Source organism: Pelagibaculum spongiae (genome assembly GCF_003097315.1).
In the GTDB taxonomy this organism is placed as follows: domain Bacteria; phylum Pseudomonadota; class Gammaproteobacteria; order Enterobacterales; family Pelagibaculaceae; genus Pelagibaculum; species Pelagibaculum spongiae.
Genome location: NZ_QDDL01000007.1, coordinates 1 through 115,343 on the forward strand (window position 1 = coordinate 1; position 115,343 = coordinate 115,343).

Sequence of the window (115,343 nt, forward strand, 5' to 3'; positions counted from 1 at the left end):
GCCATTCGTACACGTCGACGAATCCAGTGATCCAACTCCACACACTTTTGATAGCCGCTGGCAATTCCATAGTAATTAATCCAGCCTCGTAAATACTGACTGATTTTAAACAGCTGGTATTTCATTGAGACACCCCAGTTTCGGTTAGTTAATTTTCTGACTTGTCGCTTGAATTTAATCAAAGATTTATCATGCCAATTAATTCGGCCAGCTTTAAAGGTAAATCCTAGAAACTGGCTATCTTTAACCTTAACCACCTGACTTTTCTCACGGTTGATTTGCAATTTCAAACGCTGCTCAATAAATCGGTTAATGCTGCTAAGCACTCGCTCACCCGCTCTGCGACTTTTCACTAATATAATGAAATCATCGGCATAGCGTGCAAATAAGTGCTTTCGACTTTCCAGCTCTTTATCCAGTTGATCCAACATGATATTCGACAGTAGCGGCGATAATGGCCCGCCCTGTGGTACACCTTGCTGACTGGTTATGAATTGCTGGCCGTCGATAATTCCTGCTCTGAGGTATTTTGCAATTAATTTTAATAAGCTTTTATCTCGGACTTTTCGTCCAAGTAAGGTCATTAATAAATCGTGATTAACCCGATCAAAGAATTTCGACAGATCCACATCAACCGCAAATTGGCGCTTCTGTTTGATGCATTGCTGTGCGTATCGCACCGCTTGATGCGCACTTCTGTTCGGTCTGAACCCATAGCTATAGTTGGAGAAGCCTGGATCGAAGATCGGCATTAATACTTGGGTAATCGCTTGCTGGATCACACGGTCAATAACCGTTGGAATGCCTAATGGTCTTTTACCGCCATCGGCTTTATCAATTTCAACCCGTCTTACCGGGCTGGGTTGATAGGTTCCATCTTGTAGTGACTGCGCAACGTTTTGCCAGTGATCTTTCCCCCAAATCGGGAATTGTTCGATGGACATGCCATCAATTCCCGGCGCACCTTTGTTGGCTTTGACTCGCTTCCATGCTTGCTGCAAATTTTCCTTTTGCAGCATTCTCTTTAAAAGATCGTTGCTAAAGGCTGGCTTCAAATCAAGACGCTGTTGTCCGCTATCGCGGGACTGCGTTCGAACATTCAGATCTGACAAGGCTCCTCGGCTTTGACTCCTGTGTCGCTCTACCTCTTCCATCCCTGGAATCGTCCTTTTCTCAAGTGTTCAGGCCTTCACCGTGTCCCAGCCATTACGCTGGGCATTTGGCTACTCGGCTTGGTCTCCTGAGTCGCTCTACTTCCTGCATCCCTGCAGTCATATGCCGTCAATTACTTATGCTGATAGGGCCATGGATGGCCTGTATGTCGATCATGCAGGAGCAATTATCGATCTTCTGTTCAATCACCTTATCAATTGCTTGGTAAGGCGCGATGAGTGTGCATCAATTCGCTTCTTTTGGTTGATGCATTCCAAAAGACCAAGGCATTTATAAACCAGAGCCTTACTGGTGATTTACCCATTGCAGGCTAAACAGATCTCCCCGGATAAGAACATGCACTTTCACTGCACAACCGCCACATTTACTCTACTCCTGAACCACAGGGTTTCGTCTTCTTGTGCAAACTCACCCCAGAGCTAAGCCTCGTATGTGGTTTCTGTTCGTCGGCTCGCAGCTTTGCCATCCGGCTTCCTTCAGACCCATCCTCACAGATAAGCCCTTGCCATTGGCTAGCAGTTGTCGTTCAATGGTTTTATTCGGTTCGGTATGCCGCGCATGACGCACAAGCAAGTGATCCAAAACCATTGACGTAGGTTCTCCTGCAGGGGACTTTCACCCCATTAGTTCATGCCCATGCCGGGCGTACACAAGCACAGGCAAATTCATTCCGCTACGCTCCATTGGACGCGCTTCGCGCGCCTTTGCTGTGGGCGTTAGGCACAGATGATGTATCGAGAATTATTCGAATATCCAGATAATCCTGCAAGCGAAGAGGAAATAGATCACATTAAAAGATGGTGTGGTTCTTTTTTACCTCAGGATTACTTAAGATTCTTACGTGAATGCAATGGAGCCGAAACACCTAAAGGCTCTGCAAGTCCAGATGATAGTGTTGTACTATGGGGAGCAATGGAGTCTTGTGAACTGACAGAAGCATACTGTTATATGGATTACATACCAAGAACTTTGGCAATCGGCTCAGATGGTGGAGGAGAATCTATTATTTTCGACAGAAGCCAAGGTGAAACTCCTGATAATTGGCCTATTTATAGAGTTCCAATGGGAGATTTGTGTTTAGAATCCATGGTCCTTCTAGCAGCTTCATTCAAGGAGTGGAGGGAAGCTGGTTTTCCTCTAAAATTCGAGAATGCCTAATCGGGTAGCCGAGGGTCTCTAACCCTCAGCCCCCACAACACCCTGCATGCGGGTCCGCACAGGGCGTTTCACTTGGGATAGTGAAGCGTGATCCATCTTTCCCTTAACGAGAATAAGCCTTCAGCCTTACACTTAAATTCAAACCATGCATTGGTTAAACCTTGCTGTATACCCGGTCTGGTTTGAAGGCAATTGGCGAGCTGCGACAAGGCCCTTTGCTGCTGATGCCACAACCTACCGCCGTGCGAATCGGGACGCCCAATCGAATCAGACTTCTTACTTTGGTTCGTGGTTTACGCCACTGTCGCCGCCCTCCCCTACAAGTGCGCCATTCGTACACGTCGACGAATCCAGTGATCCAACTCCACACACTTTTGATAGCCGCTGGCAATTCCATAGTAATTAATCCAGCCTCGTAAATACTGACTGATTTTAAACAGCTGGTATTTCATTGAGACACCCCAGTTTCGGTTAGTTAATTTTCTGACTTGTCGCTTGAATTTAATCAAAGATTTATCATGCCAATTAATTCGGCCAGCTTTAAAGGTAAATCCTAGAAACTGGCTATCTTTAACCTTAACCACCTGACTTTTCTCACGGTTGATTTGCAATTTCAAACGCTGCTCAATAAATCGGTTAATGCTGCTAAGCACTCGCTCACCCGCTCTGCGACTTTTCACTAATATAATGAAATCATCGGCATAGCGAGCAAATAAGTGCTTTCGATTTTCCAGCTCTTTATCCAGTTGATCCAGCATGATATTCGACAGCAGCGGCGATAATGGCCCGCCCTGTGGCACACCTTGCTGACTGGCAATAAACTGTTGACCGTCAATAATTCCTGCTCTCAAATATTTCGCAATTAATTTTAACAGACCTTTATCTCGGACTTTTCGTCCAAGCAAGGTCATTAATAAATCGTGATTCACCCGATCAAAGAATTTCGACAAATCCACATCGACCGCGAATTGACGCTTTTGCTTGATGCATTGCTGTGCGTACCGCACCGCCTGATGCGCATTTCTGTTCGGTCTGAACCCAAAGCTGTAGTTGGAGAAGCCTGGATCGAAGATCGGCATTAATACTTGGGTAATCGCTTGCTGGATCACACGGTCAATGACAGTTGGAATACCCAAAGGCCTTTTACCGCCATCGGCTTTATCAATTTCAACCCGTTTTACCGGGCTGGGCTGATAAATTCCATCCTGTAGTGATCGTGCAACTTGAGCCCAGTTTGCCTTACCCCAAGCTGGGAACTGTTCGATGGACATGCCATCAATACCCGGTGCACCTTTATTAGCTTTGACTCGCTTCCATGCTTGCTGCAAGTTTTCCTTTTGCAGCATTCTCTTTAAAAGATCGTTGCTAAAGGCTGGCTTCAAATCAAGACGCTGTTGTCCGCTATCGCGGGACTGCGTTCGAACATTCAGATCTGACAAGGCTCCTCGGCTTTGACTCCTGTGTCGCTCTACCTCTTCCATCCCTGGAATCGTCCTTTTCTCAAGTGTTCAGGCCTTCACCGTGTCCCAGCCATTACGCTGGGCATTTGGCTACTCGGCTTGGTCTCCTGAGTCGCTCTACTTCCTGCATCCCTGCAGTCATATGCCGTCAATTACTTATGCTGATAGGGCCATGGATGGCCTGTATGTCGATCATGCAGGAGCAATTATCGATCTTCTGTTCAATCACCTTATCAATTGCTTGGTAAGGCGCGATGAGTGTGCATCAATTCGCTTCTTTTGGTTGATGCATTCCAAAAGACCAAGGCATTTATAAACCAGAGCCTTACTGGTGATTTACCCATTGCAGGTTAAACAGATCTCCCCCCTGTTTTTAGGTAAATCGGGAACATGCACTTTCACTGCACAACCGCCACATTTACTCTACCCCTGAACCAAAGGATTTCGTCTTCTTGTGCAAACTCACCCCAGAGCTAAGCCTCGTATGTGGTTTCTGTTCGTCGGCTCGCAGCTTTGCCATCCGGCTTCCTTCAGACCCATCCTCACAGATAAGCCCTTGCCATTGGCTAGCAGTTGTCGTTCAATGGTTTTATTCGGTTCGGTATGCCGCGCATGACGCACAAGCAAGTGATCCAAAACCAAAAACGCTGGTTCTCCTGCAAGGGACTTTCACCCCATTAGTTCATGCCCATGCCGGGCGTACACAAGTTGTTAAACAAGGACAAAAAACAGTTGGCTGTTTTCGTTCCTCAACATTTTAGCCAACTATATTTTGCCCATTAACAGGGCGTTAACACTCAAGGAGAGAGAGATGCATTACGACAAGAAAAAAACATTTACATGTATCATGTTTATGCTCTTGTTTGGCTGTAGTGCCGAAGTCGACAAGGGCGCATTATCAGATCAGCAAATATGTAAAGGTACTATTGCGGCGGTCATGGGAAGAGCTCCCGAAATTGTGAAAATAGATTCCGTGCAAGGTAGTGTTACTCATCTATCTTACATTCGCCCCAATGACGGTAAGCACTGGATCTACCGCTGCAAATTGCAGGGTAACCGAGTAATCTGGGCAACAGATACAGGTCGTTGGCGCACTGATCAATATGATTCAAAAATTACTTTTAGTGTAAATGGAAATAGCTTGAATATTATTCAAAAGTATTCAGATGATTCAGAAGGCACTAAAACATATAACAAAAAACAGCTAGGTAGCTAAGTGTTAACAAGCACAAGCAACCGAGGCAATTTCGCTATGGCTCAAAGGCCCCAGTTGTTGCAAGCGTTATGTGAAAGGTAGTTATTTGTTTAGTATCGGTCTATTTGTATTTTTGCTAATGTCAGCTGGTATTTTCTACTTTGCTGACGACGGAGGCGCTTTTGAGCACTACGCTGTAGCGTTCTTGTGGGCTGTGTTGGCAAAATTTTTTGTTGAAAAATTGCTAGGGCGCCCAATGAAGTATCTTCATTTCATGGATATCCCTGCGAGGCCCGATTCAGAGAAAAGGCGTGCAGAGAAAAGGCGTGCCAGCCACGATTTCACTAACATTACCCCAAGAATTTTTTATATTGAATAGACCAGTAAATTACATTACTGGTCTGCTTTCTTTAAATTCTGGCTGAACCAGCATCAACCCAAGACCTCACTCGACTCAACTTGCACTGCAAACCAGCCGGTACCTGACGATGTAATGGCAAATACACCACTAATCCGGCAATATAATCACAATCGAACCAACAACAAAACACGAGCCACCCCACTCTTTTATCCAGGTCATAAGAGAGTTGCTACAGGCCCGCGATGCTGCACAAGGAATATTGCATTGAAATTTAAGTTTTTATTTGCTCTGGCAATTATTTTTTCTAGCTCAGCTTTTGCAGAAAAGTGCAAGTTGGAACACTTAACCGAGTTAGAATATACCGACATAGAATGCCAGTTTTACCTCGGTACTGCGGCTTATAGAAACCAAGTTTATTCAGCAGCAGTTGCACACTGGAAATACATTATTGAATCTCCCGTAAAATATGAAGGTGATAGTGAAATAAAAGCGAGTGCACTTAGCACAGTTACCTTTCTAATTTATCATGGGTTAGGCGTAAAAAAAGATAGATTTAAAGCGGTGAGCCGCTGGAAAGATGCCGTAAAAAGCGGTGACCTAGAAGCTCGGCGACACTTGGGTTTTGCCTACTCTGATGCTAACTTTCGCGGTAAAAACCTGGTCGAAGCCTTAGGTTGGTACGAATCTATTTTTCTTTTAGTGCCTAACCCTGAAGTGCTGAATGAATCCGACCAGGCAGTATTTAACGATGCTGTCGAAGGTAGCTTAAAACTAAAAGAAAAATTATCCGATCGCCAACAAGAAAAAGCAAAAACATTTGCAAGAACAATACTGTGAAAAACTGCTGTAAAGGCTGCGTTATTTTACAATTATGATTGGTTTATTTAGAGAAAAACGAATAATAGATACAGAAAAAAACTCGTGCCAGCCATGATTTCACTAATATTATCCCAAGTTTTTCTTATCACCAGCAGGCCGGTTTAAATCTACCGGTCTACCGGTCATTTCACGATTTCTCAAACTGCCATCCACTGACTGCACCTGGATGCCTCCAGAAAACCTCTCCCAGCCACGATTTCACTAATATTATCCCAAGCTTTTCTTATCACCAGCAAACTGGTTTGACATACCGTTAAGGCTGATAACTTACACTAATAAAAACTAGTGCCACCCAAAGCTTTAACAATACCCATCAAAATTATTTTTATAGCTGGTTAACTATTTAACCAGCTATGCACTTCAACCGCAAAGTCTGTTGGCGCGCAACAAACTCTCTTTGCCACATCGATAGAGCACACCTGCCTCCAGATACATCGCGCAGATATTTCAGCTTGTACTGCTCTAGACAAACCAAGCTTTCGACTGCAATCAACTTCAAAATCAGCCGCATTTATTATTAAAAACATCTGAACTATCGACACAATTAATCCCGATTTTGCATACCGTTTTTAAAAGATGCAGTTAATTCTCACCAAAGTCTTTTGCCCCAGATGCCGATCAGCACCTTTACCTCAACAAGCCAACCGATTAAACATTCAGAACTATTACACCTTCAGCGTCTTATTTTGACAGATATTAACTGCTGGACAATAGCCTAGATTATAGCGACAAGCAGCAATCACCTCCCATCTTCACAGTCTCATTAAGTTAAATTAACGAGGCTTTTTATGACCTAGCTCTGAGTAAACGCCATCTTATTAATCGAGCAAGACTGTTGATTGAAATATCCCATAAAGCGTGACACCTTATGGAAAAAGGTTACCTGAAAATATTAAATCTAGCTTAAAAAACAGCAGTGACCTTTAACATTTACCAGCCAACGCATAAAGCTGACTATTAAAATCATGTAATTAAATAGCAAGCAAATTAAAAATCATTCCAATGTCATCATAAAAATATGGTGATAAAAAGATCGCAAAAAATTGCATGAAAAGAACTCTGATTTTGTATTAATGAAGCTGATTAATCAGTAAATTTCTGTAGCAACTAGAACTACCTGGACATAAAAAACAGCAACACCAGACGTTCTATCGAATACACCGTTAGGCTTTTTTCGTCCGAGCCCAATGTATTTTTAGCCATAGGACGTGGAGAAAGAAACGTGGAAAACTACAAAACTTTATTACTCGTGTCGGCTATTTCAGCATTAACCGCTTGCAGCGGAGGCAGCAGCTCATCAGATAGCGTTACAGGTCCTGACCCAATAAAAAGCACGGGTGTTTTTCTTGACAGCCCTGTTGCAAAAATTGGCTACCGCACAGAGACTCTTGAAGGAATAACTAATTCATTGGGTGAATATGAATATGTTGAAGGAGAAAAAGTCACATTCTTTATCGGTGATTTGGTATTTCCTCCTGTAACCGCCAGTGGTGTAGTGACACCTGCTGACATCGCCTCTGAGGACAACATACTTCAAACCAACATACTTCAGATTTTACAAACACTTGACTATGACAAAAACCCTACAAATGGCATTACTATTCACGACGATGCCGCTGAAGTATTTATTGGCAAGAAATTTGAACTATCCAATGCAGGCTTTGATAGTGAAATAGCAGTAACTTTAGCTACGATTGACGATGGCCTTACCCTAGTTGAAGAATCAGCAGCTAACGCACACTTTGAGACTACATTGCAGTCACAAATATTAGGCAGCTGGAAGTATTCCGAAGGCGCTGGAAAAACTAATGTACTGACTTTTATTGAAGGCAATAAGTACATAATTATCCATCAACACGATGATGAACCAGGGGTTGTCGGTAGCCAAACGGCGGGTTCTGTCGAGTATGGTAGCTATACATGGGATGTAAACGATGGCGGATTTACCACTACTTTAATCGGTGAATCTGATGGTTGGGGAGGACTTTATGATGGAAGTTCATCTTTTAATTACGCTGCAGTAGAAAATAATTCCCTTGTTTTACGCAAAGATAGTGAGGGCGCTACATTCACAAGAATAGTCAGCGATAGTAATCCATTGATTGGCGGCTGGATTAATGCCGATAACGTTCTAGTTTTTCTGTCAGAATCTGAATATAGCATTGCTCACTGGGCCAACCCTGAAGGGCAAACACTTTCAGGTGAGTTTGGCACCTACCAGCTGAATGGCGATGACTTCAAAGCATTATCAGCAAGCGTTGATACTGATGGCGAAGGTGGACTTTATAACGCTGGCGATGCATCAGACCAAGAAGGTGAAACCTTAACTATTGACCAATCAACCATTTCTTTCAGCGATCAAGATGAAGGTTTGTTTGATTTTAAAAGAGTCGGAATATTCTAGTGAAAATAGAATTAAAGCTTAATTACACCCAATTTTAATTTATAACAAGCCAACCAGTTTATATTCAAACTGGTTGGCTTGAACTAAAACTTTTCTAAAGGCTTTAAACCGCAACAACGCTTCACTCTGCTGCCACTGCCGAAACCGGCTTCAACCACTTCCAGCAAACCAATGTGCCGCTAAAGGCAACTATCGAGGAGAAGGTAAACACCGCTTGTGGTGAGAAGTAATCCCAGCCTATGCCTGCAACAAAGCTACCTAGCGCAACGCCAGCACCAAAGCTGATGGAGGAGTAGATTGCCTGCCCTCTCCCCTGCACCTTGCCTTTGAAATGCCGATGAATCAGTTCAATTGCGGCACCATGAAACACACCAAAACTGGCGGCATGTAATAGTTGCGCAACGAGCAGCAAGTACAATGACTGCGCGGTATAGCCAATCATTAGCCAGCGAATAGCAGTCAGCAGCAAACCAGCTAACAGGAGTTTTTCTGGGCCAAATCGTTTTAACAATCGATACATCTGGCTGAATGCAATCACTTCTGCCACCACACCGGCTGATCACATAGTGCCGATCAGTGTTTTGCTGTAACCAAGTTGTTCTAGGTACAAGCTATAAAAACTGTAATAAGTGCCATGGGAAAATTGCGATAAAAAACAAACTGCCAGCAACGCCATTACCGCTGGTTTTTTAATAATCGTTTGAATTGAATAACCAACCGTTTTTGCTGCTAATGATTTATCAGCAGATGCTTTTACCGCAAGCTCTTTGCCAGAATTTTCTTGAACAACAAGCTCTTTAACAATCGGTTCTTTTACAAATAGTGCTGCAACTAAAGCTAAAAACCCTACCACCCAAAGCCTCAACAATACCCGCCAAAATTCATTTTATGGCTGATTAACTATTTAACCAGCCATAACTACTCAAGCACGAAGCATTCTGGCGGTGCTCTAAACACATTTACCACATTGATGGAAAGAAAATTTCCAAAGCATCAGACGCTAAGCGCGGGCGTACCGGCTGGCGATCTTCAAGGTAAACCAATTTGGCCGCTTGCATCGATTTTAATATGGTGCGCAAGGTTTTGTCTGAAACACCAAGGTACTTACAAAGCTGCTCTCGAGTTTGCACACCTTCCTTTAAAAGATGTAAATACACCGCACCTGATGATTTATGAATAGGCTGGCGCTCAGAAGTAGTTATTTGCGGCAATGCATGTCGCTGGTCAAAATAATATCTGACTCGGCTTAATAATTTATCAAATGAAAACAGCTCAATAAAAAACTCTATTTGGTCAATTGCAGTTTCCAGAAAAAACTGCGTAAAAAATTTCAAACCATTATCTGACAACAAACCTCGACCATCAGAACCGCCTTGGCGAACTCTATCTGCCATCGCCAAAGCTTGACGGTATTTTTCATTTTGCTTGGAAAAGCCACGATTAATTGACCACAAACCATGAGATTTTAAAATACTGTTTTGCAGCAAATAGCCGGTATAAAGCCTTGCAACACGGCCATTACCATCAAGGAATGGGTGAATCCAGACCAGTCGATGATGCAACGCTGCAATTGCCAATATTGGATCAAGCCCATGAAAGTTTTTAAACCGATACATCTGAGTAAAACCATTCATCATACAGATGACTTTATGATGATCTGGCGCTTTATGACTGCCTACCATCACATCATGTTGACGAAACACACCTGGTATCATGGTCAAAACGGTATCTTGCGTCGGATGCTTTATTTCACAGAATTTCTCTGGAAGCTTTTTATAAAAAGCACGGTGAAAACGGCTAACCAGCTCACTATGGTTTAACGTTTCTCCACTAGGATCAGGTTTTGCAAAATCACCAGAAGCTGCCAGTGATTCCACTTCTGCACAGGTCAACACCTCCAACAACTCATGACGAGATTCAGTACCAACTTGCTCTGTTGCTGCAAGAATATCTGCAGGACGCGTTCCATTACCTTCAATGCGGTTCGAGTAATAAGAGTTCACAAAGCTCAATAAGGATTCGAGTTCACCACGAATCGAGCCTGGCACCATTCGATGTAACTCTGCATCCAGTTGAATTAGCCTTGCCGCCAGATCAGCAAGCTCTCCAGCCCTATCACTTGAGATGAAGGGAGTGATTCCTAACATAACTTCCGCCTTAATTAGATCTGAAAACTAGCTTTACAGTTGATGTTAGCCTATTTTCATAAAAATAACTTCCGGCTAGATTACCATAAAAAATACTGCCGGAACTAACATCACTACAAAACGATTTTTAAACCCTGCCAGCCAAAGCTTTAATAATCCCAAACGAAACTGAATTTATGCTCGGTCAATTAGCTTTGCAGCGGTTTCAACCATTTCCAGCAGACTAGAACCAGCGAACACATACCACCCTTTTTATGCAGAGCAGAGCAAACCAATAAAACATTTGACCAGTTTACTCATAACTTATTCTTTACCCGGTATATTCATTATTTTGGGTGGCGCTGGTTTTGATGAAAATATCGCGCCAGCTGTGTTTCGTTGGGCTCAGCAGCATACTGGCCATAACATGCTTTTTGTTCGGTTGTCAGAAAATCAATTGGCATAACGACGCTCCAATACTCTGGTCATTGAAATAATCCATCGAGCAGGTGTCTAATAATTCATAACTTTAGAGACACTGCCCATGACACGGCGCAAGCTGTCTATTAAATCGGTTTTAATGTATTTGGAGACGATTTGTCTCTAAAACGATTAAGGAGACAAAAAAGTGCGACTTTTTGGTTATGCCCGGGTTTCTACCAGTCAGCAATCATTGATCTTGCAACAACAGGCATTGCAACAGGCAGGTGTTCAACCCAAGCGGATCTTCAGTGACAAAACCAGTGGCAGCCATTTAAACCGAAGCGGGTTGGAATTACTGAGAATTAAAATGGAAGCCGGTGACCAGCTGCTGGTTACCCGGCTCGATCGATTGGGTCGAGACACCGCTGATATGATTCAACTGATCAAGGAGTTTGATCAATTGGGCGTGGCGATTCGATTTATTGAAGATGGCATCAGCACTGAAGGCACCATGGGCAAAATGGTGATAACTATTTTATCGGCCGTGGCCCAGGCTGAGCGGTTGAGAATATTGGAACGTACGCATATTGAAAGTAGGAAGGACGACTGGACGCCAAAGCCTGAGACGTTCGCTTTGGTCGTAAACCTACTGTCAATCAAGAAAAGATCCAGCAGCTGGCCAAACAAGGGATGAGTGCACCTGAGATTGCCAGGCAGTTGAAAATTGGTCGGTCAACCGCTTATAAAGTGCTAAAAAAAACGACTGCCTGATTGAAACATTTCAGGCAGTCGTAGCTATTCTTTGAAAAGAATTTTTTCAGTTATTTATTTTTGTATATTCCGCTCTTCGAATAACAAAAAATAATTAATAACTGTCAGGTAAAGTCGAAACCACTAGAGTTTATCAAACTATAAATTAAGTACAGTTTAACCGCAGCAACACTTAACACCATATACGCAAGTGACTCTTCCCGACCTGCAGTATTTTCTGGAGTATCTTCTAGAGCACTTCCCATAGCCACTCTCATTTTTTTACCACAAAAGAAATTTTTTATGTTTTTAATACAAAAACAATAAACTAAGCCAAACCCCAGCGCTGAAAATATTTTGATAGAAAAAAAATCAACAGCCACCCATGAAAGCAATAACACCAAAAAAAATATTTGATAATATTTAATTAATTTAATCACTTGTACTTCCCCACATCCATTTCAACGGTCTTTCCTGTGGCGTATGCAGCTGCATTACCTAGCGCGCCCGCAACTCCAATTGGAACTTTTCGCTGAGTAAGCTGGCTAGCAAGTCCATAACCAACACCGTATGCAGTTAGGTTGGTTAAATCTCCTCTATGTAATGGTTCAACAACAGATATCATTGTTACTGAAAATAGCGGTCTGCTTGCAGGGAAGAATATTGAAAAAAATCCAGCTGCATCATATATCTTATTGTTTAATTCAATCATAGAATTGTAGGCATACTCTAAATAGCCGGGATCAGACTGGTTGACATTACCACCGTACATTAAACAATCAGCGGTTCCACAACGGCCTGAGTATCTCACCGAAATCGATTTGCCATTTGCGCTATGACTAACAGAATATCCATTCGAATCTTTCGATTGGTTAATTGCTTGGCCACAACCATGTCTTTCGCAGTTATACATCCAGCTCATTGCGGCACTAACTGCACCACTGGCAAACTTGCCGCCGGTGATGGCTGATGAAGTACCACCAATAACCGCTGCAATTGCCGTTCGACTGACAACTTTATCCCAACCTCTGCCAGATAACGCGCCACCCGATGCACCGACCAGTTTGATAGCTAGCACTTGCCACCCATAGTGCTGCTTAATCAAGAACAAAATATTTTTATGCAGAGTAAACTAATAAAGGCCCAGCAAGCTGTTAAAACCTGAACCTTTTTCATAAACACTTCAAACTGCACGTTTTAAAACTGCCTGTCTTAGCTTCAGATCATGCGCCAGAATATTGGCGATATTTCTCGCATCATCAACACCAGAATGGTGCCTGCCAACAAACTCCAGTTTGCTCATCATCACTGCTCTGGCAAGGCCAACCCGGTGCTTGTGTATACGAGAAAATAGCTGCTTGATATTAAAATGCTGTAAATTGATTAACGGGTTTTCCAGCCGTTTGCTTTCAACTTCAAAGGTGAAGTGGCGAAGGTCAAACTTACCCCAACTACCCCATGCTTGGGGGCGCACTTCATCCAGCCATTTGGCAAACTCAAGCAAAACTGCTGGTAGCTTTTCCGCCGCATCAACTTGCAGCTGTGATATTCCAGTCAACTCGGTACAAAAAGCGGTAAGTTGCGGGTAATCTTCAGGCTGGATATATAGCTGACAGATATCGATAGTTTTAAATTGACTTTCTGATAATTCACCAACCACTGCGCCAATTTCAATCATTTCCATTGACTCGCGTGGAATCGATTGCATATCACAACAAGTACATTCAAGATCAATCAATAGTAATCGCAAAGCCACTCTCCTCGCCCCATAAAATAACCTTGAAGCAGATCTATAGTAAAACCCACCAGCAGCAAATTAAACTTATTTTGCTTCAAACTCGGCAAAACAATGACATGCTTCCCATTCCTACTCTAAAAACAATATAGAGCTTCTCCAATGAAGTATTTCTCAGTTCTGGCGCTACTTTTATAGAGCTAGCACTTGCGAGCTAGCACTTGCGAGCTAGCACTTGCCACCCACAGTCTTACTTGATCAAGAACAAAATATTTTTATGCAGAGCAAACCAATAAAACATTAGACCGGTTTACTCATAACTTATTCTTTACCCGCTACATTCATTATTTTGGGTGGCGCTTTTTTTTGGCTGGCGCTTTTTTTGGCTGGATGCCTATGTTGCTGATGGCAACTTCCGCAAGCGCGACCCTCGATTTGCAGAGCGTGATCGATATCAGCCTAAAGAACGACAATCACGCTGGTTTAAGGCGGACGAATTTAATTATGACGAGGAAAAAGAAGAAAACACGTGCCACCCATAGCTTTAACAATATCTACCAAAATTAATTTTATGGCTGGTTAACTATTTTACCAGCTATGCCCACCTTAATCACGGGCGAACCGGCTGGCGCTCTTCAAGGTATACCAGCTTTGCCCATCGACAATCATCTTGCTCATGGGCACGAATCAATTCTCTAAGATAATGAGCATTGCAAAACAATATCTACCAAAATTAATTTTATGGCTGGTTAACTATTTTACCAGCTATGCCCACCTTAATCACGGGCGAACCGGCTGGCGCTCTTCAAGGTATACCAGCTTTGCCCATCGACAATCACCTTGTTCATGGGCACGAATCAATTCTCTAAGATAATGAGCATTGCAATACTGATGCTGACATTCAAATTGCAAATAAGCACTCCAATGGTCATGCACCAATACACCTTTGAAGCGAGGTAACACGCCAATATCTTTCATTGCCTGCGCGCCTCTCTGTTTATAGGGTGTTAATAGCGCCCAATGCGTACTGGAGATGCCGTGAACCCAGTGGCGGGATGCATTGATATTGACGCCCGTCTCATCAGCACACGCCACATCCGCTAAAGCAATTTGCTCAATTGCTAATGGCTTAAAAACACGATGTAAGCGCTCAGCAAGCTGCTGATTAGAGTTAACCAACGTACCCATACTCAGATCAATACCAAACATATCTTGAAATTGATTTTGTAATCGCTCGTAAGGAATCAATTGGTACATCGATAGATACACTGCATGTGCAATGACTGAATGCCCATATTGAATCGGTCGCTTTGCATCAGCAGGAAAGGTCGCCGTGCGTTGTTGACCCCGCTGATTTCTCATAATCTGGGCTTGATACTCAACCACCTTACGCTGGATATGGAGCTCGATTACTTGCCGAGCTTCATAACCCACCGATTCCCAGCACTCCCCTTTAAGCAAGCTGCGCTTGTCTAAAGGCAGCGTGACGACTTCATCGGGATGATCAACCGACGTAAGCGTGCTTCCAATATGGCCGGGTTGTCCGCCTGGTTTTTTATCGGTGATTGTGCGTTTGCTTGTAGCGGACTTTTTGCGATGGATATCTTGAGAGGGAGCAATGCTGCTATTGCGACTGTTAAGCCCTAATTTATTTGCCATCAACTCAACCATTACCAACAACAACATGATTTGAAAGATGGCGCGGGTCGACGCTGAGATCAACTGATCTTGCTTTAGCGCCAGCTTTGCATCATCCAAAGTCTGTGTGATATTAATCTTATCGATGGTCAAAATGAGGTGCCAGCGCCGTAAAACTGAAAATCGCTATATTGCAATAGAAATAATAAAGATGCCGTATTTATAATGTCGAGTCAGTTACGGAAACAAAATCGCAAACTAGCGTAAGCCGGATTATTTATGCTGAATGATTACTAATTAATACAGGCAATGTAATTTTTTTGATAGTGCGTCATATTTACTGAAACATTGTTTTTCATCGGACTACTAAATTCATTAAGAAACATTACGACAATATAAAAGTGACGAATCAACATGTAAATAATTTTACGGCAAAACATGAAAGCTGCACTTTGGCACCGCCAGACAGCCGCTGTGATGCTGAAATGCTGAAAACTTCTGAAGTCCATTCTTAGCAGCATTCTAATGTCAAGATAGAAAAACTGTAGCATCGAGAAAAATAAAGTAAAATTAGTATCTGCACAGATTTAAAGCAACACTTACAGATTTGACAAAATATAAACATCCTCCTATTTTTAAAAGTTTTCACAAATAAACTCGGTGGCTTGGCGTTACGAATTTAGAGTAACATAAGTAAGAATTTCTCATGTTTCGTGCAAGCGCTTTGTTTGGTTATTTACAACACCATCAAAAGCGGAGAATGCCTTACAACCACTGATATAGCCACCCATATAATCACCTATATAATCACCTATATAATCACCTATATAATCAACTATATAGCCCATTTAGATTTAAACATATGATTGAGGGCTTTAATCATGAAAACATTTTTAAATTTCCAACAACGAGTTGGACTGATGTTTCTACTCTTGCTGAGCAGCAGTACTTCTTGGGCAATTAATTTAACACCCAACAGTAACAACGTTATCAATGGACAAATACCCGGTATTTATAGTGAGATCAATTTCTCAACTTACGATAGGAACTGGATAAACGATATAAAGTTACCGCCAAACGCCCAAATAGGAACAACTATCCGTATATCATCGAATACAACTGCACCTAGTGCTATTCGGGGCGTTTTTACTGGAATTTCTGGACTTACCAAAGACGTTTCTATTCCTTTGTTAGAAGGACAAAGTTATCTTTTTACGAAACGATCAGGTGATTGGGATATACACGGTGATACCGTTGTAAGGTGGAGTCCTAATAGCATAGGAAGTCAGTTACCCGTAACTGATGCGACCATTATTATTTATTTTGTATCTAATCATAATTGGACATCATCCATATCGTTTCCCGCTAGTGCGCCAAAAGATGCCTTATTAATCGTTGCATCACAAGCGTACTGGGATTCGAGTTTCAATGACACAGGCGTTTTAGTAAATGCAAATCGTCATGCGATTAAATATCGGGATCTATATATGTATCAATATGATACCGATGAAGAGAAATGGTCTTTAGTGATTGCTCCTGTTCGTTCGCTTGCGCCAAATGCTTTATTGAACGGTCACGAAATACCACGCCCTACAAGCCCTTTAACGGTGCTTTCTCTTGGAGATGGCAGTTGGACGGGGCGAACCACGCTCCCTACGCAGGCTTTTGATCGAGATCGCGTTCGCATTACGTCAACAGCCACATGGCAGTCTCAGATAAGTCACCAAGGAGTTGAGGACAATATAGGGTCACTGTCTGTCAATAGAGGTGATGTTTATGAGTTTATGTATGCTGGCAACGAGCAAGAGTGGAAATTATTAAAAAGCCCGGTCACTCGTTACTTAGTGAGAGATTTGCCTTATGGCAGCATCCCTCCTCTTATTACACCAAACATGCGTGTTTCTGCTTACAACGATAACTGGAGACCTGTCGTGCGCTTAAGTCGCCATGCGACCAATGGTGACAGAATAACCATTGCCAGCGACGCTAATTTAGAATTTAAAGTGACCGCAAGCGACTCACCGCTATTAGGGGAAGTCTTTGTTAATCGAGGTGATGAAATACAGTTCTTAAGAACTGATAACCGTTGGGTGCGAGCCACTGAGACTATTTCTATGTTGCTGGCTTATAGCGATGCTGTTGCCAATAGTCTCGGTGAAAATGGCGCGCGAGCCAGGATGTATGAAAGTTTTAGGTTAACGAATGCTGCGCTTCGCAATTCAAACGTAAATGCTAGATTAAAACTCGCTGGCATTATAAAAATGACAGTACCCGGTAACGATGCTGGCAATGTTGTTTACAACATGGCTAGAAGTGAATCTGAGATGTTACGCGTTAGACTAGAGCTTGAAGCAGATTCTGTATTTTATCTGGGCGTACAAACTGGCGCCTGTGGGCTTGCTTATCGAAATCACAATGCACTTTCATACTATGGTAAAGATTATCATAGAAATTACATGGTAGCTCTTGGCAGGCTCGGGTGTGGTACGAGCGTAATGCGACATGAGTTTGGTCATAACATGGGATTAGAACATTGTAATGGCGGGCAAAATGGCTACGGCCATGGATACAAGGGGAGTGTTATGTGTGGAAACCGTGCACCTTACTACTCTTCCCCAAATTTTTACAATGATTTACTTCTACCTCGTGGCATAGAAAATCAGCATGATGCTGTTAGAGTTATCAATGAAAATGCACCGGTTGTTTCTAATTTCTTTCAGGAATAACTAAGGAGCTCAGTAGTCTCATTTATCCATTTATTATTTGGTGAGACTACTGAGCCCACTGTAAAAACCTGGAAGCAAGCATGATTGTGGTTGATAAACCAAACAAAAAAATGTGCCTGATTCCTTATTGCTTACAATGAGTTCGAAAAAAAAGCTAAATCAAACCACCTCGACGGCAGTGAGGGTTTGAATAAATAAAACATTCAACGCACTACCTAATCTTTGAAACCATATCAAAAATGATTTATTTCCGTCCCCCCTCGCTACCCAGCACCCTTCCACCATATTGATTGATATTAAAATCAATATAAAAAAATCGAAAATATTAGCCGAGATAACACGTTGCAAACCGATAGAGCATCGACAGCCAAAAGACATTCACGACAACGAACGAATTACGCTAGAAAGAATAAACAGTCAATTAAAAGATGAGTACAGCAGATATAAAGGGCTTGGAATTAAATAATACACCGGTTGCTAATTATTCAACTTTACCTGCTAACATGTGGGAAAACTTTAGAGTTTTGCTCTCCCTGCTTATGGATATCCGCCTCCCATGGCGAGCATGACGGAGTGACTAATGAAGCACTGTAGTTTACAACATACTCCGAGCCGTCATTCCAGACAAGAAGTGCATGGATGCACGGATTAGGGCGATGCAGAATGCCAAAGCCGAGAAGCCGGAACCTATGTGCCAGGGATGGTAGCTCCGCTCCAGAAAAATCATTTCAGAAATTGAAACCGTTCAGGGCAATTTAAAATTTCTTCGACCCTAACAAGGTTAACCCCCATTTCCTGTTTAAAATTCTGGCTTTAACTATTCAAAACACCTGCCACACAAAACTTTAACAACACTCACAAAAATTCACCTTATGACTGACTGACTATTTAAATATCCACACATTTTAACCACATAATATTTATCATCCAAAGATCTGGACTATCAATGTTATTAGAAAAATTTATTTTGATGACTTCAGTGTCGCCATCCAGCTTAGAAATTGCCCACAATCAAAATTATAAAAAACCACATCGATAAATCGGCAGTATCAATTACTAACCCACTGTGAGTTAATTTTTTTATTGGCAACCACTCAGATCCGCCAAGCTTTTGGATTGCAATTGTTTTCCATACAGAAAACCTTGAAATCCAACCAGCACTGTAGTGGTGCCTGTCATTAACGCTAAAAATCAATGTCTAGGCATTAATACAACAACCAATTACTTTATCTTTGATTCTATGAACGCTAAGAATGCATGATATTTATTGAACTGATTTTTGTGGGTGTCATCCAGTTTCAAAAAAACTAACTCAATCTTGTGTATTCAAATTAGCCCAAGCTTCTGCGACCAAACTTCTATGACCAAGCTCAGTAACAACAATGCAGACCATATGATTTTTTGATGGTGCATCAGATATACTGAAGCATTATTTTTCAGCGAGCAATTTAATTTACCAAGAAACATTGCGACAACATGAAGATGACGAATCAACATGTAATTAATTTGACGAAAAAAGATAAAAGCTGCATCTTAGGACCGTCAGATAGCTATTGTTATGCTGTGATATTGAGATACTGAAAACTTCTGCTGCCCTTTCGTAGCAGCGTTCCAATGTCAAGATAGAAAAACTTTAGCGTTGAGTGATATAAATTCAAAAAATCACCTACACAGATTAAAAAATGGCATTGTCAGGTTTGACAAAACATAAGCATTCTCTTAACTTGAAAATTTTTTACGAACAAATTCAGTGATTCGGCGTTACGGATTTAGAACAATATAAGTAAGAATTACTTATGTTCCGTGCAAAGCGATTTATCTGGTTATTTACAGGGTCATCAAAAAGCGGCGAATACCTTACAACCACTTATATAAACATCTATATAATCACCTATATAGCCCATTTAGATTTAAATATATGATTGAGGGCTCTGATCATGAAAACATTTCCAAATCTCCTGCAACAAGTGGGATTAACGTTTCTGCTCTTGTTAATCAGCACTACTTCTTGGGCGATTAATTTAACACCTAATAGCGACATCGTGACCAATGGACAAATACCCGGTACCTATAGTGATATCTATTTCACAACCTATAATGGGAACTGGACAAGGGATATAAAATTGCCTAAAGATGCTGAAATAGGCACAACCATCCGTATATCATCAAATGCAGCATCTCGCAGTTTTATTCAAGGGGTTTTCACTGGACTCGCCAAAGATGTTTCTATTCCTTTACTACAGGGGCAAACATATCTATTTGCGAAGCGAACAAATGATTGGGGAATATACGGTGATACCGTTGTAAGGTGGAACCCTAATAGCATAGATGCACAATTACCAACAACTGATGCAACCATTATTCTTTATAGTATCGCCAATAATAATTGGGCACCTTCTATATCATTTCCTGCTAGCGCTCCAAACAATGCACTGTTAATTGTTAAATCTCACGCATCTCGGAATTCGAGTTTCAGTGACACAGGCGTTTTAGCATATGCAAACCATTATGCAGTTAAAAACAGAGATTCATATATATATCAATACAATACAGAAGATAGTAAATGGTTTCCAATTCTAACACCTGCTCATTATCTTACGCCGGATACTTTATTGAACAGCCATCAATTACCACGTCCTACAAGCCCTCTAATGGTACTTTCTCTTAGCGATAGCAGTTGGACAAGGCGCATCACTCTACCCGCACAAGCCTTTGATCGAGATCGCATTCGCATTACGTCAACAGGCGCATTGCAGTCTGAAATCAATCACCAAGGGGTTGAAGACAATGTAGGGTCGCTGCTTGTCAATAGCGGTGATGTTTATGAATTTATGTATGTTGAAAGCGACCAGGAGTGGAAATTAATAAAAAGCCCAGTCACTCATCACTCGGTTAAAAGCCTATTTAGTAGAGGTATCCCTTCAAGTATTACACCGAACACGCATGTTACTGTTCACAATAGGAACTGGAATTCTGAAGTGCGTTTAAGTCGCCATGCTACCAATGGTGATAGAGTAACTATTACTAGCGGCGCTGATTTAGAATTTGAAGTGACTTCAAGCGACTCACCGTTATTAGGGGCAGTCTCTGTTAGTAGCGGTGAAGAAATTCAGTTCCTAAGGGCTGAAAACCGTTGGGTGCGAGCCACTGAGACTATTTCTATGTTACTGGTTTATAGTGACGCTGTTGCCAATAGTCTTGGTGAAAATGGTGCGCGCGCTAGAATGTATGAGAGTTTTAGGTTAACGAATACTACGCTTCACAATTCCAAAGCAAATGCTAGGTTAAAGTTGGCTGGTATTGTAAAAATGACAATCTCTGGTAACAGTAGTAACGCAGTTCTTGGCAATATGCCTGATAGGAACTCTGAAGTACAAACCACTAGAGCAGAGCTTAGTGCAGATGCTGTATATTATGTGGGCACACAAACTGGCGTCTGTGGACGTGCTTATGTAAATGATAATATCGCTGCATTTTATAATGTACATAGATATCATATGGTTGCTGTTGGTAAGCTAGGATGCGGCACTACCGTAATGCGGCATGAGTTCGGTCATAATATGGGATTAGAACATTGTCGTGGTGGGCAAAATGGCTATGGTCATGGATACAAAGAGAGTGCTATGTGTAGGAACAGTGCACCCTATTATTCTACTCCAAGTCTTTACGATGATTTGCTTCGACCTCGCGGTATAGAAAATCAGCATGATGCTGTTAGAGTCATCAATCAAAATACGCCGTATGCTGCTAACTTCTATTAGGGTTAGCTAAGGAACTTAGTACTCTCATCCATCAATTTAATATTCGGTGAGACTATTAAGCCCATTGCAAAAATCCGGAAGTAAGCAAAACCCTAGTTGATTGATCAAACAAAAGAAGCGTGTCTGATTCCTCATTGTTTACAATGAGTTTGCACAAAAATCACACCACCTTAAGGGCGGAGAGGTTTTGAATGAATCAGACACGCTAAGCATTACCCAACCTTTGGAACTATATCTAAAATGATCTATTTCTGTGTATTTCACAATCTTGCATCTCTGCGCCGCATTGATTATTGTTAAAAATCAATGCACTCGACCGATGATTCACCACTAACTAGGCAAAACAATGAATTACTAGGTCATGTGGTTTTAAGTGATCGGAGTTCTCGCATAAATAAAATAGACCTCCAATGGTTATTGTTTAAAATAAAAACGGTGATAGATCCATGACAAATCTTAAAATCCTTCTTTTAGTGGCTGCGAGCATTACCATTATTGGCAGTCAATTATTACTAAACCAACAACCTGTGAAAACAAAAGCTCAAGCAATAGAGCCTACAATAGAACCAACAGCCATAAACATTGATTTAAATGATAGCGATATCATTGATCTACCGACAAAAGAAAACGTCATTTCAAACAATGACCCCGAAAGAAAAAAAATACTCGACCCTGACGCTAGCAGTATAAACGCACCACAAAAAGAACAAATACGTGCCGAGACACGTTTAGTATTATTACAAAACGATCGCCCCGACGTATATATATCAGATCAAGATATGCAGCTAGGTTTATCTCAAAAAACGCTATGGAAACCAATCAATAAAGAAGATGCAGTTAGCCAACTCACTTACCCATTACCCCAAGAAAAAATCGATGATGGAAGACAATTCATTGGTTTTCAGCCTTTTCGGTTAGAAGTCACCTTAGTGGGTGAAACGTTTGAATTGCAATTACCCAACGCAACGACCCCTACATTACGCGCTGAAGTGACTGAAAGAACAGTGCTTGATGGTATTATTCATTGGAGAGGATTTTTTCCTGATGACAATAAAAAATTTCATGAATTTAGTTTCACTCAAGCGTTAAGTGATAATTATGTAGTTGGAAATGTTTATTTTTCTGGCGGATCTTATACTATTGAAGCTAAAGACAATATTGGTTGGATTGCGCCCCAAGAAAATGATCTGCATAATACTAAAGATTCTATACAACCACCAAATCCAGACAAGCATTAATGGGCAATTCTGTATTTATACAATACCCAAGGGGTAAAGCCAAAAGCGCTTACTTAACTAGCCCAAGCTTTAATTCATAATAAGCCAACCATTTTATATTCAAACTGGTTGGCTTGAGCTAAAACTTTTCCAAAGGCATTAAACCGCAACAACGCCTCACCCTGCTGCCACTGCCGAAACCGGCTTCAACCACTTCCAACAAACCAATGTGCCGCTAAATGCAACAATGGCAGAGAAGGTAAATACCGATTGTGGTGAAAAATAATCCCAGCCAATGCCTGCAACAAAACTACCTAGCGCAACGCCAGCACCAAAGCTAATTGAAGAGTAGATTGCCTGCCCTCGCCCCTGCACCTTGCCTTTGAAATGCCGATGGATCAGTTCAATTGCTGCACCGTGAAAGACACCAAAACTGGCCGCATGTAACAGTTGCGCAGCGAGTAGCAAGTACAACGACTGCGCGGTATAGCCGATCATTAGCCAGCGAATAGTAGTCAGCAACAAACCAGCTAACAGTAATTTTTCTGGGCCAAACCGTTTTAACAATCGATACATCTGGCTGAATATAATCACTTCTGCCACCACACCAGCTGACCACATGGTGCCGATGAGTGTTTTGCTGTAACCGAGTTGTTCTAGGTACAAGCTATAAAAGCTGTAATAAGTACCGTGGGAAAATTGCGATAAAAAACAAACTGCCAGCAAAGCCATTACTGCTGGTTTTTTAATAATCGTTTGAATTGAATCGCCAACTGCTGTCGCTGTTAATAGCTTATCGGTAGATTCTTTTGATGTGAATTCTTTGCCAGAATTTTCTTGAACAACAAGCGCTTTAATCGGTTCTTTCACATATAGCGCAGCAACTAAAATCAGCACAATCACCAAGCTCACCGCTATAGGAATCACTTCTAAGTCAAAATAATTCAAGGCCTGAGCCAGCAGCGTCACAGCAACAATAAATCCCAGCGAACCCCATAGACGAATTCTGCTGTATTGAAAACTATTATTGCCTAAATAACTAAAAGTCACCGCTTCAAATTGCGGTAAAATAGCATTCCAGAAAAAGCTAAATAAAACAATAAGCAACAACATTTGCCAAAATAAATCAGCAAACAATACCCAAGGAAAAGCCAAGGCAGCCAGCAAGGCACCTAAGCGAATAACCATCATTCGCCGCCCCAGCCGATCGGCTAACTGGCCCCACAGATAAGGCGCAACCAGTTTGGTGGCAGAGAGAATGGCAAACAGCGTGCCGATTTGAAATGCGCTGAAACCGCGCTGGTCGAGATAGAGCCCCCAGTAAGGAAGCAAGGTGCCAAGACTGGCGAAATAGAAAAAATAAAAGCCAGACAACCGCCAATAAGGAAGTTGCCCGGTCATAGTTTATTCGCCTTTAGATTCGTTTGAATCAATTGGCGCTTGAGCAGCAATCGCAAATTGGGCTGAGGTATCAACGTCAGCATTTTGCGCCCGATGACGCAGCAAATGATCAATGAGTACTAGTGCCATCATCGCTTCAGCAATCGGTGTCGCGCGAATGCCAACACACGGGTCGTGACGACCTTTGGTAATGACCTCTACCGGGTTACCTTGCATATCAACCGAGCGACCCGGCAGACGCAAACTAGAAGTTGGCTTTAAAGCAATGCTGGCTTTAATTTGCTGGCCAGTTGAAATACCACCTAAAATGCCGCCAGAGTGGTTTGATAAAAAACCTTCGGGTGTCATTTCATCGCGGTGTTCGGTGCCTTTTTGCTCAACTACTGCAAAGCCATCACCAATATCGACCGCTTTAACCGCATTAATGCTCATTAATGCATGGGCCAGTTCAGCATCTAATCGATCAAAAATTGGCTCGCCTAAACCGACCGGCACACCATCGGCAATCACAGTCACTTTAGCACCAATCGAATCACCTTCTTTACGCAAGGCATCCATATATTCTTCTAACTCAGACACCTTTTCAGGATCTGGGCAGAAAAATGGATTTTGACTTACCGCAGACCAATCTTTTAAATCCAGTTTAATCGGGCCCAATTGAGATAAATAACCGCGAATTTCAACGCCCATTTTTTCTTTTAAATATTTTTTAGCCACGGCACCTGCAGCAACTCGCATGGCCGTTTCGCGGGCGGATGAACGACCACCACCGCGATAATCACGAATACCATATTTATGCTGGTAGCAATAATCGGCATGCGCCGGACGAAATTGCTCGGCAATATTGCCGTAATCTTTTGAGCGTTGATCGGTATTTTCAATCAGCAGGCCAATCGGTGTGCCGGTGGTTTTACCTTCAAAAACACCTGAAAGAATTTTTACCTGATCCGGCTCACGTCGCTGCGTGGTATGGCGTGAAGTACCTGGGCGACGACGATCTAGATCAATCTGCAAGTCGGCCTCGGTGAGTTCTAACCCCGGAGGGCAACCGTCAATAATACACCCCAGAGCCGGGCCATGACTTTCACCAAACGTAGAAATGGTGAAGAGCTTTCCAAAACTATTCCCTGACATGCGCGCCTCATTAATTGGGTTTCAACACAAGAGATGCGGCAGATTATTTATATTTCTGCCGCGTTATTATTAATTATGCACCCTCAGCAGCTAACTACTGCAAGCGGGGCCATATTGACATTAATCATGCACGTTCAGCTGCCAACTGTTTCAAGCGTGGACGGTGAGCCAACAATTGTTCTTTATTGGTGGCGAATACGCCATGGCCGCCGTTTTCAAAATCAATCCAAATCAAACCAACTTCAGGAATCATTTCATCCAACGCCACCCAACTATTACCCACTTCGACAATCAACAAACCACCATCGTTCAGATAATCCGGTGCTTGGGCCAACATTTTCAGCGTCAGGTCCAAACCATCTTCACCCGAGCCCAATGAAATTTCTGGCTCTGCATGAAATTCTTTTGGCATTTCCGATAAATCACGCGCATCGACATACGGCGGATTAGAAACAATCAGATCAAAGCTCTCACCTGACAGATTGGAGAATAGATTGCTTTTAACAAAACGCACCTGCCCTTCTGGATCCAGTCGCTGGCCATTGATTGCATTGACTTCCATCGCATCGTCGCTGATGTCAGCACCCACCACTTCGGCATCTGGAAATGCATAAGCACAAGCAATCGCAATACAACCCGAGCCAGTACACATATCCAGAACGCGGGCCGGCTCTTCGGTTAACCAAGGAGAAAACTGCTGTTGAATTAACTCGGCAATCGGTGAACGCGGCACAATAACTCGGGAATCCACCTTAAACTCCAGATCGCAGAAGAAAGCACGGCCAGTCAAATAAGGGACTGGCAAACGCTGATTAATCCGCTGATCAACCAAAGAGATAAAATGCTTACGCTCTTGGGTGGTCAGCTTGGAATCTAACAAACGGCCATCGATATCACGCGGTAAATGCAAGCTACCTGCCAGCAATTCTACCGCTTCATCCCAGGCACTGGTCGCACCATGGCCATAGAAAATATCGCTTTGATTAAATTGACTAAAACTCCAGCGGAGGTAATCACGCAGGGTCTCTAACTCAGTAACCAGCGTTGCTGCTTCAAATGACAAATCGGACTCCGGATATAACTTGCCTGCAGCACAGTCATCGCCCTGTTTGAGGATCGGCTGACAGCAGGCACTACAAAGACTGTATTTAATGGCGCCAAGTCTAACGCAAAACCGTGTTGGCTATAAGTCTGATTGGATAGGGAGTAGCGAGCAGCAGGCTAAAAGCCGAAGGTAGGTGTTTTGCTCAAGATGCTTCTGCGACTATAGCCGGAGCATCAACAGATATTTGAGGATCGATATCGACTGGAGTTGCCGTGTTTTGGTTCGCTAAATCTTCAGTAGGAGCATCACCTGAATCCTGCTGACTTCCATCAGTACTCGAGGCCGCTTTCAAATAAGCTTGAAACTGTTTGGTGTCGCTAATATCACAAGTTTTAATCAAGTCGGTGGCTCGCAGAAAGTATCTTTCGGCTTTAAAGCGCTTGCCACTTTGCAATTCTCGTTTAGCCGCTGCGATATGACCGAGCACTTCCACTTCATTAACTGCCTGGCGCAAACGTCGGTGCCATTTTTCTAATTGAGCCGGTGCGGTTTTGCCATAAAGGCCAGCCAACATTCGATCGGCTTTGGTAATGTTCAACTGCAATTGGCGAACATCGCCTTCTCGAATCTGCTTGGGAATTTCATTAACAAACAGTTGGTTTTCAACTTGGGATTTCAATCTTGAACATAATTGATTGGCACGCGTTAACCGCTGCTGAAGTGCATCTGATTTCTGATCTAGGCTTAAGGCCTGCTCCAAAGATTCAACCATCAGCTCTGCTAGCGCCAATCTAGCAGCAGCATTTAACCAAAATTCAGGCAGATTACCCAGAATGTAATCACACTGATCGGCTTTCTTTTGGAATTTATCCGCAGCAAGAATTTTTTGCTTATTTTTTTGTTCACGAACTTGGCTGGTGGCAATTAAAACAATCGCTAACCAGAACAGTCCAAAAATCGATAACACTAAAACTGTTAGGGACATTACACTCACAATCCGGATTTAATGGCAGCCATCAATTGCCTTACCAAGACAGACATTAGTCACAATTCAATCAATAATCCTTGATGCCGCTCAATGTATAGCTTAGACCTCAGACGAACGATACAACTCTCGCTTAAACCAACTGAGATTGATGCTCTTCACAAGTCTCATCGAAGAAATATAAAACCCAACAAAGTTTGACCTTTCAAAAAACAAAGAATCGCGAGCCGTGCATTCTGTACCGAAAGTAAAGCGGCTATCTAGCTTAAAGGTGAAAGACAATACACTTTCAACCTCGCCAGAACTGTTCCAGCGATAACATTTAACGCCATCAAAAAGCATCAAGTTTGATCTAAAGCATCCAAAATTTATAGGATTTCGATCAAAGGCGGAATGGAAGATTGGCATTAATACACTATCTATTTTTTTAGCATTTGCCGCTCTACCAGCAATTAACCGAATATCACTTACGGTGATATCTTCCAACATCTTTAACATTGATAGCGCATGCTCAGAATAAGGAGCACCAATATATATAGCTGAATTTTCAACCCTTTGAAAAGACAATGCATGAATATTATCTCTAAACTTGTTCTCCGTTACCTTTTTTGCACTATCAGAAAACGATGAAAATACGGTTTCTCTGCTATGAAAGAGTTCCGCAGGCTTATCATCTTGACCTGGAACTCCTATCAATGAAGGGCTAAAATTAACCGGTAAATGGTATATGTCATCGTGAAAAAATGAAAAACCACAGCCTTTTCCTACATCATTTAATCTAAGGGATCTAAATTCAAAATCTAAGTACAACCCTCCATACATATAGAGAGTCATTAATCGCAATATATCTGTAGCAAACGCATATCTTCTCTGAAGAATGAATGCTTTAACTCTAGCTTGCAACCACTTTAAATTAGGATGTTTTTTTAAAAACCCATCAATCAAATCATCAATCAAAACCACTTTAACACGGCGCGGCAAAACGCTTTCAAAAAAAATCTTCAGCCTACTATTTTCAACCCAAAAATATGACTCAAATTTAGATTTATTTTTCCAACTCTCACATAAAGTAACATTGGTAGCCATTGCAATTAGAATCTTTTCCTCTGACGGTATTTTCCCTAACCATATTCTATGGATAATTGAAACACCTGAAGCCCGACCCTCACCTGCATCTCTTCCTACACCAACAGAATTAAGAATGTCGATAACATCTATGAAAATATTGATTAACAATGCATGATCTGAAGTAAAGCTTACACTTTCTTCACCATAACAAGCAGATTTTACAAATTTACTAGCATCTTCCTGCGATAGGATAGGCGAAGAAAAAATCTGCTCATCAAAATTGGTCTTCATAGAAACAATCAAAGCAGAAAAAAATTCATCGATATTAAAGTAATTAGCCAGCGCATCTTTTACTAACACTAATAGCCCATCTTCAGTAGCAGCATCAATCTTAGATCTGTATTTTGATACAATAAGTTGCCTAACTAAACATTCAATCACCTTGCCTCTCTCATCTTTGCTTTGTCGATTAGAGTTAGCCACTTACCTACCAAAATAGATAGACAAGCTATGTCAAAGCCACTCGCAACAATGGATTTATTCACAGAAGTATAGGCAGAATCTTTTAAACAGGTAATCAACGAACAAAAAAATCGAAGCGGGCTTTTGAAGCGCTAACAAAGCGATACAAATTCCAAGTAGCATACCAATATCCACAACTGAATTATGAACATTGGCAGCATACTTATTCAGTCAAGTTAACCCACTTGCTGCCAGAATGACTCTGGGTTCTCCAAAAGCTCAGCTACTTGTGTTTCATCAATGATTTTTATTTCAAGCTCAGTCGCTTTATCCAGCTTCGAACCTGCCGCTTCACCGGCAATCAAGCAATGGGTTTTCTTTGAAACACTGCCGCTTACTTTTGCGCCCATTTGTTGTAGCTGGTTCTTCAAGTCACTTCGCTGATAAGCCGCGAAGCTACCAGTGATGACAAAAGTTAACCCTTGTAAAGGTTGACTATTTTCATCAACAATCTTCTCAATTTCTGGCCAATGGACAAATTGAATTAAATCATCAACCACTTCTGCATTATGAGTTTCAGAGAAAAAGCTGCGAATATTTTTAGCGACAATTTCACCAACATCTGCCACAGCAATTAATGCTTCATGATCTGCCTGACGAATTTTATCTAATTCAGTAAAATACAACGCCAAATTTCTGGCAGTCGCCTCACCCACTTCACGAATACCTAACGAATAGATAAACCGTTCCAGAGTAGTTTCTCTGGCTTTTTCTAAAGCACTCACCAATTTAGTCGCAGATTTTTCGCCCATGCGTGGCAATCGAGCAACCGTATCAGCCTGGACACGGAATAAATCGGCTGGTGATTTAACCAGTTCACGTTCAACTAATAATTCGACTAACTTATCGCCCAGTCCTTCAACATCGAGTGCTTTACGCGATGCAAAATGAATGATTGCTTGTTTACGTTGTGCGCCGCAGAATAATCCGCCGCTACAGCGAGAAACTGCTTCACCTTCAGCTCGTTTAACCGCAGAACCACAAACCGGGCACTCGCTCGGCATTTTTATGGGCTCGATGCCTCTTCTTTCAGTTTGGACAACCCTTACTACTTGAGGGATTACATCACCAGCACGACGAACTACCACCGTATCACCGATACACAAGTTCAATCGAGTAACTTCATCCATGTTATGCAAGGTCGCATTGCTAACCACCACCCCGGCTAAATCAACCGACTTCAAACGTGCCACTGGTGTGACTGCGCCGGTTCGACCAACTTGAAAATCAACGCCTTCTAGCAAAGTTGATTTTTCTTGGGCGGGGAATTTTCTGGCAATTGCCCAGCGCGGCGCTCGAGCAACCTGACCCAATTGCTTTTGCAATTGGCGGTCATTTACTTTGTAAACAATGCCATCAATTTCAAATGCTAAGTCATCACGTTTAGCGGTTAAATCTTCATAATAATCAAAACAGCCCTGCAAAGAATCAACCCGTTTGATTAAATCAGAAACCGGGAAACCCCACTCTTTTAACTGCAATAACAATTCAATTTGCCCTGCAGGCAAACTATCAGGCTCCACTGCACCGACGCTATAAGCAAAAAAGCTCAGTGGGCGGCTGGCGGCAATTTTAGGATCTAACTGACGCAAACTGCCAGCTGCGGCATTTCGTGGGTTGGCGAATATTTTGCCGTCAAGAATCCGCGCCTTGGCATTTAATTTTTCTAGCCCGGCGATCGGCATATAAACTTCGCCGCGAACTTCTAATGATGCCGGCCAGCCTCCACCCAACAATTTCAGGGGAATAGCTCTGATAGTACGCAGGTTTTCGGTAATGTCTTCACCCGACTGGCCATCACCACGGGTTGCACCTCGAACAAAAACACCATCTTGATATTCCAAGCTGACCGCTAAACCGTCGAGTTTTGGCTCGCACGACCAGGTTAATTCTGAGGTGTGGCTCAACCGCTCACTGGCACGGCGGGCGAAGTCTGCCAATTCTTCATTATTAAAAGCATTGGCCAACGACAACATCGGCAACCGATGAGCAATGCTCTTAAAGCCAACTAGAGGCTTGCCACCAATTCTTTGAGTTGGAGACTCAGGAACAATTAAATCCCTGTGCTGAGACTCCAAATCACAAAGCTCACTAAATAGCCGATCATAATCAGCATCAGGAAGGTCAGGGGAATCTAAAACATAATAAAGATGATTGTGTTGACGGATTTGTTGCCGCAGTAGTTCAATACGCTGCTTTATGCTCTCACGTTCGCTCATGATCTTCTCAGAAAAATGGCGAGCCACAACCGATAGTCATGGCTCGCCGAATTAAAATATTTAAATAATATTAAACTGATGCGGGGGTTAAACGCTCCGCTTCATCCAACATTCTTGCTGCTTGATCTTGCTTCATTGGCATGCGTTTGCAATCTAGCAGGTCAGCATTAATTTGCTTGGCCATACGGTCAGCGGTTTCCAACATATTCCAAACTGCCTTTCGAGGATTACTCGGACCGGGGATTTGAACAAACATCGTCACGCTAGGCGTTATCAGTTGATCCATAGTATCTAGGTCGAAATTACCAGGTTGCATAGAATTGACCAGACTAAACATAATCGGCAGCGCTGGATCATCATCTTGGTGACTATGGAAAATGTTCATTTCGCCAAATTGAAGCTGCTCCCGTTCCAATGCCAGCAATAACGCTTTTCCAGAAATACCATTGCCACGGGTTGCCAGATGAATCATCAACACCTGATATTGCTGGTCTTCTCTCACTTCATCACACGCAGTGTCTGGCGTGTTTTCCGTTTGATCTAACTCTTTGTGCATATCAAATGTTGGCTCGATAGGTTCTGCGGCAGTGGGTTCGCTTCGATCTGCAGGATCTGACTGCTGAGTAATATCTTCCAACAATGTATCCAGCGGCAAATTTTCTGCTGGGTCGTCATCCACCGGTTCAACTAAATCAACTTCCGATGGCTGCTTCAATAATGAAGCGGGAATATGTTGATTCTCGAATTGATTCAGCGTCGGTTCATGATGTACCGAATCACCGACAGATGCTGGGCGGGCTTTTTCACTGCTTGCAGCAGAGTTGACTGCATTGGCTTTAAATACCGGCTCTTTATGCACTTTTACTGCTTCTGCATCAAAATCGGCAAGCGACGGCTGAGTAGCAGGCCTGGCTGATGGTCTTTTTTCTGCAGCTGACTGGGCAGTTTGTGGCTGCAAGTCAGCTTGCATCGAAGCATCAGCTGCTGGGCTAGATTTCACGGGACGCGCAGGACCGAGCACACCATCAAACGGATCAGAAGCTTCCTTTGCTCCACCATTTGTAGAAAGGTCGAACTTAGCGCGACTGCGCAAATCGATTTGTTCATCTTCCCTGGTTGCCTTACGCCACCGGCGCAACGCATCAAACAATCCCACCATGACCAGTACTACTCCTGAAATTATTAGCAGATGGTATAGTTCCACGCCTGCCGTTCCTCTTAGTGTTCGATCAGTTCCACGGCTTGATCTACGTCTACAGCAACCAGGCGTGAAACGCCGGGCTCTTGCATGGTGACACCGGTAAGCTGACTCGCCATTTCCATGGCAATTTTATTGTGAGTTATGTAAATAAACTGCACTTGCTCTGACATTTCCTTGACCAGCTTGCAATATCGGCCGACGTTTGCGTCGTCCAACGGTGCATCCACTTCATCAAGCATACAGAATGGAGCGGGATTTAGCTGAAAAATTGAAAATACCAGTGCAATCGCAGTCAAAGCTTTTTCACCACCCGATAATAAATGGATGGTTGAATTTCGCTTACCCGGCGGACGCGCCATAATCGTAACACCGGTATCCAACAGATCTTCACCAGTCAACTCCAACCATGCGGCACCACCACCAAAAACCTTAGGAAACAAGGTCTGCAAGCCATCATTCACCTTATCAAAGGTCTCTTTAAAGCAGGCTCGTGTTTCTTTGTCGATCTTGCGAATCGCATTTTCCAGCGTTTCTAGCGCCCGCTCCAAATCATCTCTTTGACTGTCTAGGTATTCTTTTCGTTCGGCTTGGGTCTGATATTCTTCAATCGCTGCTAGGTTAATCGCACCTAAGCGGCGAATTTTTTCAGACACCGATTCCAGATCTTTAACCCATTGTCGATCATCGGTAGTTTCTGGCAAATCTTCAATAATTTCTTTCAGCAGAAACTCACCTTCTTTTAACTGATCTTCAACCGTCCTTTGTTGAACGATTAAAGTTTGGTGGCTGAGTCGCTGCTGCTCCAAAGCACTTCGAACGCCTTCTAACTGACGCTCTGCTTCGGCGCGTTTTTCTTCTAACGAAAGAATTTGGTGCTGTATTCCTTGCATGCCATCTCGGGCAGCATTTAATTGATCTTCCACTAGCAACCGGCGCTCTAGCAATTCTTGCTGTTGCATCAGTTTTTCTTCAATCGGGAAGGTCACTTCTTCCAACTGCATTGCCACTTCTTCGGCACGCTCTTGCAATTGTTGCTGCTGATCTTGCAAACGACGAATCGCCTGAGCTGCACTTTGTTCAGTACTTTTTAGTGATTGAACCCGACCAGATAATTGATGGTGCTTTTCACGCAATTGGCGACCACCATTTCGAGCATCAGCAACACTATTTTGTAAGTTTTCTCTTCGACCTTGCAATTGTTCACGCAGGTCATTGGCTTCCATTAAAGACTGTAGTGCTTGCTCTAGCTGCTGGCGACTTTCGATCAAAGTTTCTTGATCAATCATTCGCCCTTCCGTTAATTCCGCCAGTTCTTGATCTAATTGACCGCTACGTTGGCGAACTTGATCAAGGCTTGCTTGCAAGCTAGATTGACGGGCTCGAACTTCCGATGCGCTAGATGCCATGCTTTCGCGTTGCTGCTGTAAATCCGTCTGCTGCCTGGCTTGTTGCTCTAAAGTTTCTCGAGAAGTCTCCAATGCCAATTTCAAGCTTTCGACTTTTTCGGTCTGAATTTCAATTTCTTCAGTTAACTGACGCAGTTGTTGCTCGCGTTCCAGCACACCGCCTGATTCATTTTCTGCCGGTTTTAATCGCAACCAACCTTTACCAAGCCAAAAACCATCTTTAGTAATAATCGATTGTTGGTCATTTAAACCGGTCAACATTTGCTGCGCTGCCGGTAAATTTTCTGCCAGTTGAATCTGATCAAACCATAGCGGCGGAATACCTTTACGGATAATTCCCGATAATGACTGGGAATCTTGCAGGCCAGATTCTACTAACCATTGGCCGCTGGCTGGTGTTTGATCGAGATTTAATCCAGCCAGATTTTCAATAGAAACCGCTTCCAGCCGTTCACCCAACAGCGTTTCAACTGCCAGTTCCCAACCCGATTCAACTTCCAGCAATTGCCCCACTCTCGGTGCATTTTCCAGCCCTTGCTGCTCAAGCCACTGGTTGGCCTGTTCCTGACCCAACCCCAGTGCAGCTTGCTGTAAAACTTTTAACGATGTTTCTCGGCCCTTTTGCTGCTGCAAATGATTTTGTGCTTCAGATAATTGCTGCTCCAGCTCACGAACATCTTGCTGTAATTGCTGACGCTTTTCGGTTAATTCTTCCCGCTGAATATCCAGCTCAGATAGTTGTTCTTCCACCATCATTTGCTGCTCAAGAATCGACTCCAGTTCAATTTCCATTGACTGGTCATCAATTAAACCGCGCTCCTGCTTTAAACGTTCAATGCGCTGTAATGATTTTTCCAGCCCATCTTCTAAATGCTGTAGTTTGGCCTTTTCAACTTCTGCTTTACTGGTGGAATCAGAACTGTTTTGCTGAAAGTGATCCCACTTTTGTTGCCATTCTTCTAACGCCTGCTCGGCTTGCAATAAACGCTCATGACTTTCTTCATCAGCCATTTGCACTTCTTCAAGCTCAGGTTCCAGCATCATTAATTCTTCACGGCACACTTCCAATTGCTGGCGGTCGTGTTCTAGCTGACGAATTAATTCCTGACGTGTTTCCTGATCGCGTAATTGCTCTTGCTGCAATTGCTGTTGGCGACTTTTACTATGTTCTACATCTTGTTCGATTCGTGCCAAACTCGAGCCTAATTGATAATACTGGCCCTGAATTTCATTAAATTTATCGGTGTTTTCGCTATTACCTTCACGGCACGCTACTAAGTCAGCATCGGCTTTTCGGATCTCTGCCAGCGATGCTTCCATGCGAGTTTCTTGGGCTGAAAGTGATAACTCTGCATCCTGAATTTGTAGCTGCATATTGCGCCAGCGAATCGCCAATAACTGCGCTTTGAGCGTTCTTTCCTGCTCACGCAATGCCTTATAACGACGCGCCGCGTCGGATTGCCGTTTTAGCCGTGAAAGTTGCGTATCGAGTTCTTCTTGTAAATCTGCCAACCGCTCGAGATTTTCTCGTGTGTGTTTCATGCGGTTTTCGGTTTCGCGACGACGCTCTTTGTATTTTGAAATACTGGCCGCTTCTTCAAGAAATACTCGAAGTTCTTCTGGGCGAGATTCAATCAAACGGGAAATCATTCCCTGCTCGATAATCGCGTAACTACGCGGGCCAAGACCGGTACCTAAAAAGATATCGGTAATATCTTTACGACGACATTTGGTGCCGTTGAGAAAATAAGTCGACTGGGCTTCACGAGTTACCTGGCGTTTAATCGCCAACTCAGCATATTTGGCATACTCGCCACCAATTCGACCCTCAGTATTTTCAAACACTAGCTCAACGGTACAAAGTCCAACCGGTTTACGTCGGCTTGAACCATTAAAAATAACATCGGTCATCGACTCGCCACGCAGGTTTTTGGCTGAAGACTCACCCATTACCCAGCGTACCGCGTCAATTACATTCGATTTACCACAGCCATTCGGCCCCAAAACCGCACACAGATTCCCGGGAAACGGTACCGTGGTGGGGTCAACAAAGGATTTGAAACCGGCCAGCTTAATTTGTTTCAGTCGCATAGAGTTCCCTGACAGCGCCCGCAGGTGTCTGTCTGTTCTATCGGGCAGCGCAAGCTGCGAATTTTAGCTAATCAGCTGTTATAAAATCTATAGCAAAACCACCTCAAAATGCAGAAATTCATACCTCTAAAGTGGCTTGGCTATAACCAATTTCTGATCACAGTTGCGTTGGGTCAATATTGGATCGATATTGGTAGTTGTGGCAGGATAGCCGCCTAAAAACTAATAGATCATTTGGTGATCATTCAACAATGCATAGCTTATCCACACTCGGCCAATCCTTTAGCCTGTTATTTTCATCCCGGCTCCGCCGATGGGTGCTAATCCCACAATTGGCCAACCTGCTACTTTACATCATTCTGGCCTTCAGCGGGTGGAACTTAGTTGCCGATTATCTGGCACAATGGCTCAGCGACCTACCCCAATGGTTGTCATTATTGGATGAAGTTTTAACTGCATTGGCGACATTACTTTTATTGATCGTTTTTCAGTTCACATTTCTGTTAACTGCCAACTTGATTGCCGCTCCGTTCAACAGTGTGATTGCAGAAATTCTGCTCGATCACCAATTAACTGCCAACCCTTTTTCTTGGTCGCAGTTAAAGCTGGTGTTCTCCCGCGAACTCAGCAAATTGGGTTACATCCTACCCAGAGCCATTCTTATTCTACTGCTGAGCTTTATTCCGTTGGTTGGACCGATTCTAGCGGCCTTCTGGGGAGCCTGGATCTTAATGGTTAATTACAGTGATTACGCCCAGGAAGTGGCTGGCAGGCCTTTTAAAGATCTGCCAAAAAAATTAGCGCAAGGCAAAATCTCTACCTTGCTGATTGGCTTTTGTTTTTCGGTGGTTTTAATGGTGCCTTTGCTAAATTTGTTAATTCCCGCTTGGGCAACCATCGCCGGATGTAAGCATTGGCAAGCACTCGAAAAATAAAACCTTTCTGTTTCAATAAAAAAGGAGCCAACACTGGCTCCTTTTTTATTGGCCGAAAAGCAAACAGTCAAACGCGCAGTTGCTAGAATTTGGCTAACTCAAATGAAAAGTGAATCATGGAAGATGATCAAACAACTGAAATCACCATTTATTAGCCTGTCTATTTTATTGTTGTTTCTCGGCGGCTGTCGCCAGGAACCGGCACAACTTAGCTATCAATTTGCCGCCGATGAAACCGCAGTAATTACTCGAAACTTCACTGCAGACAAGGAGGGTTCTGGCGTGATGATTGCTGGATGCATTCACACACCCAACGCGTGGGGCGCTCCAACTAACGTCAATTATCAGTCAACCGAACAAATCAGCAATGCAGCAGTTGCGGTTGATATTTCATTGGTTGCCAGTGCGAGTCTTTCTCTAACTGCGCAAGGGGCAATGCCTAAAGCTGAATTTAATTGGCACTGCTATCGCGACCCAGCTGCTAGAGATTATGCAGTTGATGCACCTGCCAGCATTTCATTTACTTTAAATGCATCTCGCGGTGAGTATCAAATTTCTACAATTGCTTCAATTGTTGCTGGCATAATCCAAGGCAATGACGCAGCGGAGAATGTATTTCAACGACTAGCTATTCATAACGTCAACTATGACAGCGCACCCAAAAACACTCGCTGGGAAGCACAAACGATTACTGAAGTGGCTGGTTCAGCAGGAGATATCGCATTAGGAGATTTTCAAGAAAGCCCCTTAAAACTGGGTAATAATGCAGTTTTTATTAAAAGCACGAGCACTGATGACGGTCGCTATGTTGCAGTATTAGATAACCAGTACAACTTTACTATCAATAACCACCCCACCCCTCAAGCCAATTCTTTAGGCTTTTCTAGTTTTAGCAATGGATCCTTACTACTCATTGTTGAGAACTACACCAATGCAACGAGCCAGCCAGAAACCCGCGCGTATACCAGTATAAATGGTGCAGATTGGATTGATCGAGGGATTGTTTTCACCGATCAGGATTTTGAAAAAGCCTTTTATGATAGTGGTAGCAACCAGTTTGTAATCACCACCGAATCGGGAAATATCTACAAGTCTATTGATGGGGTTAGCTGGACTAGCGAGCTAGTCGATGTGCTCGCAACGAGTTTAATTCATTATGCCGCCAGCGATGATTATGCGGTAACTGCAACCAACGATAATCCCGCAGCAAAAATCTATTATCGCAGCTCGGGGAGCTGGGCAACCGTAACGCTTCCCAGTACCGCAATTAATTATAAATTCAGCAAACTTTTTAATACTAACAATCGGTTTTATGCCCTAGCAAGCAGCACGCTCAATGGCGACAATCAACTTCAGGTACTAACATCTGAAACCGGCCAGCAGTGGCAAGCCATTCGTACACCCGATCCTTACTATGAAGATGTCACTTCGTTAAATCCACTGGCTGATGGCCGTGTTTTGCTAGTCGATGATAGCGGTGTTTTTATTAGCGATAGCAGCGGAGTTAACTGGCTACCGATTGATGCTCGGGGAAGTTTGCCAGCAATCGGTTCAATGGATATTCTGGCAGCCTTGGTCACAGAATTGGTTACAACAGAAACACAGACATTAATTTCGATACATTACAAATCAGCAACCGGTGCATTATTTCCAGTATCGATTGTCACCACTGATTCTAATCATTTTATGACGGTCTCCAGTCACGGCGCTAGCTTGTTAGATCCCAATTATAACTGGACAATGGTTGTTCTTAATGGAGCATTTGCCGCCATCGCCACTCCACCATTTGCCAGTGGTAATGCCGCGCCACCACTTCAAGTAGCAAGTTTTGTTGCTGGTGCTGACTTAGTCACACCTAAATCTGGCGGCGGATCTTTGCCGATTTATTTATTATTCCTTCTGATACCGTTAATTGTATTGCGGCTGAAACATCCTCAACAATAAGTAATTTAATTGAGAAAAAATATGAAATAGGTTTGGCATTAATAGCTTAACCTATTTTTATTTTTCACCTAACAAGCGAATTAACTTAGCTGGATAGTCAGTAATAATCCCATCAACCGCCAAATCAATCATTTTCTGCATTTGTTTAGGTTGATTAATTGTCCAAGCTTCGACCCTCAAACCTCTCTGCTGGACCGCTTCAACAAATGATGGCGTTAAAATAGTCAATCCATAGCGATAAATCGGAACCTGCACTGCATTTGCTCGAATCGGCAATAAATGAGACAAGCCAATTTTTTGCATGAGAACCAATGCTAGTACTTCCTGCGCCGACATAGAAGTCGCGACATCGGGGCAAAGCTGGCGAAAATCAGCTAACGCATCAATCGAAAAAGATCCAACAAGCACTTTGTTCTGCAAACTGTTTTTATTAATAAACCGGCACAATGGCTCAACAATCGAAGGTTCTATTTGCTTCAACTCAAAAACATATTTAGCATTGGGAGTTGCTGCAATAATTTCTGCTAGCGTAGCAATTTTTATGTTTTTATTTCGAAATGGAAAACTGGACTTTTTTTGAGGATCAAATCGATAACCGGCATCCAGCTGTTTTAATTGCTGGAGCGTTCTTTGTTTAATTAAACCAGAGCCTTCAGTGGTGGCATCGACCGTATCATTATGCCGAACCACCAACACAGCATCTTTACTCTGGTGAATGTCTAATTCAATCACCGCATTCAACCGATGCGCCGCAACCGCAGCTGGCAAAGTACTGTCAGGCATTTCGCCTCGCCCAGCCCTATGGGCAATTACTGCTAAAGTATTTGATGACTCATAGTAGCGATGCGGCGCAACTGAATTAGCCGCAGGCAGCAACCAGAGCACCAACCAGATGACAACCGTCATAGGAAATATTAAAATCAGTCTGCGCATCGGTTAAATTCCATTTATTCCAGCGCTAAAAAACCACGGAGCATCATCTCGCCCCATGGTTTTTTTAAGCATGCATTACATTAATAGTGCTACTTTTGCTCAAGTTTATCTTGAGTCGCAGTTTCAAAATCGGAGGCGGCATGACGCTCATGCAACTGCTCTTCAAGCTCACCCCAACTCTTATTCACCATTTTTCCACGCTGCACAGCTGGCCGCGCTAAAATCTCGTTGGCCCAACGATTCACATGCTGGTAAGAATCGGTATCGAGAAACTCTGCTGCTTCATACGCCTGGTTCATTACCAGTGCGCCATACCAAGGCCAGATCGCAATATCAGCAATAGTATATTCATCACCCGCAATATAACGATTATTGGCTAACTGCTTATCCAGCACATCTAGTTGGCGCTTTACTTCCATTGCAAAACGGTCAATGCAATATTCAATTTTTTCAGGCGCGTAATGGTAAAAATGACCAAAACCACCACCTAAATAAGGTGCGCTGCCCATTTGCCAGAACAACCAATTCAAACATTCAGTTCGCCCGGCGGGTTCTGCCGGAATAAACGCATTAAATTTTTCGGCTAAATAAAGAAGGATCGAGCCAGATTCAAACACCTTAGTCGGCTGCTCGGTACTCATATCGACCAAAGCAGGAATTTTTGAGTTAGGGTTTGCATCAACAAAGCCAGAACCAAACTGATCACCTTCACCAATTCTGATTAAATACGCATCATATTCAGCTTCACTAATGCCCAGCGCCAGTAGCTCTTCCAACATTACGGTTATCTTTACACCATTCGGTGTGGCCATCGAATAGAGCTGTAATGGGTGCTTGCCTACTGGCAATTCCTTGTCATGGGTCGCACCAGCAGTTGGGCGGTTCATACTGCCCCAAACACCACCATTCTCACCAACCCACTTCCAAACCTTGGCTGGCACATATGCAGAATCATTCGACATCTTGATTGCCTTCTTATGTAAGTATGCTTTGTCTAGTGGGGGTAATTGACAACATTTCAAGCGGCGGGTTCAAATTGAGAAACGCAAGTGTAAGTGGCCGTAGCGTTCAGCCAAAAATCAGCTAATTTAAAACCACAAATCAACCAATTGCTATTGACCTGCGAGCACCATTTCTCTAATTTTCAGCGCCTTTTCGAAATGATCCAGTTTGTGTTTCATGATCCACCATTCTGCTGTTTGCATTAGCAATTCAGGATCATCATTCTTATTGGCAAAAAATGCATAGAAGGAAAGCCCGACATTCGAACCTTTCTTTTCAATTTTATCATCACACACTTTGATGATTTTTTTACGGAGAATGTCTTTCATAAACCTCTTCTATAACATAAACAACAAGGTCATAAGATCGAAATCAAAAGTTAATGAAAAACCTAAACATGTTGAACAGCATCCTGTAAAATTATATTCTTCTTTCTGTTGAATTTTAAAGGGACATTCTTGAGAATTCGTGTTTCAAGAGCATACCCCATCCCCTCGTCGTTTTGGTCATTAGAAGCGATGTAAAACAAAACTACCCCAGCAGGAACTTCATTCCACCACGCATATCTGGAATGTATTTTAGAATATTCAGGCTGTACTTTCTTTGCAAAATAGTCATAAACACGCCCAAAAAGATGCCGACTTGCCTCCCCACAATATATCGGCTCGCCATACATATCGAGAAAAACATATACCCCGGGGGTTTTCCAAGCTATATGTCTATCGTCATAGTTTTCCTCAATAACCTCAGCATCTAGGCCAACAAGCGATGATTCACTATTAAATACATAAACTGGAGATTTTAAAAACATCGGTTCAATAAATTTACTATTTAACTCATCTACTTGATCAAATATTAATTTAAGCTTATCCATTGGAGCACCTCTTTAGAAAATCCTGAGGCATAGTATCTTAAAAATCAGCCAACACCATAAAAAAACGGCCACTCCCTCACAGGAATGGCCGTTTTTTATTTAAAGGTTCTAGCGTTAAATCTAGTTAAAACCTTTAGCATCTGCTTTTAAGCTTTGATCTTCTTGCGCAGCTTCTGCTTTGGCTTTTAATGCGGCGATATGAGATTCACCTAGGGCTTCAACAACTTCTGGCGCCATATAATTTTCATCGTGCTTGGCTAGCACTTCCTGGGCACGGAATCCGCCTTTACCATCGAGCGAACCTAGGCTGACTATACCCTGACCTTCTCGGAACAGATCTGGCAAAATACCTTCGTAGTGAACAGTAATAGTGCCTTTATTGTCGGTTAATCCAAAGGTGACTTTTAATGAATCATCAGCGCGGTTAACACTGTCTGGCACGACCACACCACCAACACGGAAAACTGCGCCTTTCGGTGCTTCACCCTGAACAACTTGTTGTGGGGTATAAAACAGGTTAACCCCCTGTTGAAAGGCTTGAAGCAATAAGGCCACTGAAGTACCAACACCAAATAAAATCAGCATTACTACCGTTAAGCGTTTTTTACGTTTAGGTGTCATTATTGACCTCCTTTCGCTTGAGTTTTTTCGCGCGCTTTACGTCTTACTCGGCTACGAATTTCAGCCATCAGACTCTTGCGAACAAAACCAGGTTGCAGCAAGTTAAACACCATTACTGCAGCAAATACACCATAAGCAATCCAGACATAATAGCCGTAACCGCCCATTGCTAAAAAATCAGCAAAACTGTCGAAGTGAAAATTCATTATTTCAGATCCTCTAGTTCTGCGACCCACTGACGATCTGATTCACGATCAATAATTTCATTGCGAGTGCGCATCAAAACCATTGCTGCTGCTAATAAATTAAACGCCAGTATCAAAATAAATAAAGGTATCGCCATTTCGATATCCATTGACGGCTTACCAAACTTGGCAATGGTCGAGCCCTGGTGCAACGTATTCCACCACACTACAGAATAGTGAATGATTGGAATATTCACGACACCGACTAGACCTAAGACACCGGCAGCTTTGGCAGCCAGAATACGATCTTCAATTGCCGCATGAATTGCTATCAGGCCGAAATAAAGGAATAACAGAATTAGCTCAGAAGTCAGTCGAGCATCCCAAACCCAGTAAGCGCCCCACATCGGCTTGCCCCAAATAGCGCCGGTAAATAACGCTAAAAAAGTAAACCAAGCACCAATCGGCGCAGAAACTTTGGCTACCACGTCAGCCATTTTGATCTTCCAGATCATGCTAACTGCTGCCGAGATAGCGATCGAGACATAGATCGACATCGACAACATAGCCGCTGGAACATGAATATAAATAATCCGGAAACTGTCACCCTGCTGGTAATCGGCGGGTGCCACTGCCAAACCCCACACCAAACCAATTGAAAGCAGAATTAACGACGGCCAAAGTAGCCGGGGAATCCAGCGCGTTGCCGTGCGGTAAAAGTGTGGCGGTGAAGCCATACGATGAAACCAAGCCCACATATTATTTTTTCCTAACTCAAACTAATTCGTAAAGCTGCAGCAGTCGCAAAGGGCGACAGTGTTAGTGCTAGAGCAAACATAGCGCCTAGCAGGTAGAGCTGAAATCCTGAATCCATCCCCATGGTGGCAGATTGTACCGCACCCACCGCAAAAATCAGGATCGGAATATATAACGGCAGCACCAATAACGAGACCAATACGCCGCCACGCTTCAAACCAACCGTTAATGCAACTCCAACCGCACCCAGCAAACTGAGAATCGGCGTGCCTAACAATAGGCTGAGCATCAATACACCGAGTGCTTCTACCGGCATATAGAGTAACTGAGACAAGGCCGGCGCAAGAATGATTAATGGCAAGCTACTGACCAACCAATGGCTGATGATTTTACCCATCACAATCAATGGCAGCGGCGTTTCGGTTAGCAACAAAAGCTCTAGGCTGCCATCATCAAAATCACTTCGAAATAAGCTTTCTAAAGAAAGCAAAGTCGCCAACAAGGCCGAAATCCAAATCACTCCGGGAGCCATCTGACTTAGGGTATTCGGTGCAGGGCTGACTGCAAGCGGGAAAAGTGTAATAACAATGACAAAGAAGACTAGCGGATTCATCAATTCACTGCGACGACGATAAGCCAGTAACAAATCACGCCGAACCACGGCTAATAGAGCGCTCATTGGCTAGCCTCCGTTTTGCTAGCAATTCCTGCTGTCGCACCCGTTTTTAACGGTAACCTCACTAGGTTGTTGTCATTAACACCCACTACTGAGTGAGAAGTCATCACGATCATGCCATTTTTTGCCAAATGATTGGCAATCGTCGATTCCAGCCAAGCGATACCCTGAACGTCAAGCGCAGTTAATGGCTCATCGAGTACCCACAGAGGTTTCTTTTGTAGTAACAATCTAGCCAATGCAACTCGACGATGCTGACCAGCAGACAATCGCCCGGCAGGTCGATCTTCAAAACCATACAGGCCGACTTGATCTAACGCTTGTTCAATGATTTCTCTATCGGCGACCTCACCATCCAACCGCACTAGCATGCTGAGATTTTCAACACAGCTAAGGTCGGCTTTCATGCCAGATTTATGGCCGATATATAAAATTTTGCTCGCGTAATCGCGATCAGAAGGCGAGACAGATTTGCCACACCATGTCAGTTCGCCCTCTGCGACCTGATTAAGACCACAAAGAAAACGCAGCAAACTGGTTTTACCGGCGCCATTAGCACCTTCTATAAGTAACGCTTGACCAGCATGAATCTCAAATTCAACCTGCTCAAACAACAGTCGATCGTCACGCTGACAATGAAGCTGACTGCCATGAAATTTGCTTGCAGCATCAAACATCGGCAGCCTCCTGATTATTTTGTGTAGGAAGCACTATAACTCCGGGGGCTGGCAATCTGTTGGGCTCACTTGGCTAATTAAATCTAACCTAGTGATACCCAACAAACTGCAGGAAATTTATTTTTCCGTAAATGTGGACGATCCCTGCCCAACTGCCCGAAGTAAATCTAGTTCTGCCCTCGCTAAACCACATTCTTTAAGAATCACAGCATCTTGCGTTCCAGATTGCAGCAAACGAGAAGCCTCAGTATATCGGGCAACATCTTGTTCTATTGTTTCAGCTGGCTGATCGTCTTGTAATCGCTGACGCAGCAGGATCAGATCCTGACCGGCGCCACTAGCGCTTACAGATAATGCACTCACCAACATCTGTAGATCGCCCATCTCATTTTCAATGAGTTCCAGACGCGATGCCAAACGGCGCTGCGATAGAGTCAGCCAACCAATAACCCCGAAAAGGATACAGATTAAAAGTACAAGCGCAATGGAGAATATTGACATCATTCAGAGTTGCGCCATTTCTTTCCACTCATCTTCCGTAAGCAACTTGTTCAGATCAACAAGAATCAATAAATCCTCGTCTTTCTGAGCAACGCCCTGGATGAATTTTGCGGTTTCTTCGTTGCCAACATTCGGAGCCGTCTCAACATCTGATGCTTTGAGATAAACGACTTCAGCCACACTATCGACCAAAATACCCAACACCTGACCTTCGGCTTCGATGATTACAATTCGGCTATTGTCGGTAATTTCACGCGAAGACAAACCAAAACGCTGGCGGGTATCGATCACCGTTACCACATTGCCGCGCAGGTTAATAATGCCCAATACATAAGATGGCGCTCCCGGAACTGGAGCAATTTCGCTATAGCGAAGTACTTCTCTAACCTGCATTACGTTAATACCGTAGGTCTCACCTTCTAAGCGGAAGGTGACCCACTGGATAATTTCATCCTGCTTATCAGTCATGGCAACCTGTGTCATCACAGCGCTCCTTTTCAGTTGAATTTTCCGCCTGATCCAGTAATCCGGAGAGTGCTTTTAAATCGAGCAAGGCACACATCCGATTGACCAGCATGCCAGCCAACCAAGGCCGACTGTTTGTTGACTCACGCCAGCGGACGGCACTGGTCTGAATCATTTCCGTTCCATCTACCGAGTCACACATCAATCCCCAGCGGGTATCAGCAATCTGCAGTAGTAAAAATTCTTTATCGGCATCGCCTGCCAATTCTTGATCGGGCATTTTGCCCATAATCCAGTTTTTGGTATCCACCACCTGAATATTGCCGCGCTCACCTTTATAAACGCCGCGATACCATTTGGGCTGGCCAGGTAACTTGACTGGAGCTGAGGTTTGTTTGTGAATGCCGCCTAGTGCATCTAACCGCACCGCAAGCGACATACCTTCAATTTGAAAAACCAAACATTGGAAACTTTCTTCTGCTGCAACTTCCGCTTTTGAATCAATTTCTTGAATCTTGTTGCATTTTTCCGTGCCAGTGGTCACTGCTACAACAGATTCAACCTGCTGTTCAATCATTGGCTCAGCAATAGTTTCAATCGCGGCCTGCTCAATAATTTTGTTTTGTTGCAGTTGATGATGGCGGTCAAACTCGACCTCTAATAACGGCTCAATTTCTAAAGCAGGTGAAATCACTGGAATTAATCCATCACCTAATGGTTCTAAATCAGCCAAAGTATGCAGTGATTCGTGAACTACCCCGGCAAACGCATCTTCAAATGCAGTGTCTAATTTGGCCGCAATTTCTCTATCAGGTACCGCTGGCATCAACTCACTGTTGGCTGCAGGCTCATTGACATGCAACAAAGGATATTCTGGCAAGGTGGCCTGTTGTAATGCCCGATCTAGCTGCGTATCTAAAGCGGATTGATGTTTGACATCTAATAACTGGGTTTCTAGTGAAGACAACGCTGGTTTCACAGCAGCCGGGGCAATCACTGACGGATTAGTTTTAGTGCTTGCAGTAACCGCGTCATTCATAGCCATCGGCGTTGCTGACACCTCCGGGAGAGACAGCGGTTGATGCTTCGTATCAGGCTGAGTTTTTTCTAGCGACGGTTCAATTTCCGCAGCATTGGCTAGGAAATCTTCGTCAGCTAACAGCTCATCTAAATAATTTTGTAATACCCGTTCGGCGCGGGCTCTTGCTCGTGTAATCGCCATTAAAGTCCTTCTCTTGCCGACGGAATTGCCTTAGGCAGATCAACTACCTGACGCATTAAACTGCAATAGGCTTGTGTACCGCGTGATGTTGGCGCAAACCAAGCCGCCGATTGACCTGCCAAACTGGCATCACGCAACTGGGTGTCAACCGGAACTGCACCAGCCCATATCAAATTTTGATAACGACTTCGCAACATTCGTAAACTGGTAGTTGAGGCCTTGGTTCGCCGATCAAATAAAGTTGGTACGATACGGAAATCCAATGGTGTTTTTCTGGAGCGAGTGACCATTTCCAGCGTATGCAACATTCTCTCTAAACCTTTAATTGCCAAAAACTCGGTTTGCACCGGAATTAATAGCTGACTACAGGCGGCTAATGCATTCACCATTAAAACACCTAAAATCGGCGGACAATCAAGAAATGCGATGTCATATTCCGACGCTAGCATTTTTAAAGTTTTATCTAGCACTAATCCCATACCGCCGCGACCAACAAATTGTCGATCCAACGTCACCATCGACATCGATGCCGGTAAAATATCCATACCCTCATGGGCTGATGGCCGAACTAATTGCAACAATTCCATTTCGCCCATCGGCTTTTGGAATAAATCGTAAATACTAGGACTTTGGGTTTCGGGGTCTAAACCAAAATAGGCACTTAATGAACCATGCGGATCCAAATCAACCAACAATACTCGCTTGCCATTTCTTCTGGCAATTCCGCCTAAGGTTACTGCACTAGTGGTCTTGCCTACCCCACCCTTTTGATTGGCTATAGCAATCACCTGCATTATCGACTGCCTCCAGATACCGAATTATTTAATACGGCATTTTTACGCCAGCCACGGTCATATTGCTGGCCTTGGGTAATAATCAATAAAACACGGCGATTATCTGCTCGCTCTAATGGGTCGGCATTATCATTTATTGGAAAATATTCACCGTAACCCGTTGCAGATAATCTTTGCGGTAAAACACCGTAATTGGCCAGAGAGCGCACCACTGCTGCTGCACGGGCTGCAGATAACTCCCAATTCGATGGATAAATAAAATTATCTACCGGTCGGTCATCGGTAAAACCTTCAACATGCACTGGATGCATATAAGGCGACAACGCCATACCTAATGAACGAAGCAATGGCTTTACCGAGTTCTGAATGCGGGCACTGGCCGGTTGAAATAAAAGCTGATTTTTTAATTCAATTTCCAATCGATCTTCTTCAAGCGTGACCCGAATTTTTTTGCTGCTTAATTGATCGGCTAACGCCAACTTTAATTCTTCATTAATTTGTTGCAAGCCTACTGGTCGTTTGCCGTCACCAGCTTCAAGATGCCTTTCTGGCTCTGGTTTGCGAATTTCTTTAACTGGAACGGGTATTCCGATTTGAATCGGATCAATTGATAGTTGAACCGTTTCAAATATCTGCCCCAAAGATTCACTCACTGAGCGATATTTTTCCTGTTCAACGGTAGAAATGGCATACATAACAACAAAAAACGCAAACAACAGCGTAATAAAATCGGCATAAGAAATTAACCAACGATCGGTTTTTGCTTCGACTTCGGTTTCTCTCCAGCGAATCATATTGCTCCCACCAAAAAGCCTTTCAGACGGAGCTCGGTAATTCTTGGGTTTTCACCCACTGACAAAGATAAAACGCCTTCCAGTAGCATTTCCCGATAGCAACTTTGATAATCAATTAGCGCTCGAATACGACCAAAAAGTGGTAAAAATATCAAATTAGCGGCAACAATGCCGTAAACTGTGGCGACAAAAGCCAGTGCAATACCGGAACCTAATTGCTCAGGCTGACCCAACCGACCCATTACTTGAATCAAGCCCATCACCGCGCCAATAATGCCAAAGGTTGGGCAATAGCCACCGATACTTTCAAAAAAACGCGATGCACGAATATCAGATGCTCGATGCTGAATAATTTCCAATTCCATAATTTGTCTAATCGATTCAGGATCTACCCCATCGATTAATAAATGCAGCATTTTTTTCAAATAGGGGTTTTTTTCTCGTTCCATGGCATTTTCAAGACTTAGTAAGCCTTCACGCCGGGTTTGAAAACCTAATTGAACTAATCGGGTAATGGTTTTATTAAAATCATCCTGCTTGTTAAACAACGCAGCGCCTAACAACGACAAAGCCCGAGCAACCGATTTACCCGGGGTTTGTAATAACACGGCACCAAAACTGCCTCCCAAAACAATCAACAGTGCCGGGCCGTTTATCAATGCCGATAAACTGCCGCCTTCAAGATATTGTCCATATCCCAAAGCCATCACACCAATGATTAATCCCAGAAGCATCAGGGGGTTCATCTAGCAAAGCTCCTCGATCAGCCTAGGGGCGATTTTTTCTATCGAGAATTGCTGATCTGCTAAACCGGCAGCGGCAACTGCCTGTGGCATACCATAAACCACACAACTGGCTTCATCTTGAGCCCATACCGAAGCACCTTTTTGCTTCAATGCACGACACCCTTCTCGACCATCTGCGCCCATACCGGTTAATACAATTGCATGTACCAGACCGCCAAAGGCACGTGATACCGAACCAAAAGTCAGATCAACACTCGGTTTGTAGGTAAAGCTTGGGTCAGATTCAATCACTCGAATACGCGCCGAACGCTCTGAGCCATCCAATAGCATTTGCATGCCACCTGGTGCTAACAGCGCCTGACCTGGGCGCAAGGTTTCGCCGCCTTGGGCTTCTTTAACTGAAATATTACAAATGCCATCTAACCGCTCAGCAAATGCTTTGGTAAAAGCCGCAGGCATATGTTGAACCAGCAAAATAGGTAGTGGAAAATTGGCCGGCAACGAGGTTAACACTGCTTGCAGCGCCACTGGGCCGCCAGTAGAAGCACCAATTAATAGAATTTTTGGCGCATCATTGCCACGACCAATCGTGTTTTTCACTCTTCCTAAATGAGCTGATACAGCAGAAGCATGGCTGGCCACTGACGGATGAGAGCGAGCCGGTTGACTGGCTGCAGTGACCTGACTAGGGCTAGCAAAACTAGTTTGCGGCTTAGATGTAGTCCGTGCAAAAGCACTTGCCGAAGTTGATCCGCTTGCTGCTCCAGTGGTTAACGGTCGAGCACTAGATCTATCAGGAACGGGGGCAGCTGCTGGTCGAGTCAACCGATAACGGCCGCCTCTGGCTAAAGCCAAAACCCGTGCAACCAAACCTTTACCACCATTGCCAGTGCGGCTCGCCAAATCTTCAAATCGTTTTGGCATAAAGTCAGCCGCACCTGCTTCCATCGCAGTTAATGTTGCAGTAGCGCCTTCATGGGTTAGCGACGATAGCATTAAAACTGGCACCGGCCGTTCAGAGCAAATTGCACGAACTGCTGAAATACCATCCATTTCAGGCATCTCAATATCCATGGTAATAACGTCTGGCTTTAGCTTTCTTGCCATCTCAACAGCTTGGCGACCATTTTCTGCCGCACCAACGACTTCGATGGCCTTGTCGCTTTTAAGTATTTCAACAATTCGTTTTCTAAAAAAAGACGAATCATCAACTGCCAGAACTCTTACTGCCATTTACAAACCCCGTGCTATTTATAGACTTCTTATCATGGCATTACGCCGCGCATACTGTTTAATTAATCCCGGAATATCCAAAATCAATGCAATTCGACCATCACTGGTAATGGTTGCACCGGCCATACCTGGCGTACCGTGCAAATGATTACCCAAAGGTTTAATGACTACTTCTTCCTGTCCCAACAATTGATCAACAACAAAACCAACCCACTGGGTACCGACTGAAACAATCACCACTTGACCTTCTTTTTTATCTTTCTTTTCCCGGCGCTCAACTGGCACCAGCCATTGATCGATATAAAATAAAGGCAAGGTTTGACCACGAACTACTACGGTTAATTGGCCATCTACATTGGAGGTTTTATTTAAATCGAGATGGAAAATTTCTTTAACGCTGCCCAATGGCAAGGCAAAAGGTTGACCACCTAACATCACCATTAATGTCGGCATAATTGCCAAAGTTAATGGCAATTTAATAATAATTTTAGTGCCAGCACCTAGAGTAGAATCGATATCCACCGACCCATTTAATTGGGCAATACGGGTTTTAACCACATCCATTCCCACGCCACGGCCTGAAACATCAGACACTTGCTGGGCAGTAGAAAAGCCGGGTGCAAAAATTAAATTAAAACATTCACGGTTGGTTAATCTGGCGGCAGCTTCGCTATCCATCAACTGCTTTTCAACTGCTTTGAGGCGTAATTTATCTGGATCCATTCCAGCGCCATCGTCACTAATTGACAATTGAATATGATCGCCGGCCTGGGCGGCTTTTAATACCACTTTACCGATGCGTGACTTGCCGTTTTTCTCACGAGTTTCAGGGTCTTCAACACCGTGATCAACTGCATTTCGAACCAAATGAACCAGTGGATCAGCCAAGGCTTCGACCAGGTTTTTATCCAAGTCGGTTTCTTCACCTTCCATGGTCAAGCTGACTTCTTTATTCAGATTTCGAGCCAGATCACGGACCACTCGAGGGAAACGACCAAAGACTTTCTTAATTGGCTGCATGCGGGTTTTCATTACCGCACCCTGCAAATCGCTGGTCACTAAATCAAGATTTTGTACCGCTTTAGACAATTCTTCATCGCCACCGGCTGCACCTAGGGTGGTTAATCGGTTGCGTACCAAAACTAGCTCACCGACCAAGTTCATAATGTCATCTAACCGGCTGGTATCTACCCGAACCGTGACATCGCCCTTGGCTTTTTCAGTTTTCTTAGCTGCTTTTTCTGGTGCAGCAACCGGTGTTGCTAGCGCAGGTTTAGCAGCCGGCTGAGGTGCTTTTGCTACTGGTGCGGCTTGCGCCTTCACCGTATTAATAATTTCTGGAGCAATATTGTCTTGTGCATTCGATGCAACATCATCATTTACATCTGGCGCGACATTGTCTTGCCTGCCCGGCGCGCCGCTACCATGCAATTGGTCAAGCAGTGCTTCAAATTCATCTTCAGTAATTTCATCAGAATCATTGGCCAGTGATAATGGACTAATTACCGGTGCTGGCGGCACTTCGGGTTCAACTGTTTCTGGCACAGCTTCAACTGCTGGCATACCGCCATGTTGGCCAACACCATGTAACTGATCGAGTAACGCTTCGAATTCATCTTCAGTAATATCTTCATCGAGCGTTCGGCCAAATGAAATGGGATCTGCCGCTGGTTGACTAACAACAGGAGCCGCCTCTATTGAACTGGCAACGTGCGGCGCACTTACAGGATCTTGCGGCGCACTGGCTTGGGGGCCGTTCATTTGAGTCATTAACTCAGCAAATTCTTCATCGGAAATATCGGCTGCAGCTTGTGCCTCAGCGTTAGCGATCACTGCCTGCTGATTAACCGGTGCAACCAACTGTTCTTGTTTTCCTTCAGCCCAGGCTTGCAACGCCTGAAGCTGCACAGCATCAGCTGGCGTCGGTGGTTCATCATTGCGGATTTCATCGAACATATCGATCACTGAATCAAGACCTTTTAAAACATGGTCCATTAACCCAGGAGATACTTCGATTTCATGGTTTCTTAATCTGTCGAAGATATTTTCTGCCGCATGACAAACTTCCACTAACGGATCTAACGACAAAAAGCCCGCACCACCTTTTACGGTGTGAAAGCCTCTAAATATCGCATTTAATAAATCACTGTCTTTTGGTGTTTGTTCCAGCGTGACTAATTGCTCTGATAATAGCTCGAGAATTTCTCCAGCTTCTACCAAAAAGTCTTGTAATATCTCTTGATCAACATCCAGCGTCATCCGCCGACTCCCCTGCCCGATTATTACTACTGGCTGACTGAAAAGTTTTTCGCTCTAGTCAAATTAATCGCTAGAAGCCCAAACTAGACAGCAAGTCATCCACATCATCCTGACCGCATAAATCGGCTCTGGCTTCTGGCTCAGCGACTGGAGGCGCAACACTTTCTTCGAATTTTTCAATTGCAGGTGACTGTTCTACTTGCGTAATCGCCGCACCACCTGTCATTCGAATTAGGTTGACCAAATTACCCTGAACTTCTTCGACCAAAGTAATTACTTTACGAATTACTTGGCCAGTCAGGTCCTGATAATCCTGAGCCATTAATACATCGGTCAAATTGGCTTGAACTTTACTACTATCGTTCTTCGCCAGATCAAAAAACTGGTCAATTTTCCCGCAAAGACCACGAAATTCTTCAGCCGACATTTCACGATTCATAAATCGTTTCCATTCGCCTTGAATCATTTCTGCTTGGCTACCCACACCTTCAATCAGTGGTAAAGATTCTTCGACACTGGTTAACGTTCGGTGGGCGGCCTGCTCGGTCATCGCAATCACATATTTCAACCGATCGGTCGCATCAGGAATTTCCTGCTCGGCCAAGGCGGCAATATGATCATCAACCCGGATATTATTTATCGCTTCATGCAAATCACGGGTTAATTTACCCAGCTCCTGAAATAAGTCGCTGGAACGCATTTCGCTTAATTCATCTAAAATGGAGCGCGCTTCATCTAACTTGCCACTTTCCATTAAATCGACCAACTGTTTAGCTTGGTCTAGCCTGTCGGTATCAATAGGCTGGCTCTGGCTAGCGCTAACATTGTTATCGGCACTCATTATTTTGCTAGCTCCTAAGCCTTAGCCCCATCAACACGCTGGAAAATCTTATCGATTTTTTCTTTCAATGTGACAGCGGTAAAAGGTTTAACGACATAGCCGTTAACGCCTGCTTGGGCAGCCATAATGATTTGTTCGCGTTTTGCCTCAGCCGTTACCATTAATACCGGTATATGCTTCAGTCTTTCGTCAGCACGAACTTCCTTTAACAGATCGATACCCTGCATTCCCGGCATATTCCAATCGGTTACCAGAAATTCAATACGGCCTGTTTGCAAAATCGGTAATGCAGTTAAGCCATCATCAGCTTCTTCAATTTTTGTAAAACCAAGATCCCGCAATAGGTTCTTGATGATTCGTCTCATGGTAGAAAAGTCATCTACCACCAGGATGTTCATGTTTTTGTCCAAGACAACCTCCAAAACGGCCGCAGCATCATTTGCAGCCGCCTAACTCCAATCCTGCATCCGTGCTCTGAGTCGCACGACCGCCTGAGAATGTATCTGGCTAACCCGTGACTCACTTACGCCGAGAACCTGACCAATTTCCTTAAGGTTCAGTTCATCGGTGTAATAAAGCGACAACACCAAAGCTTCGCGCTCTGGTAATCGGGAAATTGCTTTTGCCAAATCCCTACGAAAGTTTTCGTCCGTTACGCCGAAATCTGGAGCTACAGTTTCATTTGCCTCGACAAACGGCGCATCCCCGAACTCACTCAGTAGATCGATTGACACCAGCCGACCTGAATCACTGTGCTTAAGCATTTTGTGATACTCATCCAATGAAACATTCATCTGCTTAGCGACATCAACATCCCGAGCTTCAGCGCTGGTTCTTGCCTCAACTTGAGCAATTGCCTGGCTTATATCACGGCCATAACGGTGAACTGAGCGAGGTGCCCAGTCATTGCGGCGCAATTCATCGAGCATTGCCCCGCGAATTCTTATGCCGGCATAGGTTTCAAAGCTGGCCCCTTTACCTGCATCATAATTTTTTGACGCTTCAAGAACGCCAATCATTCCAGCTTGAATCAGGTCATCTAATTGAACTGAATCAGGAAGACGGGCAATTAAATGGTGAGCGATTCTCTTTACCAACCCTGCGCAGCTAATCACTAATGAATCGGCACTGGCAGTGTTTAAGCTATTCGCCGCGTATGCTGCAGCTCCGTTCATAGCGCCTCCTCAGTTATTGATTTCCAGCCAAAAGCTGCTCGAGGAAGAATTCCATATGGCCACTGGCACCGGTCGGTATTGGCCAGTTATCAACCTGCTTAGCTAATTGACCAAAGGCACGAGCAATTTGGCTAGAAGGGTAAGCATCAACCACTGCCTTTTGCTTTCTCACCGCCTGACGCACCTGCATATCAAATGGCACACCACCCATGTACTGAAGTCCAACATCCAGGAAACGATCGGTAACACGCGATAATTTGACAAATAATTCTTGCCCCTGACGCGGGGTCTGAATCATATTGGCGAGAATTCTGAAATGGTCGATACCATGGTCACGCTCTAGCAATTTCATCAATGCGTAAGCATCGGTTATCGATGTCGGCTCATCACACACCACCATCACCACATGCTGACAAGCCCGCAAAAAATTGACTACGGTGTCAGAAATGCCAGCGGCGGTATCAACAATTAAAACATCGGTATCAATGGCTAATTCACTAAAGCCACGAATTAAACCTGCGTGCTCTGAATTAGAAAGCTGAGTCATATGTTGTGTGCCGGAAGATGCCGGAACAATTTTTATGCCGCCAGGGCCATCCAATAAAATATCTCTTAATTCCGCTTCACCGGAAAAAACATGAGATAAATTGGCCTTGGCATGTAAACCCAATAATACATCGACATTCGCCAAGCCAAGGTCGGCATCCATCAGCATGACCCGTCGGCCCATTTTCGCCAGACTGACCGCTAAATTAACCGAAACGTTGGTTTTACCCACGCCGCCTTTGCCGCCGGTAATGCCAATAACTTGAATAGGACGACTACCCATAATTTTTCTCAGACCTTGAGCCTGATCGGCTTGTTGTAAATTACTAGCGGAATGCATTGACTAACTTATCCTTGAATTCATTATTGGCCGCTGAGCGACGATGCAACTTCAGCGCTTGTTCAACCAGTTCTCCAGCGGGTGGTCTTGCAAGATCTTCTGGTACTCGCTGGCCATTAGTCACAGCAAGCAATGGCAGTTGGCTATCAATTAATGCACCAAGACTTTCACCTAGCCCAAGCGCTTCATCGACTTTGCTCAATATGCAACCGTTCAAACCCAGCGCAGAAAATCGCTCTATCGCGTGTTGCTGATAGCCAAGCTGACCAATTGCCGGTAATACCAGATAACGGTTAACTGGTATTCTTGCATGGCCAGGAACTAGCCAGTCAGGAATACCTGAGTTCTGTTCACTAATGCCGGTAGTATCAATAAGTGCCATTTTTTTGCCCTGCATCGAATCAAGGATATGGTGCATCTGTTGGGTATTTTCTGCTTCGACAACGTCTACACCTAAAATGCGACCGTAGGTTCTGAGCTGTTCCCTAGCACCAATTCGATAACTGTCGTTATTAATCAAAACCAAGCTTTTTGGGCCAAATCGCATCACATATCGAGCGGCTAATTTTGCGATGGTGGTGGTTTTTCCTGCACCGGTTGGACCAACCAATGCAATAACCCCCTCTTGCGCCAAAATGTCGTCATCAATGCAAGTTATTTGATCAGTTAATGACCGAACGCCTCGCTCAAATCCGGCGTCTGTGCCCAAGTCGGCAAACTTTATTCCCATTTCTTGGCACAAGCTGTGAGATAAACCAAAGTTGGCAAATTTTTGCTGTAATTTATTGGCAATTTCTGACTGCGGTAGCATTGGCGAAATAGTAGAAGCGGCAGCAGAAGTATTCTGGCCAGCTAACGGATTAACCGAATACAATCCACTAGCCTGATGATGCGCTTGAGTATTTTGCGCCATCTGCTCCATTAATTTTTTCAAATCTTCAATTTGCGCTTCAATCTTACTCATTTCAGTAGTTTCAGCCGGTGCAGAAAAACTATGATTTTGCTGTGACTGATTATTTTGCTGCTGAGGTTGGGTATTTTCTGGTTGACGATCTTGAGCTTGACGACCCTTTGACTGATAGTCAGCCTGAAACGCCTGATCAGAAATCTTCAGCTGATCAGGTTGATGGCGATGACTATCTTCTAAATCAAAATCTGAAGGCCGCTGGCTTTGCGCTTGTTGTTGCACCTGCCGCTGTACTTGAGCGGCAAACGAAGATGCACCGAAAGTTGCGGCAGCATTACCACCGCCTGACTGAGTGACAGCAGGAGTCGGTGCTGAGCGATCTGCATCCGCACTTGCTTGACGGGTTTTAGCTTGCGTTGCCTTGGCAAAGGCTTTTTCAGAAAAGCCCTGCCAATCCATCGATTCCATCGATTGTGCAGCATTTTTTTGCTGCGTAGGCCTTGTTGTATCTGCCGACCGAGTATTTAAATGGCTAGTGGTTGGCGTTCGATGTTGGCTAGCCTGAGGTGCCTGCTTAACTCTTGGTGCTGGACTTTGTGCAGCCTGCATCGCAGGTCGCTGGCTATTGCGTGAAAAACCAGCCAAGGCACGTTTGGCCAAACTGGGTTTTTCATCCAATTTTTCATTCATCGCCGCCTTCCAACTAGCAGGTTTAGCCGGACGACGTTCAGCGATTGCCGGTTGTGAATTAAAAGCTGCTTGTTGATGGGAATCCGGGATGGCCGCCAAACTTTCATCACAGTCAATTGCCGCGACTAGCTCAACGCCTGCCGCATGCTTTTTACTGGATAAAATGACCGCTTCAGCGCCTAACTCTTCTTTAATTTGACGCATGGCTCGGCGCATGTCCGGTGCCGTAAATCGTTGCATTCTCATCAACTACTTCCCTCTACCGATTGGCCTATTGATCTATCAATCTATTGACCAACGCTGGCAACAACTTTGATATTTCTGTTATCTGGTATTTCCTGATAGGACAAAACATTCAGCCCCGGAGCAACACCCTTCAGGAATCGGCTTAACGTACGACGAAGACCTGGTGCGACCAGCAATACCGCTGGTTGTCCGCTCATTTCCTGTCGCTGCGCTGCTTCCTGAATCGATTGCTGCATTTTTTCTACCAGTCCCGGCTCAAAACCACCTTGAGCACCTGCTTGCAATGACTGTTGCAAGATGTGTTCCAATCCGGGATCTAAAGTAATAACCGGCAGCTCATGCTCCAAGCCATTGATTCCTTGAACGATCATCCTTCGCAATGAAACCCGCGCTCGGTCTAACAGAGTGTCAGGATCTTGACTGCGCGGTGCCAGCTCAGCCAACGCTTCGCAAATAGATCGCATATCACGAATCGGAATCTGCTCTTCCAACAAGCCTTGTAACACCTTCACCAGCACACTTAATGGCAATGGATTTGGCGTTAGGCTTTCCACCAACTTCGGCGATTGTTTGCCTAACAAGTTCAGCAACTGCTGCACTTCTTCATGGCCTAATAATTCATGGGCATGGGTTTGAATTAAATGGCTCATATGCGTCGCCACCACAGTGCCCGGGTCAACCACGGTATAACCGAGGGTTTGAGCCTCATTACGAGTATTGGGATCTATCCAGAAAGCTTGCAGACCAAATGCTGGGTCAATCGTTGGCGTGCCTTTAACATCGCCAAAAACCTGACCGGGATTAATCGCCATTTCGGCATTCGTCTGAATTTCAGCCTCACCAATATTGACACCCAACAAGGTGATTCGATAACCAGAAGGCGGTAAATCTAAATTGTCGCGAATATGAACCGGTGGAATTAAAAAGCCTAATTCTTGAGATAGCTTTTTACGCACGCCTTTAATACGTGTCATTAATTCGCCGCCTTGGTTGGCATCAACCAAAGGAATTAATCGATAACCTACTTCCAACCCAATTAAATCAACATTAGCCACGTCGTCCCAGCTAATTTCTGCCACCGGCGCGGCATCTCCAGTGGGCACCAAAGTACCACTTGCTGGCTTACCTACAGCCATCACCGAGCCAGCAGGCTGATTAGCCAAGGCCAATGCTTGCCCGCCACCTTCAGCAATTTGCTTGGCCTGCTTAGCAAAGTACCAAGCAAGCAAACCGCACAAACCCGCTAGCGATAAAAATGCAAAATGCGGCATGCCCGGCACAATACCCATAATTGCTACAATAATTGCTGCGACAGATAACGCCTTTGGGTCAGCAAACATTTCTGTTTTTAGCTGCTCGCCCATATCGACATCACCCGATACTCGGGTCACCATCATTGCCGCTGCAGTTGAAAGCAGTAGCGATGGAATTTGCGCCACCAAACCATCACCAATAGTGAGCATGGCGTAATATTCGCCGGCAGTAGCAAAATCCAGCCCATGCTGAACCATACCAATACCAAAGCCACCCACTAGGTTAATCAGTAGAATTAAAATACCGGCAATCGCATCACCCCGAACAAATTTACTGGCACCATCCATCGAGCCATAAAAGTCGGCTTCGCGCGATACATCAGACCGGCGCTCTTTGGCTTCTTCCTGACTAATTAATCCGGCATTTAAATCGGCGTCCACCGCCATTTGTTTGCCCGGCATGGCATCAAGGGTAAATCGAGCACTTACCTCAGAAATACGACCGGCACCCTTAGTCACCACCACGAAGTTAATAATCATCAAAATGATGAAAATAATGAAACCAACCGCATAGTTACCGCCAATCACCACCTCACCGAAAGCGGCAATAACCTTACCTGCTGCATCGCCGCCTTCATGACCGCGTAGCAATACCACCCGAGTCGAGGCAACGTTTAACGACAAACGCAGCAAAGTCGCTATCAGCAATACCGAAGGAAATAACGTAAAGTCGAGGGTTCTTTTGGCATAAACACTCACCAAAAGCACCACCAGCGCTAATACGATGTTAAAGGTGAATAACACATCCAGTAAAAATGGCGGCAGCGGCAATATCATCATTGCCATCATCGCCATTAATAAAATGGGAGCGCCGAGCCCTTTGACTTTGAGTCCACTAAGGGACTGCATTAAATTCGCTTGATTCATAGCGGCGGATATATCAAGAATTGTGCCAGATTAAGCGGCGGGATTTTGGCGAGGTCTTAATGGTTTGTTTTAGCGAGAATTAATGCACGACATTCAAACTAGCGAATGGGTGTTTTTATCTTTGCAGTGTGCTCTTTGCGTTAACGTTAACTACCGCCAAAGCACGTTCGGTGTTTGACAATGAATTACCCACTCGCAACACAACACGTACGCTTGCAGCAAACAGCGGCGCTATTGCTGGGTATATAGCAAGTGCGACATTTATTTCTGGTGGATATCAAAGAATTTAAAGCAATCTGTTGAGTTGCTACAGATATGTTCTTTCTTACCGCAAGATAACTAAGGAACTGGGTAATTTCAGCTTCAGCCATTTGCTCAGGGTGACGCATTTTATGAAACAGAAGGAATTGACGAATCCACTGCCAGTAGGTTTTCTCAGTCGCATAGGAATAGTTCATTTGGCGAACGGCTTCGCAATAACGCTGCTGTAATCGCATGCTGCACCTGACAAAACGAAAACAAGATAGCTGTATATAGATACAGTATCCAATTATGTCAAACTCAACAAAAGTTAACCGTATATGTCGATTGAGCAAACCTTAAAGTAACTATTTTATTTCAATGAGTTAATGTGTGTTTTTTAAAACCCCTCTGTTCAGCAGCATTTTGTCGATAGTTCAATCAATTGACATACACGGAATCAAAATATATCGTCGCCAGCAAGCCATGAAAAGGCAAGCAAGCCACCAGAGTAAAGCCCTAGCGGCGAGCTAAAGCGAGATTTGTCTTTCATATTTATATAAGACTATGCGGCAAAAATGCGGTATAAGTCGCTGTTAGGGCTCTTCCGCAGCCGAGTAATCTTAAATAAGGATTTAGATGACTATTTCGGAGCAATACAAAGGGAAATACTTTTTTCATTTTACGCACTTGGAAAATCTTGAAGAAATTTTAGCTAATGGCCTATTAAGTACAAATGAAAAAGAAAAGAAGAATATAGAGCATTTAAATGTAGCTTCATCCGACATACAGTGTACTAGACACGAAATGAAAGTTACGTGTGGGCCTAAAGGTCACGTCCATGACTATGTGCCATTTTATTTTAACCCTAGAACACCTATGTTTCTTAGTCTTATTAAATCTCGAAACTATGATCAGCCATACTTTATATATTTTGCCGTTTCAATTAATAACTTAGAGAATGAAAAATTCGTATTTACTGATAAAGCAGCTAATAGAAGGTATGAGCCGCCTACGTTTTATGACTGCCCTTCAAAACTAGATGAATTGAGTTGGAGCTGCATAGAGAGTAAAGCATGGAGTTCTCCAAATGAGGCAGAAAAGCATAAAAAAATGGCAGAGGCTCTACATTTTAAAAAGTTTGAACTTAGTGATATTTCATACATTATTGTTTGGAATGAGGATTGTAAAGAATACGTGGAAAACTCATTTAAAAAGAGTGGAATTAAATGCCCTCCAGTGTTTTTTGACGGTGAAAATGGGTATCACCATTATTATTGTGATTTTAATTATGATAAAAACTCTTCATTAGTTCAAGGCCCTGAAGTAACTAGAAGTACATTCGAGAGAATTGTTAAGAGCATAAATAAAGCAAGGAAAACAGTTGATACTCCTTATCAATTTGATGATATCGAGGAAGCCTTATGTGCAATTAGAAAAGACTTTTCATGTATAAAAGAATTGAAAGGTATTGTTGACCTACCAACAGATAATAGGGTTCACAGTGAGAATGTTGAGGGTCACACTAGAAGAGTTGTTAAAAACTTGGTTGAAAGTTCAGAATATGAAAACTTAGATGATCAAGAAAAGCTAGTTGTAGAGTTTGCTGCTTATTTACACGATGTTGGAAAGGGGCCGAAAAGTCGTTGGACTAATGGCAAGCAGAAAGTCGATGATGACCATCCAAGGAAGTCAGCATTGTACATAGAAAGAGTATTAGCCGAAGAAATTGATTCAATTTCAAAAAAAGAAATTAGGCAGGTCGTACTTTTAGTTATGTATCATGATTTCTTTGGTGACCATTTAACTTCAGGACGTTTCTTGAAAGAGCTCAATAAAGTTTTGAAGACTGAATCTGATCTAAATATGCTATATGCCTTAGCAAAGGCTGATGTGATGTCGATACACTCACCATGGTATACCGATAGAGTTTTAGATTGGGAAAAAGCACATACAAAAATTATGGAAATTTTCTAATGATTGAATTTGTTAAGGGGAATTTTTTTGATTTTGACGCAGATATCAGAGTAAATACTGTCAATTGTGTAGGAGTTATGGGGGCTGGAGTAGCTTTAGCTTTCAAAAAAAAATACCCTGACATGTTTAAACTGTATGCGAAAGAATGCAAAAAAGGCTTAATTCGTCCAGGCATACCTTCGGTATGGGAGAGTGATGATATGTTTTCCAAGGAAATTCAAATCATCAATTTTCCAACTAAAGATCATTGGAGAAACCCTTCTAAATATGAATATGTCGAAGATGGTCTAAAGTGGCTATCTGAATATTTGAAACAAATAAAACACTCAGTAATTACTTTGCCTGCGTTAGGTTGTGGACATGGCGGTTTAGATTGGCTAAAGGTTAAGAAACTTATTGAAAGTTACCTTTCAGATTCACAGCATAAGATCTTAGTGTTCGAGCCTGATAGTTCAAAAAAAGCTGGCAAAATTGAATCAAGCATAATCGAAGATGATAAATTATTAGCACAAGAAAGCATTACGACTATAACTATCAAGTCTGCTGACTACCCAGATCGATTGAGATTATTTACAGAAAAGAATTTATATTTATTTAATTCTAATAATATTAATATCAAAAGCTATGATATTTCACTAATCTCAAGCTCCAAGCCTAACTCGCATGAGATAGAGTTTGTGAAAAAACTGGTTAATTACTGTAAGTTCAACCGCCTAAGTATCCTCTTTGGTAGCTCTGCGTTCGATAAGAAAATGGCATTTGAAGCAGCAAAGAAAGGTATTGTAGTGGGTGTTTTTATGCCTACGGGGATTTTTAAATCGGCTCAAAAAGCAAATGCAAATGCAAATTTAACTTGCTTGACGCTACTTTCTATTGGTAACCCTTTTGATTCGTTTGATAGAAAGGCTTATATGCCTTCTGTATTAAGTCGTTTATTTCTTGCTGAAAAGGCTGTTTTCACAACCAATAGGTTAGAGTGGGTTGCCAAACAGGCAAAACATATAAACAAGTGTGCCTCAAGATTCTACTATACGGATATCCAAGCCTTATCAGAAAAAGATGCCTTAGCTATTGAAAAGTTTTCGGCAGTGAAGGTTAAAATAAAAGATGACATTATTGAGCTCAATTAAGGTAAGCCCTAACAAGCGCTTCCACAGGGACAACTTTTCGCTTCGCATTTTTGTGTCGTCGCTGCGCGCCAGTATCACACAAAAATGCTTCACTACAAGTTGCCCGTGAAGCGGGCGTTAAATGAAAAGAGATGAATTATGGAGTTGAAAAAATGAACGAAGAATGTAATAGCTTAGTTAAGGAAATTGCTAAGTTATATATGGAGTATTCAGACGAAAAATTTTCAGGTTGGTCAAAGGCATTTTATCGTATTAGAGCACTCCCGTCCCAATTTGGTGGGAACGGCTCATATATCAATGGTGATGAAGTGGAGTTGATCGGTGTATTCGATCATGAAGAGCTTTTAGAACCGTTGCATAAGTTGTTTAAGGAGTTATGGCAGGCATTAGAGAGTATAGAAAAAGAATTTATAGTTTGCCTGCTCGTTGTGGATTCTGAATATAATTTCAACATCTATTTTGATTATGAAGACCCTGAAAAATGGAGCATTAGTAAATTGGACGGAGGGATTGGAATTCCCGTCGGATATGAACAATTGATTGAAAAAAGCATTTAACAAGTGCATGTTGTTCGCCCACTTCGTGGGCTGGGACCTCCGCACTGCGTGCTCCGGCCCCAAATGCAGACGTTAGGCGTACATCCCCCTCATATATTGGAGAATTAAAATGGATAGGGAATTTCCTGAGTTATTAAAGCAACTACATTCTATTGAAATAGACTATAACGATGGGGAAGGAATTGATTTCGAACCATTTGATTCTTTTTACTCTAAAAGCGAAACCACAGAATGGATAAAAGCTTGGACGGGAAATAATGAAGTTGATGGGAATGATTATCTAATTTTTGGTCAAGATGGAAGTGGTGGGTATGCTGCATTTTGGTGTGTAAAAGATAATTGCGACTTACTCCAACAGCCAATTGTGTTTTTTGGTTCTGAAGGGGAGTTAGGTATAATTGCTCAAACTTTTTATGATTATCTTTGGCTTTTTGCTAGAGGTGTAGGGCCATATGAAGCAACGGTTTATCCAGATGAGTCAGGAATTGAAAATCAATTGTTTTTGGACTTTGCGGAAGAAAGAGCGCCACTCATCGGAAGAAAGAGCGCCACTCATAATTTTATTTATAATTAATGACATTTTATTTATATCCAAAAACCACCGGAATTCTTCGGTTTTTTGAGTTTATTCCTTCTCTCTAGGCTGCTATCTGAAAACCTAGACAACAGAAACACCAGGCATGCCCGGCAAGTTAAATACACAGATTTAATTAACAGTATTAGCTGGAGTTTTTTGGTGGTGGTTGATTTGCTCGCCAAACTTTCGTTTGTTGCATCACTCTTGCCTTGAACGCGCTGATATTTAGATAACTGCCTATCGCATGGGCAAATGCTCGAACGTTCGATAACGCCTTACTTTGGCCGCTCATGGTTTTAGCCCACCAGACCGCAGTGGTATCAATTTTTAATCTGTCAAAAATAGGAAGCAGTTGGCTATCCATGTGATATTTTTTATCATTTCGCGCCATTCTGGCACTGACATCAACCAGCTCCAGATAATCATTTAATGAAAACGGCAAAGGCTTTTGCTTTACATGTGACTTGTTGGATTTGTTCTTTGAATTAGTGCTATCTGAAAAAGGTTTCAGTAAAGCAAACTGATAATCATGGCGTCGTTTTTTAGCTGCTTTTTTATTGTTTTTGGTACGGCCCGATTTAGACGCCACTTCTGGCAACTCGGTTTCGACTCTTGCTTGAATGGACGTGTAATCTGATGTTTCTGGTGTTTTAGCAATGCCTGCACGCAAAGGATTGAGGTCAACATACGCCATGCAAGTCAGTAGCGCTTGTTCGTCGAGTAACGCTTGGGCCTTAAAACGGCCTTCCCAAAAACGCCCTTTGCAATGGTCTTCGGCATTGGCCAACCGAGCCAGTGGTTCATTAATCGATTTCATAAACCAGCTAATTGAATACAATCGCTTGCGATATTCTTCAGCTTTGGCTTCAACATAATGAATTTCAGCTGCGCTGAGCAGGCGTCGCTTTTGTGAACTAAGGTATTTTTTAACTAACGGCTCGGCATCGAACACTTTGGTATATTGCAATAATACCTGGCGTGCACTCCATTTATTGGCTCGTGCAACATCGACATAAAGCACCAGATGGTAGTGATTGCTCATCACGGCATAGGCCGCCACATCAATCGAAAATGCCCGAGTTAACCGATCAATTCGATCGACAATCCACTGGCGACGATGATCATAATTTTTTCGAAGCTCAGGCACAATCGCAGGATCTTCACCACACAACCACCCTCGCCTAACGCATCTTGAACAGGCATGCACATATGGATTCGACTTTGGGTCAAACAAGATCGCACGAGGTGCAGGCATAATAGAAAAGGAAGGCTTTTTACAAGCATCCACTCCAGCTTATTTCAGTGGTTGGTTGATGTTAACTGGGATAGATTTATTTTTGAAATCAAATGTTTTTAGGCAAAGCGCCGGTCATAAATAATTTTTTGGGTGGCGCTGATGATGGCTGCGCTGATGATGGCTTTTGGGTGGCGCTGATGATGGCCGCTCTATCGGATAGCAGTGGAGAGTAAACCGATGATCCGGCAATATAGCTACCCATGATTGAAATTAAACATCCACAACAACTCACCCAGCTGCGTCGCCTTTGCCTAACCGCCCAAGGTTTGCAACAAACCCAGCCCTATGGCCAGGGTTTGGCAGGTGCTCGAAAAGCGATTAACCAACTCGGTTATGTTCAGCTCGATACGATTTCAGTAATAGAACGTGCGCATCACCATGTGTTGTATTCGCGAGTACCAAAATTCCAACCCACCATGATCAATAAATTGTTGCTAAATGGTGATATTTTTGAATATTGGTCGCATGCTGCATCTGTACTGCCAATTGCAGATTTTCGCTATTCCCTCCCCTATAAACATGCAATTAAAAGCGGACAAACCCATTGGCATAAAACCCATGATAAAAAGCTAATGGCCGAGCTGTTGGCTCGCATACAATCTGACGGGCCATTACGATCGAGAGATCTAGAAAGTATCGCTTCAGAAAACACCGCGACACGGACCGGCTGGTGGGACTGGAAGCCTGCAAAGAGAGCGCTTGAGCAGTTATATATGGAAGGCGATTTGATGGTGAGTAATCGTGAAGGCTTTCAAAAAACTTATGATCTAACCGAACGGGTTCTGCCTGCTGGGATAGATTCAAAAATGCCGAGCATGGAGCAATTTGCAGCTCACATGCTCGAACAACAGTTACGCTGCCATGGTGCCGTTTCACTTAAGGGGTTGACTTATCTGCGTCGAAGCGCCGAACTCCGTAAAGCAATAAAAGTACTAGTCGATGAAAAAATAGCCCAGCGCACTCTAGAATCTATACAAGTTAGCAGCGGCGAAGTATTTATTATGGAAGCAGGTTCGTTGGAGCACCCTGTTCCCCGAACCAATAACCGCATGCAGATTCTTTCACCATTCGATAACTGTGTTATCCAACGCCAGCGCCTTAAGCACTTATTTCAATATGAGTACCAGCTAGAATGCTACCTACCTGAAGCAAAACGACAGTATGGTTATTTTTGCCTACCGCTTCTTTTTAGTGATCAGTTTATTGGCCGAATGGATTGCAAAGCCCACCGTAAAACCGGTAATTTTGAAGTGAAATCGCTGTATTTAGAACCGCATAATTTTGATCAAGATGCAGTAATCTCAGCGTTAGTTGATGCCATTAAAAACTTCTGCCATTTTCAAAATTGCAGCTCGATAACTTTAACAAAAGCAAATCCAAAACATCTGATTAAAATTTTACAACAGGCATTAACTCGCTAATTCGCTACTTAAACCACACCTTTCCGCCAATAAATTTATATGCAGGCAAGCCGCGAATGAGCGTTTCACGGGCAAACGGTTTATGGCACTTAGGACAGATGCAAGGCTCAGCAGTATAGTCTTGGCTAATCCGTTCTTTAAAACTCTTTACTAATGCGCCCTTACCACCCTTTCGATATTTAAATAATATCTCATTGCAGCCAGCACAAAAAATATCAACCGTTTTAGTCGGCCCTTTTTTATTAGGTTTTGCCATAACGTATTTTACTTATTGTTTTCCATTTAATGGTAGAAATAGTACCAAACATAGCCTTGCGAATGAAAATAAAAAAAACCGCTAAAAGTTAGCGGTTTTTTTTGTAGCTTATTTAGTTTCGCTTAACCGCTAGCGACTCCAATATGCCTCTTCAAGGCTGTCTTCTCGCTCTGGCAGTCCACGTGATAAGCGTGGCGAGCTCTGCGCTAGCACTTGGTAACTAACCCGGTTGGCATATTTACAAACCTGGGCGAATGACGAGTAAGTTAAATAACCGCGAGAATGCTTGCCTGAAGTCGGTAACACCCGACCATGAAAGTCTTTAGCTGCAACATCATGCACTACTGCAGCCAATGCACCATCGCCGGCACCATTAGTATTACTGATACGCTCAGGACCGCCCATGTAAGGATCGATCTGAGCAAATACCTGCACTGGATCATTACAATATTTTTTGATCATTGGTCGGCTAAATTCATAACGATTAAAATCGCTAATTGAGCCAGAGCGAATTGGATTTGAAGTTTGACGCAAGGCATCTCGATCAGAATAACCTGAAAGGTATAAGCCTTCTGGGCCGGCAGTCAATAACACTAAATCAACAATTTTTAATAAATCCTGACTGGCCAACAACGGATCTGCATAACCGGTTAAGGCTTCTGCTTCACTTTCATTCATCGCAACAATATTGACATATTCTGCGATAAACTCATTAAATTCTTTTTTTCGCGCTTCAACCATTTGCCGCGAGCCCATCGTCAACACGACCGGCACTTCATTTTCTTTAGCAATTTTCGCTGCTTTTATTGTTGCTTGATAAATTGGCAAATCAGCATTCGCCAGAGTATAAGCACAAAGCAGTAAAGCTGAGCCATTAGCAACCTGATCATCGGGAATAAACTCTGGTGTCAAATGGTTCATTAAACCAGGGCTGATACCAAAAGTACGCTCGCCATCCTGGGTGATTAACGCAAATGCGCGCCCTATAGAGCCGGGAACTGGTTGCAAGAAAGTTAAATCAACCTTGCTGCTGGTGTTGCATAGGTAACGATAAGAAGACGTTCCAATAACGATATTTTCGCTCATTACACCAAACTGAATTGAGCGGTCATCGGCCAACACCGAATAATTGTGCAGGGTGTTGCCAATGGTGCCACCGGCATATTCTTCTTCAATAAGCTTATTATCGAGCAAATATGCGTATAAGCGGTTGGCTGCATCGTTATCTGGCAGCAGCTGAGATATGCCTTTTCCCAAGCCAAAATCTTCTAATACACTGTCGCTCACATGGGCGGTGACATCGACAATATTTTGATCAATACCGGTAACATAGGTATTTACATGGCCAAAGCTCACGTTCTCACGATCAAAACGATTGTCTGCGTTAACTGGAAAATAATGCTTGATTTTCCGTTGTCCGGGAAACTTCATGGTCCACCTACCCTGACGGGACTACTGAGCTATCGGCGAATTTTACTGCCGACTAATATTTGCTGCCGACCAAGAGTTGATCAGGCATAGAATGGAGCGGAATTTTACTCGCCAGATTGGCTAAATGCTAGAGGGGTCAGATCAATTCAGGCTTGGTTTGATGGCGATTTACAAATGAGTTTGTTGCTACAACTAAGCTCTAAAGCAACCAAGCTTACCAGTTGTTATCTGCCAAACCGATTGGTTAAAAACACTAGCGCCGCAAGTAAGTTTGTAAACCGATATTCTTAAGAGTCAACCGCTGCATGACAGATTGAGTTTGCATGAAATAACGAATCCATTACACTTCGCCGCAATTGATTCAACCCTTGTAAGAGAAGCACATGGCCAAGCGGGCAGCGGCATTACATATTCTGGTTAAAACTGAGGCTGAATGCCTTGCGCTAAAAGAAAAACTCGACAACGGCAGCAGCTTTAGCCAGCTGGCCAGTCGACACTCGATTTGCCCATCGAAGCGAAAGGGTGGTGATTTAGGTGAATTTAAGCGCGGCACCATGGTCGGCCCTTTTGATAAGGCTGTTTTTAGTGGCGAAGAATTAAAAGTGCTTGGACCGATCAAGACCAAATTTGGATTTCATTTAATCAAGGTTTTATATACTAAATAACCCTGATTGAAACAAAAAAAAGCATGACGTTTCTGCCATGCTTTTTTGTTTAAAAACTAATTTATAGCTTCCAGCGTAAGCCCATTGCAAAAGAATTAAATTTATTGGTTATCTCACCCGTTGCACGAGAATCTTCCGCAAGACTTAACTGATCAAGCTGACGCTGATTGGTCATAGTGTGCTGCAGACCCATGTCCAACGATAAATCCCGATCGAAGCGATAACTCATGCCAACCGAAAATGCTTTGTAGTGATTTAAACCCAAATCAACCGTCACATTACTGTCTGGAATCGGTGACTCGTCAAAGGCCATGCCAGCTCTTAACAGCAGCGCTGGAGAATAACGGTAGCTACCACCGAATGCTAGCCGTCGACTATTACGCCAATTTTGTTCTATCGGTAATGTCAGGCCTAGCGTGTCAACAGTCACTGGGATTTGTTCGAATCTGCTCCAGCGGGTAAATCCAAAATCACCTTGTAAAGTTACATCTGGGCTAACTTGCCAAAAAGCTGCCAAAGAGGCCGACTCTGGCGTAGTAAGTATCATTTGCCCTTTACTATTTATACCCTGAACGCCTACTTTTGCGCCACCCGGCAAGGCTAGACTTACATCTGTCAATTCTATTTCAGCATCCAGCTTATGGGTGATTTTACTGCGGTAATTAAAACCAACCCTAATTGTTTGGAACTGATATAAGCCACCTAATGTATAACCAAAATCCAGTGAATCACCCTCGATATTCAAATTGATGTCATTTTGTGGCGTGCTTGGGTCAATTAAACCTATCGCACCACAAACCGGCAGCGCCAAATCATCACCCAAAGTACTTTGACAAACACCTGACAAATTTAAATCCAGGTTTTGCACCACACTGGCATATTGCGCATTAACCGTTCCACCAATTGAAAACGCCGGCGTTAATTCATAACCAGCACCAAAAGAAAAACTAATCCCTGTGATTTCAGACTCTTTGACCTGGTAGCGAAATACTTCATTATCATCAAATTGAGTGCCGGTTGCGTATGGTGCATTAACACCAAGCCCTAAAGTTAACCGGTCTGTTTTCGGAATAGCCAAATAAATAGAAGGGATTACCGACAAACTATCAATACCGTTTTTACTTCCTTCAACCTTGCTCGATTTAGAAACAATATCTTTTCCATCGGCATCTTTACCAAAAGTCGTATCTTGATCGCCCGACTTATTGACGATGAAAGAATCACCACGAATTTTCGAGTTTGCCGAAACCATCGATAAATTACTGATCAACTCTGATTCATGAAGACGCGTCAGACCCGCAGGATTATAAAACAAAGTCGATGCATCAGCCGCTTCTGCTGCACCTCCAGAAAAAGCATCGCCCAATCTGCGACTACTTTGTTCATCAACATAAAACCCCTGCCCCTGTGCGCTTGTACTGCAAAGCAGAGCACCTGAAAGGCTGGCAATCAGCAGTGGAATCGCCTTATAGCGCAACAGTTTTGTTTTATCGTTATCGGTTTGCATTGAAGCCATCCATTGCTTAGGCACTTGAAATGCTTTCGACAAGTGCAATTTATTTTTATTGTTTTTTAAGCATCGCTTCTATCGCGTATTTGCTTTCATTAACCAATTGAAAATAATTCTTTTAAATTATTACTGACAAATTTATTTTGAGGATCCATTTGTTGCCGCACTTTCATGAAGTCATCCCAACGAGGATATAGCGCACTTAATTGCGATTGTTCTAGCGTATGAATTTTTCCCCAATGAGGTCGGCCCTGGTATTTTTTGAAGATCGGCTCTAAAAGCGCGAAATATTTTTTATAATCGCGGTCATGGAAGTTGTGGCAACTAATTGAACAAGAATCTCTCTGATAGAAAGGACTTAGCCAGACATCGTCAGCCTTGACGTAGCGATATTCAAGCGGAAAAATAACATCAACATCATGTTTTTTAATCGTCGCTAAAATTTCAGACAAACACTCAACGCCGTGCTCAGCCGGAATCGAATATTCCATCTCATTAAATCGAATGTCGCGTAAATTTCCGAAAATATCATGGCTTCTGCCGTAACGCTCCTCAGGGTCTACCGTCGCGGCACCACGATTCATAATGAAACTACGCATAAATGGCGCGTAGTCGATAACTTTGGCCAATGTTCGGAAGGTTTCATAAGCATCGCCGTTATTTTCAACCGCAGGTGCTTTAGCAAAGGTCTCTTGATCTACTTCATCGAGACTAATAAATAAAATATAATCTGCATGGGGCAAGGCGTAGGCTTCAAAGTGCCTGTGCTGGTCTCGCTGCTGTTCTATTTGTGCCAAACCTTCACCCAGCGGCAACATCCAGCTACGTTCTTTCAAGTGATAGCGTTGCTTGGCCTGCAAGCGAAACTCGGTGGCCACACCTAACATGCCAATGTTATTTCTGGCGGCATTAAATACATCAGAATTTTGTTCTGCCGAACAAATGACTTTATCACCTTGGCCATTGATCATGGTGATTTGCTGAACCGTACTCGACATGGAGCCTAGCGTTTTTCCTGTTCCATGGGTCGACGTTGCAATTGCACCTGCCAGAGATTGGGTATCTATATCAGGCATATTGATTAGGCCAAGCCCTGCTTCCCAGAGCGGCTCACCAATATCAGCAAGACGCGTTCCTGCAGCAATGTCCACCTGCCTGGTCGCTTTATCAATATTTTTTACGCCGCGAAAACGGGCTAAAGACATTAAGGTATTATCAGTGGCAACAATATTAGAAAAACTATGGCTAGATCCAACACAACGAATTGGTTGCTGGCTGTTTTTCACCGCTTCAATTAATTGCGATTCATTGCGAGGAACCAATCTTTGATTAGGTTGGCAACTTTGGTTTCCTGACCAATTACTCCAGGGCAATACTCTGCGGCCATCAATCCCGGTTATTCCCACCGGCTTTTTAGCTACGCTTGCTGTGTTATCACTACAGCCAGGTAATGCAGCCGATACTGCGCCTACACCGGCAATTTTTAATAAATCCCGACGATTAAGATTAACTCTATCCCACTTCATGATTGCTTTCCCTGATCAGATTTGGCACTCGACATATAACGAATCAGATCTTCCAGATCTTCTGCGGTACATTCTCCGCAACCACCTACTGGCGGCATATTCTTAAACCCACTGACAGCAGAATTAACAAGTCCATTCAATCCTTTATTCGATAAACGCTGTTGCCAGTCGCTATGATCAAATGCTTGTGGTGCACCAGATTGAGGCGCAGTGTGACAGGCAACGCAATAGGTTGAATAAAGATCAAGTACATAGTCATCGGCAGACCATGCATTGGTTGGGAATGTCGCTGTGAAAGTAGTACTGAATACCAGCAACAGCAGTGTGCGAATCCTTGGCAACATAGCTTTCTCCATCAATGGATCAGCTACCAATAAGATCACATGTCGGCAAAACTGACAAATACCAATTTAAGAAAAATTACCCGAAACTTTAGAACCAGTTACAGTTGGAAACATTTTTGCCGAAAAAATTTCTGACAACCACAATTCTATTCATCACTCTCAAAAATAATTTTATAGCTGTTATCTTGTTCTCATTCGAAAAACCAAAATCTTAGACAACCAAAATTTTTTTTATAACAAGTCAAAATTCTTTAATTTCCATTTCAAGAACTGTTCTTATAACCTTAGCAATCCACTGATATAAGCTGGAGTGGTTATGGCTACCCCTCGTTATGCTCTAATAGATGCAACGCTAACACCCTATTACCATGTAATGAGTAGAACTGTTCGAAAAGCGTGGCTTTGCGGCATCGATCCTGATACTGGCATTGACCACAGTCATCGCCGTAGTTGGATTAGCAGCCGATTAAGTAAACTCTGTAAATCCTTTACAATTGAGTTAGCAAGCTACGCCATAATGTCTAACCATTATCATCTAGTTTTGTATGTTAATACTCAAAAAAACTTCAAATTAGATATGAATCAGATCTTGCGTCGTTGGACTGCTATTTTCAATGGTTCAGAACTTTGTCAGCGTTATTTGTCAGGTGAAGCATTAAGCCAAGCCGAACTCAGTTTTTTACAGCAAGATGCAGAAATTTACCGACAACGATTGAAAGATATCAGCTGGTTTATGCGTTCACTGAACGAACCTATTGCCAGAATGGCTAATCAAGAAGACAACTGTAGCGGTCGTTTTTGGCAAGGCCGATTTAAATCACAAGCGTTACTAGATCAAACCGCCATATTGACATGTATGGCTTATGTCGATCTCAATCCAATTCGTGCTGGAATTGCGAAAACACCCCAATCATCTGAATTCACTTCCATTCAGAATCGAATAAATCGAATAAATCGAATAAATCGAATAAATCGAATAGAAAATAAGGCTATTGCAACAAAAAAAGCAATACCAAAACTCAAGGCTTTCCACCGACTAGGAGCTTGCAATCAGTCATCAATTCCCTTTACTCTCAAAGATTACTTGCAACTAGTAGATACCACGGCAAGAGCCATTAATTCTGACAATAAAGCAAAGATGAACTCTAAACTAGCTACAATTTTACATATAGTTAGCAACAAGACAATACAACCTGAACAATGGCTACATACCATATCAAATCGAAATTATGGTCTCAATAGTTTTGGATCTGCTATTGGCACTTTTGAAAAGCTAAAAGATTTCGCTAGTCATTTTAATAAGAAGTGGTGCAAAGGATTTTCAAGTAGCCGGTGGTGGCAGCAACAGCGAGATAGTTAATCAAACACCAATATCTTTGTAAATTGATACTGAGACGTTGGACTCAAGTGGACTATTGCCTCCTAACCTAGCTACTTCATTAAAAATATTACCACTATCCGTTTTCTTATCTTTCTCGCTGCTAAAATATAAAAAAATCGAACGATCCTGGTAAAAATTTAATCTGGCAACAACCGTATAAAAAATATTTTGGGTGGCTGAAATTTCAACTGGCTAATCTATAAGCATACTTAATCACATATAAATTAGAATAAAATTTAATGTGGGTGTCATTTTATTTGTCACTATCCGTTTTCTTATCTTTCTCGCTGCTAAAATATAAAAAAATCGAACGACCCTGGTAAAAATTTAATCCGGCAACAACCGTATAAAAAATATTTTGGGTGGCTGAAATTTCAACTGGCTAATCTATAAGCATACTTAATCACATATAAATTAGAATAAAATTTAATGTGGGTGTCATTTTATTTTTCACGCTGAAGGTCGGTTGGAATATCGAATTCACCCGGCATCTCAGGTTGGGTAGCTTGGCCTTTTTGGAATTCATTCAGCTGATAAACATATGCTAGTACTTGAGCAATTGATAAATACAGCCCTTCATTAATCGGCTCACCCACTTCACTGGAATAGTAAATAGCACGGGCAAGCGGTGGTGCTGTCACCATAATCACTTCATATTCTTTAGCAATTTCACGAATTTTTAGTGCCACATGATCAACACCACTAGCAACTACGATCGGCGCATCCATTTCGCCATGCTTGTATTTTAATGCCACAGAGTAATGCGTTGGGTTGGTAATAATCACATCAGCTTCCGGCACGTCAGCCATCATTCTTCGTTGTGACATCTCTCGTTGCAACTGACGGATTCGCCCTTTTACCTCAGGCTTACCTTCGCTGTCTTTCATTTCATCTTTGATTTCTTGCAGACTCATTTTTAATTGACGACTGTTGTCCCATAACTGATACGGCACATCTATCACAGCAATTAAAATCAAAGTGGAAGATAACTTCAGCAGTGACCACCCAAGAATCTCCATCGCCCTTGGGATTGCCAGATCTAGCGGAATCCCCGCCAAACGAGCAAAGTCATCAATGGTGTTTTGCAACAAGAACCAAGCAACCAACGCAACGATCGAAAACTTAGCTAATGATTTTCCCAATTCAACTAAAGCTTTAAGGCCAAACATTTTGGCAAGGCCTTTCATAGGGTTCATTTTACTGACTTTAAAGCCAAGTGCTTTTTGACTGAAATTCAAGCCACCTAACATTGCACTACCAATAATAGCTGCAGCAACCATCATTAATAGAAAAGGCAGCAAACCCATTACCATTTGTTTTAATGCCAAACCAGTTGCTTGAACTAGCCAAGCCGGGTCTTGTAGCATGTGCCGCTGCGGCTGCCAGCTTAGATGGAAAACATTTTCTAATGCTTGATAGATGTATTTACCAACCACCATTAAACCAGCCGATGCAGTTAGCATCATCACCAGTGTAGTTAATTCGCGGGATCGGGGAACCTGGCCTTTTTCCTTCGACTCTTTTTGCCGTTTGGGTGTGGGTTCTTCTGTTTTTTCAGAACTTTCATCAGCCATTAGACAATCAACCCTTCTAATGCAATAAAAGTACGTTCAAGCAAAATACCCAACTGACCCAAAAAACTGGACAGCGTATACCAAACAATTACATAACCGCACAGCATGGTGATTGGAAAACCAATTGAAATAATATTAAATTGCGGTGCAGCACGGCTCATAACGCCAAAAGAAAAATTAATAAATAGCAGCGCAGCAACGGCTGGTAAAGCAACCATCACTCCTCCAGCAAAAACCCAACTGACAAAGCTAACTAGTTTAAATAAAATATTTGGATCAAAATTGCCTGCTGCAACCGGCATGACTTCAAAACTACGTTGCAGTGCGCGAATCAACACCAAATGACCATTCATGGTTAAAAACATCAAACCACAAAGCAACTGATATAATTGCGCCACCATCGGCACTGTGACACCATTTTGTGGTGCAACCATTGCAGCAAAGCCAAGTCCAGTTTGGTTCGATATTAGCTGACCACCAAAAACTGCTGCTTGAAACACTAGCTGCAACATAAAGCCAATTACTGCACCAATACCAATTTCTCTGGCGACCAATAAAATCATTTGTGGCGACAAAGGATCGATTGCGGCAATAACTGGCAGGGATGGAATCATCACCATACCCAGTGCAAGAGAAGCGGCAAGACGGATTTTAGCCGTCATAAGAACTGAGCCAAACAAAGGCATTGCCATCCACATCGAAGAAATACGAAACAGCGGCAACAGCCAGCTCTCAACCCAGCTAATCAGTTGATCCAAACTCGAGGAAAAAAATAAAGCTTCAGGTTGCAAGGGTTAACTCAAATAGTTTAAAGGTTAATTAAAAACCAATTGTACGATTAAATAATTAGCCAATTAGTCCGGGAATTTCAGTAAAAACTTGCCGAGCAAATTCAACGAAAAGGCGTAATAACCAAGGCCCAGCAAGCCCTATCATCATCAAGGTAACAAAAAGTTTTGGTACAAAAGAAAGCGTTTGTTCATTAATTGATGTTGCCGCCTGAAAAACCGCAACCAACAAACCAACCAGCAAACCTGGAATGATGACTACCGCAGTGGCACTCACTACTACCATCAAACTCTCACGGAATAGATCAATAAACCCTTCATTCATGATAAAACTCCGCTTCCCACGCCAAAGCTTGTCATTAATGTTCCAATAATCATCGTCCAGCCATCGACCATTACAAACAGCATGATTTTAAAAGGCAATGAAATAACCATTGGCGATAACATCATCATACCCATTGCCATTAGTACACTGGCGACCACCAAATCGATTACCAAAAAGGGCAAAAATAATAAAAAACCTATCTGAAAAGCAGTTTTTAATTCGCTAATTACAAATGCCGGTACCAATACATGGAAAGGTACTTCGTCTAAAGTGTCCGGCATTTTATCGCCTCCATCCATACGAATAAACATATCGATATCTGCAACACGGGTTTGTTCGATCATAAATTCAGCAAAGGGGCGCTTGGCTTTTTCTAGCGCCTGCATCGATGTAATTTCTTCAGCCATATACGGTTGCAACGCTTCTTGATTGGCACGCTCTAAAACCGGATACATCACAAAAAAACTCAGAAATAAGGACAAACCCAAAATAACTTGATTAGATGGCACCGTTGGCATGCCCATCGCTTGCCGTAACAAACCAAGCACAATTACGATACGGGTAAATGCTGTGGTCATCATCACCAGTGATGGCAGCAAGGTAAGCCCGGTCATAATCGCCAGAACTTGCAAGCTCACAGTAAATTCCTGGCCGCCATTCGCACCGGCAGTCACAGAAACAGCTGGAATCCCCGGTTCAGCAAGCGCAATCACTGGAAACATCAGAATTAAAAAACCAATGATTTTTCTAGTCATTTTTTTTACCTAATGCACGAGCTAAATGGTTAGAGAACTTATTGGGGATTTTTCCAGAAAATATATTAGATGTAATTTGATTTGAAGTTGATAATTGAGCGTCAACAATCGGCTTTTCAAATTCTTTTAACAGATTAATCGAGCCCGAACTGACACCAAGCAACAACTGATGTTCACCTGCTTGCACCACTAATAGCTGCTGTTTTTGCCCCAATGGCAAATTAGATAGCACTTTTAATGTGCCATTGTTTGGCCCCGCCATGCCCATCCGCTTTAAAATCCAGGCCAGCAATAAAATCAGCGCGACAACTACTAATAATGAACCTAACAATTCAACAACAGAAATCAAACTAGTTTCAGGCTTGTTAGCAAATTTACTGTTCGAAGGGGAAAAAACATCCGTAAGCGAGGTATTTGTAACAGCTAATTCTGGCGGAGCTTCTTTTATTTGTATGTTTTTATTAATTAATATCTCTTGCTGATTAGCAGCTTGCTTCGAGGAAGTCACGGCCGCTATTGGTGCAGCCTCTGTAATCTTCAGTTGACTCTTGTCAGTAAAATCAGACTCAGCGAAGCTAGCACTTGAGTATAAAACAGCAACAATAAAACACCCAGAAAGCCATGCACTCTTGGCTCCTGAAGCTAAGTTAGTTGCTAAAAAAAAACACCTGAGATAAAACAGACGCTGAATTTTTAAACCTGCAAATTTATAATTCATTACTTTAATTTTTTGATTCGCTCGGACGGGCTGATAACATCAGTCAGCCGAATACCAAATTTTTCGTTGATCACAACCACTTCGCCATGGGCAATCAATGTTCCATTAACTAAAACATCTAACGGTTCACCAGCTAGTCGGTCCAACTCAACAATAGAACCTTGATTAAGTTGCAATAAATTCCGTATGTTAATTTTTGAACGGCCAATTTCCATTGAAATGGTCACAGGAATATCAAGAATTACATCCAGATTTGGATTGCCTGCACCAAAGCCTGTCGCTGAATCATTTAGCGGATCAAAATCCATCGCCGATACTTGTTCTGGCTGAAATTCACTTGGTCCGGCGGGCATTGGTTGCGCTTGTTGTTGTGCTTGTTGTTGTGACTGCTGTTGAAATTGGGGTGCTGTCATAGCATCGACTGGAGGTTCTGCAGTCATAGCGGGTGCTGAATCTGCCGCAAAATCTCCCAACAACGCATCAATATCTTCCTGGTCTTCTTCAACACCCTGCTCAGCCATAGCCGCTGCCCATTGTGCATCTAGATCTTCATTATCATTTTCACTCATGATGCTACTTCACCTTTCTCATCTTCATCGGCATCACCGTCTTCGTCCTCATTACTAAAACTTCTCTGTACCGGACGCGGCACTTGCTCTTTAATTTTTAAAGCCATTTGGCCGTTAGATACACCAAAATTACAATAGTGTGTCGGTATCTGCTCCGCTCGCATTAAAATCCGCTCAGGCATTTCGATCGGAATAACATCTCCTGGCTTCATCTCCATCAACTCTCTCAAGGTTAATGATGCTTCAGCTAATTCAGCAGATATTTCTACCGGCGCTTCAAAAATTTCTTCTTTTAAAGCGCAGCTCCAACGTTCATCAGATTGTTCACGGTCGGTTTGCAGACCAGAATCAAGCAAGTCACGAATCGGCTCCAACATCGAATACGGCATGGTTAAATGAAAATCACCACCACCACCTTCAAGTTCAATATGAAAGCTGCAAATCACGACCACTTCGCTTGGGCTAACAATGTTGGCCATCGCCGGGTTCACTTCTGAACCCATATATTCAAATTCAACTTGCTTGACCGGTGCCCAAGCTTCTGCGTAATAATGAAAAACTTCTTTCAATAGCAGCTGAACAATTCGGGTTTCCGTCGGTGTAAATTCACGCCCTTCAATTTTGGCGTGGAACCTGCCATCGCCACCGAAGAAATTATCAACCAGTAAAAATACCAATCTGGCTTCAAGCGTAAATAATGCAGTGCCTCTTAAAGGCTTCATCCGAACCATATTCAAACTGGTTGGAACATAAAGACTATGCACATACTCACTAAATTTGAGCATTTGCACGCCGTTAATTGATATCTCAGGGCTACGACGTAATAAATTAAATAAACTGATCCGTAAGAAACGCGAAAACCGTTCATTAATCATTTCCAGCGTTGGCATTCGCCCACGAACAATTCGATCCTGAGCGGCAAAATCAAAAGAGCTAAAGCCGTTTGTATCGCTGGAGTCTTCCTCTACCTCAATATCGCCGTCATCAACGCCATGTAATAGGGCGTCGATTTCGTCTTGAGAAAGGAGATCAGTAACACTCATTTTTTATTGCATCACAAAATTGGTAAACAATAATTTTTCAATTATTGGTAAGTTTTGAGATTGCATTACGCCATTCACTGCATCCTGTGCTTTTTGGCGCAACACTTCCATACTCTGAGAGTCTTTCAACTCTTCAGGGTTTTGCTCAGAAAACAAGCTCAACAATCGATTCTGAATTAGTGGCATGTGTTTTTTAACTGCTTCTATTGCTTGCGGACTTCTCGCCAGAACATCTGCATGTATCTGTAAAAAACGAACACCTGCACTACCATCAAAGTTCACTACAAAAGGCGGCCTAATAGGATAATAAATAGCCGTTTGCGGAACAGCAGCCTGTTGCTGAGCAGACTGTTCGGCTTCTGCACTGGCTGAATCGTCAGGTGCGCCTCGTAAGAAGAACCACCATCCAGCAGCACCACCGCCAATTAGCAATAGAATCAATACGACGATAATAATTAACTTTTTCTTACCCATACCTTTTTCAACTTCCCCACTTAAGTCGACTTCTATATCCGCCATTTTTATCGTCTCTTCGGCAACTTATGACAAACTGACAACAATTTACTGACGCTTATCCGGTGAATATTGCTACAACAGGCTTCAATATTCAGAGATCCAAATACCATTATTTAAAAAAATAATTTGCCATCGACATTTCTTTTTTGATTTGTCTTAAGCAGATTCAGTTGAGATAGGCTTGCTTTAAGCATAAAAATCCAGACCATTATCAGCTGGTGCAATCTCTACTTCCTGCCAACCATCTTGATCTTGCAGGTCATCAGTAGACACTATTTGCTGACTCTCTGAACTCCCATCGCCACCCGAGTAAGCGTCGTTGTCAGTATTTTCGCCAGTATGCCCAGCTTGCCCTGAATCAACATTGACCTCTCCCAGGTTTAGCTGCTGACGGTCGAACAATTCTCTTAAACGGGGCAACGCTTGATCCAATACTTCCTTAGTTGCCATATGAGGTGCAGTGAAATGCAAACTGGCTTGATCACCATCCATTTCAACTCGAATTCTTAAAGGTCCTAATTCGGATGGATGTATCTCGATATCAGCTTGTTGCATATTGCGCGCCATCATCACCATAATTTTGTCATTTAATTGACTAGCAATGGCTTTTGGTTCGGCGTGCATTTGCAAAGGGCTACCTTCAACAGATGATTGACTAGAGAGCGCTTGAGATGACGCAGTCACTGATGAAGGTTGACTATAAAGCCCAGCTCCCTCTAGCGATAGATCCCCAGTTACTGCTGCAGAAGATGCTGATAATTTAATAGCGTCAGCGGCAGATTTCATTTGATCCAGTAATGGCTTTAGATCTAATGACTTTTCATTATTATCAGACTTCAGCTTTAGTTCTGAATCCAAACCAGACCATTCTTTTTTAGCCGAGCCATCTAAATTTAAGTCATCTAATTCAGCTGAAAAATCACCGTTCTTTGCTTTGGCAGAAAACCCCATACCACCAACATCACTGGTTGCTTCATTCTTTGTCTGCGTCAATAAATTGTCTTTTAAGCGACTTTGCTGCAAAACAGATAAAGCAACTGTTTGTTCAGACTTTGCAGCTTCACCATATAATATCTGTTTATTTTCTGACTTACTGATGTCACGAGACTGCCGAAGTAGATTTAATAGCGGATTTATTTCATCCATCCCATCAAGCGCCATATCCTCTGACGATTCAACTGTCTCAGTGGATTCTTCAGCTTCTAATATTTTTAGTAAATCATGCGCTTCATTTTCTGCTGATCCGGACAATACCTCGATTGTGTCGTTGTTACCTGAAGCTGTATCCGCAAACTCAGCGTCATTCACCCCTGCTGTCGTTGTAGAAGCTTCTTTTGCAGTATTCTGAAATATATCGGAAAATCGCCCACTGCTTTCAGTAGCATTGGTCGTATTTTTAATTTCTGGGCTTGTTTCAGCAGCCGCAACTGCCGTGACAGAATTAAGCACCCTTGCCTCACTTTTGCTGACCAGCAATAAAAGTCAATTGAACCGTATTATGTGGGTTACAGAGCAAGGAGTGTGCCAAGATAATAATGACAATTTTACGGCACTATTTTCGGTACTATTTGCGGTACTAAAGGGCTGACTTTTGTTAAAAAGTCATATTTCAGACACAAAAAAGACAGCCCTTTAGCTGCCTTTTTTAAATTCGATGTTTTTTCATTTTTTAAAACTTTACAAGAAAACTTCCATTAACTGGCAAACTGTTGATCGCTCTTTACCAATCATATCCAGAATCATTTCAATTGAATCCATTTCACCGGCCTTAACTTGAACTTCTAGCTGCTGACAAAATTCACTCAATGAGACTGCACCTACATTACTGCTACTGCCTTTTAAACTATGCACATCTCTCGACAAGGCAACCATATCACCTGCAACCCAATGATCTCGCATAGATTCAAATCTGTGCAAAGAGTCAGAAACAAAAGTGCTAATTAACAGAGAAAAATCCTTTCCCATTATATCCTGCAATTCATCCAGAACCTCATTGTCCAGATGCTGCATTTCACTTTGCCCTATCATGTGCATCCCCGCAGGTGAACATATCCCTATGATATAAAGTGAATTATGGCAGCAGATTACAGTCTGGCCAGATAAAATCGTAATTTAGCGCACATCTTTTTACCAAATACGCCGAAAAACAGACAACTACTCACTTTCTGCAAATGAACGGAAGCGCCGCATTGCAAAATCATCAGCTTCTCTTTGCTGTTTTTTCACTTCAATTTTCACAACGGTATCCCGACGTCTCTGGCGTAATAAGTTAAGGCTTTCATAATCCTTACGCTTATCTTGTAAATCACCCACACACTGATTAACTCGCAAATCACTGGCTTGATAATGATCCGACTGTTGTGACACTGCGGTATGTAGCTGGTTAAGAAATTGGCGGTAAGCGATCAGCTTTTGTGGGTTCATGCCACAGCCTGCACGAAAATTGAAGCTCTCACGGTATTCGTCAGCGAAGCCTTCTAATTGATTCAGTTTGGCTTGCTCACTCGCCATTACGGTTCGTGCATCACCCAATTGCCGCTGCGCCTGTGTTTTACGATCTTCTGCCAGATCGATTAAGGTTTCTAAACCATCGCTCATAAAATAACTCCTTTTCTGGTCGTATAGCATTGCCCTAGCTTATGCTCGACCCATCAAAATTAACTGGCTGAATTCATTAACTGCTGAAGCTGTGAGCTACTCTGTTCAAAATTGGATGAATGTCTAAAATCTTGCTGCAAGAACTCTTTAATTTTCGGCATTAATGCAATAGCTTGATCGACTTGTGAATCACTGCCCTGTTTATAAGCACCGACACTGATCAGGTCACGGCTCTGACTCCAGGCACTGAACATGCTTTTTAACTGCAAAGCCAACTGCTGCTGCTCCGGTGTAACCACTTGGTTCATTACCCGACTAACCGAGGCTTCAATATCAATTGCCGGATAATGACCCGACTCAGCTAAATGCCGCGATAGCACCATATGACCGTCTAAAATACCCCGCGCCGAATCGGCAATTGGATCTTGTTGGTCATCGCCTTCAGTGAGTACGGTATAAATCGCAGTAATCGATCCACCACCAGGCAACCCGTTACCGGCTCTTTCTACCAACGCCGGTAATTTGGCAAATACTGAAGGCGGATAACCGCGAGTAGCAGGCGGTTCACCAATCGCTAAAGCTAACTCGCGCTGTGCCTGAGCAAATCGGGTTAAAGAATCCATTAGCAACAACACATTCAGGCCTTGATCACGGAAATATTCGGCAATTGCGGTCGCGGTCATGGCGCCTTGTAAACGCATTAAAGGGGATTCATCGGCCGGAGCAGCAACCACTACAGAGCGGCGCAAACCTTCAGGCCCTAAAATATGGTCAATAAATTCTTTAACTTCTCGGCCACGTTCTCCGATCAGCCCAACCACAATCACATCGGCTTCGGTATGGCGAGTCATCATTCCAAGCAAAACACTTTTACCAACGCCAGTACCGGCAAAAAGCCCCATCCGCTGGCCTCGCCCGACCGTTAACAAAGCATTAATTGCCCGAATTCCGACATCGAGTGGTTTTTCAATTGGTGCCCGGCCTAATGGATTAATCGGCTTACCGGTTAGCGAAGCTTTTTGGGCGCCGATTAATGGACCTTTTCCATCTAGCGGTTTACCTGCGCCATCTAATACTCGGCCTAACAACATATCGCCCACCGGAACCGATGCAGTTTCTCCAGTAGGAATAATTTTTGCGCCGGGTGTTAAACCTTCAATTGGTCCAATTGGCATTAAAAATAATTTATTGGTATCAAAACCAACTACTTCAGCCATCGATGATTCGCCCGAGGCAGACTCGACCTTGCAACGACTACCCACCGGGCTAACGCAACCTTGTGCTTCCAGAGTCAAACCAACCATGCGAGTTAATTTCCCACTCACTTGCAAGCCACTTTTACTCGACTCAATATCTTGACGGCGAGCCTGTAACTTTTTAATTAAATCTTGCATTAAAGCGCTCCAGAAGAATCAAGCAAGCTGGCGGCGATAGCGCTATAACGCTGCTCTAAAGTGGCATCGACTTCAGATACATTTCGAGATACACGACAGCCGCCGCGAGTAATCTCCGGATCCATTTCCAAAACCCAATTGGCGGCTTCTGCCGGCGCTAATTGCTGAATTAATTCGACGTCCTGGGGATGTAAATAAATAGTGACCGGCTGTTCATCTGACTGAGCATTTTTTGCTTGGTTTAGCAGCTTTAATGATTCATGAATTACGGCCAAAATTTGTTCCGGCGCAATTTTTAATTGTTGGCCAATTACCTGGCGAGAAATACAGTCAACCATTTGCAAAATTTCTTGCTGCAATTGATCAAGCTGCGAATTTGAATTAGTAGCATCTGACCCTGACAACCAGCCTTGTTTCAAGCTACTTATCAGCTGAGAAAATTCGACTCGCTGCTGTTGCAACAATTGCTGCTGCTCTGCTTGAGCTTGCTCTAAACCTTGCATTCGCCCCTGTTCAATACCTTGAGCTAAACCTTGCCCCATGCCTTGCTGAAAGCCTTTTTCAAAAGCAACTTCCTTACCTTTAATAAGCCCTTCTTTAAAGCCTGTTTTACTGGCGTTTTGACGCACGTCTTTTATCTGCTGGCGGATTTTTGATTGCTGCAACTGTTTTTTTTGTTGCACAGATTTTTGTTGTATCTGATTAACCGCCGGTTTGAGACCCAACTCAGAACGCGCCTGAACCAGCTGTTCTTTCTGCTGATCTTTCCAATTCTCCACTACCGGGCCATTAACTGAGGGCAAATCCCAACTGGTTAATTCAGTGACATCTTCAGCAGCGATAACACCTGAGGTTTGCTCTTTGTTGCTGATCAGCATCAGAGCATCTCCTCGCCTTTACCAGCGAGTGTAATTTCACCAGAATCTGCCATACGTTTAGCAATCGAAATAATTTCTTTTTGCGCACCTTCAACTTCAGACAGTTTAACAGGCCCTTTGTTATCCAGATCTTCACGCAAGAATTCAGCCGCACGTTTACCCATATTGCCGAAGATTTTCTCGCGAATGGTTTCATCTGCACCCTTCAAGGCCAGCACCAGCGTTTCAGATTCAACTTCACGCAACAGTGCTTGAATACCGCGGCTATCAATGTCGCCAATGTTGTCAAAGACAAACATCAAATCTTCAATCTGAACGCCAAGCTCTTCATCAATTTCACGGATCGCATCCATTAATGGCGCTTCCATACTTGAATCGAGGAAGTTCAGCATATCCGCCACAGTTTTGACGCCACCCATGCCAGAAGTTTGTCCACCAGCGCTGCCATTGACGAAATGCTTTTCCATAATGTCGTTCAATTCTTGCAGTGCAATTGGCTGAATGGTGTCTAATGAAGCCACTCGCCGCACAATATCCAACTGGACTTTTTCACCGAAGAACGACAACACTTCTGCTGCTTGGTCTGGCTCTAAATAAGCCACCATAATTGCCTGAATCTGCGGGTGCTCGTAACGGATAATATCTGCTACCTGGCGGGCATCCATCCACTTCAAGGTATCTAGTCCCTTAGTGTTGGCACCAATCAGAATTCGATCCATCACTGAGCCGGCTTTTTCTTCACCCAGCGCCTGAGTCAGCATTTTCTTAATGTATTCATCCGAGCCCATACCGAGGCTGGTTTGGCCTTCAACATTGGCCATGAATGCATCTAAAACACCCGAAATCGCTTCGCGCTTTACATCTTTCAAACTGGCCATCGCGATACCAATTTGTTGTACTTCTTTGGGCTCAAACTGCTTCATTACTTCAGCAGCGCCTTCTTCACCAATCGTCATCAGCAATAGCGCAACGCGATCTACGCCAGCCATGCCTTTAATTGCATCAAGCCCTGTAGCATCACTCGTTGCCAGTTCATTTTCAGCCATGTTACTCGCCCTCCTTCATCCATTGGCGCAGCACTATGGCTACTCGACCTGGGTCATCCATCGCCAGCGCTTTAATTGCATTTAATTGCGCTTGATAACTATCTTCTGGCGCCGGTAATTGCAGGTCGGTTGAACCGGTTAAGGTAATTTTGTCATCGCGTAAATCGCCATTTTCATCCAGTAAATCGGGGTCTAATTCGTGCTCTGCCGGTAATTTATTGGTATCGCCTGCCAGACCGCGCATTACAGGCCGCAGCAAACCAAACACCAGAATCAAAACCACTAACAATGCCAACAAATAACGCATCACACTTGGGTCTAATAACATTTGATACCAAGGTGCTGCTTCTGGAATTATTTCTTGGGGCAATGGTGCAAAAGCGGTATTAATGACTGTGACGCTATCGCCACGATTTTGACTAAATCCAACCGCATCTCGTACCAGTGCGGTAATTCGATCTAATTGCTGGGTAGTCAGTGCAGTCTGCTGGGTTTCGCCATTAACGATTTGTTTAAAATCATCGATGACTACAGCCACTGATAGACGACTTAATGAGCCGACAGGGCCGCGTACATAACTGACAGTACGATCCACTTCATAGTTCTTGGTTCCCTGTCGAGATTTCTTAAGTGGAACTACTGCACCCTCAGCACCCTCAGCAGCAGCCTGTTCTGGCGCAACACTACCACCGGGAGGTTGGTTGCTTAATGCACCTGGAATGCCTCCATTGAGACTATCGCCAACTTTTTCTTCTTCATTCCATTGCTCACTACGAACTGCCGACTGATTCGGGTTATATTTTTCTTCTGCCCGTTCTGCCGAAGAAAAATCCATATCAGCCGTTACCTGAGTTTTAAACGCTTTATCACCTAAAACCGGCCGTAAAATATCCTGAATTCGCTCAATGTAGGCTTGCTCTACTTTTTTTCGATAATCAAACTGGCGCTCAGAAACTTCTAATGGATCTTTTTCAATATCGGATGACAATAAGCGACCGCGTTGATCAACCACCGTCACTTTATCGGCAGTTAATTCAGGAATACTGGTTGAAACCATATTAACGATCGCTTGAACCTGAGATCTTTCAAGTCGACGGCCGCTAATTAAATCAAGCATTACAGAAGCACTGGGCTTACGACGATCACGAATAAATACCGCATCACGTGGCACCGCTAGGTGAATACGCGCACTTCTTACCGCATCTAAACTGGTAATAGTGGTTGCCAGCTCCTGCTGCAACGAATGCATATAGCGCTTACGCTCCATAAACATTGAAGTACCCAGCGAAGACTCTTCCTGCTGCATTGCTGCAAAACCAGTAGTGGGTGTTGATGGCACACCTTCAGCCGCCAGTTTTAAACGAACACTTTGCAGCTTTTCAGCATCAACCATTAAAAACCCAGTTGATTGATCAACGCTATAAGGGAAGCGAAGTCTTTCCATCGCATCCATTACTTCGGTCATTTGCTGATTATCTAACCGAGTAAACAACACTCTTTTTTCTGGCTGCTGCGACCATAAAACGACTGCTACGCCTAAAGCGACACTAGCAGCTAAACCAACCATCAACCCCAATTGACGTAAAATTGGCAGCTCGGAAATACCAGTCCACAACGCCGCCAGTTTTCCTAAAAAACCTGGCAATGGAATTTTGCGATCAGGCGCGGGCGAGCCCGCTTGAATATTAGTGTCAGCAGTGGCTGCTGCAGTTGAATCCGCCATTAGTTACTACCCATTACACTGGCATGTTCATGATGTCTTGATATGCGCTAACCAGACGGTTTCGCACTTGAAGAGTGGTTTCAAAAGCCAAAGAAGACTTCTGGCTTTCCAGCATCACCCGCCCAATATCAATTGAAGGATCGCCCTGCTCATAGCGGGTGGCGGTCATGTTGGAATGTTTTTGAATGTCGTTGACGTTATTAATCGCCCGGGAAAACAGCTGGCTAAAATCAGCTTTTTGTATCGCTGGTGCTTGCCCAGTCAGCCCTTGAAGGCCCATTTGCTCGCTTAATCCAGCAACTGCCTTTGGACCAGGGTTAACCTGATGAACCTGGCTTTGCAGATTTCGCAATTGCGCTAGCATTGGACTGGTTTCGATACCGCTCATTTCCATTATCCCTGAAGTCGAAATTCCGACAGACTAACCAAGGATATTCAACAAGCGTGCCAAGACTGCCAACAAATTGATTTACAGGAATTTAATAAGCGCGGAAGGTTTTTTTGACGCATAAACCGAGTAGCTAATGCGAAGATTTGGCGGTGATCATAATTAAACTAGGAGCTAGCCAGACTGTTATTGATATTGCCCACGTAGACCAATCAAATTACCAAAGGGATCTTTGAACTGACAAATACCTAGGCCGTTTTCAATTGCCATCGGACCGCGATACAGCTTAGCGCCTAAATGCTCAAATTGCTGCATTGCGATGCTTAAATCCTCAACCGACCAATACAGAACCGTACCAAATGCACCCGCTGCGACTTTGCTATCTGAAGGCACCATTTCTAATTGAAACCCATCAATATCTAAAACAGTAAAATCAAATTCAGCCACATAATTACGCTGCGCACGCGGGAACGCTTTCTGGTACCAATCTAAAGCAGCGGGTATATTATCAACATAAAGAAATAACGCCGCCGGTTTTACTTCACTAGACATATTCTTAACTCAATGTGTTATTTATTAAATGAAATGTGCTGGTTGTTAAATAGACGAACCTTTGGCAATGGTTCGCAGATACAACTGATTATTGAACCAGTCAGCCAAGATAATCATGAGTTATTTCCCAAGCTCGATCCATAGTAATGCCGCTTTCTTGGGCCAAATACAATGGATGGTCTGATTGATCCAATACTACTAGTGGGCGCTGACCACTGCCTTGGAAGTGGACCATGGTTTTTAGGCTGAGCGTTGAAATACCGTCATACTTTAATTCATTTGCCAGACTGCCAATGAAAGGGCCAATTTCATTAGTGTCATAATTATCTAGGTAGTTGGCAAAATGCGCTTTCTCTTGGGAAATCCAAATACCAAACCCAAGATGCTCCTCACTTTCTAATACAGGGATGAGTAAAACAGCACGAATAAAAAAATGTTGCTTGTCTATCGCACACAAATCAGAATCCAATATAACTCGTGCATCTCGTTCTTCTTCAGCAATGGATTGAGCATGCTCTGGCTGGTCGAATGTTAAATCTTGCATGTGATCATGCGTTTCTCCACAGCAGGCACATTTGTATTGCACTTGGATATCTCCTTAAACAATCATCTATGTAGTTGTAGAACCAACATTCGCTATAGCCGGATCGCTTGATAACAAAAGTTTGTTGCTATCTGCAAGGTTTCATTCTGCCGTACTTGGCACGGCCATTAAACACAAGCATCAAGCATCAAGCATCATCTTCACTGCGAACCAATACCTCTAACGAATCTTCCAAGGCGGAAACTGAAAATACAATAGGCTTGCAGCAAACCTGACAATCTTCAACATATTGATTGCCTATGTCTTCAAAATCAATCAACACATCAATTTTTTCACCACAATAGGGGCAATCAACTGAACGTTCACTTAACGAATTCATAACAACATCCTGAATGTACTTTTGAGATAATTGATTAGCAATCAGACCTGATAATAGTTAACTGACTGGAGAGTAATAGAAATTAAACATATCTATTCTCTAATGTTATTTTGAGAATAGCATTTTTCATCAAGATGTTAGCAAGAGTTGAACTGTGTGGGATAACTCGATATTTTTACCAGCGACTACCCCAGCTAATGTTAATTGTTAAACAATATTAGCTGGAGCAGCAAAGCTCTGAGACTGAATTTTTTAGATTAACTAACACTGATTTATTTTTTGCACTGCACGATTTTGACAGATCATTTCACGGCAATAATCATGTCGTTACAAGTAGTGTTAGCAACACTGCCTCAGCCTATTTGATCGCAAATATCTTCAAACAACATTATCAGAAGCAATATTTTTTTCTGGGTTGATACAAGCATGTGGATATTCAGCTTCACGCTGTTGAAATGACAAAATAGCATTGCTTTTAATCACACCACAATCAATGTTAATTGCTCTTCGAATTGTTTCGTTTTCATGCCAAGATTCTCGACCAGCAAGTACTGCTGGCAAGTAAACAATTAACGCCGCTGAAATAGACCGGGTTGCACTTTCCCACAAATAGCTAGGCGTATGATCAACCGCATAATAATCAATGCTTTGATACTTAAACATCGGATTCTTAAAAGTGGTTGGCTTGGCAAAAAAGAATCCCATACCTTCATCACAACTGACGTCAATAATCAGACTATGCGGTTTAAGACAGCCACTTTCTGCTTCAGTAACGAAGTCAGTTGGGCTTTTAGTATTTTGAAAAGTGCCGTTTACAATAATATCAGCTTCACTAATCAATTCTGTCAGCGGTCTTGCGGTACCGTCATGCTCTACTACCACCATACGGGCCTCACCTTCTTCACCGGCTCGGACTCTCACGTAGTTACAATCCAAGACCTCTTCACGAACTTCATCTTCTGTACGTTGAATACAGATAGTAATATCTCTAAAACCATGTGCTTTCAGCGCATAAATCGCGCCCCGGCTAACTGCACCAAAACCGAAAATAATTGTTTTGCGCTGATCACCATAATGTCCATCAATACCTTTAAGCTGCAGAGAATGAATCACTGCACAATAGCCAGCCATTTCATTATTTTTATAGAAGGTATGGCGCCCTATCTGGCCATTCGGTGACCAAATAAACATATCTTCAAAGGCAATCAGAGTTTGCTTGCGGTCTAGCGCCGCCTGTGTAATATCTTGCTGCTGCACACAGTGCACATAGCCCCAGAGCGTTCCACCTTCACGAAGCTCTTGCAGGTCAGCCAAAACCGGCTTGGCGATAATTACCGTGCCGATATCTGCCAGTAATTCATGTCGAGTGGCAACGCCACCAGTCAGTTCAGCGATTTCAGCATCTGTGACACCAAACGGTTCGCCGTAACCTTTCTCAAAAATTAACTGACGGCGAAGCGCTTCGGGAATTCTCAGTAAGTGCTCGGGATGAATTGGGAAACGTCGTTCATCTTCTTTTCTTGAAGTCCCTATGACGCCTACTTTTGATAGGTTCATGTCGTTGCGTCCTTGTTATTGTTATTGGCTTTTTCAGCGAATTACTACTTCTGTCAATAAGTCAGCATTACACACAACATCTGTAGGTAGGCTCAGGATTTCTGAAATCCCATTGCTGTAAGCAGACTCTATAGACAGCTCATTAGAAAACTTGACAAAATGCTGTATAGAAACGTATGTAAAAAATTGTGTAGAAATAACCGGGGAGATCAGCCTAATGAACTTGATGGTTGACTGCATTTCCTGGAAATTCTAATAGCAATTTTTTTTAAAAAGATACTAATAAAATTCTCAAAATTTACAGTTAAACTCAGCTTTTATAGTTCATTGGTTGACCATCATGCAGGATTGACTGCCGCTTTACCATCGAATTCATCCTTAAACTCAACTTTAGAGTGAGCGCCTCCGCTTATGGTGGCGCTTGCCATTCTTAAGTTTCTCTTTCTTTCTCTGTTCTATTGTGTTTTTACAGCACCTTACCGTTGCAGGTTTTTTCAACCGCTATTTTCGTAATCTCGTGGCTCGAATTTTTGATCTTTTGGATGCCACGAGCTTCGCACATTAACATGCATTAAATCCCGAACCAGCCCCTGCTATAGATGCCCTGCCGTCGTAGGGTGATCTTGCCCCCAAGGTGAATGGTTATTTTTTCAAAAGCGCTATTTTTCAAAGTGCCATATATTATTTTTCAAAGTGCCACCCAAAATATTTTCTATAACTAATAACTCAAAACTTGATGGCTACATTCTGCAATATTTTAAGAGCATTTTACTTCAGATACATTTTAATGCTGATTATTTCGATAAAGCGCCCAGCAGAAGTACCGGATATATCCGGCAAGTTAAAATCATTTTTATTGAGAACTTTTAACTAGATTTTTTTGACGGCGGCTGGTGTAGCGGTGATTTCTGCTGATCAATCTGACTGACTTGAGCGTCACGCCAAACTTGTGTTTGTTGCTTCACTCTTGCTTTGAACGCGCTGATATTTAGATAACTGCCTATCGCATGGGAAAATGCTCGAACGTTCGATAACGCCTTACTTTGGCCGCTCATGGTTTTAGCCCACCAGACTGCTGTAGTATCAATTTTTAATCTGTCGAAAATAGGAGGCAGTTGGCTATCCATGTGATATTTTTTATCATTTCGCGCCATTCGGGCACTGGCATCAACTAGCTCTAAATAATCCTTTAATGAAAACGGCAAAGGTTTTTGCTTTACATGTGACTTGTCGGATTTGTTCTTTGGATTAGCGCTATCTGAAAAAGGTTTCAACAAAGCAAACTGATAATCATAGCGTCGGCTTTTAATCGATTTCTTATTATTTTTAATACGAGTTTGGTTAGATGCTATTTCAGGCAGTTCAGTTTCGACTCTTGCTTAAATGGACGTGTAATCCGATGTTTCTGGTGTTTTAGCTATGCCCGCTCGCAAAGGGTTGAGGTCAACGTAGGCCATGCAAGTCAGCAGTGCTTGCTCATCGAGCAGCGCTTGAGCCTTAAAACGGCCTTCCCAGAAACGCCCCTTGCAATGGTCTTCGGCATTGGCCAACCGAGCCAGCGGTTCATTAATCGATTTCATAAACCAACTAATTGAATACAGTCGCTTGCGATACTCTTCAGCTTTGGCTTCAACATAATGAATTTCAGCTTCACTGAGCAGACGACGCTTTTGTGAACTGAGGTATTTTTTAACTAACGGCTCGGCATCGAACACTTTGGTATATTGCAATAATACCTGGCGCGCACTCCATTTATCAGCTCGCGCAACATCAACATAAAGCACCAAATGATAATGATTGCTCATCACGGCATAGGCTGCTACATCAATCGAAAATGCTCGAGTTAACCGATCAATTCGATCAAAATAATGGCAAAATAATGGCGCCACCCATAATTCAACTTACAAAATAATGGCGCCACCCATAATTCAACTTATAACTAACGTTATTTTATTTATATCGAAAACCATTTGAGATCTTTCGGTTTTTTGAGCCAACATCTTCTCTCTAGGTCGCTATCTGAAAACCTAGACAACAGAAACATCAGGCATGCCCGGCAAGTTAAATACACCAAAAAATGGCGCCAAAAAAATGGCGCAAAAATGGCGCCACCCATAATTCAACTTATAACTAACGTTATTTTATTTATATCGAAAACCATTTGAGATCTTTCGGTTTTTTGAGTCAACATCTTCTCTCTAGGCCGCTATCTGAAAACCTAGACAACAGAAACACCAGGCATGCCCGGCAAGTTAAATACACAGATTTAATTAACAGTATTAGCTGGAGTTTTTCGGCGGCGGTTGGTTGGCTCGCCAAGCTTGCGTTTGTTGTTTCACTCTTGCCTTGAGCGCGCTGATGTTTAGGTAACTGCCTATCGCATGGGCAAATGATCGCACATTAGAAAGCGCCTTACTTTGGCCGCTCATGGTTTTAGCCCACCAGACTGCTGTAGTATCAATTTTTAATCTGTCAAAAATAGGGGGCAACTGGCTATCCATGTGATATTTTTTATCATTTCGCGCCATTCTGGCACTGGCATCAACCAGCTCCAGATAATCATTTAATGAAAACGGCAAAGGCTTTTGCTTTACATGTGGTTTGTTGGATTTATTCTTTAGGTGAGCGCTATCTGAAAAAGGTTTCAATAGAGCAAACTGATAATCATAGCGCCGGTTTTTAATCGATTTCTTATTATTTTTAATACGAGTTTGGTTAGATGCTATTTCAGGCAGTTCAGTTTCGACTCTTGCTTGAATGGACGTGTAATCCGATGTTTCTGGTGTTTTAGCTATGCCCGCTCGCAAAGGATTGAGGTCAACATACGCCATGCAAGTCAGCAATGCTTGTTCATCAAGCAGCGCCTGAGCTTTAAAACGGCCTTCCCAAAAACGCCCCTTGCAATGGTCTTCGGCATTGGCCAACCGAGCCAGCGGTTCATTAATCGATTTCATAAACCAGCTAATTGAATACAATCGCTTGCGATATTCTTCAGCTTTGGCTTCAACATAATGAATTTCAGCCTCACTGAGTAAAAGACGCTTTTGCGAACTGAGGTATTTTTTAACTAACGGCTCGGCATCGAACACTTTAGTATATTGCAATAATACCTGGCGCGCACTCCATTTATTGGCTCGTGCAACATCGACATAAAGCACCAGATGGTAGTGATTGCTCATCACGGCATAGGCTGCTACATCAATTGAGAATGCCCGCGCCAGCAGATCAATTCGATCGACAATCCACTGGCGGCGATGATCATAATTTTTTCGAAGCTCAGGCACAATCGCAGGATCTTCACCACACAACCACCCTCGCCTAACGCATCTTGAACAGGCATGCACATATGGATTCGCTTTCGGGTCAAACAGAATGGCACGAGGTGCGGGCATAATAAAAAAGGAAGGCTTTTTACAAGCATCCACTCCAACTCATTTCAGTGGTTGGTTGATGTTAGCTGACGTGAACTCACATTTGAAATCAAAAATTTTTAGGCAATAGCGTTGGTCATAGATAAATTTATGGGTGGCGCTTATCAAATACTTATCAAATACTTATCAAATATTTTAAAGTAAGACACAACACCCTAGATAAATTACTATCAGTCTTGTTTTAAATTTAAACTTACTTTTTTATCAACAAAACTATTTAACGAATCGAAAAACTGCCAGGCTGTATAAAAGCGATAAGCACACACTCTAATATTTCGATTTTAAAATTAAATTTATTCAAACCAAGAACCATTAGAACCTATAAAAAACAATAGATTGCCTTTTTATGCTTAATGTAAAAATGCATAGATTGGCAGTCACTTAAGACTATTTGTGGTATTTGCAACATTCATTTATTAATCAAATTGTTATTGTCGTTACCGCTTGAATGTCAGCATTTATTTTGAAACAATGATCTTTATTGCTTTAACCATTTAAAAGCAATAAAACATAACTGCCTCTTGTTTTATTTTGGATCATTTCACAATGAAAAAATTTATAATAACATCTGCTGCCGCTTTAGTGCTTTCAGCTTCGTTCACTGCCACGGCTGTTACAGCGCCTCTTAAAACTGTCACTCTTACCGGCTCGTATGGACAAAATATCGAAGTAGAGCTAAACCAAGCTCTACATTTAGCGCCTACTCAAGGTGAATTCATTAATTACGTGTCTCGCGAAGCTTTTCGTACATGCAATCCAGACTTATTGGCTGCTGACGCTACTAATAGATTCTCAAATGCTAACTTGACAGGAACCACTGCCTCAATAAACCAAAATGGAAGAGCCTCGCAGTATGCTACTCTCCAAATGAGTACGAATGGTGAGCTCTTTATACCATTCACATTCGATCTCATCGAACCCGATGATGTCGGAATACCGAATCCAGTGATACCTTATCAAGAAGATGGAAAAACCTTTGTCATTGCTCATGACAGAAATAACGGCGAAAGTGCTGCTCAAGCATGTATTCGCGGTAAAAAATTCACTATCAGTCAACCAAACAATAGCGAAGCTGAATTACAACAAACAATTGCTGAACTACAAGAACTAAAAAATCAAAATGCAAGACTAATTGAATGGTTTTTTCTTGCTCAATCTGAACTGATTTTCCAACCTAATGCGACATCGCAACCTAAATTACATAGATATTCAGTAGATAGCCTTGATAGAGCGGGTATCTTACGCATTAAAAATCCAGATGGTAGTGCTGGCAATTTTCATTCCGTGACAAGCAGCAATGAAAATTATGTTTATTGGAATACTTTTAATGAACTTGGTCTTCCAACTATCAATATTGGCTACATGGAATGGATCGGTTCTCCCAATACTTATGGATATCTAAATTATATTGGAAACGCTCCAAGGCCGGGCCAGGCCCTAGTTATTCAAACAAGATAATCGATTTTCTTAAATGATAATTAGCACTATAAAAATTTTTAAATTTCACAATCAGGCCATTAAAAATATTTGATAGTTAACTGACAACAACACAGGTAGATTGACTATTGGTCTATCGGTGTTGTTGTTTAATTAACCTACCACTTTCATTGACGCATTGAAAAATTAGGTGCCAATCATTATAAAAAACCTAAGAAAACCCCGCATCAATTTCAAATAAAAAATGCGCTACACCAATACTAACTGGAGGTTAATTTTATGTTACTAGAGCAAGCGCAAAATACACGACCTGATTGAAATACACCGATGTTTATAAATAGATGCAAGAATAAATGCAGCGACTAAGGGTCGTGGAATAAAATAAACATCCTGTTTATCGAGGCACCGAACCTTATGTTGTATGTAGGTTTGATAAGCCTTCGGCGCAATCAGACACTTTTGGAACATATCGCCAGATGTCTGGGACAATTTTAAATTTCTGAGCCCCTAATACTTGTCACTGAATGTTTAATCGCCAACCCAATGCACCAAGCTTAATAACAACAAAATTGCAGAAACACTCTGCCAAAAAACTAAAGGGTTTCGCTTTAGTAATGACTGTTGCTGCGGCAGTTTAAATAGTGGATTTGACATTGAAAGATCTTGTGAAAATTTAGTCGAAACAGAATAACGGTTGTTAGGGGCCGGATTGCAGGCATTTTCAATGAGCATATTAACCCACCATGCCAAGTCTGGCCGATATTTAAGCAACAATTGATTACAGATCGGCGAATGTCTCGGGCGAGATTGCTCTAAAACATTCGGCAATATTGAAATTTACACTACTGCTGTTTATTGCAATCAGCTCTAACATAAAACTGGAGAAGTTTTATTAAAAATAAAAAACTCAATAGAAGACCTTGTTATTTTAAATCGACACTAGAGCAAACTCAAAGCCGAAAATAGATCACAGAAAGTCTCGTTTTAATTCAAACTCATTTCTTTACTTGCAAATTATTTAACACAGCTGAGAATTATTCAGTTGCATATAAGCAACAAGTACCTGCAATTGTAGATCCGCTTTTAGAAACAAAAACACTAGAACGGTAAAAGTCTATAAAACAATGCCTTGAGACTTATATATAAGATAAGAAAGCGTCATATAAACTATCAATCATTTAAACTATCTGCAACATTTAGAACGACTACCTATCACTTTAAGTATTGCCGCTACGACCACTTGAACTTCAGGATTTATTTTGGTAAAAATGCTTATTATTGCTTTTGTTTTTCAAAAGCAATAATAACATAACTGTTTCTTGCTTTATTTTGGAATTATTTAACAATGAAAAAATTTATAATAACATCTACCGCTGCTTTAATGCTTTCAGCTTCGTTAACTGCTATAGCTGTTAATGATCGTTCAGCTGCTCTAAACTATAGAAATGCTACTGTTTCCGGCGCGTATGGAACAAACATCGAAGTAAAGAGAAATCAACCCTTAAAATTAGCGTTTACTCAAGGTGAATCTGTTAATTTCGTGTCTCTCGAAGCTTTTCGTACATGCGATTTAGAATTATTGACTGCTGATGCTACTAATAGATTCTCAAGTGCAAACTATTCAGGAGGCTTCTCTTCAATAGCTCAAGATGGAACAGCCTCGCGGTTTCAGCCCCTCAAAATGAGTGAGGATGGTGAGCTCTTTGTAGAAGCTGCATTCGACGTCATCGACGACTATGACGTCGGAATACTGAATCCAGCAATACCTTACCAAGAAGATGGTAAAACCTATGGTATTGGTTTTGATGGGAATAACAACGAAACTCTTGTTCAAGGTTGTGTCCGTGGTAAAAAATTCACTATCAGCTTGCCAGAAGCTAGTAAGACTGAATTACAAGAAACCATTACTAAACTGAAAAGTCAAAATGCAAGACAAAATGACTGGTTCCTTTTAACTCAATCTCAGCGTTTAGCTCTAAATCAGTATTTCTTTCCAAACAGCTCTACATCTAGATTTTCAATCGGCAGCCTTGATGGCTCAGGAAACTTACGCATTAAAAATCCAGATGGCAGCCCTGCTAAATTTTCTCCTCAGTTGACGGCCCTTAACAATTTAGTTTATTGGAATACCCTTGATCAACTTGGTAATTCTATCGTTAAGTATGGCGCAATCAGATGGTTCAGTAACGATAAAACTTATGGACAGTTTAATCTAAATGGTAATAACGCTCCAAAACCGGGCCAAGCAATCATCATTCAAAAACTGTAATTTGCTCGCTAAAAATAACCAGCGTCGTGAATAATTCTTAATGGTTTATTAATCCGCCAATTAGATAATTCATGCATGACTGACAACACCGGTAGATTAGAAAATCAATTACTAGTCTACCGGTGTTTTTTTTTGAATAAGGGGTGCGGAATTTAATAAACACCCTTAATTTAGGTCGTCATGAGCGAAGCGAATAGCGATTCGCCAACGAAATGTCACGATTCACCGAGGTTCAGGGACGATTTACGAAAAGATACAGAAAGATTATTTATTTCTAAGACCAAAATACACATAAACTAAAACTATCACGCAAGCGGCTTTTTAAATACAAGGCGCTCTAAGGGTTGTGGAATATAATAAACACCCTGTTTCCCGAGGCGCCGAACCTTATGTTGCATGTAGGTTTGATAAGCCTTAGGCGTAATCAGATACTTTTGGAACGTATCGCCAGATGTCTGATTTCGCTAGTGCTCATCAAACCTACAATATTCGGGGCAGTTTTAAATTTCTGAGCCCCTAAAGGGATGCAAGCGCAGCGGTTAATACCCGCAACAATTACCACTACTTTTCTAATCAGTAACCCAACTCACCAAGTTTAATAACAACAAAAAAGCAGAAACACCTTGCCAGAACACGAGTGGGTTTCGTTCTAACAACGGCTGTTGCTTTGGCAGTTTAAATAGTGGGTTTGGCATTGAAAGATCTTGTAAAAATTCAGACAAGGCAGAGTAACGGTTTTTAGGATCCGGGCTACAGGCCTTTTCAATGGCCATATCAATCCACCACGGTAAGTCTGGCCGATGCTTAAGCAACGACTGATAATGCAAATGCTGATAATGGCGTACCCGAATACTACTCCCTGCTTGTTCTTTGTAAGGTAACTGGCCCGACAACATTTCATAGGCCATTACTGCAATTGAAAACTGCTCGGCGCTGGTATCAATATTTCCGCTATCCAGAAAGTATTCTGGTGCCATATAGTTTTTGGTTCCGGGCGGCAGCGGCAGGTCATCATCAAGGTTTATATTTTGCTCACCTGCCACCCTAGCCGAGCCAAAATCAATCAGCAACACTCTGCCTTGCTGATCTAACATTAAATTCTCTGGCTTTAAATCTTGGTGCAATATCTGCATGCGGTGCACCACTCTAACCGCGCTTACAATCTGTTTTAACAAATTACGAACTTCAGACATCGCTGGCTTTGGATGATCAAAAATCCATTGCCGAAGATTATCGCCGCTAATATATTGGCAACTATGGTAAAGAAACTTGCGATCTTCTCTTGGTGGATAGACCGACATCACCGCAGGATGATTTAAACGGCGGCCAATCCACTCTTCACGCAAAAAGCCTTCGATATATTTTGGGTCATCCTGATAATTCACCGATGGTGTTTTTAATAATACCTGATTGTTTTCATTGTCGGCATCTGCTAACAAATCTTCAGCTAAATATAATTGCGACCGTTTACTGGCATGCAATTGTTCAATAATTAAAAAGTTATCAATTTTCTGTCCAGAATATAAATCAGGCGGGAATCGTAATTTTGCTAGCTGCTGTAGCCTGGTTTGCTCATCGCAAACCGGCAAAGATTCAACATAAGCAAGCATCACTGAAAGATTGTCTGTGCTACCTTGCTCCAGAGCCATTGCAACTAACTGATCGGCCATTTTTTGCAATGACCATGGCTGCGATAATAACTGCCTGACCTGACTTCTATCCAACACATCATGCACTCCATCGGTGGTTAGCATAAGTAGATCACCCACTTGCAATGCATGCTGTTTATAATCTATTTCAATGCCGGGCTCTATGCCCAGCGCCCGGCCTAAATAATGTTGCTGGCCAACATGATGCATATGGTCTCGGGTTAAATGCTCCAATAAACCATTGCGCATTAACCAACCTCGTGAATCACCAGCATGCAACAAATGCAATTGATTATTTTTAGCAACCATCGCGGTAAATGTGGTACACCAACTACCTTGATCATCGGGAATTTGGTGGCCAAGTTGGTATAACCAGCGATTTAATGCGTAAAGCACTTTGGCTGCAGCATGCTTAATCGTCCATGAATCTGGGGTACTGTAATAATCTGCAATAAAGCTATTAACCGCAGTCTGGCTAGCTTGCTGGGCATGACTAGATGCACTCACACCATCAGCAATAACCAACACCAAACCTTTATTGGCCAGAACAGAATCTGAATCAGGAATCGAAATTGCGCAAGCATCTTGGTTTTGTTGTTTTATTCCTTTATCTGACGCAACTGCCGTGATTATTTTCAATTTGCTCATGTACCTGCGCCCCCAGCTTCAATTACTACTTTTTAGTCTGTTATTATTTGGCTTTATCGCTCTTTTTAATTACCCAACAAAGCATTATCTATAACCATTAATCGTTGAGCAAGTATCCGCATAAGACGATGCTCTAAGACACCTAGGTTTTCGGATGATTGTTGGGTGCGCCTTAAAGCTTACCCAACCTACTTTAGTTCGGTATCAGCTGAAATATCAGAACCTTATTAATGAAAATCAATCGGTTTTCGTAGCCTGGGTAAGCCTGTGGGCGAACCCGGGGTTAAATGCCATATATTTCAAATAGTGCAAGAGCAAATGCAACAATTAATAACAACTAGAAAACTTTTATAAATTCTTATTATCTAAGCCGCCTAAAATATTTTAGGCGGCTTAGGCTGAATGAAAACTAAATCAAGTCACATCAATCATAGTCACCGTACCATCGGGTAAAACCTCTGCCACCTGCCCTTCTGGCTCTTCCAAAAATAACAAGGTAACAAAGCCCAACACCGCTGTACCGGCAATCACGAAAAAGAAAGTCTGGTAGCTGACCAATGACAATACCGTCAGATAGAACACCGCGCCTACGTTACCGTAAGCACCTGTCATGCCAGCAATTTGACCGGTAAGGCGGCGTTTAATTAAAGGAACTACCGCAAATACCGCGCCTTCACCTGCCTGAACAAAGAATGAACAAGCCATCGCTGCAATTACTGCGAAAGCTAATGGCCAACTACTATCCACGTACCCCATCAGCAAGTAACCCAACGCCAGGCCAGCCGTTAATACCAATAAGGTCGGTTTACGGCCAAATTTATCGCTAATAATGCCACCACCAGGTCGAGACATTAAATTCATAAAGGCATAAGCTGATGCAACCAAACCGGCCATAACCGGATTTAAACCAAAGGTATCGGCAAAGAATAATGGCAACATAGAAATCACAGCCAGTTCTGAACCGAAAGTAGCAAAATATAAAATATTTAATACTGCGACTTGCTTGAATTTATACTGATGAATTTCAGCTACTGGTTTTTCGAAAATCTCGCAATTTACCTGCCATGCTTTCCAACACTCGAATAAATACAATGCACAGAGTCCGACATAAATAGACAGTACAACCGATTGCTCTAACATAGAAACGCCCGCAGGTGACAATTTCCATGCTAACAGTGCTAAAGCGGCATACATTGGGATTTTCATCACTAACAACAGTACAAAGTCACCCTTTGAGGTCACTTCCATTGCACCGAGGTTTTTAGGCCTAAAGTAGGTCGAACCTTTCGGAGTATCGGTTACGTTTTTATAATAGATAACGCTATAAATTAACGAGATCAATCCAGTAATACCAATGGCATACCTCCAGCCATCATCGGTTCCGAATATTGATCCAATAACAATCGCTAGCGTAGGCAACGCCATTGCCGCAGCAGCAGAACCAAAGTTGCCCCAACCACCATAAATACCTTCAGCGGTACCTAACTGACGGGCAGGAAACCACTCTGAAACCATTCGTATTCCGACCACAAAGCCTGCACCTATCGCGCCTAACATAAAGCGCGCAACTGCTGCCTGAGTAAAGGTTTCAGCAAATGCATACATAAAGCAAGGAATACTACATAGCGCTAACAGCCATGAATATACTAATCTGGGCCCATATTTATCGGTCAGCATGCCGATTACAACCCGTGCCGGAATGGTTAAGGCCACATTCAATATCAGCAAGGTTTTTAACTGCTCTCGCGTCAATCCCAAGCTTTCAGAAATCGCCAACGTGAGCGGTGCATGGTTAAACCACACCACGAAGGTGATAAAAAAAGCAATCCAGGACAAATGTAGAACTTTCATTTTTCCCTGAAATGAGAACAGGTTAATTCTATCTGGATTTTCCATTGTGACTTCACCTCTCCATTGGATATATCGTCACAACAGCCATCGCAAGGGTTAGGCCAACTTAACTAAAATTGTTTTTACGTTTAATTTCAACAAATTAACAGGATTTGCAATCTTTCTCTATCAAAGCACCTGCCAATTAACAGTGCACTTAAACAACCACTCGCACCAGTTGAATGCAATTTAATTGAAAAACGAATATTGCAGTTACCAAATTACTCGATGGTTTTTATATTTAAAATGACAACTTAGTTTAGCCATTTTGACCTGGTTAATTTTGAACGAAAAAAAACCAGCACTTGGCTGGTTTAAAAATAAAATCACTTTTTAAAATCTATAATTTGTCGCTATGCTATTCTGGCTATTTCATACTTACGCATCTTTTCAACTAGCGTGGTTCGGCGCATTTTCAATTGCTCGGCAGCTCTGGCAACCACACCACCACTTTGCTCTAAAGCTAAGCCAATGATTTCAATTTCAATCTGTGCTAAATGCTCTTTTAGATCAAGCCCACCTTCAGGTAGCTCGGTTTTTAAAACAGGTGCAGCCATAGGTTCGTCAACAATCCATTGATCATCTGGCAAAGGTGGTAGCTCATCTAAGTTAACTGGCTGATTTAATAACTGACTTTCCAACCCCGGAGGTGCCTCATAACGTGGTGTTTCTTCAGGAATTTCACCCTGACGGTAACGTTCGGGCAAATCATGATATCCGACGACCGAATCGGGATATAAAATGGTCAAACGTTCAATCAGATTCGATAACTCACGAACATTACCTTTCCAAGTGCAATTCTGCAGCGCAATGATCGCTTCAGCAGAAAGCGTGACACCTGGTCGACCTTGTTTAGTTAATCGATATACCAATCGATCAAATAATTCGGGTAAATCTTGCAAGCGCTGGCGGAGCGAGGGCACTTCTATCGGAAAAACATTAAGTCGATAATATAAATCTTCTCGAAAGTCGCCTTTTCGAATAAGCGTTTCCAAATCCCGATGCGTTGCAGCAACAATCCGCACATCACAGGCAATGCTTTTATTACCGCCAACTCTTTCAAAAGTGCGCTCTTGAAGTACTCGCAATAATTTGACTTGCATCTGTAGTGGCATATCGCCTATTTCATCAAGAAATAACGTGCCACCTTTTGCAAGTTCAAATCGACCGGCTCTTGCGCTGATTGCTCCAGTAAAAGCGCCTTTTTCATGGCCAAACAATTCGCTTTCTAAAAGCTCACCTGGTATTGCACCGCAATTCACCGGTACAAAAGGCCCTTCTTTACGACAAGATGCTTCATGTAAGCTACGAGCGACTTCTTCTTTGCCGGTACCCGATTCGCCTAATACCAGAACATTGGCATCGCAATCTGCAACTTGTGACACTAATTGTCGGATTTCTGACATCGCAGAGCTTTGGCCTGCCAAACGTGTGATCGCAGCCACAGAACACGGCTTTTTCATCGTTTGATAACGACGCGCGCGTTGAATCATATCTAACATTTGGCTACGGGATAGCGGCCATGGCATATGATCAAACAATAACTTTTCTGCTTGTGATTTAAATGGTGCCAGCTGTAAATCTGGACTAATCCCCAGCACAACCGCATCGCCAATAAAATCAGGGAGTGTCTGTAATAGCTTGTTAGTTTGGGTGTTTTTGTTTGCATTTCCAACCAGGTAAATTAAAACATCCTGGTCTTTATTCGCAATATCCAACCACTGATCCACACTATATGCATCCGCAGAAAAACCCATAAAATTCAGCAGTAACTGCAAATCTCTTCTGCGCTGTGCATCATCGTCGATGCATAGTAGTTTGAATTCCTGAGCCATTTTCTCCCCCAATACGGGACATTCTTGTATTGGGGTGAAGCTTACTGGATGTCACATGTCAGTTTATTGACACAATACTGTTTTACGTTAGATATAGTCAAAAAGACTGCTGCCTTGCGCCAAACTAAAACTTTTCATTGATGCCTGTAGCGATGCTTGTTTGACACTTAATTCTGTGACAAGCGTCGCAAAATCGGCATCTCGTAAATTTGAGCGTAATGTTTTATCGAAAAGACTTAATCCTTCATTTACTTCTCGCTCGGTATCTACACTATTTAATCGCGAACCAATTTCCGCTCGCTGTAGTGAAATATTATTCATACCAGAATCTAAATCATTTAATAATCTACCAAGACTTTCCATGCGAACTGTATCTGCTTCAGTGCCACTATCTGGATCTTCTAAAACCTGAATGATATTACTCACGGTGGTAAATAAATCTTGGTTGCCGCCAAATGTCAGACCAAATGTATCATTCGTTTTGGCTCCATCAGAAATAATTATTTCTACACCATCAACGACTATCGCAGCACCTTTTGTTGAGTCATAAGCGAAAGCTGGATCACCAGGTTTTGGAAAAAGTTGTTTACCTGCGAGATCACTCGCTACTATTTCTGGTCCAGCACCTTCATCGACAATTTTAACCTGTAACGGAGTCGCTGAGTAAGCACCTTTAACTCGACTTTCTACCGTAGCGGTTCCGGTATTAGCTACACCAGCAACTACTCGAGGTGCGCCAGCTGTTTCTATATTTACAAAGATTTCACTACCTGGATGATTGGTAATGACTCGAGCATTTGGGCCAATTTCTATTTCTCGGCTGCCATTGTCACCTTGGTAAGAATAAATACCTTCACGGTTGACAGTAAAAGGCTGCTGCTGGCTTTGAAAACCGGAAAACAAATATTCTCCATTTGCTTCGCGCGTATTGGCTAAGCCAGTGACGTGTTCTAATTGTGTTTGCATTTCCTGAGCAATAATGTCGCGGTCATTTTGCGACAATGATTCTTTATTGGCGCTGATCATTAATTCTCGAATCCGCTGCAAGCTGCTCGTAACAGCATCTAGCGTACTGTCTTCTAAAGCCAATCGATTTTCTGCGAAATTAGCATTACCTTGAAACTGTTCCAACTGATTGATTTCTTGATCTAACACAATGATCTGTGCCATTGCTAAAGGGTCGTCAGATGCTTGATTGACTCTTTTACCCGTCGACATTTGTACTTGAATATCAGACATTTCCGATTGTGACTTATTTATTTGCGACAGAGTGCTGTTATACATTTGTAAAGTTGATATACGCATTTAAAAATACCTCTTAAACTCGAATCGCATCTAACAATGTTTGAATCACACCATCAGCGACCGAAATCACTTTTGCCGATGCCTGATAAGCCTGTTGGTATTGCATTAATCGAGTGGCTTCTTCATCCAGATTGACGCCAGAAATCGATTGCTGATTCTGATTCGCTAAATTCAACAAGGTTTTGCTAGCATCCATATTGATTTTTGCATTATCACCTTGAGCTCCAATCCGTGACACGGTTTGCCCGTAGGCTTCAGTTAATGTGCGGCCATTGACTAGATTTTGATCTTTTAAACCGGCCATTAGCTGCATATTTCTATTATCACCTTGCCCGCTTCGGTTAGCAGAAATCTTGATGCTATCGCCTGCCTGTGGTGTGCCAGCTAGATTAAATTCAATTTTACCCAAGTCTGCAATTTCAATTTGGTAGCCCTTTACTGTTTCATCTGTTGCTTGATTATATGGAATACTAGCGGTCGTTGTTACACCACCATCTATTGACAAAGTAAACCCAGGGCCGTCTGGAGTACCATCGCCATCAAAATCGATCGCATCCTGAAAAGTCAGCGTGATATCTTTCAAGCTATTCCAGCCAGAACCATCGCCGGTTCTTTCTACAAACTTCAGATTTTGAATTCTGCTATCACCGGCATTAGTTTCAGCATTAACGTTAGTGACGGGCACTGCTGCTGCAATTTTTTCTGGGTCATCAATCCGACGTTGAAAATCAGTTAGTCCATGACGGGTAGGTGTAATCAGGAACTTATCACCCACAGCTGGCGCTTCTGATAATTCAATTGAAAAACCTTCATCAAAATCATTCGGTGCAGTACCGCCAGCAATTTTTATTAATAACGGATCAGCTTGTTCTGTGGTATCTATCTCAAAAGTCTCTTCAGGGTTTTTACGGGTAACCAAATATTTATATTTATCATTATCTACATCACCAATAAATTTAACCGTATAATCACTGGTGGTTAGTTTACTCGCATCATCAATAGAAACAGAAGCTTTTGCCGCGCCATTATTGGTTAAATACGCCTGCCCACGCGCGTCTTTTAAATGCTGGCTATTTACATCGCTATATAATGGTTCACCCAATTGACCATTAATATCAACACCGAGTTTTTGCTGTTCATTCATGGTCTGTTGGATCACTAAAGCCAACCGCCCAAGCTCATTTTGAGTTTCTTCTACTGCGGTTTTTTTCAGTTCTTTCATTGCACCGATTTTACCGCCAGTAATGGTATCGGTAATATCGATATCACCGGTATTGCTGGTAATTTGAATCGATCTGTTTAGTGGATCACCGGGATCAGGCGATGTTTTTAAGGTGTTATTAGCCCCGCCCAATACCAAAGATTGACCCGTGCCAATAAAAACATCGACCATTAAACGCTCACCGGTTTGCACCTTGACTGAAGTGTATTCCGAGAGTTCACGAATCATGTCATCGCGTTTGTCTAATAAATCGTTTGGCTGAAAATTAGAACCGGCACTAATTTTATCAATTTCAACGTTAATAGCTGCAATTTGCTCTGCCAGTGAATTAACTATGGTGACTGAGCCATCAATTGCTGAATTAATTCGATTACCCGATTCAAGCAATTGTTTATCTAGACTTTCCATTCTATCGACTAGTAATTGGCTTCGATCTAACATCACCTGACGTGCTGCAGGGTCCGATGGATTATTGGCAACCCCCTGCATTGAAGTAAACAAATGCTGCATTGAATCTGCCAGTCCGGTCGAAGAGTCTGACAATAATTTATCGATCTGGCTGGTGGTGTTGTAGCTGTAATCATACTGATTGGCGGTCGTGGTATTTGACCAAACCTGCATCACTGCAAACTGGTCATAATTGCGAAGAATATTACTCATTTCCGCACCGGTACCAATAAATCCGGCACCACTGAAATCGGGAATGCGAGCATCTTGGAATACACGCTGACGGCTATAACCTGGCGTGTTAACGTTGGCAATATTGTGGCTGGTCGTGCTTAATCCTGCCTGACTTACTGTTAAGCCAGACAAGCCTGTCTGCATCATTCCTGCCATTAGCCCTGCACTCCTAGATTCACATTTACTTCGCTAGTGAAGTGTTCACCTTCAGCGATTCTTTGAATTTTTGCTGCGTAATTTGGATCGGTTGCATAACCAGCATTTTGCAGCTCAGATAAATAAGCTTTGCTATCAGAAGTGTTTTTCATTGCCTGCGAATAGCGCGGTGATTGTGAAATAAAATCGACATAATCATTAAAGCTTGATTTTAAATTTGGATACGCACGAAAGCTGGCCATTTCCTTTTTCGCCACACCACCGCGAAACTCCAGTGTCGATACCTGTACCCGCCCCCCTTGCCAGCGATGATCGGCCTTTATATTAAACAGGTTATTGCTGCCACTACCGTCCACACCTTTAACCATCTTTTTGCCCCAGCCGGTTTCAAGCGCCGCTTGAGCAATCAGTACTTCTGGCTTAACACCTAATTTGTTTGCTGCCGTTTTAGCCATTGGCATTAACTGACGAACAAAATCGGCAGGGTCAGAAAAGTTTGTTGCTGGCATTTGTGCATCAGAAAGCGCTTGCGAAAAACGACTTTTATTGGCCGAGCTATTATTTTCAATTGGGCTAGCAACTATTTTGTTTTGCAACTGCTTTAGTGATAACCATTGATTTCTTTGCGGTACATTTAATGTCTCTGGTGCTACTGCATCAACTTTTTTGGATGCTCGCTGTAACTGGTCAACAATCATATCTGTCAGACCTAAGCTGCCAGAACGTGTCATCCGATCTACCAGCTGATCATCCATCATCTGCTCGTAGACTTTTTCACCATTGCTATGCATGAAGTTACCTTCTTCAAACACTGCATTACTTTCACGCATCGATTTCAGCATCATTTTAAAGAATTGACCTTCAAATTGACGCGCAGCTTCTCGCGTTGCTTCTGGGTTGTTTCGGCCAGCCTGGCGCTTTAAGTCAGCCAGTCCACGAACATCACTGGCTAGGTAATTTTCATTAGCCAGCTGCATTAGATCACCACCAAATCGGCTCTTAACGCACCGGCTTGTTTTAAGGCTTCTAAAATCGCCATTAAATCACCGGGAGACGCACCTACCCGATTAACTGCCGAGACTAAATCAGAAAGTGAAGCGCCTGGCTCGAATAAAAACATTTTACTGTCTTGCTGGGCTACGCTAATTTCAGAATCAGGCACAACGATCGTTTCGCCTTGTGAAAGCGGATTAGGCTGGCTGACTTTCGGATTTTCTGCAATGGTCACGGTTAAACTACCATGGGTAATTGCCGCTGGAGACAAGCTGACATGTCGGCCAATAACAATGGTTCCAGTTCGTGAATTAACAATGACTTTTGCGACTTCTTCTGCCGGTTGTACTTCAAGATTTTCTAATACCGAAACATACATAACCCGCTGGGAAGGATCTCTTGGAGCACTGACCCGAATTGAAGTGGCATCTAACGGGCGTGCCGTTTGACTACCAATAAATTCATTAATCACATCTGCCAATCTTCTGGCAGTAGTGAAATCTGAGCGCTTTAGATTAAAAACAATGCTATCGCCTTCACCAAATGGATTTTTCACCATTCGCTCAACCGTTGCACCATTTGGAATTCTACCGGCACTGGGAATATTAATGCTGATTCGGGAACCATCATTGCCATTAACACCTAGCCCACCCACCACTAAATTACCTTGGCTCATTGCATAGATTTCGCTATCCGCACCACGCAATGGAGTGAGTAACAAACTGCCACCACGTAAACTTTTCGCATTACCAATGGAAGAAACGGTAATATCAATCGATTGACCCGGCTTGGCAAATGCTGGTAATTCAGCCTGAATCGCCACTGCAGCAACGTTTTTCAACTGAACACTCATACCGGCCGGTACCTGAATACCAAACTGACTGAGCATGGTTTTAAAGCTTTGCAGGGTAAAACCTGCCTGTGAGGTTTGGTCACCTGTACCGTCTAGGCCAACTACTAAACCATAACCAATTAGCTGATTGCTCCGAACCCCTGCAATATCAGCCATATCTTTTAATCGGTCGGCTTGTACCGGTGCGATACAAATAAAAACACCCATTAACGATGCAAAAACTTTTGCGCAAAGCTTGTTCATTTTTGCCTCCATTTATAGCGGCCAGTATTTAGAATTAAAAAATCTTGCTAGCCAACCATTAGTATTAACATCTGCCTGTTCGCCAGTTGCCGAATAGCTAATTCTTGCATTGGCAATCCGGTTTGAAGGAACCGTGTTATCTGGTGCTACATCTTCTGCACGAACCAAGCCAGATAAACGAATGAATTCTTCGCCCTGATTAATGGTCATCCATTTCTCACCGCGAACTTCTAACAGCCCATTACCGTGGACCGCTGCTACTACAACTGAAATACTGCCTTTTAGACTATTACTCTGTTTTGCATCGGTATTTCCAGAAAAACTACGCTCACCTTCCAAACCTGCCGACAAATTATTGCCATTAATTGTGATAGGTGCGCCCAATAAAGTTGGTGCGCCTAAAGTCACTTCATTGGTTTTACTGAGATTACTATTTGAGCTTTTTTGCGCGTTGGTTTGTTCATCCAAAGTGACTGTCAAAATATCGCCAACCTGGTGAGCCCTGCGATCGCTAAACAAATCCATTCCTGGCGATTGAATTTGAAAAATTGCGCCGTTATTAATCACTTTTGTTTTTTCAACCGGAACAACAATCGGAGCCCAAGGTTGCTGATCAGGCCTTGGTGGCTGAGATAAGCAACCGGATAAAAGCATGGTAAATGCTATAGAAAGCAACAAAGAAAATGCTTTAAATAATAACCGAAGAGACAACTCTTTATTTAATCGCATAAAAATACTCAAAAATAATTTAAAAAACGATTAAAGCGTTTGGTTAACGAAGCTCAACATCGAATCCACCGCTGAAATCACTTTTGAATTCATTTCATAGGCACGTTGAACTTCAATCATGCTGACCATTTCTTCAACTGAATTGACATTGGATGTTTCGAGCATGCCTTGGCGAGTCGTACCTAAACCATTGGTGCCTGGCACGCCTGTTTGAGGTGCACCAGATGCGGCTGTTTCTATAAACAGACTATTTCCAATAGGTTGCAATCCTGCAGGGTTTACAAAACCAGACAGCTGAACACTACCAACCTGAACCGGAACTGGGTTGCCTGGCTGTAACACACTAACCACACCATCTTCACCAACCGTAATACTTTGTGCATTTCCCGGGATAGTTATTGCCGGTTCTACCGGATGGCCACTGGCATTAACAACCGTACCTTCAGCATTAACCTGAAATTCTCCAGCACGGGTAAAACCCATCGAACCATCTGGCATTAAAATCTGAAAAAAACCGCGGCCCTGAGTCATTAAATCCAGCGAATTGTCAGTTTGCTGCACGCCACCCTGAGTATGAATTTTTTGACTAGCAACGACTCGAACACCAGTACCTTGCATTAATCCAGAAGGCAGCTGGGTATCTTGAGTAGACTGAGCACCTGGTTGGCGAACCGTTTGATATAAAAGATCTTCAAACACTGCCCTGTCACGCTTAAAACCAACTGTAGAAACGTTGGCCAGATTGTTGGCAATGGTGCTGATGCCTTTTTGCTGGGCGTCCAGACCGGTTTTACTAATCCATAGCGCTGGGTGCATTGTTTTCTCCTTTCAGATCCGCCAAAAAAATAGCGTCAGAAAATGGTTATTTGATTTATAAAACCGAAAACCCCGACATTTTCTGGCTTTACGCTAGCGTTAAACTGCTACTATGCGATACCTTGCAGAATTTGTGCCGATTTTGAATCCATTTCTTCAGCAGATTTCATCATTTTAATTTGCATCTCAAATTGGCGAGATAACGAGATAATTTCTGTCATGGCTGAAACCGCATTGACATTGCTACTTTCCAATGCGCCGCGCTCAACACGGACTGCGCCATCGGCTTCTAATGGTTCGCCATCCCGAGCACGCATTAAGCCATCAGCACCTTTATCCATTCCGCCCGCCGGGTGCGCGGTTAATTTAATCCGATTAATTACCGCCATTTGTTCAACACTTTGCCCGGCAGGCACAATGCTGATTGTTCCATCTTCACCAATTTCAACTTTATCTGCTGGCGGTAAAACAATCGGACCATCGTCACCCATTACTGGTTGGCCTTGTGCGGTCATTAACAAACCGCCTTCGCCAAAATGTAAATTTCCAGCCCGGGTGTAGGCTTCACTACCGTCGACAGACTGAACACCTATCCAGCCTGCGCCTCTTACTGCAACGTCCAAATCACGGTCAGTGGTAATTAATGGCCCAGAACTAAAGTCGGTGGCTGGCCGTTCTTCCATCGCATAAACCCGGCTTGGTGCGCCCGGGCCAAACACCGGCATGCTTCGCGCTTGCTCAAAATCCGCACGAAATCCAGTGGTTCTGACATTGGCAAGATTGTTTGAGTGAGTGGTTTGCCCGCGCATAGTTTCGCTGGCACCGCTCATGGCGATATAAAGCATCCGGTCCATATTAATTTCTCTCGATAATGAATACCGGTTAATTGTTAACAACAAAAAACCGGTAAATAAAACCCACTATATTCAAAGCAATTGAAGGTATAGATTATTTAACGAATGTTAATAATGGTCTGGGTAATTGCGTTAAATGTTTCGATAGATTTGGCGTTGGACTGATAATTACGCTGTGCAGTAATTAAATGCACCAATTCAGAAGTAATATCAACATTAGAGGATTCCAGCGCTCCGGCACGGATCGAGCCAAAATTTGAAGTGCCCGCTTGACCTGCCAGTGCAGTACCCGACGCCAAAGACTGGCGCCAGCTGGTGTTGCCGGTTTGGCTCAACCCCTGACTGTTAGCAAACTTAGCCATGGCAACTCGGCCTAATGCCAAAGATTCACCATTGGTGTAATTAGCACGTACCAAGCCAGTATCATCGATATCCATACCGGTTAAACGACCTACCGTATGACCATTTTGCGACAAACTATTGACGGTAAATGCAGAAGCAAACTGAGTGGGTGCATTGTTGGCCATATCAATACTCAGCTTCAAATCATTAGCACCATTTGTAGTACTTAAATTAATACCTGCAAGCTGCACATTACCCGGAACTACGGTTCCAGTGATTGGTGATGGTGGCGATGTGCGCTGATAGGTACCATCGTTATTAAAAATGACTCGAGCAAAAGAAACGCTTGCAGCATCTTTTTGAGATGGATGCCCATCAAGAAAAGCAATATCTGGTGCACTCACATCATCCAGATTGACCGGCTTGCCATCGACGTAAGTGACCATTGCCCAAGCATTACTAATTTTATTTTTTCCTTCAGGATCGACTGGACCACCATCAGTGGTCGCAGTGGCATCTTTAATGTAATAATAATTGGCAATATGCGCCTCACCCAGTGAATCATAAACAGTCACTGAGGTAGACGATGTATAAGTATTGGTTTCTGTCGGATCAAAATTGGCCGGGTCTAACTCCGGCTCACTTGAAGGCAGGTTAACCCCAATATCAACCTCAGTCGTTGCTTCTGGAGAGCCCGCCGCTGCAGGTAAACGTAGTGGCTGAGTAGAAGACAGCGAAGTTGATTTAACCGATCCGTTGTCATTCACTTGAAATGCTTGCAAAAATTCACCCGCCGAACTCACTACATAACCATCTTTATCTACGGTAAAAGCACCGGCACGGGTAAAGGTTGGCTCTAATGTATCTAGGTTAGGTTTTAGTACGAAAAAACCTTCACCAGAAATCGCTAAATCCAAGCTGTTTTCAGTAAAATCCATATTACCCTGTTTAAATTGTTGGGTAACACCGCTAGTAATAACACCACTACCTATCGCGGTGCCTGAATTACCGAAGGCTGAAACCGCATAAACATCAGCAAATTCGGTACGAGATTTTTTAAAGCCATAGGTTGCACTGTTGGCAATGTTGTTACTGGTTACTGACAAATCGTTGGCCGATGATTTCAAGCCACTTAATGCAATATTAAAACTCATAAATTAATCTCCACACTAATGGATGAAATGATCAAGAAATTTTGTTGATCTGGTTAATTCCGGTTGTTTTACCACCAGGTAGATTCAATAGAATCGAGCCCTGATTTCGGTCTATGGTAACGCTTTGTACTTCCTGCTTAACTGCAGCTTCCAGTGCCTGTGACTTACCATTAATAATTGCGGTTACTTTAATTTTGTAGTTGCCCGAAGCGAGATCACCACCACCTTGTGATTGATCTTTTTTATCTAGAGTAAATTTAAACTCACCAGTTTCTACTCTACTGGTATTTTGAGTCGCCACGGTTACGCCATTCTCACCAACCAATTCAATTTTTAAATTGGTTGCAGTTGACGGAATATTGATTTGGCCAGAAACATCATCTCCAGCATTTTCTAGTGTTAACTCTTTGGTCGGTGCTAATACATGCTTGCCCACTAAAGAAGTCGCTTGAAGCGCCTGGTTAGAAGCAGAGAAGCCCGCGAGTACATCCATCTTGTTATTCACTGCAGTTAAGTTTTCTACACTACTAAACTGCGCTAACTGGGCGACAAAAGCTTCGTTCTTTACCGGATCGGTTGGGTCTTGATTCGCCAATTGCGCGGTAAATAATTTTAAAAATGCATCTTGACCTAGCGTCTGTGTCTGGCCGGTAGAAGACTGGTTTCCTTGAACCCGATCGGGTGTTATCGGCTGCTGTAAACTGGCAATTCCACTCATTAATTAAACTCCTACTGGCCCAGTGTTAAGGTTTTGCGATACATATCGCGCGCCGCTGCGGCGACATCAACATTGGTCTGGTAACTTCGTGATGCAGAAATCATATTGGCCATTTCTTCAACCGGATTTACATTAGGTCGAAAGATATAACCTTGCTCATCTGCCAACGGATGATCGGGTTGATACTCTTTTCGAGGCGGTGCAGCACTTTCTACTACACCTAAAACTTCAACACCGCCATTTGGCCGCAAGGCCGACATTTCTTTTTCCAATTCTTGGTTATGAATCGTGCTAAATACTGGCTGGCGAGAGCGATAAACTTCATTAACGCTGCTGCTAACGGTATCGGCATTCGCCAAATTACTGGCGGTAGTGTTCAATCGCAGTGACTGGGCACTCATCGCCGTTGAAGCGAGATCCATTACTCGGTTCAAGGACATGGCTATTCTCCTTTAATGGCTCGGCGCAAGCCGCTAATTTTACCGCTCAACAGCTGCAGAGAAGTCTGGTACTGCATGGCATTTTCAGTAAATTGCATTTTTTCTTTATGTGGGTCGACGGTATTACCATCCAACGATGGTTGATCCACCAATCGATAGCGCATAAAGGCATCTTCCAGAGATGAACTGCTTGAGGTTATTGCATTACCGGCAATATGACTCTGGTGTGTTTGGTTCATTGCACTCACGGTATTAGCTGAAGTGGCAGGCTTAACTATATTTTGCTGTGCACCTGCCAATGCCTGGCGAAAATCGATGTCGCGCGCCTTGTAACCGGGTGTTTCCGCATTGGCCAAATTTGAAGCCAACATCTCCGCCCGCTGCGCCCTAACCTGCAAC

At 42.9% G+C, this 115,343-nt stretch carries 104 protein-coding genes and 1 pseudogene (1 of these 105 running past the window's edge); 21 read left to right on the forward strand and 84 right to left on the reverse strand.

Features of this window, described 5'->3' with window-relative positions; genetic code table 11:
* A partial coding sequence (ltrA, locus tag DC094_RS15335; protein WP_116688171.1) for a group II intron reverse transcriptase/maturase occupies positions 1 to 1,154 on the reverse strand: 1,154 nt, incomplete at its 3' end.
* 745 nt (positions 1,155 to 1,899) lie between these two features.
* Between ltrA (DC094_RS15335) and DC094_RS15345 the strand changes: the two genes are divergently transcribed.
* On the forward strand, positions 1,900 to 2,331 hold the full coding sequence (locus DC094_RS15345; protein WP_116687242.1) for an SMI1/KNR4 family protein: 432 nt from the start codon (positions 1,900 to 1,902) through the stop codon (positions 2,329 to 2,331).
* Positions 2,332 to 2,648: 317 nt separating this feature from the next.
* On the opposite strand, the gene ltrA (DC094_RS15350) is transcribed toward DC094_RS15345, so the two are convergent.
* Positions 2,649 to 3,812 (reverse strand): group II intron reverse transcriptase/maturase, encoded by a 1,164-nt coding sequence (gene ltrA, locus DC094_RS15350; RefSeq protein ID WP_241504069.1) that lies wholly within the window; start codon positions 3,810 to 3,812, stop codon positions 2,649 to 2,651.
* 790 nt (positions 3,813 to 4,602) lie between these two features.
* Between ltrA (DC094_RS15350) and DC094_RS15355 the strand changes: the two genes are divergently transcribed.
* The 3 genes from DC094_RS15355 (at position 4,603) to DC094_RS15370 (ending at position 8,630) form a co-directional block, all read left to right on the forward strand.
* Positions 4,603 to 5,007, forward strand: a complete 405-nt coding sequence (locus DC094_RS15355) for a hypothetical protein (protein WP_116688013.1) — start codon at positions 4,603 to 4,605, stop codon at positions 5,005 to 5,007.
* A 604-nt stretch (positions 5,008 to 5,611) separates the two neighbouring features.
* On the forward strand, positions 5,612 to 6,184 hold the full coding sequence (locus DC094_RS15365; RefSeq protein ID WP_116688015.1) for an SEL1-like repeat protein: 573 nt from the start codon (positions 5,612 to 5,614) through the stop codon (positions 6,182 to 6,184).
* Between the two features lie 1,264 nt (positions 6,185 to 7,448).
* Positions 7,449 to 8,630 carry an adhesin gene (locus tag DC094_RS15370; RefSeq protein ID WP_116688016.1) on the forward strand — a complete coding sequence of 394 codons (1,182 nt, stop codon included), beginning with the start codon at positions 7,449 to 7,451 and terminating at the stop codon, positions 8,628 to 8,630.
* Between the two features lie 121 nt (positions 8,631 to 8,751).
* Here the strand turns inward: DC094_RS15370 and DC094_RS22635 are convergent.
* Together DC094_RS22635 and DC094_RS15385 are read right to left on the reverse strand one after the other, a co-directional pair.
* A pseudogene (locus DC094_RS22635) lies at positions 8,752 to 9,483 on the reverse strand (MFS transporter).
* A 106-nt stretch (positions 9,484 to 9,589) separates the two neighbouring features.
* Positions 9,590 to 10,777, reverse strand: a complete 1,188-nt coding sequence (locus DC094_RS15385) for a Fic family protein (protein WP_116688019.1) — start codon at positions 10,775 to 10,777, stop codon at positions 9,590 to 9,592.
* A 607-nt stretch (positions 10,778 to 11,384) separates the two neighbouring features.
* Between DC094_RS15385 and DC094_RS15390 the strand changes: the two genes are divergently transcribed.
* Positions 11,385 to 11,873, forward strand: a complete 489-nt coding sequence (locus tag DC094_RS15390; protein WP_439650635.1) for a recombinase family protein — start codon at positions 11,385 to 11,387, stop codon at positions 11,871 to 11,873.
* Positions 11,870 to 11,950, forward strand: a complete 81-nt coding sequence (locus DC094_RS23015; protein WP_439650637.1) for a helix-turn-helix domain-containing protein — start codon at positions 11,870 to 11,872, stop codon at positions 11,948 to 11,950. Before DC094_RS15390 ends, DC094_RS23015 begins: the two co-directional genes overlap by 4 nt.
* Before the next feature lie 104 nt (positions 11,951 to 12,054).
* Here the strand turns inward: DC094_RS23015 and DC094_RS15395 are convergent, their stop codons facing one another.
* The 3 genes from DC094_RS15395 to DC094_RS15405 form a co-directional block, all read right to left on the reverse strand.
* On the reverse strand, positions 12,055 to 12,369 hold the full coding sequence (locus DC094_RS15395; protein WP_116688020.1) for a hypothetical protein: 315 nt from the start codon (positions 12,367 to 12,369) through the stop codon (positions 12,055 to 12,057).
* The gene (locus DC094_RS15400) at positions 12,366 to 13,007 is read right to left on the reverse strand and encodes a hypothetical protein (protein WP_133245569.1); all 642 of its coding nucleotides are present in this window, start codon (positions 13,005 to 13,007) and stop codon (positions 12,366 to 12,368) included. The genes DC094_RS15395 and DC094_RS15400 overlap by 4 nt, the downstream gene beginning before the upstream one ends.
* A gap of 105 nt (positions 13,008 to 13,112) precedes the next feature.
* Positions 13,113 to 13,679, reverse strand: a complete 567-nt coding sequence (locus DC094_RS15405) for a 3'-5' exonuclease (protein ID WP_133245570.1) — start codon at positions 13,677 to 13,679, stop codon at positions 13,113 to 13,115.
* Between the two features lie 338 nt (positions 13,680 to 14,017).
* Here DC094_RS15405 and DC094_RS15410 point away from each other — a divergent pair, with 338 nt between their 5' ends.
* Positions 14,018 to 14,206 (forward strand): hypothetical protein, encoded by a 189-nt coding sequence (locus tag DC094_RS15410; RefSeq protein ID WP_116688023.1) that lies wholly within the window; start codon positions 14,018 to 14,020, stop codon positions 14,204 to 14,206.
* 238 nt (positions 14,207 to 14,444) lie between these two features.
* Here DC094_RS15410 and DC094_RS15415 read toward each other — a convergent pair whose 3' ends face one another.
* Entirely contained in the window at positions 14,445 to 15,455 is a 1,011-nt protein-coding gene (locus tag DC094_RS15415; RefSeq protein ID WP_116688024.1) for an IS66 family transposase, read from the reverse strand.
* A gap of 728 nt (positions 15,456 to 16,183) precedes the next feature.
* Between DC094_RS15415 and DC094_RS15425 the strand changes: the two genes are divergently transcribed.
* The 3 genes from DC094_RS15425 to cpaB all read left to right on the forward strand — a co-directional run bounded on the left by DC094_RS15425 (position 16,184) and on the right by cpaB (position 23,027).
* Entirely contained in the window at positions 16,184 to 18,028 is a 1,845-nt protein-coding gene (locus DC094_RS15425; RefSeq protein WP_116688026.1) for a zinc-dependent metalloprotease family protein, read from the forward strand.
* 1,937 nt (positions 18,029 to 19,965) lie between these two features.
* Positions 19,966 to 21,789 (forward strand): zinc-dependent metalloprotease family protein, encoded by a 1,824-nt coding sequence (locus DC094_RS15430; protein WP_116688027.1) that lies wholly within the window; start codon positions 19,966 to 19,968, stop codon positions 21,787 to 21,789.
* A 446-nt stretch (positions 21,790 to 22,235) separates the two neighbouring features.
* Positions 22,236 to 23,027 carry a metalloprotease secretion chaperone CpaB gene (gene cpaB, locus DC094_RS15435; RefSeq protein WP_116688028.1) on the forward strand — a complete coding sequence of 264 codons (792 nt, stop codon included), beginning with the start codon at positions 22,236 to 22,238 and terminating at the stop codon, positions 23,025 to 23,027.
* A 156-nt stretch (positions 23,028 to 23,183) separates the two neighbouring features.
* Here the strand turns inward: cpaB and DC094_RS15440 are convergent, their stop codons facing one another.
* The 8 genes from DC094_RS15440 to smc form a co-directional block, all read right to left on the reverse strand.
* Positions 23,184 to 24,407, reverse strand: coding sequence for an MFS transporter (locus DC094_RS15440; protein ID WP_116688029.1), 1,224 nt, complete (start codon positions 24,405 to 24,407; stop codon positions 23,184 to 23,186).
* Positions 24,408 to 24,410: 3 nt separating this feature from the next.
* Positions 24,411 to 25,541, reverse strand: coding sequence for a chorismate synthase (aroC, locus tag DC094_RS15445; RefSeq protein ID WP_116688030.1), 1,131 nt, complete (start codon positions 25,539 to 25,541; stop codon positions 24,411 to 24,413).
* A 124-nt stretch (positions 25,542 to 25,665) separates the two neighbouring features.
* Positions 25,666 to 26,604 carry a 50S ribosomal protein L3 N(5)-glutamine methyltransferase gene (gene prmB, locus DC094_RS15450; protein ID WP_116688031.1) on the reverse strand — a complete coding sequence of 313 codons (939 nt, stop codon included), beginning with the start codon at positions 26,602 to 26,604 and terminating at the stop codon, positions 25,666 to 25,668.
* Between the two features lie 184 nt (positions 26,605 to 26,788).
* Complete coding sequence (locus DC094_RS15455; RefSeq protein ID WP_133245571.1) at positions 26,789 to 27,571, reverse strand: hypothetical protein; 783 nt, start codon at positions 27,569 to 27,571, stop codon at positions 26,789 to 26,791.
* A gap of 102 nt (positions 27,572 to 27,673) precedes the next feature.
* On the reverse strand, positions 27,674 to 29,122 hold the full coding sequence (locus DC094_RS15460; RefSeq protein WP_116688033.1) for a glycosyltransferase family 32 protein: 1,449 nt from the start codon (positions 29,120 to 29,122) through the stop codon (positions 27,674 to 27,676).
* 215 nt (positions 29,123 to 29,337) lie between these two features.
* Positions 29,338 to 31,380, reverse strand: a complete 2,043-nt coding sequence (gene ligA, locus DC094_RS15465; RefSeq protein WP_116688034.1) for an NAD-dependent DNA ligase LigA — start codon at positions 31,378 to 31,380, stop codon at positions 29,338 to 29,340.
* Positions 31,381 to 31,450: 70 nt separating this feature from the next.
* Positions 31,451 to 32,584 (reverse strand): cell division protein ZipA, encoded by a 1,134-nt coding sequence (locus DC094_RS15470; RefSeq protein WP_133245572.1) that lies wholly within the window; start codon positions 32,582 to 32,584, stop codon positions 31,451 to 31,453.
* A gap of 14 nt (positions 32,585 to 32,598) precedes the next feature.
* Positions 32,599 to 36,078: a chromosome segregation protein SMC gene (gene smc / locus DC094_RS15475; protein WP_116688036.1), complete on the reverse strand. Its 3,480-nt coding sequence runs from the start codon at positions 36,076 to 36,078 to the stop codon at positions 32,599 to 32,601.
* A 251-nt stretch (positions 36,079 to 36,329) separates the two neighbouring features.
* Here smc and cysZ point away from each other — a divergent pair, with 251 nt between their 5' ends.
* Both cysZ and DC094_RS15485 read left to right on the forward strand, forming a co-directional pair.
* Positions 36,330 to 37,013 (forward strand): sulfate transporter CysZ, encoded by a 684-nt coding sequence (gene cysZ, locus DC094_RS15480; protein WP_116688037.1) that lies wholly within the window; start codon positions 36,330 to 36,332, stop codon positions 37,011 to 37,013.
* A gap of 102 nt (positions 37,014 to 37,115) precedes the next feature.
* Complete coding sequence (locus tag DC094_RS15485; RefSeq protein WP_133245573.1) at positions 37,116 to 38,957, forward strand: beta propeller repeat protein; 1,842 nt, start codon at positions 37,116 to 37,118, stop codon at positions 38,955 to 38,957.
* Positions 38,958 to 39,014: 57 nt separating this feature from the next.
* Here the strand turns inward: DC094_RS15485 and DC094_RS15490 are convergent, their stop codons facing one another.
* The 24 genes from DC094_RS15490 to DC094_RS15605 form a co-directional block, all read right to left on the reverse strand.
* Positions 39,015 to 39,890 (reverse strand): glycerophosphodiester phosphodiesterase family protein, encoded by an 876-nt coding sequence (locus tag DC094_RS15490; RefSeq protein ID WP_116688039.1) that lies wholly within the window; start codon positions 39,888 to 39,890, stop codon positions 39,015 to 39,017.
* Positions 39,891 to 39,979: 89 nt separating this feature from the next.
* Positions 39,980 to 40,852 (reverse strand): glutathione-dependent disulfide-bond oxidoreductase, encoded by an 873-nt coding sequence (gene yghU / locus DC094_RS15495; protein WP_116688040.1) that lies wholly within the window; start codon positions 40,850 to 40,852, stop codon positions 39,980 to 39,982.
* 150 nt (positions 40,853 to 41,002) lie between these two features.
* A complete protein-coding gene (locus tag DC094_RS15500) occupies positions 41,003 to 41,221 on the reverse strand; it encodes a DUF6500 family protein (protein WP_116688041.1) in 219 nt (72 codons plus the stop codon).
* 62 nt (positions 41,222 to 41,283) lie between these two features.
* The gene (locus DC094_RS15505) at positions 41,284 to 41,766 is read right to left on the reverse strand and encodes a GIY-YIG nuclease family protein (protein ID WP_116688042.1); all 483 of its coding nucleotides are present in this window, start codon (positions 41,764 to 41,766) and stop codon (positions 41,284 to 41,286) included.
* A 120-nt stretch (positions 41,767 to 41,886) separates the two neighbouring features.
* Positions 41,887 to 42,387 (reverse strand): cytochrome c maturation protein CcmE, encoded by a 501-nt coding sequence (gene ccmE, locus DC094_RS15510; RefSeq protein WP_116688043.1) that lies wholly within the window; start codon positions 42,385 to 42,387, stop codon positions 41,887 to 41,889.
* Positions 42,387 to 42,593 carry a heme exporter protein CcmD gene (ccmD, locus tag DC094_RS15515; protein ID WP_116688044.1) on the reverse strand — a complete coding sequence of 69 codons (207 nt, stop codon included), beginning with the start codon at positions 42,591 to 42,593 and terminating at the stop codon, positions 42,387 to 42,389. Before ccmD ends, ccmE begins: the two co-directional genes overlap by 1 nt.
* Positions 42,593 to 43,330 carry a heme ABC transporter permease gene (locus DC094_RS15520; RefSeq protein WP_116688045.1) on the reverse strand — a complete coding sequence of 246 codons (738 nt, stop codon included), beginning with the start codon at positions 43,328 to 43,330 and terminating at the stop codon, positions 42,593 to 42,595. The genes ccmD and DC094_RS15520 overlap by 1 nt, the downstream gene beginning before the upstream one ends.
* Positions 43,331 to 43,341: 11 nt before the next feature.
* On the reverse strand, positions 43,342 to 44,007 hold the full coding sequence (ccmB, locus tag DC094_RS15525; protein ID WP_116688046.1) for a heme exporter protein CcmB: 666 nt from the start codon (positions 44,005 to 44,007) through the stop codon (positions 43,342 to 43,344).
* Entirely contained in the window at positions 44,004 to 44,681 is a 678-nt protein-coding gene (gene ccmA, locus DC094_RS15530; RefSeq protein WP_116688047.1) for a cytochrome c biogenesis heme-transporting ATPase CcmA, read from the reverse strand. The genes ccmB and ccmA overlap by 4 nt, the downstream gene beginning before the upstream one ends.
* Before the next feature lie 117 nt (positions 44,682 to 44,798).
* Entirely contained in the window at positions 44,799 to 45,098 is a 300-nt protein-coding gene (locus tag DC094_RS15535) for a hypothetical protein (protein WP_158527351.1), read from the reverse strand.
* Positions 45,099 to 45,185: 87 nt separating this feature from the next.
* The gene (locus tag DC094_RS15540; protein ID WP_116688049.1) at positions 45,186 to 45,665 is read right to left on the reverse strand and encodes a chemotaxis protein CheW; all 480 of its coding nucleotides are present in this window, start codon (positions 45,663 to 45,665) and stop codon (positions 45,186 to 45,188) included.
* Complete coding sequence (locus tag DC094_RS15545) at positions 45,643 to 46,869, reverse strand: chemotaxis protein CheW (protein ID WP_116688050.1); 1,227 nt, start codon at positions 46,867 to 46,869, stop codon at positions 45,643 to 45,645. Before DC094_RS15545 ends, DC094_RS15540 begins: the two co-directional genes overlap by 23 nt.
* Positions 46,869 to 47,663, reverse strand: coding sequence for a ParA family protein (locus tag DC094_RS15550; RefSeq protein WP_116688051.1), 795 nt, complete (start codon positions 47,661 to 47,663; stop codon positions 46,869 to 46,871). Before DC094_RS15550 ends, DC094_RS15545 begins: the two co-directional genes overlap by 1 nt.
* Positions 47,663 to 48,457, reverse strand: a complete 795-nt coding sequence (locus DC094_RS15555; protein ID WP_116688052.1) for a flagellar motor protein MotB — start codon at positions 48,455 to 48,457, stop codon at positions 47,663 to 47,665. Before DC094_RS15555 ends, DC094_RS15550 begins: the two co-directional genes overlap by 1 nt.
* On the reverse strand, positions 48,454 to 49,203 hold the full coding sequence (locus DC094_RS15560) for a flagellar motor protein (RefSeq protein ID WP_116688053.1): 750 nt from the start codon (positions 49,201 to 49,203) through the stop codon (positions 48,454 to 48,456). The genes DC094_RS15555 and DC094_RS15560 overlap by 4 nt, the downstream gene beginning before the upstream one ends.
* On the reverse strand, positions 49,204 to 50,436 hold the full coding sequence (locus DC094_RS15565; protein WP_116688054.1) for a protein-glutamate methylesterase/protein-glutamine glutaminase: 1,233 nt from the start codon (positions 50,434 to 50,436) through the stop codon (positions 49,204 to 49,206).
* A gap of 18 nt (positions 50,437 to 50,454) precedes the next feature.
* Positions 50,455 to 52,695, reverse strand: a complete 2,241-nt coding sequence (locus DC094_RS15570) for a chemotaxis protein CheA (RefSeq protein ID WP_116688055.1) — start codon at positions 52,693 to 52,695, stop codon at positions 50,455 to 50,457.
* A gap of 70 nt (positions 52,696 to 52,765) precedes the next feature.
* The gene (locus tag DC094_RS15575) at positions 52,766 to 53,536 is read right to left on the reverse strand and encodes a protein phosphatase CheZ (RefSeq protein ID WP_116688056.1); all 771 of its coding nucleotides are present in this window, start codon (positions 53,534 to 53,536) and stop codon (positions 52,766 to 52,768) included.
* Positions 53,537 to 53,550: 14 nt separating this feature from the next.
* A complete protein-coding gene (locus DC094_RS15580) occupies positions 53,551 to 53,934 on the reverse strand; it encodes a chemotaxis response regulator CheY (protein WP_206605675.1) in 384 nt (127 codons plus the stop codon).
* Between the two features lie 51 nt (positions 53,935 to 53,985).
* Complete coding sequence (locus DC094_RS15585) at positions 53,986 to 54,711, reverse strand: RNA polymerase sigma factor FliA (RefSeq protein ID WP_116688058.1); 726 nt, start codon at positions 54,709 to 54,711, stop codon at positions 53,986 to 53,988.
* A 13-nt stretch (positions 54,712 to 54,724) separates the two neighbouring features.
* Positions 54,725 to 55,597, reverse strand: coding sequence for a MinD/ParA family protein (locus DC094_RS15590; protein ID WP_439650636.1), 873 nt, complete (start codon positions 55,595 to 55,597; stop codon positions 54,725 to 54,727).
* Positions 55,584 to 57,440 carry an AAA family ATPase gene (locus DC094_RS15595; RefSeq protein WP_116688059.1) on the reverse strand — a complete coding sequence of 619 codons (1,857 nt, stop codon included), beginning with the start codon at positions 57,438 to 57,440 and terminating at the stop codon, positions 55,584 to 55,586. The genes DC094_RS15590 and DC094_RS15595 overlap by 14 nt, the downstream gene beginning before the upstream one ends.
* Before the next feature lie 41 nt (positions 57,441 to 57,481).
* A complete protein-coding gene (flhA, locus tag DC094_RS15600) occupies positions 57,482 to 59,620 on the reverse strand; it encodes a flagellar biosynthesis protein FlhA (protein WP_116688060.1) in 2,139 nt (712 codons plus the stop codon).
* Positions 59,621 to 59,805: 185 nt separating this feature from the next.
* The gene (locus DC094_RS15605; RefSeq protein ID WP_116688061.1) at positions 59,806 to 60,117 is read right to left on the reverse strand and encodes a site-specific integrase; all 312 of its coding nucleotides are present in this window, start codon (positions 60,115 to 60,117) and stop codon (positions 59,806 to 59,808) included.
* Between the two features lie 382 nt (positions 60,118 to 60,499).
* Between DC094_RS15605 and DC094_RS15610 the strand changes: the two genes are divergently transcribed.
* The 4 genes from DC094_RS15610 to DC094_RS15625 all read left to right on the forward strand — a co-directional run bounded on the left by DC094_RS15610 (position 60,500) and on the right by DC094_RS15625 (position 64,098).
* The gene (locus tag DC094_RS15610; protein ID WP_116688062.1) at positions 60,500 to 61,837 is read left to right on the forward strand and encodes a DarT ssDNA thymidine ADP-ribosyltransferase family protein; all 1,338 of its coding nucleotides are present in this window, start codon (positions 60,500 to 60,502) and stop codon (positions 61,835 to 61,837) included.
* Positions 61,837 to 62,967 carry a type II toxin-antitoxin system antitoxin DNA ADP-ribosyl glycohydrolase DarG gene (darG, locus tag DC094_RS15615; RefSeq protein ID WP_116688063.1) on the forward strand — a complete coding sequence of 377 codons (1,131 nt, stop codon included), beginning with the start codon at positions 61,837 to 61,839 and terminating at the stop codon, positions 62,965 to 62,967. Before DC094_RS15610 ends, darG begins: the two co-directional genes overlap by 1 nt.
* Before the next feature lie 152 nt (positions 62,968 to 63,119).
* Positions 63,120 to 63,524, forward strand: a complete 405-nt coding sequence (locus DC094_RS15620) for a hypothetical protein (protein ID WP_116688064.1) — start codon at positions 63,120 to 63,122, stop codon at positions 63,522 to 63,524.
* Between the two features lie 109 nt (positions 63,525 to 63,633).
* Complete coding sequence (locus DC094_RS15625) at positions 63,634 to 64,098, forward strand: SMI1/KNR4 family protein (protein ID WP_116688065.1); 465 nt, start codon at positions 63,634 to 63,636, stop codon at positions 64,096 to 64,098.
* Positions 64,099 to 64,243: 145 nt separating this feature from the next.
* Here the strand turns inward: DC094_RS15625 and DC094_RS15630 are convergent, their stop codons facing one another.
* On the reverse strand, positions 64,244 to 65,389 hold the full coding sequence (locus DC094_RS15630) for a transposase (RefSeq protein ID WP_133245575.1): 1,146 nt from the start codon (positions 65,387 to 65,389) through the stop codon (positions 64,244 to 64,246).
* Positions 65,390 to 65,598: 209 nt separating this feature from the next.
* On the opposite strand from DC094_RS15630, the gene DC094_RS15635 reads away from it, so the two are divergent.
* Positions 65,599 to 66,819 carry a winged helix-turn-helix domain-containing protein gene (locus tag DC094_RS15635; RefSeq protein ID WP_116688067.1) on the forward strand — a complete coding sequence of 407 codons (1,221 nt, stop codon included), beginning with the start codon at positions 65,599 to 65,601 and terminating at the stop codon, positions 66,817 to 66,819.
* Positions 66,820 to 66,823: 4 nt separating this feature from the next.
* Here the strand turns inward: DC094_RS15635 and DC094_RS15640 are convergent, their stop codons facing one another.
* Together DC094_RS15640 and DC094_RS15645 are read right to left on the reverse strand one after the other, a co-directional pair.
* Positions 66,824 to 67,075, reverse strand: a complete 252-nt coding sequence (locus tag DC094_RS15640; protein ID WP_116688068.1) for a hypothetical protein — start codon at positions 67,073 to 67,075, stop codon at positions 66,824 to 66,826.
* A gap of 129 nt (positions 67,076 to 67,204) precedes the next feature.
* On the reverse strand, positions 67,205 to 68,506 hold the full coding sequence (locus DC094_RS15645; RefSeq protein ID WP_116688069.1) for an inosine/guanosine kinase: 1,302 nt from the start codon (positions 68,504 to 68,506) through the stop codon (positions 67,205 to 67,207).
* Positions 68,507 to 68,889: 383 nt separating this feature from the next.
* Here DC094_RS15645 and DC094_RS15650 point away from each other — a divergent pair, with 383 nt between their 5' ends.
* Positions 68,890 to 69,171: a peptidylprolyl isomerase gene (locus tag DC094_RS15650; RefSeq protein ID WP_116688070.1), complete on the forward strand. Its 282-nt coding sequence runs from the start codon at positions 68,890 to 68,892 to the stop codon at positions 69,169 to 69,171.
* A 61-nt stretch (positions 69,172 to 69,232) separates the two neighbouring features.
* Here DC094_RS15650 and DC094_RS15655 read toward each other — a convergent pair whose 3' ends face one another.
* The 3 genes from DC094_RS15655 to DC094_RS15665 all read right to left on the reverse strand — a co-directional run bounded on the left by DC094_RS15655 (position 69,233) and on the right by DC094_RS15665 (position 72,551).
* On the reverse strand, positions 69,233 to 70,678 hold the full coding sequence (locus DC094_RS15655) for an OmpP1/FadL family transporter (RefSeq protein ID WP_158527352.1): 1,446 nt from the start codon (positions 70,676 to 70,678) through the stop codon (positions 69,233 to 69,235).
* 98 nt (positions 70,679 to 70,776) lie between these two features.
* Entirely contained in the window at positions 70,777 to 72,207 is a 1,431-nt protein-coding gene (locus tag DC094_RS15660; protein ID WP_116688072.1) for a D-arabinono-1,4-lactone oxidase, read from the reverse strand.
* The gene (locus tag DC094_RS15665; protein WP_158527353.1) at positions 72,204 to 72,551 is read right to left on the reverse strand and encodes a c-type cytochrome; all 348 of its coding nucleotides are present in this window, start codon (positions 72,549 to 72,551) and stop codon (positions 72,204 to 72,206) included. Before DC094_RS15665 ends, DC094_RS15660 begins: the two co-directional genes overlap by 4 nt.
* A 316-nt stretch (positions 72,552 to 72,867) precedes the next feature.
* On the opposite strand from DC094_RS15665, the gene DC094_RS15670 reads away from it, so the two are divergent.
* A complete protein-coding gene (locus DC094_RS15670) occupies positions 72,868 to 73,911 on the forward strand; it encodes a transposase (RefSeq protein ID WP_116688074.1) in 1,044 nt (347 codons plus the stop codon).
* Positions 73,912 to 74,375: 464 nt separating this feature from the next.
* Here DC094_RS15670 and flhB read toward each other — a convergent pair whose 3' ends face one another.
* From flhB to DC094_RS15785, 23 genes are all read right to left on the reverse strand, one after another.
* Positions 74,376 to 75,506 carry a flagellar biosynthesis protein FlhB gene (gene flhB, locus DC094_RS15675; RefSeq protein WP_116688075.1) on the reverse strand — a complete coding sequence of 377 codons (1,131 nt, stop codon included), beginning with the start codon at positions 75,504 to 75,506 and terminating at the stop codon, positions 74,376 to 74,378.
* Positions 75,506 to 76,297: a flagellar biosynthetic protein FliR gene (fliR, locus tag DC094_RS15680; protein ID WP_116688076.1), complete on the reverse strand. Its 792-nt coding sequence runs from the start codon at positions 76,295 to 76,297 to the stop codon at positions 75,506 to 75,508. Before fliR ends, flhB begins: the two co-directional genes overlap by 1 nt.
* A gap of 55 nt (positions 76,298 to 76,352) precedes the next feature.
* Positions 76,353 to 76,619: a flagellar biosynthesis protein FliQ gene (gene fliQ, locus DC094_RS15685; RefSeq protein WP_116688077.1), complete on the reverse strand. Its 267-nt coding sequence runs from the start codon at positions 76,617 to 76,619 to the stop codon at positions 76,353 to 76,355.
* On the reverse strand, positions 76,616 to 77,374 hold the full coding sequence (gene fliP / locus DC094_RS15690) for a flagellar type III secretion system pore protein FliP (RefSeq protein ID WP_116688078.1): 759 nt from the start codon (positions 77,372 to 77,374) through the stop codon (positions 76,616 to 76,618). Before fliP ends, fliQ begins: the two co-directional genes overlap by 4 nt.
* Positions 77,367 to 77,882 (reverse strand): flagellar biosynthetic protein FliO, encoded by a 516-nt coding sequence (gene fliO, locus DC094_RS15695; RefSeq protein WP_158527354.1) that lies wholly within the window; start codon positions 77,880 to 77,882, stop codon positions 77,367 to 77,369. Before fliO ends, fliP begins: the two co-directional genes overlap by 8 nt.
* A gap of 209 nt (positions 77,883 to 78,091) precedes the next feature.
* Positions 78,092 to 78,664, reverse strand: a complete 573-nt coding sequence (gene fliN / locus DC094_RS22885; RefSeq protein ID WP_422615588.1) for a flagellar motor switch protein FliN — start codon at positions 78,662 to 78,664, stop codon at positions 78,092 to 78,094.
* Positions 78,658 to 79,704, reverse strand: coding sequence for a flagellar motor switch protein FliM (fliM, locus tag DC094_RS15705; protein ID WP_116688081.1), 1,047 nt, complete (start codon positions 79,702 to 79,704; stop codon positions 78,658 to 78,660). Before fliM ends, fliN begins: the two co-directional genes overlap by 7 nt.
* A gap of 3 nt (positions 79,705 to 79,707) precedes the next feature.
* Positions 79,708 to 80,223 carry a flagellar basal body-associated FliL family protein gene (locus DC094_RS15710; RefSeq protein WP_116688082.1) on the reverse strand — a complete coding sequence of 172 codons (516 nt, stop codon included), beginning with the start codon at positions 80,221 to 80,223 and terminating at the stop codon, positions 79,708 to 79,710.
* Between the two features lie 183 nt (positions 80,224 to 80,406).
* Entirely contained in the window at positions 80,407 to 81,669 is a 1,263-nt protein-coding gene (locus tag DC094_RS15715; protein ID WP_116688083.1) for a flagellar hook-length control protein FliK, read from the reverse strand.
* Between the two features lie 228 nt (positions 81,670 to 81,897).
* Complete coding sequence (locus DC094_RS15720; RefSeq protein ID WP_158527355.1) at positions 81,898 to 82,248, reverse strand: Hpt domain-containing protein; 351 nt, start codon at positions 82,246 to 82,248, stop codon at positions 81,898 to 81,900.
* Between the two features lie 126 nt (positions 82,249 to 82,374).
* Positions 82,375 to 82,818: a flagellar export protein FliJ gene (gene fliJ / locus DC094_RS15725; protein WP_158527356.1), complete on the reverse strand. Its 444-nt coding sequence runs from the start codon at positions 82,816 to 82,818 to the stop codon at positions 82,375 to 82,377.
* A gap of 59 nt (positions 82,819 to 82,877) precedes the next feature.
* Entirely contained in the window at positions 82,878 to 84,212 is a 1,335-nt protein-coding gene (gene fliI / locus DC094_RS15730) for a flagellar protein export ATPase FliI (RefSeq protein ID WP_116688086.1), read from the reverse strand.
* Positions 84,212 to 85,090: a FliH/SctL family protein gene (locus DC094_RS15735; protein WP_116688087.1), complete on the reverse strand. Its 879-nt coding sequence runs from the start codon at positions 85,088 to 85,090 to the stop codon at positions 84,212 to 84,214. Before DC094_RS15735 ends, fliI begins: the two co-directional genes overlap by 1 nt.
* Positions 85,090 to 86,136 carry a flagellar motor switch protein FliG gene (gene fliG, locus DC094_RS15740; protein ID WP_241504071.1) on the reverse strand — a complete coding sequence of 349 codons (1,047 nt, stop codon included), beginning with the start codon at positions 86,134 to 86,136 and terminating at the stop codon, positions 85,090 to 85,092. Before fliG ends, DC094_RS15735 begins: the two co-directional genes overlap by 1 nt.
* Before the next feature lies 1 nt (position 86,137).
* The gene (gene fliF / locus DC094_RS15745; RefSeq protein WP_116688088.1) at positions 86,138 to 87,859 is read right to left on the reverse strand and encodes a flagellar basal-body MS-ring/collar protein FliF; all 1,722 of its coding nucleotides are present in this window, start codon (positions 87,857 to 87,859) and stop codon (positions 86,138 to 86,140) included.
* Positions 87,860 to 87,872: 13 nt separating this feature from the next.
* Positions 87,873 to 88,247 carry a flagellar hook-basal body complex protein FliE gene (fliE, locus tag DC094_RS15750; RefSeq protein WP_206605676.1) on the reverse strand — a complete coding sequence of 125 codons (375 nt, stop codon included), beginning with the start codon at positions 88,245 to 88,247 and terminating at the stop codon, positions 87,873 to 87,875.
* A gap of 186 nt (positions 88,248 to 88,433) precedes the next feature.
* On the reverse strand, positions 88,434 to 88,799 hold the full coding sequence (locus DC094_RS15755) for a VOC family protein (protein WP_116688089.1): 366 nt from the start codon (positions 88,797 to 88,799) through the stop codon (positions 88,434 to 88,436).
* Positions 88,800 to 88,899: 100 nt separating this feature from the next.
* Entirely contained in the window at positions 88,900 to 89,385 is a 486-nt protein-coding gene (locus DC094_RS15760) for a DUF2199 domain-containing protein (RefSeq protein WP_158527357.1), read from the reverse strand.
* A gap of 145 nt (positions 89,386 to 89,530) precedes the next feature.
* Entirely contained in the window at positions 89,531 to 89,722 is a 192-nt protein-coding gene (locus DC094_RS15765) for a CPXCG motif-containing cysteine-rich protein (protein ID WP_116688091.1), read from the reverse strand.
* 378 nt (positions 89,723 to 90,100) lie between these two features.
* On the reverse strand, positions 90,101 to 91,279 hold the full coding sequence (locus DC094_RS15770; RefSeq protein ID WP_116688092.1) for a N(5)-(carboxyethyl)ornithine synthase: 1,179 nt from the start codon (positions 91,277 to 91,279) through the stop codon (positions 90,101 to 90,103).
* Between the two features lie 866 nt (positions 91,280 to 92,145).
* Entirely contained in the window at positions 92,146 to 92,556 is a 411-nt protein-coding gene (locus DC094_RS15775; RefSeq protein ID WP_116688093.1) for a hypothetical protein, read from the reverse strand.
* A 102-nt stretch (positions 92,557 to 92,658) separates the two neighbouring features.
* Complete coding sequence (locus DC094_RS15780; protein WP_116688094.1) at positions 92,659 to 93,168, reverse strand: hypothetical protein; 510 nt, start codon at positions 93,166 to 93,168, stop codon at positions 92,659 to 92,661.
* Positions 93,169 to 93,558: 390 nt separating this feature from the next.
* Complete coding sequence (locus tag DC094_RS15785) at positions 93,559 to 94,704, reverse strand: transposase (RefSeq protein WP_133245578.1); 1,146 nt, start codon at positions 94,702 to 94,704, stop codon at positions 93,559 to 93,561.
* Positions 94,705 to 95,256: 552 nt separating this feature from the next.
* Here DC094_RS15785 and DC094_RS15790 point away from each other — a divergent pair.
* Positions 95,257 to 96,168 (forward strand): LPS-assembly lipoprotein LptE, encoded by a 912-nt coding sequence (locus DC094_RS15790; protein ID WP_116688096.1) that lies wholly within the window; start codon positions 95,257 to 95,259, stop codon positions 96,166 to 96,168.
* Positions 96,169 to 96,675: 507 nt separating this feature from the next.
* Here DC094_RS15790 and DC094_RS22155 read toward each other — a convergent pair.
* Positions 96,676 to 96,879: a hypothetical protein gene (locus DC094_RS22155; RefSeq protein ID WP_158527358.1), complete on the reverse strand. Its 204-nt coding sequence runs from the start codon at positions 96,877 to 96,879 to the stop codon at positions 96,676 to 96,678.
* 613 nt (positions 96,880 to 97,492) lie between these two features.
* Between DC094_RS22155 and DC094_RS15800 the strand changes: the two genes are divergently transcribed.
* Complete coding sequence (locus tag DC094_RS15800; RefSeq protein ID WP_116688098.1) at positions 97,493 to 98,416, forward strand: hypothetical protein; 924 nt, start codon at positions 97,493 to 97,495, stop codon at positions 98,414 to 98,416.
* A 569-nt stretch (positions 98,417 to 98,985) separates the two neighbouring features.
* Here DC094_RS15800 and DC094_RS15805 read toward each other — a convergent pair.
* From DC094_RS15805 to flgB, 14 genes are all read right to left on the reverse strand, one after another.
* Positions 98,986 to 100,713: a bifunctional protein-serine/threonine kinase/phosphatase gene (locus DC094_RS15805; RefSeq protein ID WP_116688099.1), complete on the reverse strand. Its 1,728-nt coding sequence runs from the start codon at positions 100,711 to 100,713 to the stop codon at positions 98,986 to 98,988.
* A 414-nt stretch (positions 100,714 to 101,127) separates the two neighbouring features.
* Positions 101,128 to 102,609 (reverse strand): NarK family nitrate/nitrite MFS transporter, encoded by a 1,482-nt coding sequence (locus DC094_RS15810; RefSeq protein ID WP_116688100.1) that lies wholly within the window; start codon positions 102,607 to 102,609, stop codon positions 101,128 to 101,130.
* A 347-nt stretch (positions 102,610 to 102,956) separates the two neighbouring features.
* Positions 102,957 to 104,438, reverse strand: a complete 1,482-nt coding sequence (locus DC094_RS15815; protein WP_116688101.1) for a sigma-54 dependent transcriptional regulator — start codon at positions 104,436 to 104,438, stop codon at positions 102,957 to 102,959.
* 87 nt (positions 104,439 to 104,525) lie between these two features.
* Positions 104,526 to 105,743, reverse strand: coding sequence for a flagellar hook-associated protein FlgL (gene flgL, locus DC094_RS15820; protein ID WP_116688102.1), 1,218 nt, complete (start codon positions 105,741 to 105,743; stop codon positions 104,526 to 104,528).
* Positions 105,744 to 105,756: 13 nt separating this feature from the next.
* Positions 105,757 to 107,802 (reverse strand): flagellar hook-associated protein FlgK, encoded by a 2,046-nt coding sequence (gene flgK / locus DC094_RS15825; RefSeq protein WP_116688103.1) that lies wholly within the window; start codon positions 107,800 to 107,802, stop codon positions 105,757 to 105,759.
* Positions 107,802 to 108,779, reverse strand: a complete 978-nt coding sequence (flgJ, locus tag DC094_RS15830) for a flagellar assembly peptidoglycan hydrolase FlgJ (protein ID WP_116688104.1) — start codon at positions 108,777 to 108,779, stop codon at positions 107,802 to 107,804. Before flgJ ends, flgK begins: the two co-directional genes overlap by 1 nt.
* Positions 108,779 to 109,891 (reverse strand): flagellar basal body P-ring protein FlgI, encoded by a 1,113-nt coding sequence (locus tag DC094_RS15835; RefSeq protein ID WP_116688175.1) that lies wholly within the window; start codon positions 109,889 to 109,891, stop codon positions 108,779 to 108,781. The genes flgJ and DC094_RS15835 overlap by 1 nt, the downstream gene beginning before the upstream one ends.
* 12 nt (positions 109,892 to 109,903) lie before the next feature.
* The gene (flgH, locus tag DC094_RS15840; RefSeq protein WP_116688105.1) at positions 109,904 to 110,620 is read right to left on the reverse strand and encodes a flagellar basal body L-ring protein FlgH; all 717 of its coding nucleotides are present in this window, start codon (positions 110,618 to 110,620) and stop codon (positions 109,904 to 109,906) included.
* Positions 110,621 to 110,650: 30 nt separating this feature from the next.
* Positions 110,651 to 111,436, reverse strand: a complete 786-nt coding sequence (flgG, locus tag DC094_RS15845) for a flagellar basal-body rod protein FlgG (protein WP_116688106.1) — start codon at positions 111,434 to 111,436, stop codon at positions 110,651 to 110,653.
* Between the two features lie 110 nt (positions 111,437 to 111,546).
* Positions 111,547 to 112,290: a flagellar basal body rod protein FlgF gene (locus DC094_RS15850; protein WP_116688107.1), complete on the reverse strand. Its 744-nt coding sequence runs from the start codon at positions 112,288 to 112,290 to the stop codon at positions 111,547 to 111,549.
* Positions 112,291 to 112,388: 98 nt separating this feature from the next.
* Complete coding sequence (gene flgE, locus DC094_RS15855; RefSeq protein WP_116688108.1) at positions 112,389 to 113,786, reverse strand: flagellar hook protein FlgE; 1,398 nt, start codon at positions 113,784 to 113,786, stop codon at positions 112,389 to 112,391.
* A 31-nt stretch (positions 113,787 to 113,817) separates the two neighbouring features.
* Positions 113,818 to 114,504: a flagellar hook assembly protein FlgD gene (locus DC094_RS15860; RefSeq protein WP_116688109.1), complete on the reverse strand. Its 687-nt coding sequence runs from the start codon at positions 114,502 to 114,504 to the stop codon at positions 113,818 to 113,820.
* Between the two features lie 11 nt (positions 114,505 to 114,515).
* Positions 114,516 to 114,944 (reverse strand): flagellar basal body rod protein FlgC, encoded by a 429-nt coding sequence (flgC, locus tag DC094_RS15865; protein ID WP_116688110.1) that lies wholly within the window; start codon positions 114,942 to 114,944, stop codon positions 114,516 to 114,518.
* A gap of 2 nt (positions 114,945 to 114,946) precedes the next feature.
* On the reverse strand, positions 114,947 to 115,343 hold the 3' portion of the coding sequence (gene flgB / locus DC094_RS15870; protein ID WP_116688111.1) for a flagellar basal body rod protein FlgB. The gene runs 44 nt beyond the window's last position; 397 of the gene's 441 nt are visible here — the last part of the coding sequence; the start codon falls outside the window, past its right edge — the gene reads right to left on this strand; its stop codon occupies positions 114,947 to 114,949.

What these genes read in the sequence shown, in the direction of transcription:
- DC094_RS15345 (WP_116687242.1), top strand. Translation starts at nt 1,900, where the DNA reads ATGATGTATCGAGAATTATTCGAATATCCAGATAATCCTGCAAGCGAA.
- ltrA (WP_241504069.1), bottom strand. Translation starts at nt 3,812, where the DNA reads ATGGAAGAGGTAGAGCGACACAGGAGTCAAAGCCGAGGAGCCTTGTCA.
- DC094_RS15355 (WP_116688013.1), top strand. Translation starts at nt 4,603, where the DNA reads ATGCATTACGACAAGAAAAAAACATTTACATGTATCATGTTTATGCTC.
- DC094_RS15385 (WP_116688019.1), bottom strand. Translation starts at nt 10,777, where the DNA reads ATGTTAGGAATCACTCCCTTCATCTCAAGTGATAGGGCTGGAGAGCTT.
- DC094_RS23015 (WP_439650637.1), top strand. Translation starts at nt 11,870, where the DNA reads ATGAGTGCACCTGAGATTGCCAGGCAGTTGAAAATTGGTCGGTCAACC.
- DC094_RS15425 (WP_116688026.1), top strand. Translation starts at nt 16,184, where the DNA reads ATGAAAACATTTTTAAATTTCCAACAACGAGTTGGACTGATGTTTCTA.
- DC094_RS15430 (WP_116688027.1), top strand. Translation starts at nt 19,966, where the DNA reads ATGAAAACATTTCCAAATCTCCTGCAACAAGTGGGATTAACGTTTCTG.
- cpaB (WP_116688028.1), top strand. Translation starts at nt 22,236, where the DNA reads ATGACAAATCTTAAAATCCTTCTTTTAGTGGCTGCGAGCATTACCATT.
- DC094_RS15440 (WP_116688029.1), bottom strand. Translation starts at nt 24,407, where the DNA reads ATGACCGGGCAACTTCCTTATTGGCGGTTGTCTGGCTTTTATTTTTTC.
- aroC (WP_116688030.1), bottom strand. Translation starts at nt 25,541, where the DNA reads ATGTCAGGGAATAGTTTTGGAAAGCTCTTCACCATTTCTACGTTTGGT.
- DC094_RS15455 (WP_133245571.1), bottom strand. Translation starts at nt 27,571, where the DNA reads ATGTCCCTAACAGTTTTAGTGTTATCGATTTTTGGACTGTTCTGGTTA.
- ligA (WP_116688034.1), bottom strand. Translation starts at nt 31,380, where the DNA reads ATGAGCGAACGTGAGAGCATAAAGCAGCGTATTGAACTACTGCGGCAA.
- smc (WP_116688036.1), bottom strand. Translation starts at nt 36,078, where the DNA reads ATGCGACTGAAACAAATTAAGCTGGCCGGTTTCAAATCCTTTGTTGAC.
- cysZ (WP_116688037.1), top strand. Translation starts at nt 36,330, where the DNA reads ATGCATAGCTTATCCACACTCGGCCAATCCTTTAGCCTGTTATTTTCA.
- DC094_RS15485 (WP_133245573.1), top strand. Translation starts at nt 37,116, where the DNA reads ATGAAAAGTGAATCATGGAAGATGATCAAACAACTGAAATCACCATTT.
- DC094_RS15490 (WP_116688039.1), bottom strand. Translation starts at nt 39,890, where the DNA reads ATGCGCAGACTGATTTTAATATTTCCTATGACGGTTGTCATCTGGTTG.
- yghU (WP_116688040.1), bottom strand. Translation starts at nt 40,852, where the DNA reads ATGTCGAATGATTCTGCATATGTGCCAGCCAAGGTTTGGAAGTGGGTT.
- DC094_RS15500 (WP_116688041.1), bottom strand. Translation starts at nt 41,221, where the DNA reads ATGAAAGACATTCTCCGTAAAAAAATCATCAAAGTGTGTGATGATAAA.
- DC094_RS15505 (WP_116688042.1), bottom strand. Translation starts at nt 41,766, where the DNA reads ATGGATAAGCTTAAATTAATATTTGATCAAGTAGATGAGTTAAATAGT.
- ccmE (WP_116688043.1), bottom strand. Translation starts at nt 42,387, where the DNA reads ATGACACCTAAACGTAAAAAACGCTTAACGGTAGTAATGCTGATTTTA.
- ccmD (WP_116688044.1), bottom strand. Translation starts at nt 42,593, where the DNA reads ATGAATTTTCACTTCGACAGTTTTGCTGATTTTTTAGCAATGGGCGGT.
- DC094_RS15520 (WP_116688045.1), bottom strand. Translation starts at nt 43,330, where the DNA reads ATGTGGGCTTGGTTTCATCGTATGGCTTCACCGCCACACTTTTACCGC.
- ccmB (WP_116688046.1), bottom strand. Translation starts at nt 44,007, where the DNA reads ATGAGCGCTCTATTAGCCGTGGTTCGGCGTGATTTGTTACTGGCTTAT.
- ccmA (WP_116688047.1), bottom strand. Translation starts at nt 44,681, where the DNA reads ATGTTTGATGCTGCAAGCAAATTTCATGGCAGTCAGCTTCATTGTCAG.
- DC094_RS15540 (WP_116688049.1), bottom strand. Translation starts at nt 45,665, where the DNA reads ATGACACAGGTTGCCATGACTGATAAGCAGGATGAAATTATCCAGTGG.
- DC094_RS15545 (WP_116688050.1), bottom strand. Translation starts at nt 46,869, where the DNA reads ATGGCGATTACACGAGCAAGAGCCCGCGCCGAACGGGTATTACAAAAT.
- DC094_RS15550 (WP_116688051.1), bottom strand. Translation starts at nt 47,663, where the DNA reads ATGCAGGTGATTGCTATAGCCAATCAAAAGGGTGGGGTAGGCAAGACC.
- DC094_RS15555 (WP_116688052.1), bottom strand. Translation starts at nt 48,457, where the DNA reads ATGATTCGCTGGAGAGAAACCGAAGTCGAAGCAAAAACCGATCGTTGG.
- DC094_RS15560 (WP_116688053.1), bottom strand. Translation starts at nt 49,203, where the DNA reads ATGAACCCCCTGATGCTTCTGGGATTAATCATTGGTGTGATGGCTTTG.
- DC094_RS15565 (WP_116688054.1), bottom strand. Translation starts at nt 50,436, where the DNA reads ATGGCAGTAAGAGTTCTGGCAGTTGATGATTCGTCTTTTTTTAGAAAA.
- DC094_RS15570 (WP_116688055.1), bottom strand. Translation starts at nt 52,695, where the DNA reads ATGACGCTGGATGTTGATCAAGAGATATTACAAGACTTTTTGGTAGAA.
- DC094_RS15575 (WP_116688056.1), bottom strand. Translation starts at nt 53,536, where the DNA reads ATGAGTGCCGATAACAATGTTAGCGCTAGCCAGAGCCAGCCTATTGAT.
- DC094_RS15580 (WP_206605675.1), bottom strand. Translation starts at nt 53,934, where the DNA reads ATGAACATCCTGGTGGTAGATGACTTTTCTACCATGAGACGAATCATC.
- DC094_RS15585 (WP_116688058.1), bottom strand. Translation starts at nt 54,711, where the DNA reads ATGAACGGAGCTGCAGCATACGCGGCGAATAGCTTAAACACTGCCAGT.
- DC094_RS15590 (WP_439650636.1), bottom strand. Translation starts at nt 55,597, where the DNA reads ATGCATTCCGCTAGTAATTTACAACAAGCCGATCAGGCTCAAGGTCTG.
- DC094_RS15595 (WP_116688059.1), bottom strand. Translation starts at nt 57,440, where the DNA reads ATGAGAATGCAACGATTTACGGCACCGGACATGCGCCGAGCCATGCGT.
- flhA (WP_116688060.1), bottom strand. Translation starts at nt 59,620, where the DNA reads ATGAATCAAGCGAATTTAATGCAGTCCCTTAGTGGACTCAAAGTCAAA.
- DC094_RS15605 (WP_116688061.1), bottom strand. Translation starts at nt 60,117, where the DNA reads ATGCGATTACAGCAGCGTTATTGCGAAGCCGTTCGCCAAATGAACTAT.
- DC094_RS15610 (WP_116688062.1), top strand. Translation starts at nt 60,500, where the DNA reads ATGACTATTTCGGAGCAATACAAAGGGAAATACTTTTTTCATTTTACG.
- darG (WP_116688063.1), top strand. Translation starts at nt 61,837, where the DNA reads ATGATTGAATTTGTTAAGGGGAATTTTTTTGATTTTGACGCAGATATC.
- DC094_RS15620 (WP_116688064.1), top strand. Translation starts at nt 63,120, where the DNA reads ATGAACGAAGAATGTAATAGCTTAGTTAAGGAAATTGCTAAGTTATAT.
- DC094_RS15625 (WP_116688065.1), top strand. Translation starts at nt 63,634, where the DNA reads ATGGATAGGGAATTTCCTGAGTTATTAAAGCAACTACATTCTATTGAA.
- DC094_RS15635 (WP_116688067.1), top strand. Translation starts at nt 65,599, where the DNA reads ATGATTGAAATTAAACATCCACAACAACTCACCCAGCTGCGTCGCCTT.
- DC094_RS15640 (WP_116688068.1), bottom strand. Translation starts at nt 67,075, where the DNA reads ATGGCAAAACCTAATAAAAAAGGGCCGACTAAAACGGTTGATATTTTT.
- DC094_RS15645 (WP_116688069.1), bottom strand. Translation starts at nt 68,506, where the DNA reads ATGAAGTTTCCCGGACAACGGAAAATCAAGCATTATTTTCCAGTTAAC.
- DC094_RS15650 (WP_116688070.1), top strand. Translation starts at nt 68,890, where the DNA reads ATGGCCAAGCGGGCAGCGGCATTACATATTCTGGTTAAAACTGAGGCT.
- DC094_RS15655 (WP_158527352.1), bottom strand. Translation starts at nt 70,678, where the DNA reads ATGCAAACCGATAACGATAAAACAAAACTGTTGCGCTATAAGGCGATT.
- DC094_RS15660 (WP_116688072.1), bottom strand. Translation starts at nt 72,207, where the DNA reads ATGAAGTGGGATAGAGTTAATCTTAATCGTCGGGATTTATTAAAAATT.
- DC094_RS15665 (WP_158527353.1), bottom strand. Translation starts at nt 72,551, where the DNA reads ATGTTGCCAAGGATTCGCACACTGCTGTTGCTGGTATTCAGTACTACT.
- DC094_RS15670 (WP_116688074.1), top strand. Translation starts at nt 72,868, where the DNA reads ATGGCTACCCCTCGTTATGCTCTAATAGATGCAACGCTAACACCCTAT.
- flhB (WP_116688075.1), bottom strand. Translation starts at nt 75,506, where the DNA reads ATGGCTGATGAAAGTTCTGAAAAAACAGAAGAACCCACACCCAAACGG.
- fliQ (WP_116688077.1), bottom strand. Translation starts at nt 76,619, where the DNA reads ATGAATGAAGGGTTTATTGATCTATTCCGTGAGAGTTTGATGGTAGTA.
- fliP (WP_116688078.1), bottom strand. Translation starts at nt 77,374, where the DNA reads ATGACTAGAAAAATCATTGGTTTTTTAATTCTGATGTTTCCAGTGATT.
- fliM (WP_116688081.1), bottom strand. Translation starts at nt 79,704, where the DNA reads ATGAGTGTTACTGATCTCCTTTCTCAAGACGAAATCGACGCCCTATTA.
- DC094_RS15710 (WP_116688082.1), bottom strand. Translation starts at nt 80,223, where the DNA reads ATGGCGGATATAGAAGTCGACTTAAGTGGGGAAGTTGAAAAAGGTATG.
- DC094_RS15720 (WP_158527355.1), bottom strand. Translation starts at nt 82,248, where the DNA reads ATGATAGGGCAAAGTGAAATGCAGCATCTGGACAATGAGGTTCTGGAT.
- fliJ (WP_158527356.1), bottom strand. Translation starts at nt 82,818, where the DNA reads ATGAGCGATGGTTTAGAAACCTTAATCGATCTGGCAGAAGATCGTAAA.
- fliI (WP_116688086.1), bottom strand. Translation starts at nt 84,212, where the DNA reads ATGCAAGATTTAATTAAAAAGTTACAGGCTCGCCGTCAAGATATTGAG.
- DC094_RS15735 (WP_116688087.1), bottom strand. Translation starts at nt 85,090, where the DNA reads ATGCTGATCAGCAACAAAGAGCAAACCTCAGGTGTTATCGCTGCTGAA.
- fliG (WP_241504071.1), bottom strand. Translation starts at nt 86,136, where the DNA reads ATGGCTGAAAATGAACTGGCAACGAGTGATGCTACAGGGCTTGATGCA.
- fliF (WP_116688088.1), bottom strand. Translation starts at nt 87,859, where the DNA reads ATGGCGGATTCAACTGCAGCAGCCACTGCTGACACTAATATTCAAGCG.
- fliE (WP_206605676.1), bottom strand. Translation starts at nt 88,247, where the DNA reads ATGAGCGGTATCGAAACCAGTCCAATGCTAGCGCAATTGCGAAATCTG.
- DC094_RS15755 (WP_116688089.1), bottom strand. Translation starts at nt 88,799, where the DNA reads ATGTCTAGTGAAGTAAAACCGGCGGCGTTATTTCTTTATGTTGATAAT.
- DC094_RS15765 (WP_116688091.1), bottom strand. Translation starts at nt 89,722, where the DNA reads ATGAATTCGTTAAGTGAACGTTCAGTTGATTGCCCCTATTGTGGTGAA.
- DC094_RS15770 (WP_116688092.1), bottom strand. Translation starts at nt 91,279, where the DNA reads ATGAACCTATCAAAAGTAGGCGTCATAGGGACTTCAAGAAAAGAAGAT.
- DC094_RS15790 (WP_116688096.1), top strand. Translation starts at nt 95,257, where the DNA reads ATGAAAAAATTTATAATAACATCTGCTGCCGCTTTAGTGCTTTCAGCT.
- DC094_RS22155 (WP_158527358.1), bottom strand. Translation starts at nt 96,879, where the DNA reads ATGCTCATTGAAAATGCCTGCAATCCGGCCCCTAACAACCGTTATTCT.
- DC094_RS15800 (WP_116688098.1), top strand. Translation starts at nt 97,493, where the DNA reads ATGAAAAAATTTATAATAACATCTACCGCTGCTTTAATGCTTTCAGCT.
- DC094_RS15805 (WP_116688099.1), bottom strand. Translation starts at nt 100,713, where the DNA reads ATGAGCAAATTGAAAATAATCACGGCAGTTGCGTCAGATAAAGGAATA.
- DC094_RS15810 (WP_116688100.1), bottom strand. Translation starts at nt 102,609, where the DNA reads ATGGAAAATCCAGATAGAATTAACCTGTTCTCATTTCAGGGAAAAATG.
- DC094_RS15815 (WP_116688101.1), bottom strand. Translation starts at nt 104,438, where the DNA reads ATGGCTCAGGAATTCAAACTACTATGCATCGACGATGATGCACAGCGC.
- flgL (WP_116688102.1), bottom strand. Translation starts at nt 105,743, where the DNA reads ATGCGTATATCAACTTTACAAATGTATAACAGCACTCTGTCGCAAATA.
- flgK (WP_116688103.1), bottom strand. Translation starts at nt 107,802, where the DNA reads ATGGCAGGAATGATGCAGACAGGCTTGTCTGGCTTAACAGTAAGTCAG.
- flgJ (WP_116688104.1), bottom strand. Translation starts at nt 108,779, where the DNA reads ATGCAGCTGGCTAATGAAAATTACCTAGCCAGTGATGTTCGTGGACTG.
- DC094_RS15835 (WP_116688175.1), bottom strand. Translation starts at nt 109,891, where the DNA reads ATGAACAAGCTTTGCGCAAAAGTTTTTGCATCGTTAATGGGTGTTTTT.
- flgH (WP_116688105.1), bottom strand. Translation starts at nt 110,620, where the DNA reads ATGCGATTAAATAAAGAGTTGTCTCTTCGGTTATTATTTAAAGCATTT.
- flgG (WP_116688106.1), bottom strand. Translation starts at nt 111,436, where the DNA reads ATGCACCCAGCGCTATGGATTAGTAAAACCGGTCTGGACGCCCAGCAA.
- DC094_RS15850 (WP_116688107.1), bottom strand. Translation starts at nt 112,290, where the DNA reads ATGGACCGGATGCTTTATATCGCCATGAGCGGTGCCAGCGAAACTATG.
- flgE (WP_116688108.1), bottom strand. Translation starts at nt 113,786, where the DNA reads ATGAGTTTTAATATTGCATTAAGTGGCTTGAAATCATCGGCCAACGAT.
- DC094_RS15860 (WP_116688109.1), bottom strand. Translation starts at nt 114,504, where the DNA reads ATGAGTGGAATTGCCAGTTTACAGCAGCCGATAACACCCGATCGGGTT.
- flgC (WP_116688110.1), bottom strand. Translation starts at nt 114,944, where the DNA reads ATGTCCTTGAACCGAGTAATGGATCTCGCTTCAACGGCGATGAGTGCC.